At 71.7% G+C, this 113,829-nt stretch carries 107 protein-coding genes and 3 tRNA genes; 56 read left to right on the top strand and 54 right to left on the bottom strand.

Features of this window, described 5'->3' with window-relative positions; translation table 11 throughout:
* Positions 1-33: 33 nt before the first annotated feature.
* From ABH929_RS14620 to ABH929_RS14610, 3 genes are all read left to right on the top strand, one after another.
* A tRNA-Val gene (locus tag ABH929_RS14620) sits at positions 34-108 on the top strand.
* 86 nt (positions 109-194) lie between these two features.
* Entirely contained in the window at positions 195-722 is a 528-nt protein-coding gene (locus tag ABH929_RS14615; protein ID WP_263090782.1) for a hypothetical protein, read from the top strand.
* Positions 723-867: 145 nt separating this feature from the next.
* Positions 868-1,629 carry an SDR family NAD(P)-dependent oxidoreductase gene (locus tag ABH929_RS14610; protein WP_404561736.1) on the top strand — a complete coding sequence of 254 codons (762 nt, stop codon included), beginning with the start codon at positions 868-870 and terminating at the stop codon, positions 1,627-1,629.
* Here ABH929_RS14610 and ABH929_RS14605 read toward each other — a convergent pair.
* A complete protein-coding gene (locus tag ABH929_RS14605) occupies positions 1,614-3,074 on the bottom strand; it encodes an MFS transporter (protein ID WP_404561735.1) in 1,461 nt (486 codons plus the stop codon). The two genes, ABH929_RS14610 and ABH929_RS14605, sit on opposite strands and share 16 nt — an antisense overlap.
* Positions 3,075-3,326: 252 nt before the next feature.
* Between ABH929_RS14605 and ABH929_RS14600 the strand changes: the two genes are divergently transcribed.
* The 3 genes from ABH929_RS14600 to ABH929_RS14590 all read left to right on the top strand — a co-directional run bounded on the left by ABH929_RS14600 (position 3,327) and on the right by ABH929_RS14590 (position 7,759).
* The gene (locus ABH929_RS14600; protein WP_404561734.1) at positions 3,327-4,199 is read left to right on the top strand and encodes an oxidoreductase; all 873 of its coding nucleotides are present in this window, start codon (positions 3,327-3,329) and stop codon (positions 4,197-4,199) included.
* Positions 4,200-4,270: 71 nt separating this feature from the next.
* The gene (locus ABH929_RS14595; protein ID WP_404561733.1) at positions 4,271-6,343 is read left to right on the top strand and encodes a GMC oxidoreductase; all 2,073 of its coding nucleotides are present in this window, start codon (positions 4,271-4,273) and stop codon (positions 6,341-6,343) included.
* Positions 6,344-6,379: 36 nt separating this feature from the next.
* Entirely contained in the window at positions 6,380-7,759 is a 1,380-nt protein-coding gene (locus ABH929_RS14590) for a hypothetical protein (RefSeq protein WP_404561732.1), read from the top strand.
* A gap of 36 nt (positions 7,760-7,795) precedes the next feature.
* Here ABH929_RS14590 and ABH929_RS14585 read toward each other — a convergent pair whose 3' ends face one another.
* On the bottom strand, positions 7,796-8,002 hold the full coding sequence (locus tag ABH929_RS14585; protein ID WP_132100383.1) for a hypothetical protein: 207 nt from the start codon (positions 8,000-8,002) through the stop codon (positions 7,796-7,798).
* Positions 8,003-8,157: 155 nt separating this feature from the next.
* Here ABH929_RS14585 and ABH929_RS14580 point away from each other — a divergent pair.
* Positions 8,158-8,229, top strand: a tRNA-Gly gene (locus ABH929_RS14580).
* Between the two features lie 275 nt (positions 8,230-8,504).
* On the opposite strand, the gene ABH929_RS14575 is transcribed toward ABH929_RS14580, so the two are convergent.
* The 3 genes from ABH929_RS14575 to ABH929_RS14565 are packed head-to-tail and all read right to left on the bottom strand — an operon-like array spanning position 8,505 to position 10,167.
* The gene (locus ABH929_RS14575; RefSeq protein ID WP_263090771.1) at positions 8,505-8,774 is read right to left on the bottom strand and encodes a DUF6510 family protein; all 270 of its coding nucleotides are present in this window, start codon (positions 8,772-8,774) and stop codon (positions 8,505-8,507) included.
* The gene (locus ABH929_RS14570; protein WP_263090768.1) at positions 8,774-9,577 is read right to left on the bottom strand and encodes a ferredoxin reductase; all 804 of its coding nucleotides are present in this window, start codon (positions 9,575-9,577) and stop codon (positions 8,774-8,776) included. Before ABH929_RS14570 ends, ABH929_RS14575 begins: the two co-directional genes overlap by 1 nt.
* On the bottom strand, positions 9,574-10,167 hold the full coding sequence (locus ABH929_RS14565) for a molybdopterin-dependent oxidoreductase (RefSeq protein WP_263090766.1): 594 nt from the start codon (positions 10,165-10,167) through the stop codon (positions 9,574-9,576). The genes ABH929_RS14570 and ABH929_RS14565 overlap by 4 nt, the downstream gene beginning before the upstream one ends.
* Before the next feature lie 155 nt (positions 10,168-10,322).
* On the opposite strand from ABH929_RS14565, the gene ABH929_RS14560 reads away from it, so the two are divergent.
* The 8 genes from ABH929_RS14560 (at position 10,323) to ABH929_RS14525 (ending at position 19,521) form a co-directional block, all read left to right on the top strand.
* Positions 10,323-11,924: an ABC transporter substrate-binding protein gene (locus tag ABH929_RS14560; RefSeq protein ID WP_404561731.1), complete on the top strand. Its 1,602-nt coding sequence runs from the start codon at positions 10,323-10,325 to the stop codon at positions 11,922-11,924.
* Complete coding sequence (locus ABH929_RS14555) at positions 11,921-12,949, top strand: ABC transporter permease (RefSeq protein ID WP_131880041.1); 1,029 nt, start codon at positions 11,921-11,923, stop codon at positions 12,947-12,949. The genes ABH929_RS14560 and ABH929_RS14555 overlap by 4 nt, the downstream gene beginning before the upstream one ends.
* The gene (locus ABH929_RS14550; protein ID WP_404561730.1) at positions 12,946-13,830 is read left to right on the top strand and encodes an ABC transporter permease; all 885 of its coding nucleotides are present in this window, start codon (positions 12,946-12,948) and stop codon (positions 13,828-13,830) included. The genes ABH929_RS14555 and ABH929_RS14550 overlap by 4 nt, the downstream gene beginning before the upstream one ends.
* Positions 13,827-15,668, top strand: coding sequence for a dipeptide ABC transporter ATP-binding protein (locus ABH929_RS14545; protein ID WP_404561729.1), 1,842 nt, complete (start codon positions 13,827-13,829; stop codon positions 15,666-15,668). Before ABH929_RS14550 ends, ABH929_RS14545 begins: the two co-directional genes overlap by 4 nt.
* A complete protein-coding gene (locus ABH929_RS14540; protein WP_404561728.1) occupies positions 15,665-17,722 on the top strand; it encodes a CocE/NonD family hydrolase in 2,058 nt (685 codons plus the stop codon). Before ABH929_RS14545 ends, ABH929_RS14540 begins: the two co-directional genes overlap by 4 nt.
* Entirely contained in the window at positions 17,719-18,435 is a 717-nt protein-coding gene (locus tag ABH929_RS14535) for a TetR family transcriptional regulator C-terminal domain-containing protein (RefSeq protein ID WP_240347301.1), read from the top strand. The genes ABH929_RS14540 and ABH929_RS14535 overlap by 4 nt, the downstream gene beginning before the upstream one ends.
* Positions 18,436-18,464: 29 nt before the next feature.
* Positions 18,465-18,878 carry an SIP domain-containing protein gene (locus ABH929_RS14530; RefSeq protein ID WP_404561727.1) on the top strand — a complete coding sequence of 138 codons (414 nt, stop codon included), beginning with the start codon at positions 18,465-18,467 and terminating at the stop codon, positions 18,876-18,878.
* 142 nt (positions 18,879-19,020) lie between these two features.
* A complete protein-coding gene (locus tag ABH929_RS14525) occupies positions 19,021-19,521 on the top strand; it encodes a Dps family protein (protein ID WP_111084072.1) in 501 nt (166 codons plus the stop codon).
* Positions 19,522-19,965: 444 nt separating this feature from the next.
* Here the strand turns inward: ABH929_RS14525 and ABH929_RS14520 are convergent, their stop codons facing one another.
* The 5 genes from ABH929_RS14520 to ABH929_RS14500 all read right to left on the bottom strand — a co-directional run bounded on the left by ABH929_RS14520 (position 19,966) and on the right by ABH929_RS14500 (position 25,623).
* The gene (locus ABH929_RS14520) at positions 19,966-20,628 is read right to left on the bottom strand and encodes a response regulator (protein ID WP_404561726.1); all 663 of its coding nucleotides are present in this window, start codon (positions 20,626-20,628) and stop codon (positions 19,966-19,968) included.
* Positions 20,625-21,842: a sensor histidine kinase gene (locus ABH929_RS14515; RefSeq protein WP_404561725.1), complete on the bottom strand. Its 1,218-nt coding sequence runs from the start codon at positions 21,840-21,842 to the stop codon at positions 20,625-20,627. Before ABH929_RS14515 ends, ABH929_RS14520 begins: the two co-directional genes overlap by 4 nt.
* Positions 21,839-22,582: a DedA family protein gene (locus ABH929_RS14510; protein WP_404561724.1), complete on the bottom strand. Its 744-nt coding sequence runs from the start codon at positions 22,580-22,582 to the stop codon at positions 21,839-21,841. Before ABH929_RS14510 ends, ABH929_RS14515 begins: the two co-directional genes overlap by 4 nt.
* 93 nt (positions 22,583-22,675) lie before the next feature.
* Positions 22,676-24,211, bottom strand: coding sequence for a D-glycero-beta-D-manno-heptose 1-phosphate adenylyltransferase (rfaE2, locus tag ABH929_RS14505; protein WP_404561723.1), 1,536 nt, complete (start codon positions 24,209-24,211; stop codon positions 22,676-22,678).
* Positions 24,208-25,623 carry an aldehyde dehydrogenase family protein gene (locus ABH929_RS14500; protein ID WP_404561722.1) on the bottom strand — a complete coding sequence of 472 codons (1,416 nt, stop codon included), beginning with the start codon at positions 25,621-25,623 and terminating at the stop codon, positions 24,208-24,210. The genes rfaE2 and ABH929_RS14500 overlap by 4 nt, the downstream gene beginning before the upstream one ends.
* Before the next feature lie 145 nt (positions 25,624-25,768).
* Between ABH929_RS14500 and ABH929_RS14495 the strand changes: the two genes are divergently transcribed.
* Positions 25,769-26,866 (top strand): glycosyltransferase family 9 protein, encoded by a 1,098-nt coding sequence (locus ABH929_RS14495; RefSeq protein ID WP_404561721.1) that lies wholly within the window; start codon positions 25,769-25,771, stop codon positions 26,864-26,866.
* 398 nt (positions 26,867-27,264) lie between these two features.
* On the opposite strand, the gene ABH929_RS14490 is transcribed toward ABH929_RS14495, so the two are convergent.
* From ABH929_RS14490 to ABH929_RS14460, 7 genes are all read right to left on the bottom strand, one after another.
* Positions 27,265-27,969, bottom strand: a complete 705-nt coding sequence (locus ABH929_RS14490) for an SDR family oxidoreductase (protein ID WP_404561720.1) — start codon at positions 27,967-27,969, stop codon at positions 27,265-27,267.
* 35 nt (positions 27,970-28,004) lie between these two features.
* Entirely contained in the window at positions 28,005-29,366 is a 1,362-nt protein-coding gene (locus tag ABH929_RS14485; RefSeq protein WP_404561772.1) for a PfkB family carbohydrate kinase, read from the bottom strand.
* A 59-nt stretch (positions 29,367-29,425) separates the two neighbouring features.
* Complete coding sequence (locus ABH929_RS14480) at positions 29,426-30,046, bottom strand: SIS domain-containing protein (RefSeq protein ID WP_404561719.1); 621 nt, start codon at positions 30,044-30,046, stop codon at positions 29,426-29,428.
* Positions 30,043-31,374 carry a glycosyltransferase gene (locus tag ABH929_RS14475; RefSeq protein WP_404561718.1) on the bottom strand — a complete coding sequence of 444 codons (1,332 nt, stop codon included), beginning with the start codon at positions 31,372-31,374 and terminating at the stop codon, positions 30,043-30,045. The genes ABH929_RS14480 and ABH929_RS14475 overlap by 4 nt, the downstream gene beginning before the upstream one ends.
* Entirely contained in the window at positions 31,371-32,372 is a 1,002-nt protein-coding gene (locus ABH929_RS14470) for a glycosyltransferase (protein WP_263090740.1), read from the bottom strand. Before ABH929_RS14470 ends, ABH929_RS14475 begins: the two co-directional genes overlap by 4 nt.
* 86 nt (positions 32,373-32,458) lie before the next feature.
* On the bottom strand, positions 32,459-33,535 hold the full coding sequence (locus ABH929_RS14465; RefSeq protein WP_404561717.1) for a glycosyltransferase family 9 protein: 1,077 nt from the start codon (positions 33,533-33,535) through the stop codon (positions 32,459-32,461).
* Positions 33,532-34,098, bottom strand: a complete 567-nt coding sequence (locus tag ABH929_RS14460) for an HAD-IIIA family hydrolase (protein ID WP_404561716.1) — start codon at positions 34,096-34,098, stop codon at positions 33,532-33,534. The genes ABH929_RS14465 and ABH929_RS14460 overlap by 4 nt, the downstream gene beginning before the upstream one ends.
* Before the next feature lie 100 nt (positions 34,099-34,198).
* Here ABH929_RS14460 and ABH929_RS14455 point away from each other — a divergent pair, with 100 nt between their 5' ends.
* From ABH929_RS14455 to ABH929_RS14445, 3 genes are all read left to right on the top strand, one after another.
* Positions 34,199-35,191 carry a glycosyltransferase family 9 protein gene (locus ABH929_RS14455; protein WP_404561715.1) on the top strand — a complete coding sequence of 331 codons (993 nt, stop codon included), beginning with the start codon at positions 34,199-34,201 and terminating at the stop codon, positions 35,189-35,191.
* A gap of 50 nt (positions 35,192-35,241) precedes the next feature.
* A complete protein-coding gene (locus ABH929_RS14450) occupies positions 35,242-35,598 on the top strand; it encodes a PRC-barrel domain-containing protein (RefSeq protein WP_111084060.1) in 357 nt (118 codons plus the stop codon).
* A gap of 152 nt (positions 35,599-35,750) precedes the next feature.
* The gene (locus ABH929_RS14445; protein ID WP_404561714.1) at positions 35,751-36,677 is read left to right on the top strand and encodes an SGNH/GDSL hydrolase family protein; all 927 of its coding nucleotides are present in this window, start codon (positions 35,751-35,753) and stop codon (positions 36,675-36,677) included.
* Here the strand turns inward: ABH929_RS14445 and ABH929_RS14440 are convergent.
* The gene (locus tag ABH929_RS14440; protein WP_404561713.1) at positions 36,625-37,521 is read right to left on the bottom strand and encodes a universal stress protein; all 897 of its coding nucleotides are present in this window, start codon (positions 37,519-37,521) and stop codon (positions 36,625-36,627) included. The two genes, ABH929_RS14445 and ABH929_RS14440, sit on opposite strands and share 53 nt — an antisense overlap.
* Positions 37,522-37,690: 169 nt before the next feature.
* Between ABH929_RS14440 and ABH929_RS14435 the strand changes: the two genes are divergently transcribed.
* Both ABH929_RS14435 and ABH929_RS14430 read left to right on the top strand, forming a co-directional pair.
* A complete protein-coding gene (locus ABH929_RS14435) occupies positions 37,691-38,158 on the top strand; it encodes an NUDIX domain-containing protein (RefSeq protein WP_404561712.1) in 468 nt (155 codons plus the stop codon).
* Between the two features lie 95 nt (positions 38,159-38,253).
* On the top strand, positions 38,254-40,347 hold the full coding sequence (locus ABH929_RS14430) for a carboxypeptidase regulatory-like domain-containing protein (protein ID WP_404561711.1): 2,094 nt from the start codon (positions 38,254-38,256) through the stop codon (positions 40,345-40,347).
* Positions 40,348-40,761: 414 nt separating this feature from the next.
* Here the strand turns inward: ABH929_RS14430 and ABH929_RS14425 are convergent, their stop codons facing one another.
* Together ABH929_RS14425 and ABH929_RS14420 are read right to left on the bottom strand one after the other, a co-directional pair.
* The gene (locus tag ABH929_RS14425) at positions 40,762-42,123 is read right to left on the bottom strand and encodes an MFS transporter (RefSeq protein WP_404561710.1); all 1,362 of its coding nucleotides are present in this window, start codon (positions 42,121-42,123) and stop codon (positions 40,762-40,764) included.
* 227 nt (positions 42,124-42,350) lie between these two features.
* Positions 42,351-43,334 carry a hypothetical protein gene (locus ABH929_RS14420; protein ID WP_404561709.1) on the bottom strand — a complete coding sequence of 328 codons (984 nt, stop codon included), beginning with the start codon at positions 43,332-43,334 and terminating at the stop codon, positions 42,351-42,353.
* A 95-nt stretch (positions 43,335-43,429) separates the two neighbouring features.
* Between ABH929_RS14420 and ABH929_RS14415 the strand changes: the two genes are divergently transcribed.
* The gene (locus ABH929_RS14415) at positions 43,430-43,645 is read left to right on the top strand and encodes a hypothetical protein (RefSeq protein ID WP_404561708.1); all 216 of its coding nucleotides are present in this window, start codon (positions 43,430-43,432) and stop codon (positions 43,643-43,645) included.
* Positions 43,646-43,673: 28 nt separating this feature from the next.
* Here the strand turns inward: ABH929_RS14415 and ABH929_RS14410 are convergent, their stop codons facing one another.
* Together ABH929_RS14410 and ABH929_RS14405 are read right to left on the bottom strand one after the other, a co-directional pair.
* Positions 43,674-44,417: a YidC/Oxa1 family membrane protein insertase gene (locus ABH929_RS14410; RefSeq protein WP_404561707.1), complete on the bottom strand. Its 744-nt coding sequence runs from the start codon at positions 44,415-44,417 to the stop codon at positions 43,674-43,676.
* Positions 44,418-44,479: 62 nt separating this feature from the next.
* Complete coding sequence (locus ABH929_RS14405; RefSeq protein ID WP_263090720.1) at positions 44,480-44,785, bottom strand: DUF6412 domain-containing protein; 306 nt, start codon at positions 44,783-44,785, stop codon at positions 44,480-44,482.
* A 66-nt stretch (positions 44,786-44,851) separates the two neighbouring features.
* On the opposite strand from ABH929_RS14405, the gene ybaK reads away from it, so the two are divergent.
* The 17 genes from ybaK (at position 44,852) to ABH929_RS14320 (ending at position 63,583) form a co-directional block, all read left to right on the top strand.
* On the top strand, positions 44,852-45,337 hold the full coding sequence (gene ybaK, locus ABH929_RS14400) for a Cys-tRNA(Pro) deacylase (protein ID WP_404561706.1): 486 nt from the start codon (positions 44,852-44,854) through the stop codon (positions 45,335-45,337).
* A 95-nt stretch (positions 45,338-45,432) separates the two neighbouring features.
* On the top strand, positions 45,433-48,102 hold the full coding sequence (locus tag ABH929_RS14395; protein WP_404561705.1) for an ATP-dependent Clp protease ATP-binding subunit: 2,670 nt from the start codon (positions 45,433-45,435) through the stop codon (positions 48,100-48,102).
* A gap of 984 nt (positions 48,103-49,086) precedes the next feature.
* Positions 49,087-49,320, top strand: a complete 234-nt coding sequence (locus tag ABH929_RS14390; protein WP_263090716.1) for a hypothetical protein — start codon at positions 49,087-49,089, stop codon at positions 49,318-49,320.
* Positions 49,321-49,551: 231 nt separating this feature from the next.
* Positions 49,552-50,094 (top strand): adenine phosphoribosyltransferase, encoded by a 543-nt coding sequence (locus tag ABH929_RS14385; protein ID WP_123292807.1) that lies wholly within the window; start codon positions 49,552-49,554, stop codon positions 50,092-50,094.
* Positions 50,095-50,197: 103 nt separating this feature from the next.
* A complete protein-coding gene (gene thrS / locus ABH929_RS14380) occupies positions 50,198-52,186 on the top strand; it encodes a threonine--tRNA ligase (RefSeq protein ID WP_205464453.1) in 1,989 nt (662 codons plus the stop codon).
* Complete coding sequence (locus tag ABH929_RS14375; RefSeq protein ID WP_123292808.1) at positions 52,186-52,755, top strand: HIT domain-containing protein; 570 nt, start codon at positions 52,186-52,188, stop codon at positions 52,753-52,755. The genes thrS and ABH929_RS14375 overlap by 1 nt, the downstream gene beginning before the upstream one ends.
* A gap of 13 nt (positions 52,756-52,768) precedes the next feature.
* On the top strand, positions 52,769-53,689 hold the full coding sequence (pdxS, locus tag ABH929_RS14370; RefSeq protein WP_111084046.1) for a pyridoxal 5'-phosphate synthase lyase subunit PdxS: 921 nt from the start codon (positions 52,769-52,771) through the stop codon (positions 53,687-53,689).
* Positions 53,679-54,290: a pyridoxal 5'-phosphate synthase glutaminase subunit PdxT gene (gene pdxT, locus ABH929_RS14365; protein WP_404561704.1), complete on the top strand. Its 612-nt coding sequence runs from the start codon at positions 53,679-53,681 to the stop codon at positions 54,288-54,290. The genes pdxS and pdxT overlap by 11 nt, the downstream gene beginning before the upstream one ends.
* Before the next feature lie 139 nt (positions 54,291-54,429).
* Positions 54,430-55,197, top strand: a complete 768-nt coding sequence (locus ABH929_RS14360) for a YebC/PmpR family DNA-binding transcriptional regulator (protein ID WP_111084044.1) — start codon at positions 54,430-54,432, stop codon at positions 55,195-55,197.
* Positions 55,198-55,199: 2 nt separating this feature from the next.
* Positions 55,200-55,844: a crossover junction endodeoxyribonuclease RuvC gene (gene ruvC, locus ABH929_RS14355; protein ID WP_111084043.1), complete on the top strand. Its 645-nt coding sequence runs from the start codon at positions 55,200-55,202 to the stop codon at positions 55,842-55,844.
* Positions 55,841-56,461: a Holliday junction branch migration protein RuvA gene (gene ruvA, locus ABH929_RS14350; protein WP_111084042.1), complete on the top strand. Its 621-nt coding sequence runs from the start codon at positions 55,841-55,843 to the stop codon at positions 56,459-56,461. The genes ruvC and ruvA overlap by 4 nt, the downstream gene beginning before the upstream one ends.
* The gene (gene ruvB, locus ABH929_RS14345) at positions 56,458-57,501 is read left to right on the top strand and encodes a Holliday junction branch migration DNA helicase RuvB (RefSeq protein WP_404561703.1); all 1,044 of its coding nucleotides are present in this window, start codon (positions 56,458-56,460) and stop codon (positions 57,499-57,501) included. Before ruvA ends, ruvB begins: the two co-directional genes overlap by 4 nt.
* Before the next feature lie 91 nt (positions 57,502-57,592).
* Positions 57,593-57,991: a preprotein translocase subunit YajC gene (yajC, locus tag ABH929_RS14340; RefSeq protein WP_404561702.1), complete on the top strand. Its 399-nt coding sequence runs from the start codon at positions 57,593-57,595 to the stop codon at positions 57,989-57,991.
* A 92-nt stretch (positions 57,992-58,083) separates the two neighbouring features.
* Positions 58,084-59,835 carry a protein translocase subunit SecD gene (gene secD / locus ABH929_RS14335; RefSeq protein ID WP_205462429.1) on the top strand — a complete coding sequence of 584 codons (1,752 nt, stop codon included), beginning with the start codon at positions 58,084-58,086 and terminating at the stop codon, positions 59,833-59,835.
* Positions 59,835-60,842 carry a protein translocase subunit SecF gene (gene secF / locus ABH929_RS14330; protein ID WP_404561701.1) on the top strand — a complete coding sequence of 336 codons (1,008 nt, stop codon included), beginning with the start codon at positions 59,835-59,837 and terminating at the stop codon, positions 60,840-60,842. The genes secD and secF overlap by 1 nt, the downstream gene beginning before the upstream one ends.
* Entirely contained in the window at positions 60,842-61,189 is a 348-nt protein-coding gene (locus ABH929_RS14325) for a rhodanese-like domain-containing protein (RefSeq protein WP_123292814.1), read from the top strand. Before secF ends, ABH929_RS14325 begins: the two co-directional genes overlap by 1 nt.
* A gap of 69 nt (positions 61,190-61,258) precedes the next feature.
* Entirely contained in the window at positions 61,259-63,583 is a 2,325-nt protein-coding gene (locus tag ABH929_RS14320; RefSeq protein ID WP_228505676.1) for a bifunctional (p)ppGpp synthetase/guanosine-3',5'-bis(diphosphate) 3'-pyrophosphohydrolase, read from the top strand.
* Between the two features lie 18 nt (positions 63,584-63,601).
* Here the strand turns inward: ABH929_RS14320 and ABH929_RS14315 are convergent, their stop codons facing one another.
* The 3 genes from ABH929_RS14315 to deoC form a co-directional block, all read right to left on the bottom strand.
* Positions 63,602-64,153: a type IV toxin-antitoxin system AbiEi family antitoxin gene (locus tag ABH929_RS14315; RefSeq protein WP_404561700.1), complete on the bottom strand. Its 552-nt coding sequence runs from the start codon at positions 64,151-64,153 to the stop codon at positions 63,602-63,604.
* A 70-nt stretch (positions 64,154-64,223) separates the two neighbouring features.
* Positions 64,224-65,177, bottom strand: a complete 954-nt coding sequence (locus tag ABH929_RS14310; RefSeq protein WP_404561699.1) for an ROK family protein — start codon at positions 65,175-65,177, stop codon at positions 64,224-64,226.
* Between the two features lie 137 nt (positions 65,178-65,314).
* Positions 65,315-66,046: a deoxyribose-phosphate aldolase gene (gene deoC, locus ABH929_RS14305; protein ID WP_404561698.1), complete on the bottom strand. Its 732-nt coding sequence runs from the start codon at positions 66,044-66,046 to the stop codon at positions 65,315-65,317.
* A gap of 43 nt (positions 66,047-66,089) precedes the next feature.
* Between deoC and ABH929_RS14300 the strand changes: the two genes are divergently transcribed.
* The 4 genes from ABH929_RS14300 (at position 66,090) to ABH929_RS14285 (ending at position 70,288) form a co-directional block, all read left to right on the top strand.
* A complete protein-coding gene (locus ABH929_RS14300) occupies positions 66,090-67,622 on the top strand; it encodes an SDR family oxidoreductase (RefSeq protein WP_404561697.1) in 1,533 nt (510 codons plus the stop codon).
* Positions 67,619-68,203, top strand: coding sequence for a GDSL-type esterase/lipase family protein (locus tag ABH929_RS14295; RefSeq protein ID WP_111084032.1), 585 nt, complete (start codon positions 67,619-67,621; stop codon positions 68,201-68,203). Before ABH929_RS14300 ends, ABH929_RS14295 begins: the two co-directional genes overlap by 4 nt.
* Positions 68,203-68,637, top strand: a complete 435-nt coding sequence (locus ABH929_RS14290; protein ID WP_263090698.1) for a DUF6804 family protein — start codon at positions 68,203-68,205, stop codon at positions 68,635-68,637. Before ABH929_RS14295 ends, ABH929_RS14290 begins: the two co-directional genes overlap by 1 nt.
* A 97-nt stretch (positions 68,638-68,734) precedes the next feature.
* A complete protein-coding gene (locus tag ABH929_RS14285) occupies positions 68,735-70,288 on the top strand; it encodes a stealth conserved region 3 domain-containing protein (RefSeq protein WP_404561696.1) in 1,554 nt (517 codons plus the stop codon).
* A 627-nt stretch (positions 70,289-70,915) separates the two neighbouring features.
* On the opposite strand, the gene ABH929_RS14280 is transcribed toward ABH929_RS14285, so the two are convergent.
* The 5 genes from ABH929_RS14280 to ABH929_RS14260 all read right to left on the bottom strand — a co-directional run bounded on the left by ABH929_RS14280 (position 70,916) and on the right by ABH929_RS14260 (position 76,293).
* Positions 70,916-71,875: a phosphodiesterase gene (locus ABH929_RS14280; RefSeq protein WP_404561695.1), complete on the bottom strand. Its 960-nt coding sequence runs from the start codon at positions 71,873-71,875 to the stop codon at positions 70,916-70,918.
* Positions 71,876-72,037: 162 nt separating this feature from the next.
* Positions 72,038-73,726: a cytochrome bc complex cytochrome b subunit gene (locus tag ABH929_RS14275; RefSeq protein WP_404561694.1), complete on the bottom strand. Its 1,689-nt coding sequence runs from the start codon at positions 73,724-73,726 to the stop codon at positions 72,038-72,040.
* Positions 73,726-74,790: a ubiquinol-cytochrome c reductase iron-sulfur subunit gene (locus tag ABH929_RS14270; RefSeq protein WP_111084029.1), complete on the bottom strand. Its 1,065-nt coding sequence runs from the start codon at positions 74,788-74,790 to the stop codon at positions 73,726-73,728. Before ABH929_RS14270 ends, ABH929_RS14275 begins: the two co-directional genes overlap by 1 nt.
* 33 nt (positions 74,791-74,823) lie before the next feature.
* Complete coding sequence (locus ABH929_RS14265; protein WP_123294420.1) at positions 74,824-75,633, bottom strand: cytochrome c; 810 nt, start codon at positions 75,631-75,633, stop codon at positions 74,824-74,826.
* 21 nt (positions 75,634-75,654) lie between these two features.
* Positions 75,655-76,293 (bottom strand): heme-copper oxidase subunit III, encoded by a 639-nt coding sequence (locus ABH929_RS14260; RefSeq protein WP_111084027.1) that lies wholly within the window; start codon positions 76,291-76,293, stop codon positions 75,655-75,657.
* A 70-nt stretch (positions 76,294-76,363) separates the two neighbouring features.
* Between ABH929_RS14260 and trpD the strand changes: the two genes are divergently transcribed.
* Positions 76,364-77,428: an anthranilate phosphoribosyltransferase gene (gene trpD / locus ABH929_RS14255; protein WP_404561693.1), complete on the top strand. Its 1,065-nt coding sequence runs from the start codon at positions 76,364-76,366 to the stop codon at positions 77,426-77,428.
* 96 nt (positions 77,429-77,524) lie between these two features.
* Here trpD and glpK read toward each other — a convergent pair whose 3' ends face one another.
* Positions 77,525-79,036 carry a glycerol kinase GlpK gene (gene glpK / locus ABH929_RS14250; protein ID WP_111084025.1) on the bottom strand — a complete coding sequence of 504 codons (1,512 nt, stop codon included), beginning with the start codon at positions 79,034-79,036 and terminating at the stop codon, positions 77,525-77,527.
* A gap of 74 nt (positions 79,037-79,110) precedes the next feature.
* The gene (locus ABH929_RS14245; protein WP_404561692.1) at positions 79,111-79,836 is read right to left on the bottom strand and encodes an MIP/aquaporin family protein; all 726 of its coding nucleotides are present in this window, start codon (positions 79,834-79,836) and stop codon (positions 79,111-79,113) included.
* 318 nt (positions 79,837-80,154) lie between these two features.
* Here ABH929_RS14245 and dhaK point away from each other — a divergent pair, with 318 nt between their 5' ends.
* The 3 genes from dhaK to dhaM all read left to right on the top strand — a co-directional run bounded on the left by dhaK (position 80,155) and on the right by dhaM (position 82,591).
* A complete protein-coding gene (dhaK, locus tag ABH929_RS14240; protein WP_404561691.1) occupies positions 80,155-81,156 on the top strand; it encodes a dihydroxyacetone kinase subunit DhaK in 1,002 nt (333 codons plus the stop codon).
* A gap of 74 nt (positions 81,157-81,230) precedes the next feature.
* The gene (gene dhaL / locus ABH929_RS14235) at positions 81,231-81,872 is read left to right on the top strand and encodes a dihydroxyacetone kinase subunit DhaL (protein ID WP_404561690.1); all 642 of its coding nucleotides are present in this window, start codon (positions 81,231-81,233) and stop codon (positions 81,870-81,872) included.
* The gene (dhaM, locus tag ABH929_RS14230) at positions 81,869-82,591 is read left to right on the top strand and encodes a dihydroxyacetone kinase phosphoryl donor subunit DhaM (RefSeq protein ID WP_404561689.1); all 723 of its coding nucleotides are present in this window, start codon (positions 81,869-81,871) and stop codon (positions 82,589-82,591) included. The genes dhaL and dhaM overlap by 4 nt, the downstream gene beginning before the upstream one ends.
* 117 nt (positions 82,592-82,708) lie before the next feature.
* On the opposite strand, the gene ABH929_RS14225 is transcribed toward dhaM, so the two are convergent.
* Positions 82,709-83,317: a TetR/AcrR family transcriptional regulator C-terminal domain-containing protein gene (locus ABH929_RS14225; RefSeq protein WP_404561688.1), complete on the bottom strand. Its 609-nt coding sequence runs from the start codon at positions 83,315-83,317 to the stop codon at positions 82,709-82,711.
* Positions 83,318-83,372: 55 nt separating this feature from the next.
* Between ABH929_RS14225 and ABH929_RS14220 the strand changes: the two genes are divergently transcribed.
* Both ABH929_RS14220 and ABH929_RS14215 read left to right on the top strand, forming a co-directional pair.
* Entirely contained in the window at positions 83,373-84,599 is a 1,227-nt protein-coding gene (locus tag ABH929_RS14220) for a beta-ketoacyl-[acyl-carrier-protein] synthase family protein (protein WP_404561687.1), read from the top strand.
* 31 nt (positions 84,600-84,630) lie between these two features.
* On the top strand, positions 84,631-86,532 hold the full coding sequence (locus tag ABH929_RS14215; RefSeq protein WP_205462442.1) for an ABC transporter ATP-binding protein: 1,902 nt from the start codon (positions 84,631-84,633) through the stop codon (positions 86,530-86,532).
* Between the two features lie 9 nt (positions 86,533-86,541).
* On the opposite strand, the gene ABH929_RS14210 is transcribed toward ABH929_RS14215, so the two are convergent.
* Entirely contained in the window at positions 86,542-87,378 is an 837-nt protein-coding gene (locus tag ABH929_RS14210) for a helix-turn-helix domain-containing protein (protein ID WP_404561686.1), read from the bottom strand.
* Positions 87,379-87,480: 102 nt separating this feature from the next.
* On the opposite strand from ABH929_RS14210, the gene ABH929_RS14205 reads away from it, so the two are divergent.
* Entirely contained in the window at positions 87,481-88,161 is a 681-nt protein-coding gene (locus tag ABH929_RS14205) for an SDR family NAD(P)-dependent oxidoreductase (RefSeq protein WP_404561685.1), read from the top strand.
* Between the two features lie 34 nt (positions 88,162-88,195).
* On the opposite strand, the gene ABH929_RS14200 is transcribed toward ABH929_RS14205, so the two are convergent.
* Positions 88,196-88,645 (bottom strand): GNAT family N-acetyltransferase, encoded by a 450-nt coding sequence (locus ABH929_RS14200; RefSeq protein ID WP_404561684.1) that lies wholly within the window; start codon positions 88,643-88,645, stop codon positions 88,196-88,198.
* Between the two features lie 91 nt (positions 88,646-88,736).
* Between ABH929_RS14200 and ABH929_RS14195 the strand changes: the two genes are divergently transcribed.
* Positions 88,737-89,768 carry an alcohol dehydrogenase catalytic domain-containing protein gene (locus tag ABH929_RS14195; protein WP_404561683.1) on the top strand — a complete coding sequence of 344 codons (1,032 nt, stop codon included), beginning with the start codon at positions 88,737-88,739 and terminating at the stop codon, positions 89,766-89,768.
* On the opposite strand, the gene ABH929_RS14190 is transcribed toward ABH929_RS14195, so the two are convergent.
* The 3 genes from ABH929_RS14190 to ABH929_RS14180 all read right to left on the bottom strand — a co-directional run bounded on the left by ABH929_RS14190 (position 89,765) and on the right by ABH929_RS14180 (position 91,311).
* The gene (locus ABH929_RS14190) at positions 89,765-90,391 is read right to left on the bottom strand and encodes a hypothetical protein (RefSeq protein ID WP_404561682.1); all 627 of its coding nucleotides are present in this window, start codon (positions 90,389-90,391) and stop codon (positions 89,765-89,767) included. The two genes, ABH929_RS14195 and ABH929_RS14190, sit on opposite strands and share 4 nt — an antisense overlap.
* 42 nt (positions 90,392-90,433) lie before the next feature.
* The gene (locus tag ABH929_RS14185; RefSeq protein ID WP_404561681.1) at positions 90,434-90,967 is read right to left on the bottom strand and encodes a dihydrofolate reductase family protein; all 534 of its coding nucleotides are present in this window, start codon (positions 90,965-90,967) and stop codon (positions 90,434-90,436) included.
* A gap of 188 nt (positions 90,968-91,155) precedes the next feature.
* Positions 91,156-91,311 carry a hypothetical protein gene (locus ABH929_RS14180; RefSeq protein WP_263090909.1) on the bottom strand — a complete coding sequence of 52 codons (156 nt, stop codon included), beginning with the start codon at positions 91,309-91,311 and terminating at the stop codon, positions 91,156-91,158.
* A gap of 134 nt (positions 91,312-91,445) precedes the next feature.
* Here ABH929_RS14180 and ABH929_RS14175 point away from each other — a divergent pair, with 134 nt between their 5' ends.
* Positions 91,446-91,589 (top strand): hypothetical protein, encoded by a 144-nt coding sequence (locus ABH929_RS14175; protein ID WP_404561680.1) that lies wholly within the window; start codon positions 91,446-91,448, stop codon positions 91,587-91,589.
* Positions 91,590-91,683: 94 nt separating this feature from the next.
* Here ABH929_RS14175 and ABH929_RS14170 read toward each other — a convergent pair whose 3' ends face one another.
* From ABH929_RS14170 to ABH929_RS14155, 4 genes are all read right to left on the bottom strand, one after another.
* A complete protein-coding gene (locus tag ABH929_RS14170) occupies positions 91,684-91,950 on the bottom strand; it encodes a hypothetical protein (protein WP_123294405.1) in 267 nt (88 codons plus the stop codon).
* Positions 91,951-92,069: 119 nt separating this feature from the next.
* A complete protein-coding gene (locus ABH929_RS14165; protein ID WP_404561679.1) occupies positions 92,070-94,463 on the bottom strand; it encodes an ATP-binding cassette domain-containing protein in 2,394 nt (797 codons plus the stop codon).
* A 272-nt stretch (positions 94,464-94,735) separates the two neighbouring features.
* Positions 94,736-95,191 carry an NUDIX hydrolase gene (locus tag ABH929_RS14160; protein WP_404561678.1) on the bottom strand — a complete coding sequence of 152 codons (456 nt, stop codon included), beginning with the start codon at positions 95,189-95,191 and terminating at the stop codon, positions 94,736-94,738.
* A 10-nt stretch (positions 95,192-95,201) separates the two neighbouring features.
* The gene (locus ABH929_RS14155) at positions 95,202-95,963 is read right to left on the bottom strand and encodes an SDR family oxidoreductase (RefSeq protein WP_404561677.1); all 762 of its coding nucleotides are present in this window, start codon (positions 95,961-95,963) and stop codon (positions 95,202-95,204) included.
* Positions 95,964-96,117: 154 nt separating this feature from the next.
* On the opposite strand from ABH929_RS14155, the gene ABH929_RS14150 reads away from it, so the two are divergent.
* Positions 96,118-96,591 (top strand): NfeD family protein, encoded by a 474-nt coding sequence (locus ABH929_RS14150; protein ID WP_263090904.1) that lies wholly within the window; start codon positions 96,118-96,120, stop codon positions 96,589-96,591.
* Positions 96,588-97,814, top strand: coding sequence for an SPFH domain-containing protein (locus ABH929_RS14145; protein WP_205462448.1), 1,227 nt, complete (start codon positions 96,588-96,590; stop codon positions 97,812-97,814). The genes ABH929_RS14150 and ABH929_RS14145 overlap by 4 nt, the downstream gene beginning before the upstream one ends.
* 73 nt (positions 97,815-97,887) lie before the next feature.
* On the opposite strand, the gene ABH929_RS14140 is transcribed toward ABH929_RS14145, so the two are convergent.
* The 9 genes from ABH929_RS14140 to ABH929_RS14100 form a co-directional block, all read right to left on the bottom strand.
* On the bottom strand, positions 97,888-98,238 hold the full coding sequence (locus ABH929_RS14140; protein ID WP_263090903.1) for an RNA polymerase-binding protein RbpA: 351 nt from the start codon (positions 98,236-98,238) through the stop codon (positions 97,888-97,890).
* 123 nt (positions 98,239-98,361) lie between these two features.
* Positions 98,362-99,924 (bottom strand): apolipoprotein N-acyltransferase, encoded by a 1,563-nt coding sequence (gene lnt / locus ABH929_RS14135; RefSeq protein ID WP_404561676.1) that lies wholly within the window; start codon positions 99,922-99,924, stop codon positions 98,362-98,364.
* 41 nt (positions 99,925-99,965) lie between these two features.
* Positions 99,966-102,410, bottom strand: a complete 2,445-nt coding sequence (locus tag ABH929_RS14130) for an RNA helicase (RefSeq protein WP_123339651.1) — start codon at positions 102,408-102,410, stop codon at positions 99,966-99,968.
* Positions 102,407-103,159: a twin-arginine translocase subunit TatC gene (tatC, locus tag ABH929_RS14125; RefSeq protein ID WP_263090932.1), complete on the bottom strand. Its 753-nt coding sequence runs from the start codon at positions 103,157-103,159 to the stop codon at positions 102,407-102,409. The genes ABH929_RS14130 and tatC overlap by 4 nt, the downstream gene beginning before the upstream one ends.
* 204 nt (positions 103,160-103,363) lie before the next feature.
* The gene (locus tag ABH929_RS14120) at positions 103,364-104,335 is read right to left on the bottom strand and encodes a helix-turn-helix transcriptional regulator (RefSeq protein WP_404561675.1); all 972 of its coding nucleotides are present in this window, start codon (positions 104,333-104,335) and stop codon (positions 103,364-103,366) included.
* Complete coding sequence (locus ABH929_RS14115) at positions 104,328-105,359, bottom strand: helix-turn-helix transcriptional regulator (protein ID WP_404561674.1); 1,032 nt, start codon at positions 105,357-105,359, stop codon at positions 104,328-104,330. Before ABH929_RS14115 ends, ABH929_RS14120 begins: the two co-directional genes overlap by 8 nt.
* Positions 105,360-105,430: 71 nt before the next feature.
* Positions 105,431-106,357: a hypothetical protein gene (locus ABH929_RS14110; RefSeq protein ID WP_404561673.1), complete on the bottom strand. Its 927-nt coding sequence runs from the start codon at positions 106,355-106,357 to the stop codon at positions 105,431-105,433.
* A gap of 43 nt (positions 106,358-106,400) precedes the next feature.
* Positions 106,401-107,504, bottom strand: coding sequence for a tRNA (adenine-N1)-methyltransferase (locus tag ABH929_RS14105; RefSeq protein WP_260215883.1), 1,104 nt, complete (start codon positions 107,502-107,504; stop codon positions 106,401-106,403).
* Positions 107,501-108,259, bottom strand: coding sequence for an HAD family phosphatase (locus ABH929_RS14100; protein ID WP_240347316.1), 759 nt, complete (start codon positions 108,257-108,259; stop codon positions 107,501-107,503). Before ABH929_RS14100 ends, ABH929_RS14105 begins: the two co-directional genes overlap by 4 nt.
* A 150-nt stretch (positions 108,260-108,409) precedes the next feature.
* Here ABH929_RS14100 and ABH929_RS14095 point away from each other — a divergent pair, with 150 nt between their 5' ends.
* Complete coding sequence (locus ABH929_RS14095; protein ID WP_263090895.1) at positions 108,410-109,345, top strand: proteasome assembly chaperone family protein; 936 nt, start codon at positions 108,410-108,412, stop codon at positions 109,343-109,345.
* 361 nt (positions 109,346-109,706) lie between these two features.
* Here ABH929_RS14095 and mshC read toward each other — a convergent pair whose 3' ends face one another.
* The 3 genes from mshC to ABH929_RS14080 are packed head-to-tail and all read right to left on the bottom strand — an operon-like array spanning position 109,707 to position 113,161.
* Positions 109,707-110,951 (bottom strand): cysteine--1-D-myo-inosityl 2-amino-2-deoxy-alpha-D-glucopyranoside ligase, encoded by a 1,245-nt coding sequence (gene mshC / locus ABH929_RS14090; RefSeq protein ID WP_205462451.1) that lies wholly within the window; start codon positions 110,949-110,951, stop codon positions 109,707-109,709.
* On the bottom strand, positions 110,948-111,778 hold the full coding sequence (locus ABH929_RS14085; RefSeq protein ID WP_111083996.1) for an undecaprenyl-diphosphate phosphatase: 831 nt from the start codon (positions 111,776-111,778) through the stop codon (positions 110,948-110,950). The genes mshC and ABH929_RS14085 overlap by 4 nt, the downstream gene beginning before the upstream one ends.
* 60 nt (positions 111,779-111,838) lie before the next feature.
* Entirely contained in the window at positions 111,839-113,161 is a 1,323-nt protein-coding gene (locus tag ABH929_RS14080) for a M20/M25/M40 family metallo-hydrolase (protein ID WP_404561672.1), read from the bottom strand.
* Between the two features lie 183 nt (positions 113,162-113,344).
* On the opposite strand from ABH929_RS14080, the gene ABH929_RS14075 reads away from it, so the two are divergent.
* Positions 113,345-113,430 (top strand) — tRNA-Leu (locus ABH929_RS14075).
* Positions 113,431-113,829 lie beyond the last annotated feature (399 nt).

The raw sequence follows: 113,829 nt of genomic DNA, 5'->3' as shown, positions 1-113,829 counted from the left end.
TCCTGTGCGAACCCCGGTTCAGACAGGGAATCTGGGCGATTGGCGCAGCGGTAGCGCGCTTCCCTGACACGGAAGAGGTCACTGGTTCGATCCCAGTATCGCCCACCACGAGAAAGCCCCGGCAGGACCACCAGGTCCCGCCGGGGCTTTCGTCGTTGCAGGCGACCGCCGCGCTCGGCTGGCACGATGGCGAGATGGATTCGATGCGTGGGTGGCCGCTGTGGGCCGTGATGATCGTCCTCGCCGTCGCGTTCGGCGGGTTCTGGTACCTGTCGACGTTCGTCACCATGCCCGCCGACGTCCCCGTCGGGATCCGAGCCGCGGCGAGTGCCGTGACAGGCGCCGCGTTCGGCGTGGTCTTCGGGCTCTGGATCGGTCGGCAACGCCGGAGCGTCGGCCCGGCAGCGCGTGATCGTGCGCTCGGCCGAGCGGTCAGGCGCGGAGAACTGCCCGCTGATGCCGACCCGGCGCAGTGGCGCCAGGCGCTCACGCACTACCAGCAGCAGTACCGCCGGCAGCGGTGGTTCGGGCCAGTCGTGTTCGTGGTGCTGATGGCGCTCGAGGTGTTCCTCGCCGTCACCGGGCGGCCGGTCTTCTGGTTCGCGGCGGCGATGTTCCTCGTGTTCCTCGTCGTCACCCTCGTGCAGACACCGAAGGTGCTGCGGAACACTGCCGCGATGCTCGTCGAGCTCGACCGGCGCGACGCGACCGACACGCACTGAGCTACCGGATGCAGTGGTCGTGACCAGACCGACCGGTGCGGTGCGGGGCGGACGCACGCCGCGCCTCCCGGCCGGGGGTGTACGCAGGGCAGTACCGCGTCGACGCGGTGCACGGCGTCGACCACCTCAGGAAGGCGCCCACCAGATGACTTCTCCGTTCGACCTCACCGGCAGGACCGCCCTCGTCACCGGCGGCAACCAGGGACTCGGCCGGGCGTTCGCGTTCGGCCTCGCCGAGGCCGGCGCCCGCGTGGCGATCGTCGGGCGGTCGGCGGACCGGAACGCCCGGGTCGCCGAGGAGGCTGCCGACGCCGGCCACGACTTCGTCACCATCACGGCGGACATCACCGACGGCGAGCAGGTGACACGCATGACCGAGGAGGCGATGACCGCCCTCGGCCGCATCGACGTGCTCGTCAACAACGCCGGCACGTGCCACCACCGGGACGCGTTCGACGTCCCCGACAGCGAGTGGGACGACGTGTTCGACCTCAACGTCCGCGCACTGTGGAAGACGTCGACGGCGGTCGGCGCGCACATGCGCGACGCCGGGTCGGGCTCGATCGTGAACATCGGCAGCATGTCCGGGCTCATCGTCAACCGGCCGCAGTGGCAGCCGGCGTACAACGCGTCGAAGGCCGCCGTGCACCATCTGACGAAGTCGCTCGCGGTCGAGTGGGCGGAGTACGGCATCCGCGTGAACGCCGTTGCACCCGGGTACGTGAAGACCGAGATGGCTCCGGTGGACTCCCCGGAGTTCCGGCGGTACTGGATCGAGGACGCACCGCAGCAGCGGTTCGCCCTGCCCGAGGAGATCGCCCCGAGCGTCGTGTTCCTGGCGAGCGACGCGGCGTCCTTCATCACCGGATCCGTGCTGGTGGCGGACGGCGGCTACAGCGTCGTCTGAGCCGGTTCGGCCGTCGTCTGAGCCGGTTCGGCCGCCGGCGTGCCCGCGCGGGCCATGCCGACGGCGACGAGCAAGGCGGCCACTGCCGTCAGGACGACGCCCGCGACGGTGATCCCGCCCTCGAACGCCGCCAGCCGGTCCGCCGTCCACGACGTCGTCGCGATGCTGCCCGGCACGAGCAGCGCCAGGACCGTCCCGGTCGCCGCGATGCCGACCGCGGTCGCGAGCTCGCTCGAGGTGTCGACGAGCGCCGCTCCGACCGATGTACGGTTCGACGGCAGGCCCTGGAGCACGTTGTTGCCGGCGACGACACCGACGACCCGCATCCCCGCGGCGACGAGGACGAGTGCCGCGGCGACCCAGCCGTACCCGGCACGGCCGCCGACCGTGAAGAGCGCGAGTCCTGCCACGACGGCGCCGGCGCTCAGCCAGGCCGCGCGGCCGAGGCCCACCCGCTGCACGAACGGGCCGACGAAGCGTCCGGACGCCAGGAGCACCACCACCTGCGGCAGCGTCCCGATCGCTGCCAGCGCCGGCGACCAGCCCCAGGCGAACTGCAGCTGCAGCGTCACCAGGTACGACAGGCCGGAGACGGCCAGTCCGGCGGCCGCCTTGTACGCCAGACCGCTCGCGACGAGCGGACGGGCGAGCAGGCGCAGGTCGAGGAGCGGCTGTGCCGCGGTGCGCTCCCGCTGCACGAAGGCCGCCACCGCCGCGACCGTCACGACGACCCCGGTCCACCCCGGCCAGGAGGCGCTGCCCGCCTCGGCGAAGAGGGTGGGCGTCCCGAGTGCACCGACCAGGGCCGTGGTGCCGAACAGCGCGCCGGTCACGTCGATCCGGTCGGGGTGCAGGTCCTCCGGTCGGTCAGCGGGCACGCCGACACGGATGCCGACGAACGCGAGCGCCGCGATCGGGACGTTGACCAGGAGCAGGGTCTGCCACGGTGCCACCGCGAGGGCGAAGCCGCCGGCCGTCGGACCGACCGCGAGCCCGACCAGGCCCGCGGTGGAGATGACCGTGAGTGCCCGGACCCGCAGCGCGTCGGTGTCGAAGAGCCGGAAGGCCAGGGCCATCGACCCGGGCGTCGTCATGGCCGCCGCGAGCCCCATGAGCGCGCGGACCGCGATGAGTTCGCCGGTCGTGGTGACGAGCGTGGTCGCCAGCGCGGAGAGCGCGAGCAGCACCAGGCCGACGAGCATCACCCGGCGTCGGCCGAACCGGTCGGCGACCGCGCCGAACAGGAGCATGAGGGCGCCGAAGACGACCGAGTAGGCGCCGGTGACCCACTGGAGTCCGGTCGTCGACGCGTGGAGGTCACGGCCGATGGTGGGCAGCGCGACGTTGAGCACCGAGTTGTCGAGCATCTCGAACAGGAAGACGGCGGACAGGCCGGCGAGGGCGATCCCGGCGTCGCGGAGCCGGGCGGGGGAACGGGTGGACACGTGCACTCCTTCGATGAAGAAGTGGCGACTCGTCCGAGACCGCGTGTGCATGCCGTGCTGCCGGAGCAGCGAGGCGTTTTGCCCTCTGCCAGGAGCGTACGTCCAGTGGGGCGTCCGCTGCAAGTGAACCGTCCGCTGCAAGTGGGCCGGAACGCGCGTCGGTGTCGTGCGAGCCGCTGCCCACGCGAGCAGGCTGTCAGGAGTGCGCTGCGCTGCGTCCTCCGGCGTGGGCACGTCCCCGAAGGAGATCCGATGAGCACCACCACCCCTCGCCTGCCCGGCGGCACCTGGACCCTCGGCGACGTGCCGGTCGCACGCTTCGGCTACGGCGCGATGCAGCTCACCGGCCCCCGGGTCGTCGGGCCGCCGAAGGACCACGACGAGGCCGTCGCCGTGCTCCGGGACGCCGTCGCGGGCGGCATCACGCACATCGACACCGCCGAGACGTACGGCCCCCGCGTCGTCAACGAGCTGCTGCACGAGGCGTTGCACCCGTACGGCGACGACCTCGTCATCGCGACGAAGGTCGGCGCGCGACGCGATGCCCGAGGCGGGTGGCCGACCGCTCGGGAACCCGACGAACTGCGCGCACAGGTCGACGACAACCTCGAGACGCTCGGCGTCGACGTGCTGGACCTCGTCAACCTGCGGCTCGGCGATGCGAACGGTCCGGTCGCGGGGCCGATCGCCCCGGCGTTCGAGACGCTGGTCGGTTTGCAGCGACAGGGGGTCATCCGGCACCTCGGCGTGAGCAACGCCACGCCGGACCAGGTGGACGAAGCGCAGGGGATCGCTCCGATCGTGTCCGTGCAGAACATGTACAACCTCGCCAACCGGCAGGACGATCCGCTCATCGACCGACTCGCGGAGGAGGGGGTCGCCTACGTGCCGTTCTTCCCGCTCGGTGGCTTCTCTCCGCTGCAGTCCGAGGTGCTCTCGACCGTGGCGACACGGATCGGGTCGACGCCGATGTCCGTCGCCCTGGCGTGGTTGCTCCGCCGGTCCCCGAACATCCTGCTCATCCCGGGTACGTCGTCGCGGGCGCACCTGCGCGAGAACATCGAGGGCGCCTCCGTCGTGCTGAGCGACGACGACCTGCTCGACCTGGAGGGCATCGGCGGCTGAACACCCGGAGCCGGGCGCGTCCGTTACGGTGCTCGTGGGGCGGCACCGGCGCTGCTCGAGAGGCAGGACCGATGACGGACCACGCGGCCACCGCGGCGCAGGAGTTCCTCCGCGCGCACCACGAACGGCTCCGTTCCCTGGTCGACCGGGTGGTGCCGGCGGACGAGTACCCGTCGGCGTCCGAGGCCGGCGCGCTCGACTTCCTGGCCGGTGTGCTGGTCGACCGGCCCGACTGGCTCGACCGTCTCCGTTTCGTCGTCGAGCACGCGGACGACCACGATGGCGTCGACGAGCCCTGGGACGGGGACGATCCGGACTGGACCTGGTTCGCCGAGCTCGTGGCCGCGGGGTACTACGCCGACGCGGGGAACGGCGGGAACAAGGGGGAGCAGTCCTGGGACATGGTGGGGTGGCAGCCCGGTCCGCCGGACGGCTGGAGCGTGCCGGTACCCGTGCCGACCGCAGCACCTGCGGTCGTGCACCCGTCGCAGCTGGCCGACCGGTACGACGCGGTCGTCGTCGGCTCGGGCGCCGGTGGGGGCGTCGCGGCGTGCGGGCTGGCCGAGTCCGGTCGGCGCGTGCTCGTGGTCGAGGCCGGTGGGTGGCCCGGCACCGCGGAACTCAGCCGTGACCACATCCGGAACCCGCGGTCGAGCTGGGGTGTCGCGCCGCGGTCGGGGCCGTCCGACGTCGGCAACCCGCGGACGGTGGCGGACGGTCGGGAGCTGCTGGTGCTCCGGCCGTCGTCGCCGGGGTGGCACAACAACGCGGTCACGGCCGGGGGCGGCACGCGCGTCTTCGGCGCACAGGCCTGGCGGTTCGGGCCGCGGGACTTCGCGATGGCGTCGACGTACGGCGTGCCGGACGGCAGCGCCCTGGCCGACTGGCCGTTCGGGTACGACGAGCTCGAGCCCTGGTACGAGCGCGCCGAGTGGGAGATCGGGGTCAGCGGGGGCGACGTCGACGGACCGTGGTCCGGGGAGCGCTCGCGCGCGCGACCGATGCCACCGCTGCCGTCGGGGGCGGCGCGCGAGCGGCTCGCCGTCGCCGCGGACGCCCTGGGCATCTCGACGGTCGACGTCCCGCTCCTGATCAACTCGACGCCGTACCTGGGTCGCCGCGCGTGCGAACAGTGCGGCATGTGCGTCGGCTTCGCGTGCCCGGTCGACGCCAAGAACGGCAGCCAGAACACCATGCTGACCCGCGCGTTCGCCACCGGGAACGCGTCGATCGTGCTCGGGTCACGGGTCGCCCGGCTGCGCACGGACGGTGCCGGCCGCGTGGTCGGCGTCACGATCGTCGGCACGGTCGACGGCCACGACTGGCGGGCCGAGGTCGACGCCGTCGAGGTCGTCGTCGCGGCCGGGGCGGTGGAGTCGGCACGGCTCCTGCTGAACAGCCGGAGCGACCAGGAGCCCGACGGCATCGGCAATCGTGCGGACCAGGTCGGCCGGCACCTGCAGGGCCACGTCTACGGCGGCGCGATGGGGGTCTTCGACGACGTGGTGGACGACGGTCTCGGACCGGGGCCGTCGATCGCCACCACCGACTACCGGCACGGCGTGCCCGGGCAGATCGGTGGCGGGATCCTGGCGAACGAGTTCATCGCGACGCCGTCGAACACGTACCAGTACCTCGTCGGCACGGGACTCGCGCCGCGCTCCGGGCTCGACGGCAAGCACGCGATGCGGGACCTGGCGCGGCGCAGCATGCGGATCATGGGGCCGATCCAGGAGGTCACCTCGGCCGACGCGCGCGTCCGGGTCGATCCGGCGGTGACGGACCGGCACGGCATCCCGGTGGCGTCGTTCAGCGGTGGGGTGCACCCCGAGGACGTCCGTGCTCGCGACCACACCAGTGCCCGGAGCGGCGACTGGTTGCGCGCGGCGGGCGCCACGCGCGTGGCCGAGCTGCACGGTCCGGTCCGGGGCACGAGCGGTGGCCAGCACCAGGCCGGCACGCTCCGGACGGGGACGGACCCGGCGACGTCGGTCGTCGACCCGTTCGGCCGGGTGTGGGGACACGACAACCTGCTCGTGACCGACGGCTCGGTGCACGTCACGAACGGCGGGGTCAACCCGGTGCTCACCATCCTGGCGACCGCGATGCGGAGCGTCGACGCGATGGTCGCGCAGCACGGTTGACCACGTCACCCGTCCGCCACCGATACGGTGGCGTCCGTGACCGACGACCCTGAAGCCGCCATCGCCCAGCACGTCCACGAAGCGTGGGACGGTTCCCTGCGGCTCGTGCACATCACGATCTCGGACGAGGACGGCGACGCCTACCCCGGCCAGGACGTCGACCGGTGGGTGATCGACGTCCGGGTGCCCATCACCGACGACGAGGCCGAAGCAGTGTCGGTCGCCGAGGTCGCCGCGTACACGAGCCGGTCACCGGAGTCGGTCGAGGCACTGGTGCTCGGCTACCAGGTGTCCGACGTCGACGGGGACTTCGCCGCGGCAATCGTGGTGCCGGACGCCACCGGCGAGACCTTCCTGTCACTGCAGACGCACGCCGCCGAGATGCTCGGCAAGCCGGATCTGCTCGCGCTGGACCGGCTCACCGTCCGTCCGGCGTACCGCGGGCTGCCCGGGCTCGTCCCCGCCGTGCTCGACGCCGTGCGCCGGGGCCCCGCCGGTCGTTCGGCGTCGTGGGTGCTCGCGGACCCCTCGGTGTGGAACGTGCCGTTCGAGGACCAGGACCGTGCGGCCGGCGAGTTCGTCCAGTGGGCGGACACCCCCGTGCTCGCGTCGATGAACGCAGACCACGAGGACCTCGAGCGGTTGGCCGCCGTGCCCCCGACCGGCGGCATCGTCATGGGCTCCCGCTCGGACGAGGTGCACCTCGGCGACGCGCTCGACGAGGCGTTGGCACGTCCAGCGATCGCGGTGGCGTTCGCCCTGCCGCCGAAGCTGCCGGCGAGTATCTGGGCCGCCGCCCCCGAGGACGTCCACGGCGTGCACCCCGACGAGGCCACCGGGTCCATCACCGTCGAGACGCACGACGAGCAGCTCGAGGTCGTCGGTTCGCCGGGCACGGCACCGCAGCTGGTCGGGACCTCGGCCTCGGCCGACGCCGCGACGCAGGACTGGCTCCGGGCGGTGCACCAGCGCTGGTGGCAGTACGAGCCCGGACTGCACGACCGGATCCACGAGGTCGTCGACGAGTACCTGACGTCGGGGGAGATCGAGTCCGTCACCGACGAGCGCGCCCCGCACCTGCACGCACCGGACCTGCCCGTGTTCCGCACCGAGTGGCCCGGGATCGGCGAGGTGCACCTGGAACCCCTCGGCGAGGACACCGAACCCGTCGTGTACGACGCCGTGCTCGAGGTCGGGGATGCCCACGACCACATCGGGGTCGTCGTCGTGCACGAGTCCGGGCACATCCGGGCGTCCCTCCACGACGGGTGGAACCCCGCCCTGGCGGACGTCACCGGTGCGCTCACCCACCTGGTCAGCCTCGGTGCGGGGGAGTTCTTCGCGGACGCGTTGCACGACGAGCTGTCGGCCGGTGCCGAGCACGCGATCCTGACGGGCGACGTGCGCGGGCACTGACCGCAGTCGAGCGCCCGGCCCGTCGCCGAGCGCGGCTCAGACCGGGCGGTAGATCGCGATCGGGGGCGCCTGGTCGTCCCCGTCGTCGTGCGCGCCCCCGGTGGCGAGCCAGGTCCGCCCCTCGTGCTCGATCGTGGTCGGCAGGTCGCCGTGCACCAGGATGCGGATGGCGGGGGTGTCACCGTCGATCAGGTCGACGCCGTGGGCCTCGGTCCCGCCCGGGTTGTCGTGCACGTAGCTCATGCTCCGATCGAACTCCTCCGCGCCTGATGACCGCGCCTGACGACCGCGCCTCGCGACACCGGACACGCCCGGATCTGCCGCAGAACAGGTCGGTGGGCCCGGGATCGGGTACAGTCGACTCCGCACGGCCCGCACGGCCCACACGGCGTGCGAATGCGGATGTGGCGCAGTGGTAGCGCATCACCTTGCCAAGGTGAGGGTCGCGAGTTCGAATCTCGTCATCCGCTCGGACGGAACAGGACCCCCGGGGTTGCTCGACAGAGCAGCACCGGGGGTCCTGTCGTTCCCGGGCGCCGTGAGCGGGCGCATCCGGGGGCGCAGGCTTCGGGTACCCGCGCCCACCGGACGCAGAGGCCGCACTGCCCCGAGTGGAGACGCCGGGTGGGTGGCCCAGCGATGTCCCGAAGAGTCATCCGGAGCATCGTCGCGGTCGGATTGGACCCCAGTTCGGGGCATGCGGTAGACCGCAAGAACTCCGCAGGAGATGCGGTCAGTGATTGCGCTAGCCGCGATCCTCGGGTGATGGAATCAGCGCGGCACGGGTACCGGGGAGGCCGATCCAGCGCGCGGAGCCGGCCTCGACCACCGTGACGAGCACGGTGTCGCACGTCCGGCACCGGGCGACGGAGCCCATCGCCGAGCAGTACACGGCGGTGCGTGCGACCGATCCGCGGGCCCCGCAGCCCGCGCAACAGAGCACCGCCACGGTCGGCTCGGGACCGAGCACCTCGGACAGGACCCCCGCGAGCGCGTTGCCGTCGACGACGATCATCAGCTGCCCCCGAACCGTTCGGCACGGACGTCGGTGGTGTCGTGCCCGAGGTCGGCGAGCCAGCGGAGCACCTGCTCGACGAAGGGCGTCGAGCCGCACACGTACACGACCGCCCCGGCGTCGGGTGGGAAGACCGCGGCGGCGAGTGCATCGCGGGTCAGCCGTCCCGCGGGCACGGCGGACCCGGGTGGAGCGATCCGGCTGTACACGGTGGTCACGTCGAGCGGCGCGTCGGAAGCGACGGCACGGTCGAGTTCGGCTCGGAAGAAGACGTCGTCCGGCATCCGGACGGCGACGAGCAACCGGAACGGTGCGGGGTCCCCGGCATCGGCGTGCGCGGTGACCATGGCGACGAGTGGCACGATCCCCGAGCCGCCGGCGATCAGCTGCACCGGACGCGTGGACGCGCTGGGGTGCCACACGAACCAGCCGCCGAGCGGCCCGTGCACCTCGAGCGCGTCGCCGACCTCGACCGTGTCGACCAGGAACGGGGACACCTCGCCACCCTCGACGCGGTCGACGGCGAGCACGACGTCGGTCCGCTCACCCGACGAGGCGATCGAGTACGAGCGGGACGCCTGGTAGCCGTCCTCGGCCGTGAGCCGCAGGTCCAGGTGCTGGCCCGGGTCGTTCCCCGGCCACGTCGGGACGTCCAGGACGACCCGACGGGCGTTCGGGGTCTCGCGCTGGACCGAGGTGACCGTCGCGGGGTGCCAGGCCGGCCGTCTGCGGGGCGCGGGCCGACCGGCGGGCGCGATCCGGGCCTCCAGGTCGGTGGCCAGGTCGGTGTCGGGAACCGTCACCAGTACCGCTCTTCCTTCCACGGGTCGCCGTGCAGGTTGTAGCCCGCGTTCTCCCAGAAGCCCGGCTCGTCGTCCGCCTGCATGACGATCCCGCTCACCCACTTCGCGCTCTTCCAGAAGTAGAGGTGCGGCACCAGCAGGCGCGCCGGACCGCCGTGTTCGGGCTCGAGCGGTTCACCGTCGGCCTCGAACGCGATCCACGCTTTGCCGTCCAGCAGCTCGTCGAGCGGCACGTTCGTCGTGTAGCCGCCGGTGCTGTGCACCATGCAGTGGTCGAGCGACGTGTCGACGTCCTCGAAGAGGCGGTCGAGGGGGACGCCGCGCCAGGGCATGTCGAGCTTGGTCCAGTGGGTGACGCAGTGGATGTCGACGGTGACGTCCTCGACGCCGAGCGCGTGCACCTCGTCCCAGGTCCAGGTGTGCACACCGTTCTCGGTGCGGATCGAGAAGCTCCACGACGCCGGATCGACGTCGGGCGTGGCACCGGCTGACAGCACCGGCCAGTCGCGCACGAGGGTCTGGCCGGGCGGGATGCGGGTGTCGTCGCGGTCGGCCCGACGGCCACCGAACCCCCTGGTGAACGTCGCCATGATCCTCCTCGGACGGGATGGTCCGATCATGCTCCGTGCCGGCGGCGCCCGTGTAACGAGTTCGTAAACACTCGGACGGACGAGGAGCAGGAGTTGGGGGATCGCCGGTCTCCCTCTATCGTTCACCGGAACGATTACAGGAGGGGCCACCCCGAATGCAGCCCATCGTCCCCGAACACCGGAACGCCCGCGGCCCGAGCCGCCGAGCGCTCCTCACCGGCGCCGCCGGCCTCGCCGGCCTCGGCCTGCTCACCCTCACGGGGTGCAGCTCCGGCGCGAACGCCGGCACCCCCACGATCCCCGAGGCGGCAGCCACCGGCCTCGCCCGACGCGGCGGTCGCCTGCACATCGCGCGCCCGGCCGCCTCGGCCGCCGAGACCCTCGACTCCGCCAGCTCGCTGTCGGCGTACGAGTACCTCGGCGCGCTCTACAACCGGCTCGTCAAGCTCGACGAACAGGGCACCACCGTGCCCGACCTCGCCGAGGAGTGGTCCGCGAACGCCGACGGCACCGAGTGGACGTTCTCGCTCCGCCGTGGCGTCACCTTCCACGACGGCAGCCGCTTCACCGCGGACGACGCCATCGCGAGCATCCGGCACATCCTCGACGAGAAGACCGGCAGCCCGCAGGCCGGGGTCCTCGGCGAGGTGATGGACGCCGACTCGATGCGTGCGACCGACCCGTACACGCTGCGCTTCTCGCTGACCAAGCCGAACGCCGAGTTCCCGTCGCTGCTCACCGCGTACCAGTGCTACATCGTGCCGGCGGCCGCGATCGCCGACATCGGCCGCACCGGGATCGGGACGGGCCCGTTCCGGCTCTCCGCGTTCACCCCCGCCGGCGCCGGCAGCGTCGAGGCGTTCGAGGACCACTTCGCCGGGCGTCCCGCGCTGGACGGCATCGACTTCTACTCGATCCAGGACACCACCGCCCGGGTGAACGCGCTCCTCGCCGGCCAGATCGACCTGATCTCGCAGACGAACCTCGACTTCGCGACCGCTCGGGTGGTGTCGGCGTCCGACCGCGCCACGGTCGCCCGGTCGAAGAACGCCCAGTGGTACACGATCCCGATGCTCGCCACGAGCGACGAGTTCCGCGACCCGCGGGTCCGCCAGGCGATGAAGCTCGCCTACGACCCGCAGCAGATCGTCGACACCGCCCTGCAGGGCACCGGCTCGCCCGGGTGGGACAACCCCGTCCCGCCGCAGCTCGCCGCCTTCGTCGACGACCACCGCGAGTACGACCCGGACAAGGCGAAGGCACTGCTCAAGCAGGCCGGTCACGAGGGGTTCCGGACCTCGATCTACACGTCGAGCTACGAGTCGGTGTTCACGCCGATGGCCGTCGCCTACCGCGACGCCGTCGCCGACGCGGGCATCCGCCTGACCGTCCGCAACGCGAGCTCGGACTCGTACTACACGCAGATCTGGATGCAGAAGCCGCTCATGGTGAGCTACTGGTTCACCGGCCGGCCGATCGACCAGCTCCTCAACCAGATCTTCCGCACGGGGTCGTCCTACAACGAGAGCGCGTGGTCGAACGAGACCTTCGACGGGTTGCTCGACGACGCCCGCGCCGAGATGGACGACGCCAAGCGGCTGAGCCTGTACCAGGACGCGCAGCGGCTCGTGGTCGAGGACGGGGCCGACATGACCCCGATGTTCGGCGACCGGCTCGTGGGGCTGTCCCGCGACGTCGTGAACTACTCGGAGTACGGCTTCGAGTTCGACTACCTCCGGATCGGACTGCGCCGATGACGACCAAGAACACCCCGTCGGACGTCCTCGTCCCCGTCCTCCGCCGGGTCGGCATCGCCGTGCTCACGGTCGTGCTCGCCTCGCTCTTCGTGTTCCTGGCCGTGCAGGCCCTGCCCGGAGACGTCGCGCAGCAGCTGCTCGGGCAGAACGCCACCCCGGACGCCGTGAAGCAGCTGCGCGAGACCCTCGGCCTCGACCAGAACGTGTGGCTCCGCTACCTGCAGTGGCTCGGTGGCGCGGTGCACGGCGACTTCGGCACCTCGCTCGTCAGCGGCGAGGCCGTCGCGCCGACGCTGTTCACCGCCTTCCGGAACAGCATGCTCATCGCCGTACCCGCCATGCTCGTCGGCGTCACGGTGTCCCTGACGCTCGGCGTCCTCGCCGGGGTCCGGCGGGGTCGCCCGTCCGACAAGGTGATCTCGATCGTCAGCCTCGTCGTGATGAGCGTGCCCGAGTTCATGGTCGCGACCGTGCTCGTGCTGCTCTTCGCGATCGGCCTGCCGGTCTTCCCCGCCGTCGTGCTGCGGGGCAGCGATGCCACCGTCGGCGAACTCCTGCCGACGATCTGGCTGCCGATCATCGTGCTCACCCTGGCGATGGCCGCCTACATCGTGCGCACCGCCCGCTCCTCGACCATCGACGTGATGGCGTCCGAGTTCGTCACCACGGCGGAGCTCAAGGGCCTGACGATGCGTCGCGTGGTCTGGAAGCACGCGGTGCCGAGCGCGCTGCTGCCGACGCTGAACGTCGTCGCGCTCAACGTCGCCTGGCTGCTCGGCGGTGTCGTCGTCGTCGAGAACGTCTTCAACTACCCGGGCATGGGCAAGCTCATGCTCGAGTCGGTCTTCAACCGCGATCTGCCGACGATCGAGGCGATCGCGCTCCTGAGCGCCGTCATCTACGTCGTCTGCAACCTCGCCGCCGACCTCGTGGCACTCGCCCTCGACCCGAAGCTGCGGACCCGCCAGCGGCGACCGCGCACGCGCACCCGCACCACGCGCAGCACCAGGAAGGCCGCCGCATGACCGCCACCGCCACTCGCCGCCCCGGACGCGTCGTCCTCGCCGGTGCCCTCGCGCCCCTGCGCGGCTCGACGGCGCTGAGCATCGGCCTCGGCCTCATCGCCCTGCACGTCGTGCTCGCCCTGCTGGCACCGGTCATCGCCGGCCACGACCCGGTGGCCACCAACGCCGGCGACGTCCTCGCCGGCCCGACCTGGACGCACTGGCTCGGCACCGACCAGTACGGCCGTGACGTGCTGTCGCGGACGCTGAACGGCGGCCGGTACGCCCTGCTCGTGACGTTCCTCGCCACGACGATCGCGGTCGCGGTCGGCACGGTGCTCGGCTGCATCACGGCGTACGCGGACAACTGGTTCGACGAGGCCGTCATGCGCGTCGTCGACGCCCTGCTCAGCGTGCCGTCGATCCTCGCCCTGCTCGTCGTCGTCACCGTCTTCGACGCCGGGCTCTGGGTCATCGTCCTCGCCGTCACCGTCGTCTACGCGCCCGCCGTGACCCGCGTCGTCCGCGGTGCCGCCCGCACCGTCATCACGCAGGACTACGTGACGGCCGCCCGGGCCCGGGGTGAACGCGCGCTGTCGATCGTGTTCCGCGAGATCCTGCCGAACGTCCTCGACGTGGTGCTCGTCGAGTACGCCATGCGGGCCTCGTGGATCGTGCTGCTCGTCGCGTCGCTGTCCTTCCTCGGCTTCGGCGCCAACCCACCGACGCCGGACTGGGGGCTGATGGTGCAGGAGAACCGAACGGCGCTGACCGTGGTGCCGCTCGGCACGCTCGCACCGATCGTCGCCCTGGCGACCCTGGTGATCGGGCTCAACCTCGCAGCCGACGGCCTGAGCAAGTCGCTCGGCGTCGACCGCGCCACGAAGGGAGTGAGCGCATGACGCACACCGACAGCGCACCGGCCGCACCGGCGACCGCGACGGACCCGATCGTCCGCGTCGACGACCTCGCGATCTCCTACGCGGCCGGCAAGCGCCTGGTCCCCGTGGTGCGCGGCGTCTCCTTCGCAATCCCCGCCGGCCGCACCCTCGGGCTCGTCGGGGAGTCCGGGAGCGGCAAGTCCACCGTCGCCCGGACCCTGCTCGCGCACCTCCGAGCGGGCTCGACGATCGTCGGCGGCTCGGTGCGCGTCGGCGGCGACGACGTGTTCGCGCTCTCGCCGTCCGGCCGCCGCGAGCTCCGCGGCGGCGTCGCCTCCGTCGTCGCGCAGAACGCCGGCCAGGCACTCACCCCGTCGATGCGCGTCGGCGAGCAGATCCGCGAGGCCCTGCGCGCCCACCGCGAACCCGACGGCCCCGAGCGCGTCGCCGAGCTGGTCCGGTTGGTCCGGCTGCCAGACCCCGACGCGATCGTCCGCCGCTACCCGCACCAGCTCTCCGGTGGGCAGCAGCAGCGCATCGCGATCGCGATGGCCGTTGCCGCACGCCCCCGGGTGCTCGTGCTCGACGAACCCACGACGGCGCTCGACGTCGTCACCCAGGCCGCCGTCCTCGACCTGATCGCGGACCTCGGCCGGCAGCTCGGCATGGCCGTCCTGCTCGTCAGCCACGACCTCGGGGTCGTGTCCGCGATGGCGGACGAGATCGCCGTCATGCGCGACGGCGAGATCGTCGAGCACGCCGCCACGGCGGCGCTCTTCGCCGCCCCGCAGCACGAGTACACGCGTGCCCTGCTGGCCGCGGTGCCGGACGGGCGACGGCCTGGGCCCACGTCGCCGGTTCCGGATCGACGCGCCAGCGGCGAGACGGCCGTGCCGATGGGGGGAGGATCGGGGCGCGTGCCCGAGAGGGCGACCGTCTCGTCGACGGTCGCCTCCACGGCCGGCCGAACCGTTCCTCCCGAACCGCTCGTCCGTCCCGTGGTGACCGCCGAGGACCTGGTGATCCGCTACGGACGCCGCCTGCCGGCCGCCGTCGACGGCGTGTCCTTCACGATCGCGCCGCGTGAGACGCTCGCGGTCGTGGGGGAGTCCGGAAGCGGCAAGTCGACGCTCGCGACGGCCCTCGCCGGCCTGGTGCCGGCCGAGTCGGGCACGTTCGCGTTCGACGACGGGACCGTGAGCGGCGACCTGCGCGAGCCGATCGCCGGACGGTCCCCGGAGCTTCGTCGTGCGGTGCAGCTCGTGTTCCAGAACGCCGACACGTCGCTCAACCCGCGGCGCACCGTGGGCGCGGCGATCGGGCGACCGCTCAAGCTGTTTACGGGCACGTCCTCGCGGCAGCGCGTCGGCGAGTTGCTCACCCGGGTCGGCCTCGGCCCGGAGTTCGCCGACCGGCTGCCGGCGCAGCTCTCCGGTGGGCAGCGACAGCGCGTCGGCATCGCCCGGGCCCTCGCCGCCGAGCCGCGCCTCGTGATCGCCGACGAGATCACCACCGCGCTCGACGTGCAGGTGCAGGCCGGGATCCTCGCGCTCCTCGCCGACCTGCAGCGTTCGCGCGGGCTCAGTTGCCTGTTCATCAGCCACGACCTGGCCGTCGTCCGGGGTGTGGCCGACCGGGTCGCCGTGATGACCGGCGGCCGGATCGTCGAGATCGGACCGACCGAGCGGGTCTTCACCGGCCCGAACCACCCGTACACGTCGACCCTGCTGGCCGCGACCCTCGAACCGGGCAGCACCGAGCTGCCCGACGTCGGCGACGGTGTGCCGCGCTGGCGGCACAGCGAGGGATGGGACGACCACGGCGACGGACACCGCACCCGCAACTGGGAGGACGCATGAGCGACCGGACCACTGCCGCCACCCTCACCGCCATCGGCGCGACGGACTCGCTGCCGGACGGCGTGACCGTCCGCGACGAGTGGATCCCGATGCCCGACGGCGTCCGGCTGCACACCCGGATCTGGTCGCCGGCGTCGCCCGACGGTCCGGTGCCGGTGCTGCTCGAGTACCTGCCGTACCGGCTCGACGACTGGACCGCGCCGCGCGACTCCGAGCGGCACCCCTGGTACGCCCAGCACGGGTACGCGTCGGTGCGGGTCGACATCCGGGGCAGCGGCTCGTCGGACGGGTTCTTCGACGACGAGTACAGCGAGCAGGAGCTCCGCGACGGTGAGGCCGTGATCGCCTGGCTCGCCGAGCAGGAGTGGTCGACCGGTGCCGTCGGCATGTTCGGCATCTCGTGGGGCGGGTTCAACGCCCTGCAGCTGGCAGCGCGCGCCCCCGCGGCGCTCAAGGCCATCGTCACGGTGTGCTCGACGGACGACCGGTACGACAACGACGTGCACTACGTCGGCGGAGCGGTGCTCGGCATCGACATGGCGGCGTGGGGCGCGACGATGTTCGCGTTCAACTCGCGGCCGCCGCGGCCCGAGGTCGTCGGCACGGACTGGGTCGACCGGTGGCGCGAGCGGCTGGAGTCGAACCGCCCGATGACGCCGGTGTGGCTCGCGCACCAAGAGCGCGACGACTACTGGCGGCACGGCAGCGCCGCCGAGGACTACGGCACCATCGGCGCAGCGGTCCTCGCCGTCGGCGGCTGGGCGGACCCGTACCGCGACGCCGTGCTCCGACTGGTGTCGAACGTGCAGTCCCCGGTCAAGGGCATCGTCGGGCCGTGGTCGCACCAGTACCCGGACCGCGGACTCGCACCCGGACCGTCGATCGGGTTCCTGCAGGAGACGCTGCGCTGGTGGGACCGTTGGCTCCGCGGGATCGACACCGGCGTGGAAGCGGACCCCGCGCTCCGCGCCTGGATCAACGAGGGCGAAGCCCCGGCGACGTACTACGCCTCGCGACGGGGCCGGTGGGTCGGCGCCGAGGCGTGGCCCTCGGCGGCGACGCACCGGCGCGCGCTGCCCCTCGCGACGCTACGCGGCGGCGAGGACGGGCCGGTCGTCGTCCGGTCGCCGCAGCACACCGGCGCCGACGCCGGACGGTTCTTCCCGTTCGGCAACGCGACCGACCTGCCACCCGACCAGCGTGCCGAGGATGGCCGCTCCGTCTGCTTCGACCTGCCCGTCGGCAAGGCGTTCGACCTGCTCGGCAACGCGCTCGTCACCCTGTCGGTCACGAGCGACCAGCCCCGCGCCACCCTGACGGTGCGGTTGTGCGACGTCGCGCCGGACGGCTCGTCGACCCTCGTCACGCGCGGGGTGCTGAACGCGGCGAAGCGGGACGGCATGGACCGGGCGGACCCGCTGGTCCCCGGCGAACCGGCGTCCCTGCCGGTGCAGCTCGTCGCGACCGGTCACCGGTTCGCCGCCGGGCACCGCCTGCGGATCGCGGTGTCGTCGTCGTACTGGCCCTGGGTCTGGCCGCACGGCACCGAGGCCACCGTCACGATCGACCCGACGGCGTCCGAGGTGTGCCTGCCGGTCTGGACGCGCGACACCGACGACGACGTGCGCTTCGACGAGCCCGAGCGGTCGACGCCGCTCGCGATCGAGCGCGTGGCACCGACCGAGCAGCTGCCCCAGCGCACCGTCACGCACGACGTCGAGACGGGCGAGTGGACCCTCGACGTCGACCCCGGGTACGGCGGCGGACGGGTCTACCCCGACGGGCTCGTCTTCAGCGAGGACGCCCGCGAGACGTACCGCATCCGGTCGGACGACCCGAACTCGGCCGTGGCATCGTCGCGTTGGGCGATCGGCCTGGAGAAGCCGGAGTGGTCGGCACGGCTCGAGACGTCCTCGGAGGTCACCGCGGACGCCGAGGCCTTCCACGTCGTGAACACCGTCCGGGCCTGGGCCCGCGACGGCGGCCCGGACGTCCCGGAGGTGCTGGTCACCGAGCAGACCTTCACCGACGACGTCCCGAGGACCTCGGCGTGACCGGCGCGGCGGGTGCTGCGCCGGGCGCGACCGCGGGCGCCGCAGCGGGCCCGGCGGCGGGCTCGTCGCCGCGCATCCGGCAGCGTCCCGCGGTCCGGCGCGCGATGATCGTCGCGGCCGCCCGAGCCGTCATCGTCCGGAACGGCGTCGGCGCGACGGGCCTGCGGGACATCGCCGCCGAGGCCGGGGTGTCCGTCGGCACCGTGACGTACCACTTCGGCAGCGTGGCGGAGATCCTCAACGAGGTCGTCGTGCTCGAGACGGAGCGCTTCTACGGGGCGATCGTCATCGCCGTCGACGCCGAGTCCGACCCCGTCGAGGCGCTGCGGATGCTCGTCGCGCCGTTGTTCGACGACACCGAACAGGTCCGGCAGCACTGGCGGATCTGGTCCGACTACTGGACCGCGGTCGCCCGCCGGCCCGAGGTGGCCGCCGAGTACGCCGAACGGATCCGCGTCTGGGAGGCCTGTCTGGTCCGCGTGATCCGCCGCGGTGCCGACGCCGGCACGTTCCCGGGCGGCGCCGGACCGATCGAACCGGACACCGTGGCCCTGAAGCTCGCGGCCTACAGCGACGGTGTCGCGACGCAGATCGCTCAGGGCGTCCCCGGGCTCACGCACACCGTCGCACTGTCGTGGATGTGGACGTTCCTGGCGCACGAACTCGGAGTGCCGGCTGTGGAGATCGCCGGAACCGGCCAGCAGCCCTTGTGATGAGGTAAGGCTTGCCTTACCGTTGCAGCATGGCACGGACCCGGCGACAGCCCAGCGAACGCATCCTCATCGCCGGTGGCGTCGAGGACCTGCCGGAGATCCGCCGTCAGCTCGAAGAACTGCCGGAGAACGCGTACGGCCAGGTCTTCGTCGAGGTCGCCCTCGACGAGCAGATCCGCATCCTGCCGGCACCGCCCCGGGTGACGGTGACGTGGCTGGTCCGCAGTGCCCGCGCCTCGGCGGTGTCGCCACTCGTCTTCGCCGACCACGGCGAGGCCCTCGCGCACGCCCTGACCGGCTGGGCGGCCGAGTGGTGCGTCGCCGAGTGCGAGCCGCGCACGAGCGTCTGGATCGGGTGCACCGACAGCCCCTGGGTCGAGCGTGCGCGCTCCGCCGTCCAGATCGAGCTGAGCGACGCCGGCTTCGACACGCTCGTCGGTTGACCGCTGCCGGCTGCCGGTAAGGGCAGCCTCCGCTTCCTTGCGGCATACAAGAGAAGCGGGCATGGTTGTCTCCATCGGCAGCACCGAACTGGTCAGGACAGGCCCAGCGATCCGGTGTGACCACGACGCAGGAGGTTCAGACATGACCACGACCACCACCAGCACCACGACCACCACGTCCCCGTTCTCGACGACGCCGGAGCTCGCCGCCGGAGTGGCGCAGTTCCTCGCTCCCGTCGTGATCGACCTCGAGGCACTCGTCGTCAACGGCAAGCAGGCGCACTGGCACGTCCGCGGCCGCAACTTCGTCGGTGTGCACGAGCTCCTCGACGACATCGTCGAGCACGCCCAGGCCTACGCCGACACCGCTGCGGAGCGCATCGTCGCCCTCGGCCTGCCGGTCGACTCGCGCATCGCGACCGTCGCCGCCAACACGACGCTGCCGCCGCTGTCGCAGGGCTTCCAGAACTCCGACGTCACCATCACCGAGGTCATCGCCCAGATCGACGCAGCCCTGCTGCAGGTCCGTCGCGCCGTCGAGGGTCTCGACGAGGTCGACCTCAACAGCCAGGACGTCGTCATCGAGATCGAGCGCGGCCTGACGAAGGACCGTTGGTTCCTGCAGGCGCACCTCGCCGCCTGAGTCGCGACCACCCCCTGACGGGAGGCCCGGTGCCAGCTGGCACCGGGCCTCCCGTCCGTCTGCCGTCGCGCCGCCCACCGCGACCCGCGTCGACCCGGTACGACACTCTCGATGTCGTTCGACAACGACCTCGTCGCCGCTCCGCGTGTGCAACCGTTGCGGGCGCGCAGTTGCGACGAGGTCGATGTCGTACGACACCGGCGATGTCGCTGATTGCGCGCGCGAGTACCCGCGCGTGACCTGCACCCGTGCCCGGCCCTGCGACACCGACGAGGTCGCGCGACACCCCGCCGGCGCGACGCCGAGGTTCCACGGACCGACGGTTCGGCGCGCGAGATGTGCAGATCTCGGAACCTCGGGGGACGTGAGCGGCGCGTCGGGCGGACGGGGGCGGGGACGGCGCGGCGGACGGCGTCGGGGCGACCGGGGAACGGGCACGGCGCGTCAGAGCGTCGGGCGGACCAGGCCGGCCTCGTACGCCAGCACCACGGCGTGCACCCGGTCGCGCAACTGCAACTTCGCCAGCACCCGCCCCACGTGGGTCTTGACGGTCTGCTCCGCGATGAACAGGTCGCCCGCGATCTCTCCGTTGGACCGCCCGCGCGCCATGAGCAGGAACACGTCGCGCTCCCGGTCGGTCAGGACGTCGAGCACCTCGGGGCGCCCAGCGGCGGTGACCGGTCCGGCGACGAACGCCTCGACCAGGTGCCGGGTCACGCGCGGCGCGAGCAGCGCCTCGCCCGCGGCCACCGTGCGCACCGCCGCGACGAGCTCGTCGGCACTCGCGTCCTTGAGCAGGAAACCGCTCGCCCCGGCCCGCAGGGCGTCGAACACGTAGTCGTCGATGTCGAACGTCGTCAGCATGACCACGCGGACGGGTCGGTCCGTCGGCGCCGCCGTGATCCGTCGGGTCGCCTCGATCCCGTCGAGTTCCGGCATCCGGACGTCCATCAGGATCACGTCCGGCTGCAGCCGGATCGCCGCGACCACCGCCTCGGCACCGTTCGCGGCCTCGCCGACGACCTCGACGTCGTCCTGGGCCTGGAGGATCGCCCGCAGTCCCATGCGGAACATCTGCTGGTCGTCCACCACCATCACCCGCGTCATCGGGTCCCTCCGTCGGCTGCCGGTTCGCGGACGGGCATGATCACCACGACCGTGAAGCCCCCGTCCGCCACGGGGCCGTGGTCGATCGTGCCGTCGAGCGCCGTCACCCGCTCGCGCATCCCGGCCAGGCCGAAGCCACCGTCGTCGGGTGGTGCGGCCGGCACGGTGCCAGCGGGTGGAGCGGTGTTGGCGACCTCGACCCGGAGGCGCGAGCCGTGCCTCCTGACCGTCACGACGGTGGACGCGCCGGGCGCGTGCCGGGCGACGTTGCCGAGCGCCTCCTGCACGACCCGGTAGACGGTGAGCTGTGCGAGCCGGTCGACGTCGTCGGCGACGTCGACGTCGAGCTCCACGGGGATGCCGGCGGCGCGCGTTGCCTGCGCGAGCGCGGGCAGGTCTGCGAGGTCCGGCTGCGGGGCGCGCTCGGCGGCGGTGTCGCCGCGCAGGGTCCCGAGCAGCTGGCGCATCTCGCGCAGCGCGGTGCGCGAGGTCTCGGCGATCGCGGCGAACTCGGCGCGGGCCTCCTGCGGCAGGTCGGCCACCCGGTACGGGGCCGACTCCGCCTGCATGTGCACGACGGACATGCTGTGCGCGACGACGTCGTGCAGCTCGCGGGCGATCCGGGAGCGCTCCTCGACGGTGCGGCGCCGGGCCTGCTCGAGCTCGGCGTCGCGGCGGGCGGCGACGAGCTCCTGGCGGATGCTGCGGCGCTGTCCGACGACGACGGCGGCGGCGGCGACCAGGAGCGTGTCGCCGGCGGACACGACGAAGCTCGTCGCCCAGACGGCGGGCTGGTCCCAGCGGCCGGGCGTCACGGCGACCAGCAGCAGGGGGAGGACGGCTGCGACGGCCCAGACGACCGCGGTCAGCCGCCAGGTCGAGCGGACCCCGAGCACGACGAGCAGGACGCTCAAGCCGATGATGCCGGTGACCGGGATCGGCCACGGGCTCGTCTCGACCGGGGCGGTGAGCAGGCCGAGCGCGACGAGTCCGACCAGGTGGGCGGCGGCTGCGGTGCGGGGGACGAACGGGGCGATGCCGATGCTGACCGTGAGCACCGCCGACACGAGCAGGGAGAGCGGGACCGCGACGGCGTAGTACACCGAGGTCACCGGGGCGGCGACGCTGAACAGGGACACCACCGCGACCACGAGTGCGATCCGGGTCGCCAGCGGCAGCCAGGTCGGTCGCGGGCGGAGCAGGGCGGTGGTCACGGTCGGACGATCTCTCCGGTGGGGACGATGCGGGGTGTGGCGGACGGGGCGTGTGCGACGGGTGCGGTGCCCGGGGTGGGCACGTCGGTCGCGGGCACGCCGGTCGTGGGTGCGATCGCGGCGGCCGCTCGTGCGGCACGGGCGTCGCGCCTGCGGCTGATGGTACCGATGACCCGGTCGACCGCGATGCCGAGGCCGCCCGCGACCACCATCGACACCAGGGCGGCGACGAGCGGCTCGTGCAGCACCTGCGACGCGGCCAGGGCGATCCCGACCGACGTCGCGGACCACGCCGTCCCGGCGATCGCACTGATGGCGAGGAAGCGACGGTAGGGCAGCCGGGTCGCGCCGGCGGTCGTGTTCACCGCGACCCGGCCGACGGGGATGTAGCGGCCGACCAGGATCAGGCTGGCGGACCGGCGCTGCATCTGCCGTTCGGCGAACGCGAACGCCGCCGCGATCCGCGGTCGCCGGGACTGCGCCAGGCGCGCGAGTCCGATCCGGCGGCCGATCCAGTACGCCACCGAGTCACCCGCGATCGCCCCCACCGCGGCGGCCGCCAGCACCCCGGCCAGGACGGGCCGGCCGGACGTCGCGGCGATGGCGGCGACGGCGACGAGGGCCGACTCACTCGGGACCGGCGGGAAGAAGCCGTCGACGAAGCACAGGGCGACGAGCACGACGTAGACGAGCGGACTCGCAGCCAACTCGACGACGAACGGGGTGATCTGGTCGAACACGGCGACGCTCCCTCCGCCGACGGACCTCGTCGACGGGTTCGACGGTACGGAGCGCTCGGGGCGTTGCCATCCCGCCTGGGTCTCGACGACCCCCTACTGCGGTATGACCTTCCCGTCCGTGGTCCCCTCGGGGTCGGGCCCGGCTGCGGTCGCTGCCGACGCGGCCGCGGCGTCGCGGATGCGTCGGACCACGGCCGTCGTGGAGTGCTCGGGGACGTAGTCGACCATCACCACCTCGCCGCCGTACCCGCGCACGACCGCCGTCTCGCGGAGCATCTCGGGCGAGTAGTCGCCGCCCTTGACGTAGACCTCGGGGCGCAGCCGTTCGATGAGCGGGATCGGGGTGTCGGTCGCGAACACCGTCACCAGGTCGACGCAGGCCAGGGCGGCGATCACCCCGGCGCGGTCCTCGGCCGGGTTGATCGGACGTTCCGGGCCCTTCAGCCGCCGCACCGAGTCGTCGTCGTTCAACGCGACGACGAGCAGGTCGCCGAGGTCCCGGGCCTGGCGCAGGTACGTCGTGTGCCCACGGTGCACGACGTCGAAGCAGCCGTTCGTGAACACCACGCGCCGACCGACCTGACGGGCCCGTTCCACTGCGGCCGCGAGTTCCTCGTGGTCGACGACGGTGGCTGCCGGTGCCGTCACCGAGTCGAGCAGGGCGGCGGCGCTGCAGACCGACGTGCCGGCCTCGCGGACGACGACGTCGGCGGCAGCCTGGGCAACGGAGACGGCGTCGCGGACGGACGCGTCGACCGCGAGTGCCACCGTCGCTGCGGCGCAGAACGTGTCCCCGGCGCCGGACGCCTGCTGCTCGGAGGCCGGCACCGCTCGGGTGCGGAAGCCCTCGTCCGTGTCGGGCTCGAGCAGCACGGTGCCGTCGCGGTCGAGCGTGACGACGGCCGCGCGGGCACCGGTCCGGGCGAGGACGTCGGCTCGTGCACCCAGGACGGCGGCCACCCGGTCGGCGCCGGTCCCGAGGTCGCGTCCGAGCAGTGCTGCCGTCTCGCCGGCGTTCGGCGTGACGAGGTCGGGTCGCAACGACGCCCAGCGGGGCAGGTCGTGCGCGTCGACGACGATCGACCCGGGGCGGTCGCGGTCGAGCACCGGGACGACGTCCTCGGCACGGACGCCGAGTCCGTAGTCGCAGACGACCGCGGCGTCGGCGCACCGGACGGCTCGGGCGACGGCACGTGCCAACCGCTCGTTGTGGTCGGCGGTCGGGGTGCCGGCCAGGTCGTCGACCCGGACCACGACCCGGTCGCCGCCCACCACGCGGGACTTCGTGGTGGTGCGCGCCCCGGTGATCTCGACCAGGAACGTGGTGTCGACGCCCGCGGCCTCGAGCCGTTCGCGCAGGACGTCGCCGGCCTCGTCGTCGCCGATGAGTCCGACGATCCGGACACGGGCACCGAGCGCGCGGGCGTTCACCGCGGTGTTCGCCGCGCCGCCGGCCACCGCGATGGTCTCCGTGACCCGGACGACGGGTGCAGGGGCCTCGCGCGAGACCCGCTCGGCCTCGCCCACGGTCCACCGGTCGAGGATGCAGTCGCCGATCACGACGACGAGTGGTTCGCGGTCGTCGATCGTGGCGACCACGTCGCGGACGAGCCGGACGTCGACGCTCATCGCGTGCCGCAGGCCGTGCGTACGGGGGCGGGTTCGAGGTGCACGACCGTGGTGGTGGTCATCTCGTCGAGCAGGTGCGGGCCGTACCCGAAACCCGCTCCGGAGGCACGGCGCGGCTGGGCGCTGCCGCCCGGTGCACCACCGAACACCGCGTTGACCTTGACCGTGCCGACCGGCAGTTCCGCGGCGGCGCGCAGGGCGTGACCGGTGTCGTTCGTCAGGACGGTGGCGGCCAGGCCGTACCGGTCGGCGGCGGCGAGCCGGAGCCCCTCGTCGAAGTCCGCCACGACGCGGACCGGCGCGATCGGACCGAAGGTCTCCTCGGTCATCACGAGCATGTCGTCGGAGCACCCGGTGAGCACGGTCGCCGGGTAGAACGACCCGGCACCGTCCGGGGTGACCCCACCGGTCCGTGCCGCAGCACCGCGCTGCAGGGCGTCGTCGACGTGGGACTGCACCGTGCTGCGCAGCCGGTCGTCGACCAGCGGACCGTAGGTCGTCGCGGGCGCGGCGGTGCGGCGCTCCGCCTCGGCCACGAGGGCGGCGACGAAGGGCTCGGCGACGGCGCGGTGCACGTAGACGCGCTCGACGCTGGTGCAGATCTGCCCGGTGTTCGCGAACGCGCCGAGCGCCACCTGGGCGGCGGCCCACTGCGGGTCGACGTCGGCGTCGACGACGACCGCGTCGTTCCCGCCGTTCTCACGGACCACGTGGGCACGGGTCGCGACGGCGACCTCGGACAGCCGGTCACCGGTCGCGGTGGACCCGACGTGCGCGTACACGTCGATGCCGTCCTGGGCGAGCAACAGTTCGCCGGTGGCCCCGTCCCCGTCCACGCCGACGAGCACGCCGTCGGGCAGGACCTCGGCGAGCAGGGCGTTCAGGCGCGCCATGGTGGCGGGGGACCGCTCGCTGCCCTTGTGCACCACGGTGTTGCCCGTCACGATCGCCGCACCGAGGATGCCGCAGGCCACGGCGACCGGGTCGTTCCACGGCGTCAGGGCGAGCACGACCCCGCGGGGGTGCGGGACGGCCCAGTCGGCCGCCCCGAACTGCCCGCGCAGAGCCTCGCCGCGGTGCACCGGCCCGAGCTCGGCGTACTGCACGAGCGTCCCGACCCCGGCCTCGACCCCACCGAGTGCGTCACCCGGCACCTTGCCGGTCTCGCGGGTGTTCAGGTCGGCGAGCTCCTGCGCGTGCGCGCGGACGTGCTCGGCAGCCGCGTGCAGCAGCGCCCCGCGCTCGGCCGGGGCGGTGCGGGCCCAGGAGCCGGCAGCTGCCCGGGCGCGAGCGACCGCATCGCGGACGTCGGCTTCGGAGGCCCGGGGCACGGTCGACGCGACCGTCCCGTCGACGGGGTCGGTCACCACCAGGTCGGTGGCGGCGTCGGCAGCAGCGGGTGCGATCGTCATGGTGTCCTTCCGGAGGGCGTACGGGGGTCAGACGGTGCTCGGACACCGCTGTGTGCCGACTCGATTCCGCGCTTCGTGTCCATCGGTGGCCGTCAGCCGCCCGGTGCTGGACGTCTCACCGGCATCCGACCGGTAGACGAGAGGCGTGCAGCAGATCGGTGTGGGCGGAGAGCGGTTCGACGGCGTGACCGAGATCGCGGTGCTCCGCGGTGGAGGCCTCGGCGACCTGATGTTCGCCGTGCCGGCCCTCGAAGCCCTCGCCGCGGCCTACCCGGACGCGCGTGTCACGCTCCTCGGAACGCCCGCCGCGGCAGCGGTCCTGGGCGGCCGGACGGACGCCGTGCACGCCTTCGAGGAACTCCCGGTCGCACCGGGTGTCCGCGACTCCGGCGACGACGCTCCCGATGCCGAGGACTTCTTCGCCCGGCTGTCCGGCCGGTTCGACCTCGCGGTGCAGCTGCACGGTGGTGGCCGCAACTCGAACCCGTTCCTGCTCCGGCTCGGCGCCCGGCACACCGTCGGCACCGCAACCGAGGACGCCGAGGTCCTCGAGCGCTGGGTGCGCTACGTCTACTACCAGCACGAGGTCCTGCGTGCCCTCGAGGTCGTGTCGCTCGCGGGGGCCGCCCCCGTGACGCTCGACCCGCGGGTGCGCGTGTCCGACGACGAGCGATCGGCGGTCCGCGAGCGGCTGGGCGTCGCGGGGAACGGCACCCGGCTCCTGGCGATCCACCCCGGAGCGACGGATCCGCGCCGCCGATGGAGCCCCTCGCGCTTCGCCGAGGTCGCCCGTGTCCGGCTCGCCGCCGGGGACGACGTGGTGCTCGTCGGCGACGCGTCCGACGTACCGGCGTCGACCGCCATCGTCGAGGCGCTGCCCGCCGACCTCGCCGGACGCGTGCACGACCTGACCGGCGCCGTGCCGCTCCGCGAGCTCCCCGCCGTGCTCGCCGCCGCCGACGTCATGGTCGGCGACGACTCCGGCCCGCGGCACCTGGCGGTCGCCGTCGGGACCCCCACGGTCGGTGTGTTCTGGTTCGGCAACGTCGTCAACGCCGGGCCGTTCGACCGCGGGCGCCACCGCGTGCACCTGTCCTACGTCACGCGCTGCCCGGTGTGCGGGGTCGACGTCACGCAGGTGGGGTGGACAGCCGAACGCTGCGCGCACGACCCGTCCTACGTCGACGAGGTCGACCCGCAGCAGGTCCTCGACGACGTCGCCGACCTGCTCCGCACCGTCTGACCGCCCCGTGCGCACGTTCCCACCCCGTGCGGGATTGACCGCTGCGTGCGGCGCTGCAAGCGCGCACCACGCCGTCAACCCCGCACCGAACGACGCACGCCGCACCGCGCAAGCAACGTGACAAGACGGACGGACGGGAGGCACGGTGCCAACCCGGCACGCGCCTCCCGTCCGCACCGTGCGCGCGTCGCCACCCCGTGTGCGGTTGACCGCTGCGTGCCGCGCTGCAAGCGCGCACCACGCCGTCAACCCCGCACCGAACGACGCACGCCGCACCGCGCAGGCAACGTGACAAGACGGACGGACGGGCGGCCCGGCGCACGACCGGCACCGCGCCTCCCGTCCGCCCCGTGGCAACGACCAACGCGCCAGGCAGCGGCGCGGCGCGGCGCGAGCGCCTACGGCCAGCTCGGCTCCGTTGCGGGCATGATCGACAGCTCCCGGATCTCGCAGCCGGCCGGCTGCGACAGCGCGAAGAGGATCGCGTTCGCGACGTACTCCGGCTCGATGAGCTGCGCGTCCGGACCCGGCTTGTACTGCTCGGTGCGGTCGGCGAAGAAGTTCGTGCGCATGCCGGCCGGGATCACGTTGGTGACACCGATGCGGCCGGCGGTCTCGGCGGCCAGGGCCTGGGAGAAGCCGCGGACACCGAACTTCGACGCCGAGTAGGCGGTGCCGTCGCCGACGCCGCGCAGGGCGAGCGAGGACGAGATCGTCACGACGCGGCCGTGCGCCGCCTCGAGGGCGGGCAGAGCGGCGCGGACGACCGAGGCGGTGCCGATCAGGTTGACCGCGACGATCTTCTCCCAGTTGCCGGAGGAGATCGCGTCGATCGGTGCCGGGGTGTCGATCCCCGCGGCGGTCACGACCGCGTCGAGTCCGTCGTGACGCTCGGCCGCCTGGCGGACCGCCTGCTCGACCGCGTCCGTGTCGGCCACGTCGACGGCCATGGCGTCGATGCCCTCGGACACTGCGTCGACGCGCAGGTCGAGGACGATCGGGGTGCCGCCGGCCTCGACGACCGCAGCGACGACCGCCGCGCCGAGTCCGGAGGCGCCGCCGGTGACGAGCACGCGGCCGATGGGGGTGGTGGGGACGGGCATGGACTTCCTTCCGTAGGGGCGTGGATCCGTCGGACTCAGCCGACGTGTTCGAGCGCTGCGGCGAGCCGGGTCGTCGAGCGGCCGGGGTGGAACGGGACGGTGACGACGCGTCCGCCCCACTCGGCGAGCGTCGCTGCCTCGGGCAGCTCGCTCGCGGTGTAGTCGCCGCCCTTCGCCCAGACGTCCGGGCGGAAGCGGCGGAGCGCCTCGTCGGGGGTCTGCTCGTCGAACACCACGACGGCGTCGACGCAGTCCAGGGCGAGCAGCAGTTCGACGCGGTCGTCCTGGGTCATGATCGGCCGGTCCGGACCCTTGAGCGCTCGCACCGAGCTGTCGGAGTTGAGGCACACGACCAGGCAGTCGCCGAGTGCCCGCGCCGCGGACAGGGTGCGGGCGTGCCCGGCGTGCAGCAGGTCGAAGCAGCCGCCGGTCGCGACGACGGTACCGCCGGCGCCCCGGACGTCGTGCACGGTGCGCAGGGCGTCGCGGTCGGCACCGGGGAGCGGCGCGGGGACGTCGGCGGCGAAGAGCGCGGTGACCCCGCCCGCGGCGAGGTACTCGGACGCCGCGAGGACACCGGCGGCGAGCGCCTCGGCCACGTCGGCGCCGGAGGCCAGCGCGACGGCGACACCGGCCGCCAACCGGTCCCCGGCGCCGCACGGGTCGCCGGCGGTGACGGAGGGCGCCGGCACGAAGCGGCTGTCCGAACGGTCGTCGGCGAGGAGTGCTCCGCGGTCACCGAGCGTCACCGCGACGGCGCCGACGCCCCACTGCTCGACGAGGGCCGCCGCGGCCACGGTCGCGAAGGGCACGCCGTGGCCCTCGACGTCGGTGAACCGGCGGGCCTCGGCGGCGTTCGGGGTGGCCACGGTGATCCCGGGCACGGGTGCGGCGCCCTTCGGGTGCGGGTCCCAGACCACGGGGGTGTGCTCGGCGACGCGCGCGAGGGCCTCCCGCAGCGCCGGAGCGGCGACGACCCCGCGGCCGTAGTCGGCGACGACGATCGCGTCGACGTCGTCGAGGGCGGCCGTCATGGCGTCGGTGGCCTCGGGCACGGGCGGAGTGGCACAGCCCTCGTCGATGCGGACCAGCGCGTGGTCGACGACGCGCACGCGGGTCTTCACCGGCGTCGGGGCACCGGAGGGCCCGGCCACCACGGTGACGTCGGGGAGCAGGTCGCGGAGCTCTTGCGCGCGGGTGTCGTCGCCCAGGACGGTGACCAGGGTGACGTCGTGTCCGTCGCGCACCAGCATCGTGGCGACGAGTCCCGCACCCCCGGCGCGGCGGACGTCGGTCGTGACGTCGACCACGGGCACGGGCGCGTCCGGGCTGAGCCGATCGCTGGTGCCGGCCACGTCGACGTCGAGCAGGGTGTCGCCGACGACGACGATCCGCAGGCGACGACCCGCAGCGCGGGCCGGCGCGGCCGGTCGCTGCGCTGCCGGCTGCTGCGGCGTCATCGTCGGACCCCGCGGCGCAGTGCGGGCTCCATCGCCCGGCACAGGGCGTGCACGAGCACGAGCTGCGCCTCCTGCACGTTGGCGGACGGCCCTGCGATGCAGATCGCGTCGTCCACCGCCTCGGCGAGGGGGTTCGGCCGCGGCCCGGTCATCGCGATCGTCCGAGCGCCGACGGCACGGGCGGCCTCGGCGGCGCGGAGCAGGTTCGGGCTCTTGCCGCTCGTCGACAGCAGGACGACGACGTCACCCGCCCGGGCGTGCGCCGACACCTGCCGGGCGAAGACCTGGTCGAAGCCGTAGTCGTTGCCGATCGCCGTGACGGCCGAGGTCTCCGCGTGCAGCGAGATCGCGGAGTAGGCGGGGCGGTCGCCGTCGAACCGTCCGGTGAGCTCCGAGGTCAGGTGCTGCGCCTCGGCGGCCGACCCGCCGTTGCCCGCGGCGAGCAGGCGGCGACCGGCGACGAGCCGGGCCGCGATGTCGTCGGCCCAGGCGGCGATGTCGTCTCGGTGGTCGACGAGGGAGGCGATCACGGGGACCGCGGCGGCGACGTGGTCGAGCACGATGCGTGCACTCGCGGTCGTGTGCTCGTCGATGCCGGGCTGCTGGTCGATGGTCATCGTGCGGTCCTCTCGGTCGGCTGTGCGGCACGCGGGACCCGTCCGGCGTGGGTGGCGGGGCGCTGCGGCGCACCCGCCGTGGTGGTCGGTGCGGCCACGGCGATCGCACCGGCGAGGAGCCGCTCGTAGACGCGCTCGCTGTCCGCGGCGACCTTCTGCCACGTGTACCGCGATTCCGCACGTGCACGGCCGGCGCGTCCGAGGGCCTCGCGGCGGTCCGGGTCGTCGAGCAGGGCGCCGACGGCAGCGGCGACCGCGGCCTCGTCGCGCGGCGGTACGTGCAGGCCCGTGCCGTCCTCGACGACGGTGTCGATGAGCCCACCGACGCTCGACGCGACGACGGGTCGACCGCAGGCCATCGCCTCGAGCGGGACGATGCCGAACGGCTCGTACCAGGGTGCGCAGACCACGACGTCGGCGCTCCGGTACACGGCGGGCATCTCGTGCTGCCCCAGCTGTCCCCGGAAGGTCACGTGGTCACGGACCCCGAGCGACCGCGCGAGCGCGTCGAGCCGCTGGTACTCGGGGTCGTCCACCAGGTCGGCCCCAGCGACGCCGGCACCGCCGACGACCACGAGTTCGACGTCGCGCCCCTCGGCGACCAGTGCGGCGAGCGCGGCGATGGTCGTACCGACGCCCTTGCGACGGACCAGCCGTGACACGGTGAGCACCCGCTGCCGACGGCCGCGCTCCTCGACGGGTCCGTCGGGCCGGAACAGCGCGACGTCGACGCCGCACGGGACGACGGAGATGCGCTGCAGGGGGACGCCGAGGGTCTTGAGTTCGAAGGCCTCGTCGGAGCACGTCGCGACGACCTGGTCGGCGCTGCGTCCGACGGCCGGTTCGAGCCACTCGCGCTCGGCGGGACTCGTGTCCGCGGAGCCCTGGTGTCGACGCTTCACGACGCCGAGCGCGTGGAAGGTCTGCGCGACGGCGATGCGGGTGCCGCCGGTCCGGGCCTGCACCTGCGCGACGGCATCGAGTGCCGCGTGCCCGGACATCCAGAAGTGGGCGTGCACGACGTCGGGCCGGTCCACGAACCACTCCGCGGCGAGCACCGACGCGAACGTCCCCATGAAGGGGAACAGCTCGTCCTTCGGCACGTGCCGCGCCGGACCGGCGTCGACGTGCACGACGTCGACGCCCGGACGCAGCGGCACCCGGACCGGCGCGGACGCGTCGTCGCGCCGCGTGTAGACGGTCACCTGGTGCCCGCGGTCCGCGAGCGCCCCGGACAGTTCGGCCACGTGGACGTTCTGTCCGCCGGCGTCGACACCGCCCAGCACGGCGAGCGGGCTCGCGTGCTCCGACACCATCGCGATCTTCATCGGAGGCTCCCCTCGAACGTGGCGGCAGCCGCACGGTCGCGGCCGGCGCCGCGGGTCACGGCGTCGTCGAGCAGGTCGTCCCAGTCGGCGGTGAAACGGCCGAGCGCGTGCCGTGCGAGCACGGCCTCCCGTGCCACGGCGCCCCGTCGGCGCGCCTCGTCGGGGTCCTCGATGAGGATCCGGGAGGCCCGCACCAGCTCCTCGACGTCGGTCGCGATCGCGCCGGCCTCGCCCGGCACCGTGCGGGCCGCGTCCGTCGTCGCGAGCACCAGGACCGGCATCGCCAGGTGCATCGCCTCGAGGAGTGACAGGCCGAGCGAGGTCCACCGGTTCGGGTGGACGTACGCGCGGCGTTCGGCGAGTGCCGTGTGCATCGGATCCGAGGGCACGTCACCGCGGGCGACCACGGCGTCGCCGAAGCCGAGCTCCGGCAGCCGTTCGGTGCCCATGCCCCAGACGTCGACGGGGGCCACGGTCGCGAAGCGGGGGAGCAGGTCGGTGCCGACGACGCGGTCCCGACGGACGGGTTCGTTGATGACGACGCCGAGGCGGTCGAGCGAGCCGGTGTAGCGCGGGCCGGGGTCGACGACGCCGTGTTCGACGACCGTGGTGCGCGTGGTGCCGCAGTCCCACATGAGCGCGTTCCAGTGCGTGACGTGCGCGATGGTCAGGTCGTCGCGGTCGCGGAACGGGTGGAGGCTGTTCGGCACGTCGGCGCGGGGCGCGTTGTGCTCGACGAAGACGATCGGCACGTCGCGGCCGGCGAGCAGGCGCTTCGCCGCGTCGAGCTCCTCGGTGCGTTGCAGGACGACCACGTCGACCTCGGCGTCGGCGACGTCGGCGGGGTCGATCTCGATCGCGGACGCCGGCCAGGCGCGCCCGCCACGTCCCAGGCCCCAGGCATCGCGCGCCGGCGTGGTCGGGATCAGGTAGTCGTGCGGGCCGCGGACGAAGGCGTCCATCCAGCCGCCGTGGACGTGCCAGACGAGGATGCGCATGGAGGGCCTTCCGTTCGGGTCGGGGCAGCGGGAGGGTGTCGCGGTGCGGGCGGGTCGGAGTCGAGAAGCCCGAGCAGTGGAGGACGCTACGCAGCACCTTCTGGCGCGCTCCGCAGACTTCTCGGTTCCATCCGCGAAGCGCGGACGAGCAGTCGTTCGTGGGCTGCGAGCACGTCCTCGATGCGCACCGTGGACAGGCACGGGTGCCCGGCGACGGGGCACTCCCGCGCCCGGCTGAGCCGGCACGGCGCGGACTGGTCCCCGAGCAGTTCGACCAGCGGTGCGTACGGCGCCCACTTGACGGCGGGGACGACGGGCGAGAAGAGGCTGACGATCGGTACGCCGACCGCCGCGGCGAGGTGCGCCGGCCCGGTGTTGCCGACGACGACGACCTCGGCTCCGGCCAGGACCGCGGCGAGTTCGGCGGGCGTGGTCCGTCCGCCGAGGTCGATGCCGGTGGTGCCGGCGACGGCGGCCGTGAGGTCGCGTTCACCGGGGGAGCCGGTGACGACGACGGCCACGCCGCGCTCGGCGTAGGCGGCGACGAGCTCGCGGTGGTGCGATGCCGGCCACGACCGGGCCGGCACGCTCGCGCCGGGGTGCACGACCACGTACCGTCCCAGCCCGGCCACGGACCGGGGTGCGACGGCGTCGTGACGCACCGCGAGCCTCCCGTCGTCCTCCGGCGGCAGCCGGAACCCGGCCGCCTCGGCGATCCGCAGCGCGCGTTCGGGCTCGGGGACGTCCTCGGGCAGGTCCTCGCCGGGTCGCAGGCGGACGTCGAGGAGCGCCCCCGGGTGGTCGACCGAGGCCCCGGAGACGCGGGGGACACCGGCGAGGCGGAGGAGCAGCGCCAGGGGCAGCGGCGACTGGTGGAACGAGGTGAGGACGACCGCTTCATCGGGACGCTCCTCGGCGACGAGCGCGCGGAACTCGGCGAGCACGGCGTCGTCGATCGGCCGCGCGGTCTCGGTGACCCAGGGCGCCGCCCACACCCGGACGCGGTCCACGCCGGGCAGCAGGTCGGCGGCCGGAGCGCCCTGCGGTCCGCACAGCATCGTGACGTGCGAGGCCCCGGCGGCGACGGCGCGGACGGCAGGGCCGGCGACCAGGACGTCACCGAACGAGTCGAGGCGCGCCACGAGGACGCGGGGACGGCTCATGTGCGGTCCGTCTCGACGGTCGACGGTCCGGCCGAGGCGATCACCAGGTCGACGGCCTCGGCGAGGGTCGCCGCGACGGTCTCGGCGGCGTCGACCTCCTCGGGCCGCGTGCGCGGGGTCGGCACGAGCACGCCCTGCGCCCCTGCGGCCCGCGCCGCCTGCACGTCGGCACCGATGTCGCCGACCACCACGAGCGCCTCCGGCGGGACCCCGAGTCGCTCGGCGGCGTCGAGGACCATGCCCGGCCGCGGCTTCCGGCAGGCGCAGTCGTCGCCGGCGTCGTGCGGGCAGACGCACCAGACGGCGAACGGTCCGACGAGTGCGTCCACGCGGGCGTTCGTCGCGTCGACCTCCTCGCGCGTCGCGAGGCCCTTCGCGACCACGGACTGGTTCGTGACCACGCCGAGCAGCAGCCCGGCTGCACGAGCCCGCTCCACGGCGCGACGGGCACCGGGGACGGGCACCACCAGGCGCGGGTCGGCGTTGTACGGGACGTCCACGACGAGGGTGTCGTCGCGGTCGAAGAGCAGGCCGCGGATCGCGCGGTCCGGTGCGAGGGGCATGGCATCGGAGTACCGGTCGGCGGCCGCGTGCCGGTTCAGGACAGCCGGGGAACGCGCCCGCTGCCGACGCCACCAGCGGGCACCGCCTACCGTCGCGCCCGTGACCGCACTCGAGACCCTGCCCGCCGCCGACGGACGCCCGGAACTCGTCGTCCTCCGCGCCATCAAGCTCGGCGACCTCCTGGTCGCCGTCCCTGCGCTCCGCGCCCTGCGACGGGCGTTCCCCGACCACCGCATCACCCTCGCGACGACCGCATGGCTGGCGCCCGTCGTCGAGCTCGTCCCCGCCGTGGACGTCCACCTGGCCCAGCACGGCCTCGACCACCCGATCAACGTCCCCGCCGGCACGGTCGACGTCGCGGTGAACCTGCACGGCGCGGGCCCCGAGTCGTCCGACCTGATCGCCGCCCTGCAGCCCCGTCGGGTCATCGGGCACGCCGACCCGACCCACGGCTACGACGGTCCGGAGTGGCCGTCCGACGTGCACGAGCGCGACCGCTGGGCGGACCTGCTCACCTGGCACGGCGTGCCCGCCGACGCCGACGACGTGGCCGTCGACCGCCCCGCGGCACCGCCCGTGGTCGCCGACGCCGCGGTCGTCCACGTGGGTGCGTTCCACGGGGCGCGGCACTGGCCCACGGACCGCTTCGCCGACGTGGTGCGCGGACTGCGGGAGCGCGGTGCCGACGTGGTCCTGACGGGAGGCGCGGACGACGTCGTCCGCGCACGTGCCGTCGCCGACGCGGTCGGCCTGGCGCCGGGGGCGGTCCTGGCCGGCTCCCTGGAGCTGCAGGAGTTCGCCGGTGTCATCGCCGCGGCGCGGCTCGTCGTCACCGTCGACACCGGCGCCGCGCACCTCGCCACCGCCTACGGCGTGCCGTCGGTGGTGCTCTTCGGCCCGGCGCCGCCGGAGGCCTGGGGACCGCCCGCATCGGGTCCGCACATCGTGCTCACCGATGCCTCGGTCCGGCGTGGCGACGTCTTCGCCGAGGACCCCGACCCGGCGATCCTGGCGGTCGGCGCGGCCGACGTGCTCGCCGCGGTGGACCGGCTCGACGTGCTCGGGGTGACCGCACAGGCGACCGACCGGTAGCGTCGACCGAGAGCCACCCGGACACACCGGGCACTCGGAAGGAGTCCTTCGTGTTCGAAGCCGCCAACATCCGTGACTGGATCGGCCTGCCCGTCGTCGACGAGGCCGAGGACAAGGTCGGGACGCTCGAGAGCATCTACTACGACACCGCCACGTCCGAGCCGGCGTTCGGTGCGCTCACGACCGGGATGGTCGGCTTCCAGAAGCTCGTGTTCGTCCCCCTCGTCGGGGCGACCGTCGCACCGAAGCACCTGCGCGTGACCTTCCCGAAGAAGCTCGTGAAGGACGCACCCTCCATCGCGACCGACGGTGAACTCGACGCCGCGACCGAGCCCGAGCTGTTCCAGCACTACGGCCTCGAGTACCGCACGGGCAGCGGCGGCGAGCGTCGCCTCGGACGCCGCTGAGGCCGGAGCTGCTCCGGATCGCCCGCCGACCACTGCGCGCCGCCCTGGCGGTGGTCGGCGCCGTCTGTCTCGTGGCGGCGGGCCTCGGCGGGTCCGTCGGCGCGCCGACGGCCTCCGCGGCGCCGATGTGGCCGGTGCCGGAGCCGTACCCCGTGACCACCGACCCCGCCGAGTCGCTCGACGCGATCCCGCCGGGCAGTGAGTACGTGGCGCTCGGCGACTCCTACTCGGCCGGGTACGGCCTGGAGGACCGCACCGGGCTGCCCACGAACGCGTGCGTGCAGTCGGCGCGCGACTACCCGCACCGGCTCGCGGCGCAGTTCGGGCTCGCCCTGACCGACGTCACGTGCGCCGGCGCCACGAGCGACGACGTCACCACGGGCCACCAGTTCAAGGGGGTCCCACCCCAGATCGAGTCGTTGTCCGACCGCACCCGTCTGGTGACCCTGACGATCGGCGGCAACGACGCGGACCTGTTCGGCACGGCGGCCTCGTGCCTGGCGATCTCGGCGAGCGGCCCGGTGTTCTCGGGCCGCGACGCCCCGTCGTGCGAGAGCACCCTGGTGCAGGACGGCGTCGACCAGCTCGCCGTGAAGATCCAGTCGCGCGTGGCCCTCGGCATCGCCGACACCCTCGGCGCGGTGCAGCGGGCCGCCCCGAACGCCGTCGTCGTGTTCCTCGGGTACCCGGCGATCTTCCCGGACGCCGAGGACACCCCTGCGAAGGGCTGCTTCCGGTCCGCACTCGACCTCGGCACCCTGGCGGGCTCGTTCCCGTCGGACACCTACCCGTTCACGGACACCGACGTCGAGTACCTGCACGGTGTCCAGGACGAGCTCAACGAGGTCTCCCGGTCCGCTGCTGCCGCCGCCGGGGTGCGGTTCGTCGACGTCTTCGCGAGCACGCAGGACCACTCGCCGTGCGCCGCGTCGAAGCGCTACGTGGCCGGGGTGACGCTCACCGGTTCCGGTGACCTCCGGAAGATCGACCTGGAGGCCGGCGCCCTGCACCCGAACGAGCGCGGCGTCACGTACCTGACCGCGCGGATGGCCGCCGCGATCCGCGCCCTCGCCGGCTGATCCCACCGGCGGTCTCGGTCGCCGTGGCCGCTCGGCTGTCCTGGTGCGCCGCCGGCGGGACCACGCAGACCGGGGCAGCGGTCTCGCGCACGACGTCGTGGAGCAACGAGCCCGAGAGCGCGCGCACGTGCCCGCGACCGAGCACCACAAGCGACGCACGGCGGGTGTGCGAGGCGATCGCGTGACCCGGGTGGCCCTCGACCAGCAGCGGACGGAGGCGCAGCGAGGGGTACCGCGCCGTCAGCACGGACGTCACCCGTTGCAGCAGCTCGGCGTTGCTGGTGCGCCACCGGAGCGGGTCCTCGGCGAAGTCGGTCAGTCCCGTCCGGGTGAGCACGGGCATCTCCCACGCGCGCAGGAGCGTCAGCCGTCGGTTCCGCCGGACGGCCTCGTCGACGGCGATGGACACCGCACGTTCGTCGATCGGGTCCTCCACCGCGAGCACCACGTCGCCGTCGATCGGGTGCGGACCCTCCGGCACGACCACGGTCGGGACGGCAGCGCGCTCGGCGACCCGCGCCGGGTCGCCGCCGGCCGTCGATCCGCGCCGGTGGCGGAAGCTCCCGATCACGAGCAGGTCACCGCCGTCCGACTCCTCGACCAGGGCTGCGGCGAACGGGCCCGCGTGCCGGTGCACCTCGACCGCCACACCGGGCAGGGCGGTCCGCGAGGCCTCGGCGAGCTGGTCGGCGACCGGCGTCCGGCCCTCCAGCGCGTGGTCGGCGCCGATGATCCGCAGCCGCTCGACACCGGCACCGGCGCGGGCCACGATCCACCGCAGGGCCTCGTCGTGGGGCATCGCCGCGTCGGCGGCCAACGTCACCGTCGTCCATCGCTCGTCCATCCCGATCGGCCTCCTCCATCGCAGGCTTCGGGGGCGTCACATGGCGCTCCGTGCGCCACACGGTACTCCGGTCGGGGGCGGTGGAACCGGCCGTGCGCGGTGGTGACCGCGGGCGGCGGACGCAGACCGGGCCTCCTGGCCGACCCCGCGTAGTCTCGCAGGCGTGGTGGTGAGCGCCGGACTGTTGCTGCACCGGACCGGTCCGGCCGGGCCGGAGGTCTTCGTCGCGCACATGGGCGGGCCGTTCTGGCGGAACCGACCACGGGCCTGGTCGATCCCGAAGGGCCTCGTCGAACCCGGCGAGGACCCGCTCGCGACGGCGATCCGCGAGTTCGGTGAGGAGATCGGGGTCCCCGCACCCGTGGCCGCCGACGACGTCACGGGCCTCGGCGAGTTCCGGCAGGCCTCGGGCAAGCGCGTGCGGGTGTTCGCCGCCCCGGCGCCGGCGTTCGAGGTCGCCGTTGTGCGGAGCAACACCGTCCGGCTCGAGCTGCCACGCGGCTCGGGACGGTTCGTCGACGTGCCGGAGGTCGACGACGCCCGGTGGGTGCCGGTCGCCGAGGCGCGGGAGCGGCTCGTCGCGGGCCAGGTCGCCGCGGTGGACGCGCTGCTCGTGCTGCTCGACCGACCCGCCTGAATCACGATGTGGTGTCGGTGCGGACCGGGTCCGCGCCGTCTGGATAGCCTGCACGGACGTCGGGGCACGCCGACGTCATCACCAGGGGAGTACACATGCGGCGCTGGCGCGCGGTCACGGCGGGGTTCACCGCCCTCGCACTCGGAGCAGGACTCGCGATCGGCGGCGCGACGAGCGCCTCGGCCGAACCCGCGGGCAACTGGGGCACGTTCACCCTGAGCGGGGCCTCGAAGGCGTACACCGGCACGATGACGTTGGCCGGGTTCCCCGCGACGACGTTCACCTCGAACTCGCGGCAGTCGACCGTGATCAGCGGGGCGTCGACGTGGCAGTCGGCGGGGACACCGGTCGGTGCGGTCTACGGCACGAGTCGTGGGCAGACGTACATGAACCAGCGTCCTCAGGCTGACCGTCCCAACGGCGACTCGGCGTCGACCACCACCTACACGTTCGATGGCGCGACGCCCGGCGCGCAGAGCTGGTCGTTCGTCCTCGGGGACATCGACGCCGACCAGGCCACGATCTCGGCCACGGTGGCCGGCGGCGGTGCTGCGACCGGGGAGCAGCTCGGTTTCAACGGCCGGGCCGGTGGCACGACCGGATACAACTCATGCTCTGCTGCCGTGGCAGGCGGCTGGTCCTGCACCCCGGACCCCGACGGCACGACGGGCCAGGACAAGCCGACGTGGGACGAGGCCACGCGCACCCTGACCGGCAACGCCGCCGCGTCGGACACCGCGGGCGCCACAGCGTGGTTCACCCCCACCGTTTCGCTCACCAGCCTGACCATCACGTACCAGCAGCGCAGCGGGTTCCCGGTGTACCAGACTTGGTTCGCCAACCGCACCGCGGCCATCAGCGGTACCGCGACCCTCGACGGCACGCCGATCTCCGGTGCGACCGTCACCGTGACCGCACCGCGCGGCACCGTCTACACGACGACCACCGACGCCGACGGCAACTACGTGTTCCCGCAGTTGCCGGTGATCGCGAACTACCGCGTCGAGATCACCGCGCCGACGGGTGCTGACGGCCCGGAGCAGCCGCAGCGTGTGTCGCTCGCTGTCGAGGGCACCCCGGGCGGAGTCGACGGGGTCGTCGACTTCGCGTTCGACTCGCCTCCGGCGACCGCAGCGGTGATCGGCACGGTGACCGACGAGGACGGCAACCCCGTGTCGAACATCCCGGTCGTCATCACCGACCCCGACACCGGCGACACGCTGGTCGACACCACGACGAACAGTGACGGTGTGTACACCGGTTCCGACCTGCCCGCCGGCACCGAGCTGGACGTCTCCGTCGCCGACGAGCCGCCGGTGTCGATCACCACCGGTGACGCCGGTGCAGCACCGGTCGAGCCCGAGCCGATCGTCGCCCCGCCCGCCGTCATCGCCACCGTGACCGGTGTCGTGTCCCTCGACGGGACGCCCGTGCCGGCCGGCGTGGTCGTCGAGCTCCTCGACGAGAACGGCGCCGTCGTCGGCTCGGACACCACCGACGCCGACGGCCGCTACACCTTCGCCACGGTTGCGGGCACCTACACGGTCCGCACGGTGGTCCCCGCCGCGGGAGCGACCGGTGACACCGCGAACACCGGCATCGCCGCGGTAGCCGGCACCAGCGTGACGTCGAACCTGCCGTTCGAGACCCCCGCCGCGCCCGAGGTCGTCACGACCGACCAGCCCGGCACCGTCGTGGACACGAACGGCGACCCGGTCGCCGGCGTGGACGTCGTCGCGACGCCGACCGACCCGGAGGCCGGCCCGCCGGTGACCGTGGCGACCGACGACGACGGCGCCTTCGACCTCGTCGACCTGCAGCCGACGACCGAGTACACGATCACGGTCGACGTCGACGGGGCCACTCCGGTGACCGTGGTCACGCCCGAGGAGGGTGCTGCGACGCCGCTCGCCTTCGTGGTCGAGGCCGCCGTGACCCCGGCTCCGTCGCCGTCGCCCAGTGCGCCGACCACCTCGCCCACGGCGGTCCCGACCGTGCCGGCCGCCGGGGGATCGGGCAACGCGCCGGCTTCCGGTTCGGGTGACGTCGGCGACGGCGGGCCGCTGGCCTACACCGGTGCGGACCTGAAGCCGGGGCTGATCGCGGCCGGGGTGCTCGTGCTGCTCGGTGCGGCGCTGCTGACCTACCGCGCGGTGCGCAACCGTCGCCGGAGCCACCTGCAGGACTGATCGGTCACGACGAGGGGCGGGCCCGGCGCGATGCCGGCCCGCCCTTCGTCGTGTTGCTGCACGGCCACGCCGCCGCCCCGACACGCCGCCGCCCCACCCCCGAGGTTCCGAAATCTGCCCATCTCGGCGGTGCCGAGGACGGTTCGTGGAACCTCGACGCCGCGCGCGCGGCAGTTCGTGGAACCTCGACGCCGCGCGCGCGGCATGTCGCCGCTGCCCCTCGCCACACGCCGCCACACCCCGCCGCGACGACGCCACGCCCGGACCTCGCCGCCGGGGTTCCACGACATGCCGCCGCCCCACCGCCGAGGTTCCACGGATCGCCGCCAGGACCGCCGAGATGCCGAGATTTCGGAACCTCGGCGCAGCGCGAGGCCGACGCGGACGCGCCCGACGCCCGCCCCCCGCGCCGCGCTACTGCGTGCGGTGCGTGCGGTGCGAGCCCGTGACCGTCGCGACCGACCCGGTCAGGGTCTGGATCGCGCGACCGACGACGGGCACCGACGTGGTGACCACCGCGAGCGAGGACGTGATCGCCTCGATCGACGACGTCGACAGGTGCTCCTGCCCGACCGTGTGCACCGGGAAGCCCCGACGCGACAGCACGACGACCCCGAGCGACCCGAGCAGCACGGCACCACCGGCGAACGGCAGGTACTGCAACCCGACGATCCCGAGGGCCTGGCCGCCGATGGCTGCGCCGCCGGCGATGCCGATGTTCGACGCACCGTTGATGAGCGCGCCGGCGATGTCGGGGGAGACGCCTCCGGAGCGGATCGCGGCCGCCATGAAGAGCGTGCCCGTCGTGCCGTTCGCGGCCATCCACACGCCGGCGACGACCATCGTGCCGACCAGGGAGCCGTGCACGAACGGCATCGCGGCGAACGCGACGGCCATCACGGCGACGGCGGCGATGAGGGTCTGGCGCGGCGCCCGGTCGACGAACATGCCCGCGAGCCAGAGGCCGATGACTCCGGTGCCGCCCAGGACGAGCAGCACACCGCTCACCATCGAGGCGTCGAGTCCGGCGTCGATCGCGTACGGCCCGACGTAGGTGTAGACGACGTAGTGCCCGGCGAACAGGAGCAGGTCGGCGATCACGACGGACAGCAGCCCGGTGCGCGCCCAGGCCTTCGGGGACCCGATGTGCGGCGACGAGGCACCGCTGACGGCGGGCAGGAACAGCAGCGCCACGGCGGCGAGCACGGCGGCGGCGACACCGATCGAGAACACGGCGGGGCGCCAGCCGATGTGCTGCGCGACCCAGGTGGCGACGGGCACGCCGAGCACGAACCCGAGCGAGCTGCCCGAGTACACGAACGCGATGGCACGGCCGGCCAGGCGCGGCGGCACGATCCGGGTGGCGTACGCCGAGGCGACCGAGAAGAACAGCGCGTGCGCGATCCCGCCGACGACCCGGCCGGCGCAGACGACGGCGAACGACGGTGCGAACGCGATCATGAGGTTCGACACCGTGTAGCCGACGAGCGTCGACACGAGCACGGCCTTGCGGGGGAGCTTCGCGGTGAAGGCGGTGAGCGGGAGCGCCAGGAGTGCCACGGCCCCCGCGTACACGGTGACGACGATGCCCATGGTGGCCTCGGACACACCGAGGTCGGCGCTCATCGTGCCGAGCAGCCCGACGGGCATGAGCTCGGTGGTGATGGCGAAGAACGTCGCCAGCCCGAGGACGGCGATGCCGACGATGGACTGGGTGGTGACGGTGATCGGCCGCGTGTTCGTCGACACGGCCGAGGTGGTGGTGTTGGTGGACACGCTGCTGACCTCCTCCGGGGCACGGGCGAGCGCGCGACGGTGCCGTTCGGGGGAACGACGATGACCGGGAGGTCTGCGGGGCGCGCTCGCTGTGGATGTGGGTGATGTGGGTACGACTCCACGGCGAGTGCGCTCATCCAGTGTTGCACGATGGACCGCAGCCCGCGAGGGGGTCAGAGGAGATTCTCGGAGCGCTCCAACAAACAGCGCGTCCAACACCCGCGCCCTCAGTTCTCGTTCGTCACCCGCCCCTGCACGCCGCCACCCCGCAGCGCGATCGTCAACGTCCCGCTCATCGACTGCGCCGACATCGACACCGAGCCGTGCAGCGCCGCCTCGCGCGGGAAGCACGCCGTCGACGACTCGATCCGGTTCGCCGTCGCCACCAGGCAGATCGTCGACCGGTCCGTGCCCACACCGGCCCACACGGCCCACGGCGTGTCGAACGACCCGCCGTCCAGCGCCCGGTTCGTGAACACGAGCCGCGTGGAGTGCAGGCTCACGGGGGCCTCCACCGGCCCCGGCAGCTGGTCGGCGTACGTCTGCGGCACGTCGAGCAGCTGCTCGAGCGTGACCGTGCCCGCCGTGGGCGTGACGCTCGGTGCCGCCGCGACGTCGCCGCGGACGGGCCCGACGACGGTGCCGGCCGCGAACGCCACACCGACCGCCGCTGCCGCGCCGAGCGCGATCCAGATCCGTGGCCGCTCCGTCCAGAGCAGCGTGCGCCACCGGGACCGTCGCGTCGGTCCGACCGGGAGGCCCGGCTCACCCCCGTCGTCGTCACCCGCGTCGTCGGGGCGGTCGGGTTCTCGGGCCCCGGTCGCCGCCCACGGTCCGGCCGACGTTCGCAGGGAGGGATCCGGTTGCCGGGACGGCTGCGGTTCGGCGGCAGCCGCCGCATGCTGCGGCACCGACCGTTCCGGCGAGGGCGCGGACGGTGGAGCCGTCAGTTCCGGCGACGGGTGGGGCGGTGGAGCCGACCGCTCGGGGGACGCGACCTGGCCGGTGGCCGGGGCCGTGCCTCCCGGCCGCTCGTCCGGTCCCGAGGCGGAAGCGGCACCTGCGCTCGCTCGCCGACCACCCGACCGCCGCCCGCTCGCCAGGTCCTGCAGCGCGATCCGGGCGCGCGCCGCGTCAGCGGGGCTCGATGCCGCTCCCCAGGCGACGGCCTCGAGCCGTGCCCGTTCCGCTGCCACGTCGTCGTGGGCCATGCGCACTCCCGATCTGCCGGTCGCGTGGACTCCCTTCATCGTGGCACTGACGGGGCGGCGGCGCGCACCCAGAACGAGGGGAGTAGGCGTGACGCATGAGCACCGAACCCGAACCGCGGCACGACGCCGACCCGGAGACCCTCGAGCCGCTGAGCCAAGACACCCAGTCCGGCGAGGCCGACTACGTGGCGACGAGCCCCGGCGGGACCGGCACGGAACGCCACGTGCCGACCGCCGACGAGGAACAGGGTCGCGGCACCGAGTACGACCCGGTCGACCAGGGGCCGCAGCAGGAGGGCCAGGGCGGCTGACGCCGGGCCTGCCCCCACGTGCACGTCGCTACCGGATCACCCGGCGCAGCACGGCACGCTCGCCGGCCGTCCACGCGGCGCTGGTCACGACGTACAGCGCGGCGGCGAGTGGTGCGATCGCGGCGAACACGACGGTGATGAACGGCGCGAACCGTCCGATCGCGGCGGTCGCTGCCGCACCGGGCACCTGTGCGCCCGGCTCCGTCGTCGGCACCGGGTTCCAGCGCAGGTTGGCGCGACGACTGAGCTCCACGATGACGGCGAGCACGGCCAGCAGCAGGACGACGACCCAGGCGTGCGCCCAGAGCGGGGACGTCAGCGTGACGACCAGCGAGTGCCCGAGCGGAACCCCGACCAGGGTGGCTTCGAGCAGGGCGTTGACCGTGCCGCCGATCGATGCGTGCGTGAACAGGGCGTAGACGAGGGACAGCACCGGAGCCTGCGCGAGGACGGGCAGGCAGCCGGCCAGGGGTGAGACCTTCTCGTTCGTGTAGAGCTGCTGGACGGCGCGCTGCAGCTGCTCGGCGTTCTTCCCGTGGCGCTTCCGCAGGGCGGCGAGCTGTGGCGCGAGCCGGCGTCGGTCGCGCTCCGCTCGCACCTGCAGGACGGACAGCGGCACGAGCACGGCCCGGACGGCCAGGGTGAGCAGCACGACGGTGATCGCCGCGGCGAACGAGCCCGTGGTGGGGGAGAGCGCCGCGGTCAGGGCGACGACGAGGTCCGCGCCGCCGTGCAGCAGCGGGCCGACGAGGGGCAGGGTGGACAGGTCCATGACGGTTCCGATCGGTGGTGGTTCGCAGGAGGGGTCGCGAGGGCCCGGCCACCGGTCGGTGGTCAGGCCGGGGCGACGACTCCCGGAGCACGCGATCGGATGTGCCCGTCGGCATCGGGGTGGCTCCACGCGATGCGGGTGACCAGGTCCGGTACCGCCGCGTGCTCGACACCCGTCGACCGCAGCCCGAGGACCGCTGCCAGCACCGTGGCGATGACCTGCGCGACGACGACCGCCAGGGCGACGGCCGTCAGGCCGAGCGCGGCCACTGCCAGCAGCGGCAGGACGCCGGCCGCGGGGTCGCCCGCTGTGGGTGCGCCGAGCACGAGCGCAGCGGCGGCACGGAAGATGAGCAGGGCGACGGTCATGGTCGGTTCAGCGTAACGCCCGCGTGCCGCCACGGACAGGACGGCAGCGCGGGAGAGGATCGCCGCATGACCGCAGGTTCGCCGAGCACCCCAGCGACCGTCGCGCTCGACCGAGCCGGGGTGTCGTACACGCCGCACGTGTACGACCACCACGAGAGCGCCACGAACTTCGGCGAGGAGGCCGCCGCCGCCCTGGGGCTCCGCGAGGAGCAGGTGTTCAAGACCCTGGTCGTCTCGGTCGACGGTGCTCTGGCCGTGGCGATCGTGCCGGTGGCGAACCGGCTCGACCTCAAGGCCATCGCGGCGGCGGTCGGTGGCAAGAAGGCGACGCTGGCCGATCCGGCCCTCGCCGAGAAGCGCACCGGGTACGTCGTCGGTGGCATCAGCCCGGTCGGCCAGAAGTCCCGGATCCGGACCGTGCTCGACGAGTCGGCCCTCGGGTACGACAGCATCTTCGTGTCCGGCGGGCGCCGCGGCTTCGACATCGAGGTGGCTCCGGCCGACCTCGCCCGGGTCACCGACGCCATCTCGGCGGCGATCGCGCGGACCTGAGTCGGGTCGCCGCAAGTTTTTTCGCCGCCGGGAATGACCCCGGCACTCCTGCGTTGCATTGAGTCGAAGGCACTCAAGTTCCCCAGGAGGTCCCTTTGCCAGAGACGTTCGGCCCGACCGGCGGCAGTGACTCGTTCGACGAGTTCCTCGCGCGCCTCCTCGCGGCGCAGAACACCGGTGACCCGCAGCGCCCCCGCGCGTTCGGCCGACCGGTGGACATCACGCGGCTCCTCAGCCGCCGTACCCACGAGCTGCTCCAGCACACCGCCGAGTACGCGGTGTCGCAGGGGCAGCACGAGCTCGACGCGCTGCACCTGCTGCACGTGCTCGTCCGCACCGAGCCGTTCGACGCCGTCGTCCGTTCCGCCGGGGTCGACCCCGAGCGCCTCGCCGCCGAGATCGAACAGCGCCTGCCGATGGCCCGCGAGCCGCAGCCCGAGCAGACCGGTCGTCCGGCCCTGACCGGCACGGCACAGCGCATCCTCGTCGAGGCCACCCAGGCCGCGCGGGGCTTCGGCAGCACCTACACCGACCCCGAGCACGTCTTCTTCGCGCTCGTGATTGACCAGGAGACCGTCACCGGGCAGCTGCTCGCCAGCGCCGGTGTCACCCCGCAGGCCATGCAGGACTACGCCCAGCAGGCCGCGGCAGCAGCACGAGGGGGGCGCCCCATGCCAGGAACCGGTGCAACGACCGGAACGGACGAGTCCGGTGCCGTCAGCGACACCCCGACCCTCGACCAGTTCGGCACCGACCTCACCGCGCGTGCCCGTGACGGCCGCATCGACCCCGTCATCGGTCGTGCCGACGAGATCGAGCAGGCGGTCGAGATCCTGCTCCGCCGCACCAAGAACAACCCCGTCCTGATCGGCGAGCCCGGCGTCGGCAAGACCGCCATCGTCGAAGGACTCGCCCAGCGCATCGTCGACGGCGACGTCCCGTCCCTGCTGCAGGGCAAGCGCGTCGTCGCACTCGACATGCCCGGCATGCTCGCCGGCACCCGGTACCGCGGCGACTTCGAGGAGCGCCTGACGAAGGCCATGGACGAGATCGCGGCGCACGCCGACGAGCTCATCGTCTTCGTCGACGAGCTCCACACCGTCGTCGGCGCCGGTGGTGGCGGTGAGGGCGGCTCGATGGACGCCGGCAACATCCTCAAGCCCCGACTGGCCCGCGGCGACCTGCACCTGGTCGGTGCGACCACCCTGAACGAGTACCGCCGGATCGAGAAGGACGCAGCACTCGAGCGTCGATTCCAGCCGGTCACGGTCGGGGAGCCGAGCGTCGAGGACGCCGTCGCGATCCTGACCGGCCTCGCACCCCGCTACGAGGAGCACCACGGCGTCGTCTACACGCCCGAGTCGCTGCGCGCCGCCGTCGAGCTCTCGCACCGGTACGTCACCGACCGGCACCTGCCGGACAAGGCCATCGACCTCATCGACCAGGCCGGCGCGCGCCGGCGGCTCGCCCGCTCGGGTGCTGTCGACGTCGAGGCCCTGCGCGACCAGGTCGCCGAGCTGCTGGCCGAGAAGGACCGCGCGGTCGCCGAGGAGCTGTACGAAGAGGCGTCGCGCCTGCGCGACGAGACGGTCGGACTGGAGGCCCGGATCGCCGCCGCCACGTCGGCGGACGCTCCCCGCGCTCCCCACCGGCACGGCCGCGACGCCGCTGACGCGTCGCCGCGGGACCGGCGGCGTGGGCCCACCCGTCCGGAATCCGTGGGCACCTCGATCACGGAACGCGACATCGCGGGTGTGGTGTCGCGTGCCACCGGCATCCCGGCGACGCGCCTGACCCAGGGCGACCGCTCGCGGCTCGCCGTGCTCGAGCAGGAACTGCACGAGCGCGTCGTCGGACAGGACGACGCCGTCGCGGCGATCGCGAAGGCCGTCCGCCGCAGCCGGACCGGCATGGGCGACCAGCGTCGTCCGGTCGGCAGCTTCCTGTTCCTCGGCCCGACCGGCGTCGGCAAGACCGAACTGGCGAAGGCCCTGGCGTCGTCGTTGTTCGGCGACGAGTCCGCCATGCTCCGCTTCGACATGAGCGAGTTCGGCGAGCGGCACACCGTCTCGCGGCTGGTGGGTGCTCCTCCCGGGTACGTCGGCTACGACGAGGCCGGGCAGCTCACCGAACGCGTGCGCCGGAACCCGTACTCGGTGATCCTGCTCGACGAGGTCGAGAAGGCGCACCCCGACGTGTTCAACCTGCTGCTCCAGGTGCTGGACGACGGTCGACTGACCGACGGCCAGGGGCGCACGGTGGACTTCCGGAACACCGTCGTCATCATGACGTCGAACATCGGCTCGGAGTTCCTGGCCTCGCGGTCGGGCGCCCTCGGCTTCGCGCCGGTGGGCACGACCGACGGGTACGGCGACGACGACCTCCGCGCCCGGGTGATGGGCAAGCTGCGCGAGGCCATGCGGCCGGAGTTCATCAACCGCATCGACGAGATCGTGCTCTTCCGCAAGCTCGACCGGTCGCAGATCGCGTCGATCGTGTCGCTGCTGCTGCAGGACACGGCGCTCCGGCTCGTCGCGCAGGACATGGTGCTCTCCGTGTCCGACGCCGCGGTCGGCTGGCTCGCCGAGCACGGGTACGAGCCCGAGTACGGTGCCCGTCCGCTCCGCCGGCTCATCCAGCGCGAGGTCGACGACCGCATCGCGACGCTCGTGGTCGACGGTGGCGTGACCGCCGGGGACACCGTGCGGATCGACGTCGTGGACGACGTGCTGACGGCAGCGGTGGCGGAACCCGCGACGCTGTAGCAGCCGTTCGACCACGAGGGCCCGGTACCGATTCGGTACCGGGCCCTCGTCGCGCCCGGGTACGGTGCGGGTGGCACTGTGGGTACTGCCGCGCACCGCGCACGGTGCGTCCTCCGTCACCCGGTGCGAGGTTGCCCGCCCCGTGCGCGCCTGCAACCCCGCACCGTGCGCGCAGGCTGCCACCAGTCCGCCAACGTCGCACGGTGCAGCATGGAGGCCCGGCACGCTCGCCCATGTCACTGCGCCCGCCGCCGCGCCCGCAACCGCGCACGCAACCGCGCACGCCGCGCACTGCGCACGGTACGTGCTCCGTCACTCGGTGCGAGGTTGCCCGCCCCGTGCGCGCCTGCAACCCCGCACCGTGCGCGCGGGCTGCCACCAGTCCGCCAACGTCACACCGTGCTCACCCTGTTCGGGAATGCAATTCCGGAGAAATCGAAGAAAGGGGTTGCGCTGTGAATTGCGGTGCCGATAGTGTTCACTCGTCGCGAACCGCTGGACTCCAGCGGGGGGCGACTCCGACAGCTCGAGACCGAAAGGGGGCCGACCATGATGATCACCGCAACCACTCCGTTCCGTGGAATCCGTGGACGCGTCGGCACCCCGTTCCGCGTCCGCTGACCCGGAGCGTTCCGCCTTCTGCCGACATCTGTGTCTTCCGATCCTCGTCTCGTGACGAGTCCGTCGCCTGACACCTCGCGCTGAGCCGTTCTGGCTCGCGTCGAACCGGCTCCGTCGATCGCCGATCGGTCCCGATCCGTGTGCTCCGTGCACGCGATCGGACTGCGTCGATCGTCGCCGGAGAATGTCAGGGGTCGGTGCGACGCTCTCGGTACCGGAATTCATTCAGTACCGCGTCGTCGGATATTCCTCCGGTGACCGCGGAATGCATTCTCACGCATTCATTTTGTCCTGCCCGTGTTCCGGGCATTCCACTCCTGCCCGTGTGCCGGGCAACTCCGTCATGCCCTGAAAGGGATCACCGTGTCATCGAAGACCGCCACCCGTCCTCCCGATACCCGCGCGCCGCGCCACCGGGTCTCCCTCACCGACCGCGTCGCGCTGCGCATCGGCATGTCACTCATCATCTGGAGCCGGCGGACCCGCCGGGTCCACCCGGTGATCGACCACGGAACACGCCTGCAGCTCGACCGCGAGCGGCAGCAGCGCGAGAACGACCTGCTCCTGCAGGCCGCACTCATGCGCGCCTGGCGCTGAGCCGGATCGGACACCCGACCGACCGTCGCACCGTGCGACCGTCGCCGTACCGTGCCCGCTTGGTGGCTCGGTGCGGGGGGACAGCCCCGCACCGAGCCACCGTCGGCGCACCGGCCGACGCAACCCGCACCGTGCGCCGTGCGCCGTACCGACGACCCAGCACGGCGCGACCGACCCCGTAGCGTGCGCCGACGTGTCGGACGCACCCCGGGCCTCCCGTACCGTTGGTGGGTGACCGAAACCGCAGCTGCACTCGTCGAACGCCTGACCGCCGTCGTCCCGGACTTCCCGAAGCCGGGGGTGCTGTTCCGTGACGTGACGCCGGTGTTCTCGGACGCCGTGGCGTTCGGCCGCGTGTGCGAGGCGCTCGCCGCGCCCTTCGCGGTCGGTGCGGGGTTCGACGCCGTCGCCGGCATCGAGGCACGGGGCTTCGCCCTCGCCGGCGGGATCGCCGCGCAGCACCAGGTGGGCGTGCTCACGGTGCGCAAGGCCGGCAAGCTGCCGGGCGAGGTCCTCAGCGAGCAGTACGCACTCGAGTACGGCGAGGCCGAGCTCGAGCTGCGCCCCGGTCAGCTCCCCGCGGGCACCCGGGTCCTCGTCGTCGACGACGTCCTCGCCACCGGTGGGACCGGCGCCGCCACCATCACGCTGCTCGAACGCGCGGGCTACCAGGCGGTCGGGTTCGCCGCGCTGCTCGAGCTCGACGGGCTGAACGGACGCGAGCGACTCGAGCCGCGCCTGCCCGTCACGACGCTCGGCGCCGTGCCCGCCTGAACCCCACGCGCGCACTAGTCTTGACGCACCATTTCGATCGAGGAGTCCCATCATCGTGACCGAGTCAGTCGCCGCAGCGCCGGAGAGCGCCGAGCCCGCAGCCGTGCCCCAGGCACCCGAGCCCCGCACCGCGACGACGACCACGACGGGCACCGAGCTCTTCGACGGTGAGCGCGGCGTCGTCGCGATCCGCGTCGACGGTGTCCTGAAGGACCTCGCTGCCGACGTCGCCGCCGGCGAGACCGCCGAGGCCGTCACCCTGCAGGAGCAGGACGGGCTCGACATCCTCCGCCACTCGGCCGCGCACGTCCTTGCGCAGGCCGTGCAGCAGATCAACCCCGAGGCCAAGCTCGGCATCGGGCCGCCCGTCACCGACGGCTTCTACTACGACTTCGACGTCGCCGAGCCCTTCACCCCCGAGGACCTCAAGGCGATCGAGAAGGGCATGGACCGCATCGTCAAGCAGGCCCAGCGCTTCCGCCGCGTGGTCGTCTCGGACGAGCAGGCGCGCGAGCTGATGGCGGGGGAGCCGTACAAGCAGGAGCTCATCGGGCTCAAGGGTGCTGCGACCGACGGTGACTCCGGCGAGAGCGTCGAGGTCGGCGCCGGCGAGCTCACCGTGTACGAGAACGTCGACCCGAAGTCGGGCGAGGTGCTCTGGCAGGACCTCTGCCGGGGCCCGCACGTGCCGCACACCCGCTGGATCGGCAACGCCGCGAAGCTCATGCGCGTCGCCGCCGCCTACTGGCGCGGCTCCGAGAAGAACCCGCAGCTGCAGCGCATCTACGGCACCGCCTGGCCCGACAAGGACCAGCTCAAGGCGTACCTGGTGCGGCTCGAAGAAGCCGCCAAGCGTGACCACCGCAAGCTCGGTGCCGAACTCGACCTGTTCTCGTTCCCCGACGAGATCGGGTCCGGTCTGGCGATCTTCCACCCGAAGGGCGGCATCATCCGCCGCGAGATGGAGGACTACTCGCGCCGTCGGCACGAGGAGAACGGCTACTCGTTCGTCTACACGCCGCACATCACCAAGGGCGACCTGTTCGAGACCTCCGGGCACCTCGGCTGGTACAAGGACGGCATGTTCCCGGCCATGCACATGGACGAGGCGAAGGACGAGGACGGCAACGTCACGCGTCAGGGAGCCGACTACTACCTCAAGCCGATGAACTGCCCGATGCACATCCTGGCGTACCGGTCGCAGCCGCGTTCGTACCGCGATCTGCCACTCCGGATGTTCGAGTTCGGCACGGTCTACCGCAACGAGAAGTCCGGCGTCATCCACGGCCTCACCCGGGTCCGTGGCATGACCCAGGACGACGCGCACATCTTCACCACGCAGGAGAAGATGAAGGAGGAGCTGACCACGACGCTCGAGTTCGTGCTCTCGCTGCTGCGCGACTACGGCCTCGACGACTTCTACCTCGAGCTCTCGACGAAGGACCCGGAGAAGTACGTCGGGGACGACGAGGTCTGGGACGTCGCGACGAACACCCTGCGCGAGGTCGCCGAGGAGTCCGGCCTCGAGCTCGTGCCCGACCCCGCCGGAGCCGCCTTCTACGGCCCGAAGATCTCGGTGCAGGCCCGTGACGCCATCGGCCGCACGTGGCAGATGTCGACCGTGCAGCTCGACTTCAACCTGCCCGAGCGCTTCGGCATCGACTACACCGCGGCCGACGGCTCCCGCCAGCGCCCGGTGATGATCCACCGCGCGCTGTTCGGCTCGATCGAGCGGTTCTTCGGCGTGCTGACCGAGCACTACGCCGGAGCGTTCCCGGCCTGGCTGTCCCCGGTGCAGGTCGTCGGCATCCCCGTCGCGGCCGAGTACGGCGACTACCTCGACGAGGTCATCGCGAAGCTCCGTTCGCACGGCGTCCGCGCAGAGGTCGACCACTCGGACGACCGCATGCAGAAGAAGATCCGCACGCACACCAAGGCGAAGGTGCCGTTCCAGCTCATCGCGGGCGGCGACGACCGCGACGCCGGTGCGGTCTCGTTCCGCTTCCGTGACGGGCGCCAGGACAACGCCGTGCCCGTGGACGAAGCGGTCGACCGCATCCTGACGGCGATCCGCGAGCGCGCGCAGGTCTGATGACGGACGAGCAGGACCCGCTGGTCATCCGGGACGCCGCCACCGGTGCGGCCGTCCCGGATGCCTTCCAGCGCCTGTGGAACCCGCACCGGATGGCGTACATCGACGCCGGGCGCGAGGGCACGGGCCGCGGGCACGCGGACGACTGCCCGTTTTGCGAGGCACCGCGGAAGTCCGACGAGGACGCCCTCATCGTCGCCCGGGGCGAGCACGCCTACGTGCTGCTCAACCTGTTCCCGTACAACAACGGACACCTGCTGGTCTGCCCGTACCGCCACGTGCCGCTGTACGACGAGGCCACGCCGGACGAGCTCCGCGAGATGGGCGAGCTGACCCAGACCGCGATGCGGGTCCTGCGCACCGTGTCGCACTGCGACGGCTTCAACATCGGCATGAACCAGGGCGAGGTCGCGGGGGCCGGCATCGCCGCGCACCTGCACCAGCACATCGTGCCGCGGTGGCAGTCCGACGCGAACTTCTTCCCGATCATCGCGCGGACGAAGTCGATGTCCCAGATGCTCGGGGACACCCGCCGGCTGGTCGCCGAGGGCTGGCCCGCAGCGGACTAGACTGATCGGCATCATGAGCGACAGCACCAGCACCTCCGGCACCCCTGGCACCTCGATCACCGGCTCCGACCGCGTCAAGCGCGGCCTCGCCGAGATGCTCAAGGGCGGCGTCATCATGGACGTCGTCGACGCCGAGCAGGCCCGCATCGCGGAAGAAGCCGGCGCGACCGCGGTCATGGCCCTCGAGCGCGTCCCCGCCGACATCCGCGCACAGGGCGGCGTCGCCCGCATGTCCGACCCGTCGATGATCGAGGAGATCATCGCCGCCGTGTCGATCCCGGTCATGGCGAAGGCCCGCATCGGCCACTTCGTCGAGGCGCAGGTGCTGCAGGAGCTCGGCGTCGACTACATCGACGAGTCCGAGGTGCTCTCGCCCGCCGACTACGTCAACCACATCGACAAGTGGAACTTCACCACGCCGTTCGTCTGCGGTGCCACCGAGCTGGGCGAGGCGCTCCGTCGCATCACCGAGGGCGCTGCGATGATCCGTTCCAAGGGCGAGGCCGGCACGGGTGACGTGTCCGAGGCCACGAAGCACATCCGCACGATCAACAAGGAGATCGCGGCGCTGCGCCACCTCAAGGAAGACGAGCTCTACGTCGCCGCCAAGGAACTGCAGGCGCCGTTCGAGATCGTGCGCGAGGTCGCCCGCACCGGCAAGCTCCCCGTCGTGCTCTTCACCGCCGGTGGCGTCGCCACCCCGGCCGACGCCGCGATGATGATGCAGCTCGGCGCGGACGGCGTGTTCGTCGGCTCCGGCATCTTCAAGTCCGGCGACCCGGCGAAGCGTGCCGCGGCAATCGTCAAGGCCGTCACCTTCCACGACGACCCCAAGGTCATCGCCGAGGTCTCGCGTGGTCTGGGCGAGGCGATGGTCGGCATCAACGTCGCCGACGTCCCCGCGCCGCACCGCCTCGCCGAGCGTGGCTGGTAGCACGACGAGCAGTGTCCGGCCCCGCATCGGGGTCTTGGCACTGCAGGGTGACTTCCGCGAGCACATCGCCTCGTTGACGAAGCTCGGCGCCGACGTGGCGCCGCTCCGTCGCCCCGAGGAGATCGCGGCGCTCGACGGCGTCGTGATCCCCGGTGGCGAGTCGAGCGTGATGGACAAGCTGTCCCGGGCGTTCGGTGTCGCCGAGCCCCTCGCTGCTGCCATCCGCAACGGCCTGCCGACGTACGGCACGTGCGCCGGCATGATCATGCTGTCGTCGCGGATCACCGACGGCATCAGCGGCCAGCAGACCCTCGACGTGCTCGACACCACGGTGCGACGGAACGCGTTCGGTAGCCAGAACGACTCGTTCGAGGTCGACGTCCCGATGCCCGAGCTCGGTGACGACCCGGTGCACGCGGTCTTCATCCGCGCCCCGGTGGTCGAGCAACACGGCCCCGGCGTCCAGGTCCTCGGCGCGCTGGCGGACGGGCAGGTCGTCGCGGTGCAGCAGGACAACGTGCTCGCGAGTGCGTTCCACCCCGAGGTCGCTGGCGAGGACCGCTTCCACCGCCGCTTCCTCGCCATGGTGCGCAGCGCCTGACGCGAGCCGCGGGCCCTGGGCCCGGCCGGCTGCGCGCCGTTACCGGCCGCCTGCGCGCCCGCACCGGCGGGGCGGGGCGGCACCGGGCCTCCCGGCTGGGTAAACTGACCCCGACTTTCCGCAAGACGCAAGGAGAACCGTGTCCGGGCATTCCAAGTGGGCGACGACCAAGCACAAGAAGGCCGTCATCGACGGCCGCCGTGCCAAGTCCTTCGCCAAGCTCATCAAGAACATCGAGGTCGCCGCGAAGATGGGCGGTGCCGACCTGTCGGGCAACCCGACACTCGTCGACGCGATCCAGAAGGCCAAGAAGACCTCGGTCCCGAACGACAACATCGACCGCGCCGTCAAGCGCGGTGCCGGCCTGACCGGTGAGTCGATCGAGTACACGACGATCATGTACGAGGGCTACGCCCCGAACGGCGTCGCGATGCTGATCGAGTGCCTCACCGACAACAAGAACCGCGCAGCGGCCGAGGTCCGGACGGCGATGTCCCGCAACGGTGGCACCATGGCCGACCCGGGCAGCGTCGCCTACAACTTCTCGCGCAAGGGCGTCATCTCGGTCACGAAGACCGACGGCCTCGACGAGGACACCGTCATGACCGCCGTGCTCGACGCCGGTGTCGAAGACGTCATCGACCAGGGCGGCGGTTTCGAGATCATCACCGAGGCCAGCGACCTCGTCGCGGCCCGCACCGCGTTGCAGGACGCCGGCATCGACTACGACTCGGCCGACGCCGAGTTCGTCCCCGGCCTCAAGGTGCCGGTCGACGCCGAGACCGCACGCAAGGTCTTCCGCCTGATCGACGCGCTCGAGGACAGCGACGACGTGCAGAACGTCTACGCGAACTTCGACGTTCCGGCGGACGTCCAGGCCGAGCTCGACGAGGACGAGGGCGAGTAACCGTGCTCCGTGTGCTCGGGGTGGACCCCGGGCTCACCCGGTGCGGCGTCGGCGTCGTCGAGGTCGCACCGAACCGGCGCGCACGACTCGTCCACGTGACGGTCGTGCGCACCCCGGCGGACATGCCGCTCGAACAGCGGCTGCTCCGCATCGCAGACGGCATCGCCGCCGAGATCGACGAGCACCACCCGGACGCGGTCGCCGTCGAGCGTGTGTTCGCCCAGGCGAACGTCCGCACCGTGATGGGCACCGCCCAGGCGGCCGGGCTCGCGCTGCACGCCGCGGCGGCCCGCGGGCTGCCCGTCGGCCTGCACACGCCGTCCGAGGTCAAGGCGGCCGTCACCGGCTACGGCAACGCCGACAAGCGTCAGGTACAGACCATGATCGCGCGTGTGCTCGGTCTCGCCGAGGCCCCGAAGCCGGCCGACGCCGCCGATGCGCTCGCGCTGGCCGTGTGCCACGCCTGGAGGCTCGGATCACCGGACGTCGCCGGCGAACGTGCCACGAACCTCACCCCGGCACAACGCGCGTGGCGCGACGCACAGGGCGGCACCGTCGACTCCCCGCTCGCCCGTGCGGCCGCTGCCGCGGCCCGACCGCGTGGCTCGTCGGCCGCGTCGGTGGGCGGCCGTAGGCTCGGAGCATGATCGCGAGTCTCCGGGGTACCTGCATCGACATCGCCGGTTCCGGCGTGGTGATCGAGGCCGGGGGAGTCGGGTACGCCGTCACCGTGACCCCGGCCCACGCACTGACGATGCGCCACGGGTCCGAGGTGTTCGTCCGCACCGCGATGATCGTGCGCGAAGACGAACACCTGCTCTTCGGCTTCGAGTCGACCGACGCCCTCCAGGTGTTCGACCTGCTGCGCAGCGTCACGGGTGTCGGGCCCAAGTCCGCGATGGGCGTCCTGGCCCACATGGACCCGTCGCAGGTCGCGAACGCCGTCGCGAAGGACGACGACGGCGCCTTCCGCAAGGTCTCCGGCATCGGCCCGAAGACCGCGAAACTCATCATCCTCGCGCTCACCGGCAAGCTCGCGGCGTTCGAGCAGGCCGCCGTCGTCACCGCTGGTCGTGGCACTGCTGCCCACCCGGCCGCGACCGACGTCGTCTCCGCACTGATCGGCCTCGGCTGGCGCGAGGACGCAGCACAGACCGCCGTCGACGAGACCGTCGCGAACGAGCCAGGGGCCGCAGCCATGGGCACGCAGGCGCTGCTCCGCGCCGCGCTCGGTGCGCTCCGGCCCGCCGGTGCCGGTCGATGAGCGGCATCACGTCAGCCGGAGCCGAGTCGCAGGAAGAACTCGCGTTCGAAGGTGCACTCCGGCCGCGCTCGCTCGACGAGTTCGTCGGCCAGCGCAAGGTGCGCGGGCAGCTCGACCTGCTGCTCAAGGCGGCGGGCATGCAGGACCGCACCCCGGACCACATCCTGATGGCGGGTCCTCCCGGCCTCGGCAAGACCACGCTCGCGATGATCGTCGCGCACGAGACCGGCCGCCCGTTGCGGATGTCCAGCGGTCCGGCGATCCAGCACGCGGGCGACCTGGCCGCCGTCCTGTCCTCGCTCGTGCCGGGCGAGGTCCTGTTCATCGACGAGATCCACCGGATGGCGCGCTCGGCAGAGGAGATGCTCTACCTGGCGATGGAGGACTTCCGGATCGACGTCATGGTGGGCAAGGGCGCCGGCGCGACGAGCATCCCGCTCGACCTCGCACCGTTCACCCTGGTCGGCGCCACCACCCGCGCCGGCCTGCTGCCGAACCCGCTCCGTGACCGCTTCGGCTTCACGGCGCACCTCGAGTTCTACGAGAAGGACGAACTCGAACAGGTCCTGATCCGCGCCGCGCACCTGCTCGAGCTCGACATCGACCGATCGGCCCTGCGCGAGATCGCCGGGCGCTCCCGTGGTACCCCGCGCATCGCGAACCGGCTGCTCCGCCGGGTCCGCGACTACGCCCTCGTGCACCGCACCACCAACGGCATGGCGGCCGTCCAGGGTGCGCTCGACCTGTACGACGTCGACGAACTCGGCCTCGACCGCCTCGACCGCGCCGTGGTCGAGATCATGCTGACCCGCTTCGACGGCGGACCGGTGGGGCTGAACACCCTCGCGGTCTCGGTCGGAGAAGAGTCCGAGACCATCGAGTCGGTCGTCGAACCGTTCCTCGTCCGGGTCGGTCTGGTCACGCGCACCCCGCGCGGCCGCATCGCGACCCCGGTCGCGTGGCGGCACCTCGGCCTCACCCCCGGGCAGGGCGTCGGGCCGCTCCCGGGTCTGTTCGACGACACCGACACCACCGACTAGCGGCCGATCGGTCGGGTGACATGCCACGCACAGTGGCGTGCCCTAGACTGCTACGGCCCGAAACCGAGCAACCAGAGAAGGCAACTGCATCATGGGTCAAGAAGTCATCCTCATCGTCATCGTCGTGGCGTTCGCGGCCTTCATGTTCTACAACAGCCGCAAGCGCAAGAAGCAGCAGGGCGAGCTCGCCACCAAGATGGTGCCGGGTGCTCGCGTGATGCTGTCCTTCGGCCTGTACGGCACGCTCCTCTCCGTCGACGACGAGAAGGTCACCGCCGACGTCGAGATCGCACCGGGCACCGTCGTCACGGTGCACCGCCAGACCCTGTCGCGCGTCGTCGACGACAGCGCGTCGGACATCGAGACCACCGCGACGCCGGAGGACGAGGTCAAGCCCGTCGCCGAACTCAACGGGGAGCCGGTCTACGGCGAGCGGGTCGACAACGACCGCCTCGACGAGACCGACTCGAAGCGCAAGTCCGACGACTGACGCCCTCGGCCGCCGGGTCGTCTGACCCGGCGGCTTCCCGCTGCCGTCGTGCCTGAACGCCGACGGTCCTGAACAGAAAGACGAGACGACCGGTGGCACGATCGACACCCGTCAAGAAGGCGCTGCGCTCGCTCACCTGGTTGGTGATCCTGATGGCGATCCTCGCCGGCCTGAACACCGCCGCGTCGATCCTCGCCGGCAGCTCGAAGGACGACACGGACAAGTGGTACCAGGGCGCGAGCTGGGTCCCCGAGCTCGCACTGGACCTGCAGGGTGGCACGCAGCTGACCCTGGCGGCGCAGAACACCGAGGGCGGGTCGGTGACCAAGCAGCAACTCGACCAGGCGGTGGAGATCATCCGCCAGCGCATCAACGCCACCGGCGTCTCCGAGACCGAGATCAACACGCAGGGTGCGAACAACATCGTCGTGTCGATCCCCGGTCGGCCCGACAAGGCCACGATCGACCGCATCGAGGCAGCCGCCAAGCTGACCTTCCGCCCGGTGCTCTTCACCGAGGCCGCGACGAACTCCGCCGTCGGTGACGACGGCAAGTCCACCGCCTCGCCGACGCCCTACTCGCCGCCGGCCTCGCTCGCGGCGACGCCCAGCGCGAAGCCGACGAACGCCAGCGACGTCAACTGGATCACCCCGGCGCTGCAGGACCTGTACACCAACTACAACTGCGCGGCTCCGGACGACGTCACCACGGCGCCGGACGACGAGCCCCTCGTCACGTGTGACGCCGACGGTGCGTCGAAGTACATCCTCGGCCCGGTCGAGGTCTCCGGTGCGAACATCAGCAACGCCACCTCGGGTCTCGCCACCGACTCGCAGGGCACGTCGACGGGCCAGTGGGCCGTCAACCTGACCTTCGACGGCCAGGGCACGAAGGACTTCCGCACCGTCACGAACCGCCTCGTCTCGCTGCAGGCGCCGCAGAACCAGTTCGCGATCGTGCTGGACGGCTCGGTCATCACGGCCCCGTCCACGAACTCCGCCATCACCAACGGCAAGGCGCAGATCACCGGCTCGTTCACGGCCGAGTCGTCGAAGACGCTCGCCGACCAGCTCAAGTATGGTGCGCTGCCGATCAACTTCCAGGTGCAGTCGAACGAGAACATCTCGGCGACGCTCGGCACCGCGCAGCTCATCGGTGGTCTCGTCGCGGGTCTGATCGGCCTCGGCCTGGTGATCATCTACTCCGTCATCCAGTACCGGGCGCTCGCGTTCGTCACCGTGCTCTCACTCGGGGTCGCAGCGGTCCTGACCTACCTGGTCATCGCGATCATGTCGTGGCGGGTCGACTACCGCCTGTCGTTGGCGGGTGTGGCGGGCCTGATCGTCGCGATCGGCATCACAGCGGACTCGTTCATCGTCTACTTCGAACGAATCCGTGACGAACTCCGCGACGGTCGCGCCCTCGAGAGTGCGGTCGAGTCCGGCTGGAAGCGCGCGCTCCGCACGATCCTGGCGTCCGATGCGGTGAACTTCCTCGCCGCCGTCACCCTGTACGTGCTCGCGGTCGCCGACGTGAAGGGCTTCGCGTTCACGCTGCTCCTGACGACGTTGATCGACATCGTGGTGGTCGCGCTGTTCACGCACCCGATGATGCAGCTCATCTCCCGCAGCCGGTTCTTCGGCGACGGGCACAGGTTCAGCGGGCTCGACCCGGCGGCGCTCGGTGCGGTCTACAAGGGGCGTGCGCAGTTCCGCGCCCCCGTGGTGGACGGCAAGCGCCAGCGCAGTGCCGGTGAGGCGCAGCGCCGACAGACGATCGCGGAACGGAAGGCCCAGCAGGCCTCCGGCGACAACGGCTCGACGCCGGACGGGAAGGACGACTGATGGCCAGCTTCAGCCAGTTCGGCAGCGACCTCTACACGGGCAAGCGGTCGTACGACATCATCGGGCGACGCAAGACCTGGTACCTCATCGCGCTCGTCATGATCGTGATCTCGCTCGTCACCCCGTGGCTGCGCGGCGGGTACCAGCTCGGCATCGAGTTCACCGGTGGTTCCGAGTTCACCCTGTCGGACGTCGAGAACACCGACCAGAGCATCGCGACGGAAACCGTCGAGCGGGTCGTCTCGGACGAGATCCCGCGCGTCTCCCAGCTCGGCACGCACGGCATCCGCGTGCAGACCGGCCAGCTCACCGACCGGCAGACGACCGAGGTGCAGGACGCCTTGGCGAAGGCCTACGACGTGCCGGAGAGCCAGGTCGCGGCGACGTTCATCGGCGCCACGTGGGGCGCCGACGTGCTCGCCCAGGCGATCCGCGGTCTGGTGATCTTCCTCGCCCTGGCCGCCGTGTTCATGACGCTGTACTTCCGGACCTGGAAGATGTCGCTCTCCGCGATGGCCGCGCTGCTGCACGACCTGTTGATCACGGCCGGTGTCTACGGCATCGTCGGGCTCGAGGTCACGCCCGCGGCGGTGATCGGCTTCCTCACGATCCTCGGGTACTCGCTCTACGACACCGTGGTGGTGTTCGACAAGGTGCGTGAGAACACCGCGCAGGAGTCGATCCGCACGTTCAAGCAGTCGGTGAACCTCGCGGTGAACCAGACGCTCGTCCGGTCGATCAACACCTCGGTCGTGGCGCTGCTGCCGGTCGCGGCGATCCTGTTCATCGGGTCGTACGTGCTCGGTGCCGGCACGCTCCGCGACATCTCGCTCGCACTGTTCATCGGCATCATCGTCGGCACCTACTCGACGATCTTCATCGCCTCGCCGATGTACGCGCACCTGCGCGAGAACGAGCCGAAGATCAAGCAGGCCGACGCCAAGAAGACCCAGGCGGCCGAGAAGCGCCAGCGCGAGGTCGACGCCGACGCGAAGGCGACCGCCTGATGCCGATCGAGATCACCGAGGTCGACGTCGCCGAGGCGCGTCGTCGGCTGGAGTCGGGGTCGCGGCTGTTCGACGTCCGTGAGCAGGGGGAGTGGGACGAGGTCCACGCTCCCGAGGCCACGCTCGTGCCGATGTCCGAGCTGGTGAACCGCTGGCAGGAGATCGACGGCGGCGACGAGCCGGCGATCATCGTGTGCCACTCGGGTGCCCGTTCGGCCCGGGTGGTCGCGGCCCTCGAGCAGTCCGGTGTCTCCGCGGTCAACCTGACCGGCGGCATGGTCGCCTGGGAGCAGTCCGGCGCCCCGGTGGTCCGCGACGCCCAGGGCGAACCGGGTCACGAGCACTGACCGGACGCGCGTAGTGTTGGCGGATCGAGCTCGGATCGAGCTCTCGGACCGAGTCCTGGGAGGCGCATCATGACGGACACCCGCGAAGAGCCGTCCGCACCGAGCCGCCCCGGCTCCGCCCAGCGGCCGACCAGCCCACTCGGGCCGAACACGACGGGCAACCTCGGGTCGCTCCGCTCGCTGCTGCCGCGCCTGTTCTCCCGCGCCCAGCCGGCCGGCGCCGTGGACACCCTGATCCGCACGGTGCGCTCGCACCACCCCAAGGCCGACGTCACGCTCATCGAGCGCGCGTACTCCGTCGCCGAGCGCGCGCACGACGGCCAGAAGCGCAAGTCCGGCGAGCCGTACATCACGCACCCCGTCGCGGTCGCCCAGATCCTGGCCGACCTCGGCATCGGGCCGATCACCATCGCCGCCGCGTTGCTCCACGACACGGTCGAGGACACCGACTACCAGCTCGACCAGCTGCAGGTCGACTTCGGCGACGAGATCGCCATGCTCGTCGACGGCGTCACGAAGCTCGACAAGGTCAAGTACGGCGACAGCGCCCAGGCCGAGACCGTCCGCAAGATGGTCATCGCGATGTCGAAGGACATCCGGGTGCTGGTCATCAAGCTCGCCGACCGGCTGCACAACGCCCGCACCTGGGGCTTCGTCGAGTCCACCTCCGCCACCCGCAAGGCGAAGGAGACGCTCGAGATCTACGCGCCCCTCGCGCACCGGCTCGGCATCCAGATGATCAAGCTCGAGCTCGAGGACCTGTCGTTCGCGGTCCTGCACCCGAAGCTCTACGTCGAGATCGACAGCCTGGTCAAGGAACGGCAGCCGAAGCGCGAGCAGTTCGTCCAGAACGTCATCGGCACGCTCAAGAAGGACCTGAAGGCCGCGAAGGTCCGCGGTGAGGTCATGGGTCGGCCGAAGCAGTACTACTCGATCTACCAGAAGATGATCGTGCGGGGTCGCGAGTTCGACGAGATCTACGACCTCGTCGGCATCCGGGTGCTCGTGCCCACGGTGCGCGACTGCTACGCCATGCTCGGTTCGGTGCACGCGCGGTGGACGCCGTTGCCCGGCCGGTTCAAGGACTACATCGCGACGCCGAAGTTCAACCTGTACCAGTCGCTGCACACCAGCGTGCTCGGGCCGCAGGGGCGCCCCGTCGAGATCCAGATCCGCACGCACGAGATGCACCAGCGCGCCGAGTTCGGTGTCGCGGCGCACTGGAAGTACAAGCAGCGTGCCGCCGGCCGCGACGTCGGGACCTCGTCGACCACCGACGACCAGGACATGGCGTGGCTCGCCCACATCACCGACTGGCAGGCCGAGACGAGCGACCCGGGGGAGTTCCTCGACTCGCTCCGCTACGAGATCGGCGCGAAGGAGACCTACGTCTTCACGCCGCAGGGCAAGGTCATCGGCCTGCCCGCCGGCGCCACCCCCGTGGACTTCGCGTACGCCGTGCACACCGAAGTCGGACACCGCACCATGGGTGCCAAGGTCAACGGTCGCCTCGTCCCGCTCGAGAGCTCGCTGTCGAGCGGTGACGTCGTCGAGATCTTCACGTCGAAGAACCCCGACTCCGGCCCCTCGCAGGACTGGCTGAAGTTCGTCAAGAGCCCGCGGGCGCGCAACAAGATCAAGCAGTGGTTCACCAAGGAGCGCCGCGAAGAGGCGATCGAGCAAGGTCGCGACGCCATCGCCCGCGCCGTGCGCAAGCAGAACCTGCCGCTCCAGCGGATCATGAGCCAGGACACCATCGCCGAGGTCGCCTCGTCGATGCGGTACGACGACGTCTCGGCCCTGTACGCCGCGGTCGGCGAAGGGCACGTATCGACGCAGTCCGTCATCGAGAAGGTCCTCGGCAGCGTCCAGAGCGACACGGAGACCGACGAGCCGGAGCTCACGTTCCCGCGCCAGGTCACGAGCCGCCAGCTGCGCACGAGCGACAGCGGCGTGCTGGTGCGTGGTGCGCCGGACATCCTGGTGAAGCTCGCGAAGTGCTGCACGCCGGTTCCGGGCGACCAGATCGTCGGGTTCATCACCCGCGGGCAGGGCGTCTCGGTGCACCAGTCCTCGTGCACGAACGTCAAGTCCCTGATGAACGAGCCCGACCGGATGATCGAGGTCGAGTGGGCCCCGTCGTCGAAGTCGGTGTTCCTCGTCCAGATCCAGATCGAGGCGCTCGATCGGTCGGGGCTGCTCAGCGACGTCACCCGGGTGCTCACCGACCACCACGTCAACATCCTGTCGGCGACGGTCTCGACCTCGTCCGACCGGTTGGCGCTCAGTCGGTTCGTGTTCGAGATGGGTGACACCATCCACCTCGACCGGGTGCTGAACGCGGTTCGACGCATCGACGCCGTGTACGACGTCTACCGCGTCAGCGCGGGCTGAGCGGGGTCCACGCACGCGTCAGCGCGCGCTGAGCAGGCCGCGCAGCCGTCGTTCTGCCTGCCGCGCCATCGGGATGGTCCCGAGGTCGCTCAGGCGCGCGCGCAGCTCGTCGACGGACACCGCTCCGATCGTCAGCAGCCCGTCGACGGCCGCTGCCCACTCCGGGTCCCAGTCACCCGGTGTGCGGAGCAGGTCGACGGCGGTGCGCGCCGGCGTCGTCACGACGGTCTGCGCCGACCCCAACCGGACCACGTCGACGGGCAGGAGCGCGACCTCGCGCAGGTGCAGGCCCGGCCCGACCGCGATGCGCAGCTGCGGCGGGACGCTCGCCTCGATCGGGTCCGGTGGCCGCGACGCCGCGCCCCAGATCCACGCAGCGGTCCGGCCGGAGGCGACGAGCCGCGCGTCGCCGAAGACCCACGATGCGGCGGTCGCGCGCAGCGCCGGGTCCTGCGGCGTCGCGGGGGAGGCCCAGCACGGCCCGACGGGCACCAGCTCGCCAGCGAGCACCGCTGCGCGCAGTTCCGCTTCGGGCCAGTCCTCCGTGGTCAGGAGACGGGAACCGGGCACCCCGTCATCCTGCCGGACCGCGACACCCGACCGACACCCCCTGTGGAGAGGCCGGGCACATCGGCGCCGCTCAGCGCAGGACGTCGGCGCGGTGCACGAGTGCAGCGGCGCCGATGAGCGGGCCGTCCTGCGACAGCGCCGTCGGCACGATGCGCACCTTCGTCACGAACCCGAACTCGACGCGCTCCGCCACCGCTTTGCGTGCGTACTCGAACAGGTCCGGCGTGACGTGGGAGAACCCGCCGCCGATCGCCACGACCTCGAGGTCGACGAGGCTCGTCGCCGCTGCGATCGCCTGCCCGAGCGCCCGGCCGCTGCGCTTGACCGCGGCGACCGCGATCTCGTCGCCGGCCGCGTACGCCGCCGACAGTTCTTCGCCGGTGGATCCGTCGAAGCCCTGGCGCTGCGCCCAGGCGACGGTCTTCGGGCCGCTGGCGATCGCCTCGAGGCAGCCGGTGCCGCCGCAGGCGCACGGGTCGTCGTAGCCGCCGCACTCCACGTGCCCGATGTGCCCGGCGTTGCCCGTCGGGCCGCTGACGGTGCGGCCGTGCAGGATGAGACCTCCGCCGACACCCGTCGACACGATCATGCCCATGACGTGGTCGTACCCCTGCGCCGCACCGACCCAGTGCTCGGCCAGCGTGATCGCCAGGCCGTCCATGCGCAGCGTGACCGGTACGTCCTCGGGCACGAGCGCGGCGATGCGGTCGCGCAGCGGGTGGCCGCGCCACACCGGCATGTTGAGCGGGGAGACGAGGCCGTGCTCCTCGTCGACGGGGCCGGCCGAGCCGACCCCGACGCCGACCAGGGTCGCGTCGGTCGGGACCGTGGCGAGCGCGCTCGTCACGACCTCGTCGACGGCGGCCTGCAGCTCGTCGGACGTGCGCTGCGGCCCGGTGGGGCTCCGGAAGCGCGTGCCCGGCAGGACGACGCCCTGGTCGGTGACGAGAGCGGCCTCGACCTTGGTGCCGCCGAGGTCGACGGCGAGTGCGAGGGCGGGGGGCTGGGGTGCGGTGCTGGACATGCGCGCTCCGATGCGGTGGTCTGGAGGCCCGGGGCGGCTCCCGGACGCGGCGTCGCGTCCGGTGCGCCCCGACCTGGCAGGTGGTGGGTCGGTCGGGTCAGGTCGTCGTGCGGTGGATCAGGTCGTGTCGCGGTGGGTCAGTAGGAGCTGGTGTCGTCGCCCTGCGACGACGCGGCACCGGTCTCGACGCGGTGCGCGACCTCGTCGAGGATGCGCGCGGACGCACTCGTGCCGATGCGGTTGGCCCCGGCGTCCACCATCTCGAGCAGGGTGTCGAGCCCGCGGACACCGCCCGAGGCCTTGACGCCCGTGTCGGCACTGACCGTGCGGCGCATCAGTGCGATGTGCTCGGTCGTCGCCCCGCCGCCGGCGAACCCGGTGGAGGTCTTCACGAACGCGGCACCGGCGGACTCCGCGGCACGCGAGGCTGCGACGATCTCGTCGTCGGTCAGGAACGCGGTCTCGAGGATCACCTTGACGACGGTGGACCCGGCGGCGTCGACGACGGCGCGGACGTCCTGCTCGACGCGCTCCCAGTCGCCGGACTTCGCGGCGCCGATGTTCTGCACCATGTCGAGCTCGAAGGCACCGTCGGCGAGGGCCTGCAGTGACTCGGCGACCTTGGCCGCGGTGGACGTGGTGCCGTGCGGGAAGCCGATGACCGTCCCGACGCCGACGCCGGTGCCCTGGAGACGCCGGACGGCGTAGGCGACGTCGCTGGGCCGGACGCACACGCTGAAGACCCGGTACGCGGCGGCTTCGTCGAGCTGGGCGTCGACGTCCGAGCGGGTGAGCTCGGGCTTCAGGATCGCGTGGTCGATGAGGCCGCGGACGGCATCGGCGGTGACGGGGAAGGCTGCGTTGTCCACCCGACAAGCCTACCCGTCAGGCGCGCCGCGTAGCGTTCCGGGCATGCAGGTCCTCGTCACCGGCGCCACCGGGTACATCGGCGGTCGTCTCGTCCCCCGTCTCCTCGAAGCCGGACACTCCGTGCGCGTGTTCGTGCGCAACCCCCGGAAGCTCCAGGACGTCCCGTGGAGCAGCGACGTCGACGTCGCCGAAGGAGACCTGCAGGACGCCGACGCGGTCCGCGCCGCGGTCGACGGCGTCGAGGCCGTGTACTACCTCGCCCACGCGATGGGTGCCGACGGCGACTTCGAGTCCGCGGAACGGCAGGCGGCGGAGACGATGGCGCACGAGGCGAAGCGCGCCGGTGTCAGCCGGTTCGTCTACCTGGGCGGTCTGCACCCCGACGGCGACCTGTCGAAGCACCTGCGCAGCCGGAAGGAGGTGGGGGAGATCCTGCTCGGCTCCGGCGTGCCGACGGTCGCGTACCAGGCCGGCGTCGTCATCGGTTCCGGCAGCACCTCGTTCGAGATGATCCGGCACGTGACCGACGTCCTGCCGTGGATGCCGGCTCCGCGCTGGGTGCGCAACCGCATCCAGCCGATCGCCGTGCGCGACGTCCTGTACTACCTGGTCGCGGCGCTCGACGTCCCCGCCGACGTCAACCGCACCTTCGACATCGGTGGCCCGGACGTCCTGCGCTACGGGCAGATGCTCAACGGCTACGCGGTCGAGGCGAAGCTGCGGCAGCGCCCGATCACGGTCCTGCCGGTGCTCACCCCGCGCCTCGCCGCGCACTGGTTCAACGCTGTCACCCCGATCCCGCGCAAGCTCGCGACCCCGATCATCGAGTCGCTGCAGTTCGAGTGCGTCCAGCGCGAGCACGACATCGACGACGTCGTCCCGCAGCCCGAGGGCGGGCTCACGTCGTACCGCCGCGCCGTCCGGCTGGCCCTGAACAAGATGCGCTCCGGCGAGGTGACGACGAGCTGGCGGAGCGCCACCCTGTCGAGCGCCTCGGCCGACCCGATGCCGACCGACCCGGACTGGGCCGGCCACACCGTCTACGTCGACGACCGGAAGCGTCACTCCAGCGCCTCGGCGGAGGACGTCTGGCGCGTCGTCGAGTCGATCGGCGGCGAGAACGGCTGGTACTCGTTCCCGCTGGCCTGGGTCGCACGCGGCTGGATGGACAAGGTCGCCGGCGGTGTCGGGCTCAGCCGTGGCCGTCGCGACCAGGACCGACTCGAGCAGGGTGACGCACTCGACTGGTGGCGCGTCGAACGCCTCGAGCGCGGTCACTACCTGCGGCTCCGCGCTGAGTTCAAGTCACCCGGGCGTGCCTGGCTCGAGATGACCGTCACCCCGAACCCCGATGGCGGGAGCGACTACCACCAGCGGGCGATCTACTTCCCGCAGGGGCTGCCCGGCCGGCTGTACTGGTACGGGATCCTGCCCTTCCACGGGATCATCTTCCCCGGCATGGTCGAGCGCATCACCGCGGCCGCCGAGCGCGAGTCGGACAACGCCGAGTCGACGCAGCGCAACCGGACCCAGCACAATGGGAGTCCGGAACCGGCGAACGAGGAGGCAGCATGACCGAGGAACGCAGTCCCGTCCTGTTCCTGGGGGACAGCATCACGGCCCAGGGGTCGTGGGACACCTGGCTCCCCGACGAGCAGACCCTGAACCAGGGCATCAGCGGCGACACGACGGACGGCGTGCTCGCGCGGCTCGACGCGGTCGTCGCCGAACAGCCCGAGGTGATCGTGCTGCTGATCGGCACGAACGACTTCGGCAACCACCGCGCGAGCGCCGAACACGTCGTCCGCAACGTCGAGACGATCCTCGTCACCCTGCGGCGCGAGCTGCCCGGTGTCCGCCTGCTGCTCGTCTCCGTCCTGCCCCGCCAGGCCGAGTACACGACGAAGATCGAGGAGGCGAACCGGCACCTCCGCCAGTTCGTCGCCACCTGCCACGCGCAGTACCTCGACGCCTGGCCCGCGCTGGCCGACGGCGACCACCTCGACGACCGCTTCACCGACGACGGCCTGCACCTCACCGACGAGGGCTACCGGGCCTACCTCGGCGAGCTGGTCCCCGCGCTCGAACGTGTGCGGGGCCTGCCGCCGATGTCCCGGTCCTTCACGGCCATCGACCTCGACGAGGCCCCCGCCTGATGGCTGCCCGCAAGGGACGGCCCCCGGTGGGGTCGTCGCAGAACGGTGTGCCCGCCGCACCGGTCCGACCGACCGCGGGGACGACGAACACCCGGGCCACACCGGGGTTCACCCGGCCGGCACTCGCGCCGTCGCTCATCGCCGCGATCGTCCTGCTCGCCTGCGTGGCGATCATCGACTCGTCCGGCTTCGTCTTCGCCCGCTGGGGCATCACGGTGCTGTCCCTCATCGTGCTCGTCTTCGCGGTGCGCGGGAAGACGTGGTGGGCCGCCGTGCTGATGGCCGCCGTCGCCGTCTGCTGGAACCCCCTGGTCACGGTGCCGATCCCCGGCCAGGTGTGGGCCGCGTTGCAGATCCTGGTTGCCGCCCTGTTCATCGTGGTGGGCATCGCCGTCAAGGTGCCGCGCGAGGCGGACGCACCCCGGGCCTCCTGACCGGCGCCGGCGACCGCCTGCAGAACCGACCGGGCGGGCGGACGGTAGGATCGCAGGGTCGGGTACAGGACCCGGCAGCACGACCCGAAGGGCATGGATGAACGACGAGACCGAGCCGGTGACCGAGAGTCCTCTGCTGAACCCTCGACCGTCCTCCGGCGGTCTCGACCGGCCCGACGTCGTCGTCCGCAAGGGCCGACTGACGCTGCTCAACGGCCACCTGACGCCGCAGCAGTCGATGATCGAGGACCTGTTGTTCCTCGACGACGCGTTGACCGAGGCCGACGTCGACCACCTGCTCATCCGCGGCAACGACGAGCGTCCGGTCATCGCGATCGACGAGCGCGACCGACAGCGTGCGGAGAGCGCCGTCATGGCCGCCGCCGTCAACGAGCCGTTCTACGCGAAGCCGCCGGGCGAACCGGCCGTGCTCGTGCAGGACGACGGCCTCGGGCCGGTCGACGAGCCGGTGTTGCGCGTCTTCCGCCCGCGTCTCGAGCCCCTCGGTCGTCTGCGTTACGGCGCCGAGACGAGCGTGCAGCTCGAGTTCTGGCGACTCACCGACACCGAGGTGCTCGCGCCCGTCGAGAACGCACTGATGCGCCGCAGCCTGCCGGTCGACGAGTTCGTGCTCGTCGACATCGAGCGCTACGGCCGCACTTGGCGCACCGTCGAGCACATGTTCGACGACCACGTCTCCGACATCCGGTTCCCGATCGACATCGTCTTCTCGTGGGTCGACGGCAACGCCATCGAGTACCAGCGCGCCCGCCAGGCAGCGCAGGCGACGGCCGTCCTCGGCGAGGGCGACGACGCCCCCGCACGGTTCCGCCAGATCGACGAGCTCAAGTACGCACTCCGCTCGGTGCACACCTTCGCACCGTGGATCCGTCAGATCTACATCGCCACTGACTCACCCGCGCCGCACTGGCTCGCCGACCACCCCAAGGTCCGCATCGTGCGCAGCGAGGAGTTCTTCGCCGACCCGTCCGTGCTGCCGACGCACAACTCCCAGGCCGTCGAATCGCAGCTGCACCACATCCCGGGCATCAGCGAGCACTTCATCTACTCGAACGACGACATGTTCTTCGGTCGCACCGTCGACCCGTCGATCTTCTTCAGCCCGGGGTCGGTGTCGAAGTTCATCCTCGCCACCACCCGCATCGGCCTCGGCGTGAACAACGCCGCGCGCAGTGGGTTCGAGAACTCCGCGCGGGTCAACCGTCGCCTGTTGCAGCAGCGGTTCGGTGCGGTCACCACCAGGCACCTCGAGCACGCGCCCACCCCGCTCCGGTCGTCGATCATGACGGAGATGGAGCACGAGTTCGCCGATGAGTTCCGTGCCACGGCGGCGTCGCGCTTCCGTGCTGCCGAGAACATCTCGGTGACCAACTCGCTCTACCACTACTACTCGTTGCTCACGGGTCGGGCGATCGTGCAGGAGAACGCGGACGTCCGCTACATCGACACCACGATGCAGTCCGGGCTGCGGTCGCTCGACGAGCTGCTCAAGAAGCGGAACGCGGACTTCTTCTGCCTGAACGACGGCAGTTTCCCCGAGGTCAGCGACAAGGAGCGGACGCAGCGCGTGACCGACTTCCTCGAGCGCTACTTCCCCTTCCCCGCGCCGTGGGAGCGCGCCGGCGCTTAGGACGCGCCAGCGTCCTGCCGGCGCGCTCCGGGCGAGCCCGCGCGCCCGGCGCCGAAGCCCGGCCACGCGCTCCGGGCGAGCCCGGCGCCGGGATCGAGCCACGCGGTTCGGACGCAATCGCGCGCCGACCGGTCGCGACTGCCCGCCACCTACACGCCGAGCGGTCACAGACCGTCGGTTGCGCCGCCCGCAGTCGACGGATCGTGACCACGCGACGCGGCACCGGCGGTGTGTCGCGACCATCTCGCGCGCCGGGAGGCTCGTGGCCAGGCCGCCACGGGCCTCCCGGCCGATAGGCGACCGCTCCACCGCCCCGGCCGATCCAGGCCGGTGCAGGCAGGTCCAGGCCGGTCCAGGCCGGTCCAGGCCGGTCCAGGCCGGTCCAGGCCGGTCCAGGCCGGTCCAGGCCGGTCCAGGCCGGTGCCACGCTCGCGGTCGGTCACGACACCCCGTCGGCAATGCGGCGAGTGGTTGCAATCCGTCGCCAGAAGCATCGCCGGGCGACGGAACGTGACCACTCGACCCCGGCGCGGCGGGGAGTCGTGACCACGCGCCCACACTTGCTGCGCAGAAGAGGTCGGGTTCCCATGACGGACCCGACCTCTTCTGCTCACGAAGTGCGGCGACCTACCGGTGCACGGGGGAGACCGGCACCGAGTCGAGCGTGAAGACCGGGATGCTCGAGGTCACCGGAGCCGGCTCGACCGCGGGCGGGATCGTGACCCCGTGCGCTGCGAGTCGGGCCTCGGTCTCGACGGCCGACACCGGTTCGCCGACCGTGGAGTAGTGACCGATGGGGACGACCGAGTGCACGACGTTGTGGCCGTAGACGTGCACCAGGTTGAACGACTGCGCGCCGTCCCGCCCACGCGTGCCACCCTGGAACTCGGTGAGGTCCTGCGTGTAGCAGGTGGCACTGGCGACCGACACGGGGATGCCCGCGAAGACCGCGCTCGTCGAGTAGTGCAGGTGTCCGGCGATGATCGACAGGACGTCACTGCCCTCGATGACCTCGGCCAGGGCCTGCTGGTCGCGGAGCTCGACGAGGACGGTCAGGTCCTGGACGCTCGGCACAGGCGGGTGGTGCATGGCCAGGATCGTGCCGTGCGGCGCAGCCTCGGACAGGACCTCGGCCAGCCAGTCGAGCTGCTCGGGGGAGACCTCGCCGTGGTGGTGGCCCGGGACGCTCGTGTCGAGGGTGATCACCCGGAGACCGTTGACGTCGTAGACGAAGTCGACCGGACGGTCGGTGGGGTGCAGCCCGAAGAGCTCCTGACGGAACGCGCCGCGCTCGTCGTGGTTGCCCATCGCCCAGATCACCTGGGCACCGATCCGGCGGGCAGCCGGCTCGACGATTTCGCGGACGCGGGCGTAGGCACCCGGTTCGCCCTTGTCGGCCACGTCGCCGGTGACGACGATCGCTTCGGGCCGGGTGCCTGATGCCTCGATGTCCGCGACGATCTCGGTGAGCCGGGCGGCGGAGTCGACCCCGCCGTACAGATCGCCGTCGCCGGAGACGAGGTGGGTGTCGCTGAGGTGGAGGAGGAAGTGGTTCGGCCTGGGGTGTTCGGCCGTCCGGCTGTCCATCGGGGTCTCATTCCGTTGGCGGATGCGTGGTGCAACACGTTGCCACACCGTCCTGGACGAGTCCAGCACGTGTCGGTGAACCAGCCGTGAACTGGGGGCGGCGTTTGCCCATCGCACGCAGAAACCCCCGCCACGTGGTGGCGGGGGTTCCTGTCGTCGTGCTTAGTGCTTTTTCTCGACCTGCGGGGCCTGGTGGCTGCCCTCGAGGTCCGGGCCGTGGTGGGCAGCGTGCGCTGCCTCGAGCTCGGCCTTCGAGACCGGCTCGATGCGGTCTTCGAAGAAGAAGCGGGAGACGCTCGCACGGGCCTTCTGGACCACGGTGATCTGCCCCTTGGCGTTCGGGCGGATCATGAGCGGCTTGTACTCGTTGAACTGCAGCAGCTTCCAACGCTCGTACTCGTCGAGCTGCTCGTGCACCTCGATGTACTCACCGTGGGGGAGTCGGACGATGCGACCGGACTCGTAGCCGTGCAGGACGATCTCGCGGTCCTTCTTCTGGAGTGCGAGGCAGACACGCTTCGTGATCCAGAAGGCGACGAACGGGCCGAGGACCGTCGTGGCCTGGATCACGTGGATCACGTGTTCGATCGACACCAGGAAGTGGGTCGCGATGATGTCCGACGACGCCGCAGCCCAGAGGCTGGCGTAGAGCGTGATGCCGGCGGCACCGATCGCCGTGCGGGTCGGGGCGTTGCGCGGGCGGTCCAGGATGTGGTGCTCGCGCTTGTCGCCGGTGATCCACGACTCGAGGAACGGGTACAGCAGGATCGCGAGGATGAGCAGCACCAGGACCGCGATGGGCGCCAGGATGTTGAACGACACCGTGTAGCCGAACCACACGACCTCCCAGTGCGGCGGCACCAGACGCAGTGCGCCGTCGGCGAAGCCGATGTACCAGTCGGGCTGGGTACCGGCGGAGACCGGCGAGGGGTCGTACGGGCCGTAGTTCCAGATCGGGTTGATCGTGAACATCGACGCGATGAGGGCGATGATGCCCGCGACGATGAAGAAGAACCCACCGGCCTTGGCAGCGAACGCCGGGAGGATCGGGACACCGACGACGTTGTCGTTGGTCTTGCCCGGGCCGGCGAACTGGGTGTGCTTGTTGATCACGACGAGCACGAGGTGGACACCGAGCACCGCGACGAGGATCGCCGGCAGCAGCAGGATGTGCAGCGTGTAGAGGCGGCCGACGATGTCGGTGCCCGGGAACTCGCCACCGAAGAGCAGGTAGGCGATCCAGACGCCGATCACCGGGACACCCTCGATCATGCCGACGATGATCCGCAGACCGTTTCCGGACAGCAGGTCGTCGGGGAGCGAGTAGCCGGTGAAGCCCTCACCCATGGCGAGGACCCAGAGCAGGAAGCCGAAGACCCAGTTGAGCTCACGCGGCTTGCGGAAGGCGCCGGTGAAGAACACGCGGGCCATGTGCAGCATGATCGACGCCACGAACAGCAGGGCTGCCCAGTGGTGGACCTGGCGGACGAAGAGCCCGCCGCGGATGTCGAACGAGATGTCCAGCGTGGACTGCAGCGCCGTCGACATCTCGACGCCCTTGAGCGGGACGTACGAGCCGTTGTAGACGACCTCGGCCATGGAGGCCTGGAAGAAGAACGTCAGGAACGTGCCGGAGAGCAGGACGACGACGAAGCTGTACAGCGCCACCTCGCCGAGCATGAAGCTCCAGTGGTCCGGGAAGATCTTCCGGCCGACTTCCTTGACGAGCCCCGAGATGCTGGTGCGCTCGTCGATGTAGTTGGCGACCCCGCCGATGATGCGGGATCCGCGCTCCGGAGCCGGCTTGTTCGCCGTGCTGCTCGGTGCCGTGGTGGTGGGGGTGCTGGTCATCAGCGTTCACGCTCCCAGAAGGACGGTCCGACCGGCTCGTGGAAGTCGCTCTGGGCAACCAGGTAGCCGTCGTCGTCGATCGCGATCGGAAGTTGGGGGAGGGGGCGTGCGGCCGGACCGAAGATGACCTCGCAGTTGTTCGAGACATCGAAGGTGGACTGGTGGCACGGGCACAGCAGGTGGTGCGTCTGCTGCTCGTAGAGCGCGACCGGGCATCCGACGTGGGTGCAGATCTTGGAGTACGCGACGATGCCGTCGTAGCCCCAGTTCTCGTGGCCCTTGGACGGGTTGAGGTCCTTCGGGTCGAGACGCATGAGGAGGACGGAGGCCTTGGCCTTTTCCTCAAGCATGTGCTCGGAGTCGAGCATGCCGTCCGGGATGACGTGGAACACCGAACCGATGGTCACGTCCGAGGCCTTGATCGGCAGACCCGTCGGGTCCTTCGTCAGGCGCAGGCCCTGCTTCCAGAAGGTGTGGCGCAGGAGCTCGTTCGGGTCCTCGGCCGGAGCGAGGTCGCGGACCAGGACGATGCCCGGCAGCGGGAACGCGGCCAGCGCACCGATCATCGAGTTGCGGATCAGCTTGCGACGGCTGAAACCGGACTCCTTGTCGGCCAGCTGGAAGGCCTCGACGGCCTTGGCGCGCGTGGCGTCCGTGCCGCGGGTGCCGTGGCGGAGCTCGGTGATCTCGCGGTCGACGACGAGCGACTTCGACCAGTAGACCGCACCGAGACCCAGCGCGATGAGCGCGAGGGCGATCGAGAGGCCGAGGAAGAGGTTCGCGGTGCGGACCGTCCCGAAGTCGTTCGAGTCGATCGGGAACGCGACGTAGGCCGCGATCGAGAGGACGCTGCCGACGATCGAGAGGTAGAAGAAGGTCGCGACCTGACGCTCGGCCAGGCGCTGCTTCTTCGGGTCGACGTCGGTGCGGCGCGCGCGGTGCGGCGGCTCACCCGGGTTCTCGAACGGGTCGGTGGGCAGCACCGCGATCCCGGGGGAGGTGGTCGTGCCGTGCTTCTCGACAGCCGAGGACGAGTTCAGCGTCTCGTCGTCGTGCTCTGCCATGGTGTTCCCTTCAGTGTCGTTCGACACGGACGATCAGTTGGACTTCGCGGTCAGCCAGACGGTCATCGCGACGACCGCGCCGAGTCCGAAGATCCAGATGAACAGGCCCTCGGCCACCGGGCCCAGGGAGCCGAGTGCGAACCCGCCGGGCGACTTGTTGTCCTGCACGTACTTGAGGTACGTGATGATGTCGGCCTTCTGCTCCGGCGTGAGGTTCAGGTCGTTGAAGACGGGCATGTTCTGCGGGCCGGTCTGCATCGCCTCGTAGATGTGCTTGCCGGAGACCGTCGACAGGTTCGGGGCGTACTTGCCTTCGGTCAGGGCACCGCCGGCGCCCGCCACGTTGTGGCACATGGCGCAGTTGATGCGGAAGAGCTCGGCACCCTCGGCCGCGTCGCCGTCCTCACCGTTGGTGAGTTCGGTGGACGGAACGGCCGGGCCGGGGCCCAGCGAGGCGACGTACTCGGCGAGGGCGTCGACCTGCTCGTCGGTGAACTGCGCGGGCTTCTCTTCGGCCTGCGGGCCCTGGGCTGCCATCGGCATGCGGCCGGTGCCGACCTGGAAGTCGACCGAGGCGGCGCCGACACCGATGAGGGACGGACCCTCGCTCGTGCCCTGGGCGGAGAGGCCGTGGCAGGTCGCGCAGTTCGAGGCGAAGAGCTTCTGGCCCTCGTTCACCTTCGACTGGCTGGTCGCCGCGACGGTGCTCGTGCTGTCGTCGGCGTTGGCCGTGGAGCTGAAGAGCGCGTACGCACCGCCGGTGGTCATGAGGCCCACGACGATGAGCGAGACGGTCGCCATCGGTGAACGGCGGCCCTTCTTGGTCTTGGTTCTGTTGAACATGTGCTCGGGGGTGTCCAGTTCCTACTTGAGAAGGTAGATGACGGCGAAGAGGAAGATCCACACGACGTCGACGAAGTGCCAGTAGTACGACACGACGATGGCGGTGGTCGCTTCCTTGTGACCGAAGTTCTTCGCGGCGAAGCCGCGGCCGAGCGTCAGCAGGAAGGCGATGAGGCCGCCCGTGACGTGGAGGCCGTGGAACCCGGTCGTCATGTAGAAGGCCGAGCCGTAGGCGCTGGAGGAGAGCGTGACGCCCTCGTGCCAGAGGTTGGCGTACTCGAAGATCTGGCCGCAGACGAAGATCGCGCCCATCGCGTAGGTGACGAAGAACCACTCCGTCATGCCCCAGTGGCGCGGGTTCCAGCTCGTGCGGTGCACCTGGAAACGCTCTGCAGCGAACACGGCGAACTGGCACGCGAAGCTGGACAGCACCAGGATGATCGTGTTCACCGAGGCGAACGGCACCTCGAGCTTGGAGGTTTCGGCCGCCCACAGCTCGGGGGACGTGCTGCGCAGCGTGAAGTAGATCGCGAACAGGCCGGCGAAGAACATGACCTCGCTGCCCAGCCACACGATCGTCCCCACGGCAACGGCGTTCGGCCTGTTCAGGGCCGGACCGCTGGCGGATCTGGAGAGAGGGGTGCTAGTCACGTCCTCCATTATGGCCGAAACCCCAGACAGTGTTTTCGCAGGAGACTGGCGGGTCTCTCGAATTCACTACGATCGAGCCATGCCTGACGCACTCTCTTGGCCTGCAGTGATCAGCGCGCTCATGGCGCGCGAGGACCTGACGATCAGGCAATCCACATGGGCCATGGAGGAGATCGTGCACGGGCGCGCCACCCAGGCACAGATCGCCGCGTTCGCCGTGACGCTCCGCGCGAAGGGCGAGACCGTCGACGAGGTGGTCGGGTTCCGCGACGCGATCCTCGACGCCGCCGTTCCGCTGGACGTCGACCCGATGGCGTTGGACATCGTCGGCACGGGTGGGGACGTCGTCGGCACCGTGAACGTCTCGACCATGGCGGCGATCGTCATCGCCGCCGCCGGGGTGCCCGTCGTGAAGCACGGCAACAAGGCGAGCTCGTCGAAGTCCGGTTCGAGCGACGTGCTCGCCGCACTCGGGCTCGATCTCACGATGGACGCCGCGCGTGTCGCGGACACCTTCCGGCGTGTCGGACTGACCTTCGCGTTCGCCAACGCCTTCCACCCGGGCTTCGCGCACGCCGGGCCGGTCCGCCGCGAGATCGGTGTGCCCACGGTGTTCAACTTCCTCGGGCCACTCGTCAACCCCGCACGGTGCGAAGCGAACGCCGTCGGCGTCGCGCAGCTCGAACTCGTGCCGATCATCACGGGCGTGTTCCAGACCCGCGGCGCGACCGCCCTGGTGTTCCGGGGGGACGACGGCCTCGACGAGCTCACCACCACCGGCCACAGCCACATCTGGGAGGTCACCGGCGGGCGCATCATCGAGCACGACCTCGACCCGCGCGACCTCGGCATCGCACGTGCACGCACCGAAGACCTCCTCGGTGGCGACCCCGAGCACAACGCCGGCGTCGTGCACCGCGTGCTGTCGGGGGAGACCGGCCCGGTACGCGACATCGTGCTGCTCAACGCCGCAGCCGGCCTGGTCTCGTTCCGTCTGGCGCAGGACCCGGCCGAGTCCGACCGGCCGATCCTGCAGCGCTTCCGCGAGCAGCTCGCGGTCGCGGCCGAGGCGATCGACTCCGGCGCCGGCACCCGCAAGCTGGCGGACTGGATCGCGGTCCCGAGCGCGACCGACGCGCAGTAGACGCAACCGACGGGAGGCCCGGTGCCGGTTCGAGGAACCGGCACCGGGCCTCGCGTCGGTGCGTTCAGTGCACGCGGTCAGCGTGCGCGTGCGTCGCTACTGGACGTCCTCGTCGACCCAGTCGAAGGTCTTCGTGACGGCCTTCTTCCAGAGGCGGAGCGTGCGCTCGCGCTCCGCGGCGTCGAGCTGCGGCTCCCAGCGCTTGTCCTCCTGCCAGTTGGCACGGAGCTCGTCGAGGTTGGCCCAGAAGCCCACGGCGAGACCGGCCGCGTAGGCCGCGCCGAGCGCCGTCGTCTCGGCGACCACCGGACGCACCACCGGCACGTTGAGGATGTCGGCCTGGAACTGCATGAGCTCGTTGTTGGCGGTCATGCCGCCGTCGACCTTGAGCTCGGTCAGGTCCACTCCCGAGTCGGCGTTCACCGCGTCCAGGACCTCGCGGGTCTGCAGCGCCGTCGCCTCGAGGGCCGCACGTGCGATGTGCCCCTTGTTGACGTAGCGGGTCAGTCCGACGATGGCACCGCGGGCATCCGGACGCCAGTACGGCGCGAAGAGCCCGGAGAACGCCGGCACGAAGTACACGCCGCCGTTGTCCTCGACGGTCTTGGCCAGCGCCTCGACCTCCGGGGCACTGCCGATGAGACCGAGGTTGTCGCGGAGCCACTGGATGAGCGAGCCCGTGACGGCGATCGAACCCTCGAGTGCGTAGTGCGTCTCCTGGTCGCCGAGCTTGTAGCCGACGGTGGTGAGCAGGCCGTTCTCGGAGCGGACGATCTCGGTGCCGGTGTTGAAGATGAGGAAGTTGCCGGTGCCGTAGGTGTTCTTCGACTCGCCCTGGTCGAACGCCGCCTGACCGAAGGTCGCGGCCTGCTGGTCGCCGAGGATGCCCGCGATCGGGACCTCGCGGAGCAGGTTGGACGACTCGACGTGGCCGTAGACCTCGGAGGAGCTGACGATCTCGGGGAGCATCGACTTCGGCACACCGAAGTCGGCGAGGATGTCGTCGCGCCACTGGAGCGTCTCGAGGTCCATGAACAGCGTGCGGGACGCGTTCGTGACGTCGGTCTTGTGGACGCCGCCGTCGACGCCACCGGTCAGGTTCCAGAGGACCCAGGTGTCGGTGGTGCCGAAGAGCAGGTCCCCGGCCTCGGCCTTCTCACGCGCACCCTCGACGTTCTCGAGGATCCACATGATCTTGGTGCCGGCGAAGTAGGTCGCGAGCGGCAGGCCGACGATGGCCTTGTAGCGGTCGGTGTCACCGTCGGCGAGCTTGTCGACGATCGACTGCGTGCGGGTGTCCTGCCAGACGATCGCGTTGTAGATCGGCTTGCCGGTGGTCTTGTCCCAAACGACGGCGGTCTCGCGCTGGTTCGTGATGCCCACGGCGGCGACGTCGTGACGCGTGATGTCGGCACGCGACAGTGCCTGACCGATCACCTCGCGGGTGTTGTCCCAGATCTCGGCGGGGTCGTGCTCGACCCACCCGGCGCGCGGGAAGATCTGCTCGTGTTCCTTCTGCCCGGTCGAGATGATCGAGCCGGAGTGATCGAAGACGATCGCTCGGGTGGAGGTCGTGCCCTGGTCGATGGCGACGATGTAGTCGGCCATTGGTGCTCCTTACGGGTGTTCGGTGCGGTGAGCGGCACGCGATCGCGGGCCGCTCACCCCGGGGTTGGGGTGGTTCAGCTGACGACGGGCAGCAGGGCGTAGGACAGCCCGGCGGCGAGGGCGCCACCGACCAGCGGTCCGACGACGGGCACCCAGGCGTACGACCAGTCGCTCGAGCCCTTGCCCTTGATGGGCAGGAAGGCGTGCGCGAGGCGCGGGCCGAGGTCACGGGCGGGGTTGATGGCGTAGCCGGTCGGGCCACCGAGGCTGACACCGATGGCGATCACGAGGAAGGCGACCGGGATCGCGCCGAGCTGCGCCGGGGTCTGGCCGTTGGTGAAGGCGATGACGACGAACACCAGCACGAAGGTGCCGATGATCTCGGTCACGAGGTTCCAGCCGTACGACCGGATCGCCGGTCCGGTGGAGAAGACGCCGAGCTTGGCGGCGGGGTCGGGCTCCTCGTCGAAGTGCTGCTTGTAGGCGAGCCAGACGATGACGGCCCCGATGACCGCACCGATGAGCTGGGCGAGCCAGAACAGGAGCATGGCGCCGACGGTGATGTTGCCGAGGATGGCCTGGGCGAGGCTGACGGCCGGGTTCAGCTGGCCGCCCGACTTGTACGACACGGTGACACCGGCGAAGACCGCGAAGCCCCAGCCGATCGTGACCATGAGGAAGCCGGCTCCGAAGCCCTTCGACTTCGAGAGGGACACGGCGGCGACGACACCGCCACCCAGGATGATGAGCATCGCTGTACCGACGAGCTCGGACAGGAACTTGACGCCGATGTCGTCCATCGGTGACCTCCAGTGCGTGAGGTGGGGGTCCGGTGGTGCTGCGCCGCACTCCCCGTTGAGTGATTGAGGCCGAGCATAGTGACGCGGAGAACGACGGGGCGATGAATTCCTGAGGGAAGTCCGGGATCGTGCACGAACGTGCAAGCGCCGTGCGCTGCAGGGGATCGTGAGCCGGTGACGCGTCCCCGTCGCGCTGCACGAACGTGCAGACCGGACGAACGAGCGCCCGGGTGTCGGATGTAGATTGGGCGCACTCCGGTCGACGACGGCGGTGTGGAGTTCGCCTCGGCTCGGCCCCGTACCCGTGGAGGCACGCGCATGAAGAAGCTCATCAACGACCCGCAGGCCGTGGTCGACGAGACCGTCCGGGGGTTCGCCCGGGCACACGCCGGACACGTCGTCCTGGTCGAGGACCCGATCCACCTGCACCGGGCCGACGCCCCCGTCGCCGGCAAGGTCGGCATCGTCAGCGGAGGCGGCAGCGGACACGAGCCCCTGCACGCGGGCTTCGTCGGGTACGGCATGCTCGACGCCGCCGTGCCGGGCCCCGTGTTCACGAGCCCGACGCCCGACCCGATCGTCGCAGCCACCAAGGCCGTCGACGGCGGTGCCGGCGTCCTGCACATCGTGAAGAACTACACCGGCGACGTGCTGAACTTCGAGACCGCCGCCGAGCTCGCCGAGCTGGACGACATCCGCGTCGAGGCCGTCGTGGTCGACGACGACGTCGCCGTGCAGGACTCGCTCTACACGGCCGGTCGCCGCGGCGTGGCCGGCACCGTGGTCGTCGAGAAGTGCGCCGGCGCTGCTGCCGAACGGGGCGACGACCTCGACGCCGTCGCTGCGGTCGCCCGCCACGTCAACGACGTCACGCGGTCGATGGGCCTGGCCCTGGCGTCCGGCACCGTGCCGCACGCGGGGGAGCCGTCCTTCGCGCTCGCCGACGACGAGGTCGAACTCGGCATCGGCATCCACGGGGAGCCGGGGCGCGAGCGCATCCCGATGGCCCCGGCCGACCAGCTCGTCGACCGGGTGCTCGAACCGATCCTCACCGACCTGGACGCTCCGGCCGGTTCCGAGCTGCTCCTGCTCGTCAACGGCATGGGTGGCACTCCGCTGTCCGAGCTCTACATCGCCTACCGCCGTGCCGCCGAGGTGCTGACGGACCGCGGGTACGACGTCACGCGTAGCTTGGTGGGCGACTACGTCACGTCCCTCGAGATGCAGGGGTTCTCGCTCACCGTCACGGTGCTCGACGAGGAACTCACGGCACTCTGGGACGCCCCGGTGGAGACCCCGGCACTGCGCTGGGGTCGCTGAGCGGCCGCCATCGGCCGCTCGACCACCGACCACGACACCGAGCCCACCGGGCCGGACACACGAAGGGAACCGCATTGGCGCTCGACACCGCATGGGCCATCGACTGGGTCCGTCGCACGGCTGCGACGATCGACGAACACCGGGCAGAGCTCGTCACGCTCGACCGCGAGATCGGTGACGGGGACCACGGCGAGAACCTCGACCGCGGGTTCCGCGCCGTGCTCGAGGCAGTCGACGGCGGGTCCTTCGACACGCCCGGCGCCGTGCTGAAGACGGTCGCGACGAAGCTCATCTCGACCGTTGGCGGCGCCGCTGGTCCGCTGTTCGGCACCGCGTACCTGAAGGCAGCCCAGGCTGCTGGTGACGCGTCCGAGCTCGACGCCGACACGCTCGTCGCCGTGCTCGCCGCTGCCCGCGACGGCGTGGTCTCGCGCGGCAAGGCCGCCGTCGGCGACAAGACGATGGTGGACGCCTGGACCCCCGCGGTCGACGCCGCCACCGCAGCCGCCGCAGCCGGTGACGAGCCGGCAGCGGTGCTCGCCGCCGCGGCCGACGCCGCCGCCTCGGGCGCCGAGGCCACCGAACCGCTCGTCGCCCACAAGGGGCGCGCGAGCTACCTCGGCGAACGCGCCGTCGGGCACCGCGATCCGGGTGCACAGTCGACGGCGTACATCCTGCGTGCCGCGGTGGACGCGGCGACGGGCGCCGCCGCGTGACCGTCGGCATCCTGATCGTCTCGCACAGCGCCGCGATCGCCTCCGGCACCGTCGAGCTCGCCCGCCAGATGGCGGCCGACGTGCCGCTCGTCGCGGCCGGCGGGACCGACGACGGCGGCATCGGCACGTCGTTCGAGGCGATCACCGCCGGCATCGAGGAGCTCGCCGACGCCGACGCCGTCGTCGTCCTGTGCGACCTCGGCTCTGCCTACCTGACCACCGACACGGCGCTCGACTTCCTCGACGACGACGTCCGCGCACGCGTTCACGTCTCACAGGCACCCCTCGTCGAGGGCGCGGTCGCCGCGGCCGTCGCGGCCCAGACGGGTGGTGACGCCGAGGCAGTGCTCGCTGCCGCGGCATCCGCCGCAGGGTCCGCGGACGACGCGAGCAGCGCCTCCCGTCCGTCCGGTGACCAGCCGGGAGGCCCGGGGCCGGGTGACGGGGCTGCCAGCGTCGACGACGTGGCCGCGTCCGCGAGCGTCGACCTCGTGAACGAGACCGGCCTGCACGCCCGCCCCGCGGCGGAGTTCGTGAAGACGGCAGCCAGGTACGACGCAGCGGTGCGCGTGAACGGCGTGGACGCCAAGAGCCTGCTGGCGATCATGGCGCTGGCGCTGCCGAAGGGTGCCACCGTGTCGATCGAGGCGAGCGGGACCGATGCGCAGGTCGCGGTCGACGCACTGGTGGAGCTGGTGCGGAGCGGTTTCGGCGAGTAGGCGTCGCCGCCGCTCAGCTTCCAGCCGAGTCTCGCGTGAGGCGACAGTCCTCGCCGTGCTGAGCGCGAGAACGGTCGCCTGGGCCGAGTCTCGGCCCGCCCGGGCCGAGACTCGGGGTCAGCGGATGGACACCGTGCCGGCCAGGTCGAGGTCCGACGGCCCGCCGGTGACGCCCGCATCGGCGAGGAGCGTCGCGCCGAACACCGCGCTCCAGAACGTCCGGGAATCACGGCCGACACCGCTCGGACTCGTCCAGCCGTGCTCCGCGACGACGCGCTCGAGGTAGCGCTCCGACTGCCGGAACAGGACCGCGAGCAGGAGTCGCACGCGCTCCCGCTGGGCGTCGTCGTCACCGGCGGCGGCCAGCGCGCGCACGACGAGCAGTGTCGACGGCATGGCGAGCGCGGTGCGTGCGAGCACCTGACGGAACGCGTCGGTGGACCCGGCTCGCCGACCGGCTGCCTGCAAGCGCGTCGTGTCGCGGAGGAAGAGCGCGAAGGCGGCGTCGAGGACGAGGCGGTCCTTCGAGCCGTAGTGGTGCGTGATCTGGTTCGGGTAGACCCCGGCCGCACGGGCGATCTCGCTGACGGTGACGGCGTGGCGTGCGGCGCTGGTTCCGCCCGCGTCACCGGCTGCCCCTGCGCTGAGGAGTCCGGCGGTCGCGGCGAGGATCCTCGCCCGGGTCGCTGCGCCACGGGTCGTCCCGGTGCCGTCGGTGGTTGCCATCTCTGAATTGTACGTGGTACAACTCCACTTGTTCAACGTACAAGAAGGAGCACTCGTGGACATCTCCATCTCCATCACCGGCTACGGCGCCGTCTCCCCGTTCGGCCACGGCGTCGCGCCGCTGTGGGAGGCCTTGGTCGCCGGACGCTCCGGCGTGCGCGAGTTGCACCGCGACGGACAGTTCTGGGAGCGGGTGCCGATCACGGTCGGCGCCGACGCGGCACTCGACGCCGAGTCCGCGCTCGGTCGCGTCCGGGCGAACCGGCTCGACCGCAGCCAGCAGCTCGCGCTCGTCGCCGCCGGCGAGGCCTGGGCAGACGCCGGCGCGCCCGCCGTCGCGGGTGACCGCCTGGCCGTCGTCGTCGGGACCGGCATCGGGGGAGTGGAGACGCTGCTCGACGCGCACGACGTGCTCGGGACCTCGGGTGCTCGTCGGGTGTCGCCCCGGACCGTCCCGATGCTCATGGCCAACGGGGCCGCGGCGCAGATCAGCATCGAGTACGGCGCCCGCGCCGGTGCGTACACGACCGTCTCGGCGTGCGCGTCCGGTGCCGAGGCGATCGCGACCGCCGCGCGGCTCATCGTCACGGGGGAGGCCGACGTCGTCATCGCGGGCGGTACCGAAGCAGCGGTCACCCCGGTCACCATGGCCTCGTTCGCGCAGTCCCAGGCCCTCGCGAAGCCCGACGGTGACGACCCCACCACGTTGTCACGACCGTTCGACGCCGACCGTCGCGGGTTCGTGCTCGGCGAGGGTGCCGGGTTCGTCGTCCTGGAACGGGCCGCGCACGCCGCCGCCCGCGCACAGCGGTCGCACGGCACGCTCGCCGGGTGGGGGATCACGTCGGACGCCTTCCACATCACCGCCCCACTCGGGGACGGCAGCGAGCAGGAACGCGCGATGACGGCGGCGATCCGGATGGCCGGCCTCACCGGGGCGGACATCGACCACGTCAACGCGCACGCGACCGGGACCCCGGTCGGGGACGTCGGCGAGGCAGCGGCGATCGGTCGTGCGGTCGGGACCGGTGCGCTCGTCACCGCGCCGAAGAGCGCCATCGGGCACATGTTCGGTGCGGCGGGAGCGGTCGAGGCGATCCTGACGGTCCGGACGCTCGAGACCGGGGTCGTGCCGCCGACCCTGAACCTGCAGCACCAGGACCCGGCAATCGACCTGGACGTGGTGGCGGGGACCGCTCGGACCGCGACCATGCGTGCGGCGCTGGGCAACTCGTTCGGGTTCGGCGGGCAGAACGCCTCCTTGGTGTTCACCGCGGTCTGAGGGGCGCGGGGGCCGACGTATCCTGACTGCCATGAGCATGGAAGGCGTGGCCTGGAGCTCGCTCTACAAGATCTCCACCGCCAAGGACGGCAAGCACGGCATCTCCCGTGAGTCGGTCCGGCGGATCATGACGTTCGCAGTGCCCTACCGGGCCAAGCTGGTGGTCTTCATCGTCCTCTCCGTCGTGGGCGCCGTCCTGGCGGTCGCGACACCCGTGCTCGCCGGCCGGGTGGTCGACGTCATCGTCGCCCGTGGCGCGCTCGGCACGATCACCTGGCTCGCGGTCGTCATCGCCCTGGTCGCCGTGGGCGACGCAGGGGTGTCGCTCGCGACGCGCTGGTTCTCGGCACGCATCGGCGAAGGCGTGATCCTGGACCTCCGGACCGCCGTGTTCAACCACGTGCAGAAGATGCCGATCGCCTTCTTCACCCGCACACGCACGGGTGCCCTCGTCAGTCGCCTCAACAACGACGTGATCGGCGCACAGCAGGCCTTCAGCGGCACGCTGTCCGGCGTGGTCACGAACACCGTGGCGCTGATCCTCACCCTGACCGTCATGCTCAGCACGTCCTGGCTCGTGACCGTCCTGGCGATCGTCATGCTCCCGGTCTTCCTGGTCCCCGCGCGCCGCATGGGCAGCCGCCTCGCCGCGCTGCGTCGCGAGGCCGCCGACCACAACGCCGCCATGAGCACGCAGATGACCGAGCGCTTCTCCGCGCCCGGCGCCACCCTCGTGAAGCTGTTCGGCCGTCCCGACGAGGAAGCGGAGGAGTTCCGGGTGCGCGCCGCCCGCGTCCGCGACATCGGCGTGCGGAGTGCCCTGCTGCAGTTCGTCTTCGTCACCGCCCTCACCCTGGTCTCCGCCCTCGCCCTCGCGCTCGTCTACGGGGTCGGCGGCGCCCTCGCGCTCGGTGGCCAGCTGAACACGGGCGACGTGGTGACGCTGGCCCTCCTGCTCACCCGCCTCTACGCACCGCTGACCAGCCTCGCGAACGCCCGGGTGGAGATCATGAGCGCGGTGGTCAGCTTCGAGCGCGTCTTCGAGGTCCTCGACCTCGAACCGCTCATCCAGGAGAAGCCCGACGCCGGCACCGTCCCCGACGGCCCGGTGGCGGTCGAGTTCGACGACGTCCGTTTCGCCTACCCCGCTGCGGACAAGGTGTCCCTCGCCTCGCTCGAGGAGGTCTCCACGCTGGACACCCGCGGCGGTGACGAGGTGTTGCACGGCGTCTCGTTCCGGATCGAACCGGGGCAGACCGTCGCCCTCGTCGGCACCTCCGGAGCCGGCAAGTCCACGATCGCGCAACTGCTCTCCCGCCTGTACGACGTCGACAGTGGCGCCGTCCGGCTGGCCGGGTCGGACGTCCGCGACGTCACGTTCGCCTCCATGCGGCACACCATGGGGATGGTGACGCAGGACGGCCACCTCTTCCATGAGACGATCCGCTCCAACCTGCGCCTCGCGCGGCCCGAGGCGACCGAGGACGAGGTGTGGGACGCCGTCCGGCGCGCGCGGCTCGAACCACTCATCCGCTCCCTGCCTGACCAGCTCGACACCATGGTCGGGGAGCGTGGTTACCGGTTGTCCGGCGGCGAGCGCCAGCGGATGACCATCGCCAGGCTCCTGCTCGCCCAGCCGCGCGTCGTCATCCTCGACGAGGCCACCGCGGCGCTGGACTCGACGTCCGAGGCCGCCGTGCAGGCTGCGCTCAGCGAGGCGCTCGAGGGGCGGACGGCGATGGTGATCGCCCACCGGCTGTCGACCATCCGCAGCGCGGACCTGATCCTCGTGGTCGAGGACGGGTCGATCGTCGAGCGTGGGACCCACGAGGAACTGCTGGCCGTGGGCGGACGGTACGAGGAGTTGCACCGGACCCAGTTCGCCGTGCAGAAGGACGTCGCGGCCGATGAGGAAGCGCTACGCCCGAGCTAGGTCCTCAGGTCACGGCGCCGTGCTGAACTGCTGCAGTCCGGTGACCCGAAGCAGGTCGAGCTTCGCGGCGTCCTCGGTGCCGGGGACCGCGGTGTAGAGGACGATCCGCAGGTCGCCGCCCGGCACCGTCAGCACGTCGCAGTCGATCTCGATGGGGCCGACCGGCGTGTGCACCTGCTTGCGGCTCGCCCGGTGCTCGGCGATGCGCCCGGTGTCCCAGCGGCGTTCGAACTCCGGCGACTCCCGGCGCAGCCGCGCGACGAGCTCGGCCAGGTCGCGGTCGGCGGGGTAGCGACCGGACGCCTGACGGAGGTCCGCTGCGAGGTCGCTCGAGAACTCTTCCTGGTGCTCGTCGTCCCACTCGACGCCGTCGTGGGCGTGCATGAAGTGCCGCCACACCAGGTTGCGCTCGATCCCGACCGCCCGCGAGGGGTCTCCGTTCAGCGCAGCCCACAGGTCGTTCCACAGCACGATGTCGTGCGTCGCCGTGAACACCGCGATCGGGACGTCGCCGAGCCGGTCGACGAGCCGCTGCACCCCGGGGGTGATGTGCCGCGGGACGACCTGGAGCGACGGGGGAGCGACGCCGGCGACCCTGCACAGGTGGTCGCGCTCGGCGGCGGTGAGCCGGAGCGCCGTGGCGAGGGCGCCGAGCAGCTGGGGTGAGGGGTTCAGCGCGCGGCCCTGCTCGAGCCGGACGACGTAGTCGACGCTCACCCCCGCGAGCGCTGCGAGTTCCTCGCGCCGGAGACCGGGGGTCCGTCGGCCGGGCCCGGCCGGCAGGCCGACCTCTTCGGGACGGACACGGTCGCGCCAGGAACGCAACACACTCGCGAACTCGCTCATGCCCACCATCCTCGCCCCGCGCCTCCTGTCCTTCCTGGTACTGGTGGTCCCACCGTCGCACGGTGCCTGGGGGAGTCAGCCGCTCGGGCGGAGAGTGGGGGCATGACAACGACACTCATCACCGGAGCCAACCGCAGTCTCGGGCTCGAGACCGTCCGCCGCCTGGTCGACGCGGGCCACACCGTGTACGCCGGCATGCGCGACCCCACCACGGGCGACGAGGCGCGTGCCCTGGGCGCCCAGGTGGTCCAGCTCGACGTGACCGACCAGGACAGCATCGACGCCGCGATCGCCACCATCCCCGCCCTCGACGTGCTCGTGAACAACGCCGGCATCCTCGGGACGTCGTTCGGGGTCGACGACCTCGACGCCGCCGCGATGGCCACCGTGCTCGACACCAACGTGACGGGCATCGTCCGGGTCACGCAGGCGGCGCTCCCGCTCCTGAGGGCGTCCGACCACCCCGTGATCGTGAACGTCGCCTCGGGCGTGGGGTTCGCCAGGTGGTTGACGACCCCGGGCCACGACGAGTACCCGGTGCCGGCTGTGCCCTACGCCGCGTCGAAGGCCGCGGTGATCGCGCTGACCGTGCAGTACGCGAAGAACCTGCCGGAGTTCCGCATCAACGTCAGCGACCCCGGGTACACCGCCACCGAGTTCAACGGGTTCGGTGGACACCAGACGATCACCGAGGGCACCGACGCGACCGTCGCGCTCGCCACGGTCGGGCCGGACGGGCCCACGGGGGAGTTCCACAACCGGGATGGCCGCATCGAGTACTGACGCTCGCCGGGCGCGGACGGTCGCGGTATCCGCTTCAGTCGTGCACATCGGCACCGAACCCCGGCCCAGGGCGCATCATCCAGCCCTCCGGGTCGGGGAGCGGACGGAACCCGAACCGCTCGTACAGGCCCTGCGCGTCGGCGGTGAACAGGGCGAACCGCTTCAACCCGAGTGGCTCGATCGCCTCGGTCACGCCCTGCACGAGGGCGACGCCGACGCCACGGCCACGAGCGTCCGGATCGACGAACACGTCGGCCAACCAGCCGAACGTCACCCCGTCGGTGATCACCCGGGCGTACCCGAGCTGCGCGCCCGTCGCGGTGTCGTAGACGCCGAAGTTGCGGGACCCGGCGATGACCGCGTCCTGGGTGGCACGACTGCGACCCCGCGCCCAGTACGACTGCTCGCTGAGCCAGCGGTGCACGCGGTCGACGTCGAGGTCGGCGGGGTCGGCGGAGAAGTGCAGTGCGTTCGGTTCGTCCATGGGTCCAGTGAACCGGCCGTCGCCGTCGGCGTGCAACGGCCGATCCGTCGTCTGTGGACAACACGACAGCACCGTCTGGGACGATGGCGGGATGCGCGCAGTCCAGTACGACCAGTTCGGATCCGCCCCGTCGATCGTCGACCTGCCCGATCCGGTGGCACCGGACCACGGGGCCGTCGTCCGGGTCGCGGCCACCGGGGTGTGCCGCAGTGACTGGCACGCCTGGAAGGGACACGACGACTCCGTCTCGCTGCCGCACGTCCCCGGGCACGAGTTCGCCGGTGTCGTCACGTCCGTCGGGGACGCGGTGACCCGGGTGTCGGTCGGGGACCGGGTGACCGCGCCCTTCGTGTTCGCCTGCGGGACGTGCCCGGAGTGCGTCGACGGCGCCACCCAGGTGTGCACGCGCCAGCAGCAACCCGGGTTCACGCTGCCCGGTTCCTACGCCGAGTCCGTCGTCATCCCGCACGCCGACGTCAACGTGGTCGCGCTCCCGGAGACCGTGGGCTTCGCCGAGGCCGCGGCACTCGGGTGCCGGTTCGGGACGGCCTACCACGCCCTGCATGCCCGAGGTCGGGTCGCAGCAGGGGAGTGGGTGGCCGTGTTCGGCTGCGGCGGAGTCGGCCTGTCGACGATCATCGTCGCGGTCGCGGCGGGCGCGCAGGTGATCGCGGTCGACGTCTCGTCTGCGGCACTCGAACGTGCCGCAGCACTCGGCGCCGTCACCCTGCCGATGGACGAAGCGGCAGTCGCCGCGGTCCGTGCTCGGACCGACGGCGGCGCGCACGTCTCGATCGACGCCTTCGGCAGCCGGGCGACCTCCGTCGCAGCGGTCGCATCCCTGCGCCCTCGAGGACGTCACGTGCAGGTCGGCCTGCTGCTCGACGACGAGGCCGAGCCGGTGATCCCGATGGGTCGCGTCATCGCCGATGAGCTCGAACTGCTCGGCAGCCACGGCATCTCGGTGGGGGAGTACGCGGCGATGCTCGCCGACGTCGTCACCGGGCGACTGCGTCCGGACGACTCGATCGGCCGGACCATCGGCTTCGACGACCTGCCCGGCGCGATCGTGGCCATGGACCGTCCCGCCACGTCGACCGGGATGACCGTCGCCGTCTTCTAGCCGTCCGCGCTGACGCGGAGCAGCTGCACGGTGGCGTACCGGACGGCGTCCGATGCCTCGCGCAGGTCGTGGTCGAGCTGCATCGCGATCTGCTCGTCGGCCCACACACCACCGGCCTCGATGGTGTCGAGGGGGTGCACGGGCCGCTCTGGTCGGTTCGCCCAGTCCGCCAGGTGCGTCGTGCGGTCGTCGCTCAGGGGGACACCCAGTGCGGCGTCGGGATCGCGGTGAGCGCGGTGCGCCTCCGCCTCGACCGTGTCGATGTCGATCGGGGGAGTCAGCCCGGAGACCCGGTAGCGGTCGGCGATCTCGTGCCACCACTCGGTCGCCCGTCGCACGTGCCCCTCGGCTCGACGGACCATCTGATCGGTGATGTCGGCCTCGTGCTCAGCGTCGGTCTCGGCCGTCAGGAAGCCGTCCGAGTACCCGAGGATCCCCACGAGGTCGTCGGCTTCGGACCGGAGCAGTGGACGTGCGCCGTCCTCGACCGACTCGACGGTCGCGGCGTCCCAGTGCCAGCCGCGCAGCCGCATCCGGAGGGCCAGGTCGTCAGGATCGGAACCGGCCAGTCGTTCGCGGACACCCCGGAGGTTCCGGCCGATCTGAGCATCGGTGAGTGTCATGGCGACGACGCTACGCATGCGACGCCGTCGGCGTCTCGGCGGTCACCGTGCCGTCGAACGGTACACCAGCCCGAGCGCACCGCCGGCGAACGCCTCGGAACTGACCAGGTGCAGGTCGAGCTCGTCCGGCAGCCCCGCGAACACGCCGTCGCTGGAGCCGAGCGCCACCGGAAGCACGGCAAGCCGGTACTCGTCGACCAGGCCGGCGCGGACGAGGCTGCGACCGAACTCCGTTCCGCCCTGGGCGAGGACGTACGCGTCCGACTCCTGCTTGAGCGCTGCCACTTCGGCCTCGAGCAGTCCGGATGCGACCCGCGCACCGGTCCAGGTCGCCGCCGCGGGGGAGCCACGGTCGGGGACCGCCACTGTTCGCGGATCGAAGTCACGCTGCGTGGTGAAGACGACCTTGGGGATCCGGTTCATCGGTTCGGCGATCGGCCCGGGTGCCGCCGGCCAGAACGCTGAGACAGTCTCGAATGTCTTGCGGCCGAAGGCGTGCAGGTCGGCACCCGCCACGGTGTCGAGCACCCAGGCCATCGAGTCCGGAGTCGGCGCGACGACCAGCCACGAAACCATCCAGCGACATCGACATCTTCAGCACGAGTTCACGCACGAGGAGCCCCTGTCCGAACCCGAGTTGACATAATATGCATTATCGGCTCATGCCTGCGGACGGTACCGGGCGCTTGGTGAGCAGGAAAGGTCGAGTCCCACGCGCGGACTCGACCGTTCCTGCTCACGAAGCACATCGTCGGGCGACAGTGTCAGTCGGCTGGCTTCGTCGGGACGTCGTCGGCGTCGATCTCGAGCGCCGCTGGTTCAGCGCCCTGTTCCTCCAGGTTCTCCTGGTCGGTGTCCGGCTGCTCCGGCGTCTCGCTCTGGGTGGTCTCTTCGGCTGGGTCTGGCTGGCTGTAGCTCATGCGCCGGACGGTACGCCGAACGGGCTGGGGACGCATCGGGCTCCATTCAGAGCGCGTCACTGTCGGATGGCCGGTCGACGCCGCGGGAGGAACGATCACGTGCGGCCGGACGCCGGGTGGTCGACGGTGGCTGGATGGCCGTCGGGCAAGCGGTCGCGAGCCTCAGACACATCACCGGCCTCGAGCCCGACCTCGACCGTGTGCGCGCTGCCTTCACCGGGTTCCTCGCCGAGGGGCGAACCGCCGGTGACCGGACCAGACGCGAAGCCGTCGAGTGAGCAGAAGGGATCGAGTCCAGATGACGGACTCGACCTCTTCTGCTCACGATGCACGCCCGCGGACGTCACGCGTGCGCCCTCGGACGGGCCTCCCTCACGACTGGGTGAGGATGACCGCCGTCAGGATGTAACCGACGATGCCGATGACGATCGCGACGGCCGACAGGATGATGCCGGCGAGGACGGTGCCGCGGCTCCCCCCGCGCTTGCGCGCCAGGATGCCGAGCACGAGCCCGATGATGCCGGCGATGATGCCGATCAGGGCGATGAAGATACCGCCGACGACGCCGACGATGCCGAGCACCAGGGAGACGACGCCGAAGGTGTTGGACTGAGCGGGCGCGTTGCCGGGGTTGGACATGGGAGCTCCTTCGATCAGGACGCCGATCCAGGCCGGGTAGCCGATCGTGAGCGTCGATCAAACGCTATCGGAATCGCACCGGCAACGTTCAGGTTCCCTGGACGAACATGTCCCCTGCTTCAGGCGCCGACGTAGGCCGCCAGGTGCTGGCCGGTCAGGGTCGAGCGGGCGGCGACGAGGTCGGCGGGCGTGCCCTCGAACACGATCCGTCCGCCGTCGTGCCCCGCGCCCGGCCCGAGGTCGATGATCCAGTCGGCATGCGCCATCACGGCCTGGTGGTGCTCGATCACCACGACGGTCTTGCCCGAGTCCACCAAGCGGTCGAGCAGCCCGAGCAGCTGTGCGACGTCCGCCAGGTGCAGTCCGGTGGTCGGTTCGTCGAGCACGACGGTGCCGCCACGCTCACCGAGATGGGTCGCCAGCTTGAGCCGCTGCCGTTCTCCGCCGGACAGCGTCGTGAGTGGCTGCCCGATGGTCAGGTACCCGAGTCCGACGTCGGCCAGGCGCGCCAGGATCGTGTGCGCAGCAGGCAGCACGGCCGGACCGTCGGCGAAGAACGCCACGGCCTCGGCGACGGACATGCCGAGGACCTGGCTGATGTCCTTGCCACCGAGCTGGTAGCCGAGCACCGACTGGTCGAACCGCTTGCCGTCGCACTCCACGCACGGGGTGGCGATGCCGGCCATCATCCCAAGGTCGGTGTACACGACACCGGCGCCGTTGCACGCGGGGCAGGCGCCCTCGGAGTTCGCGCTGAACAGCGCGGGCTTCACGCCGTTGGCCTTCGCGAACGCCTTGCGGATGGGCTCGAGCAGTCCGGTGTACGTCGCCGGGTTGCTGCGTCGGGAGCCGCGGATCCCGCTCTGGTCGATGGCCACGACACCCTCGCGATGCGCGAGCGACCCGTGGATCAGCGTGCTCTTGCCGGACCCGGCGACGCCCGTCACGACGGTGAGCACCCCGGTGGGGACGTCCACGTCGACGTCGTGCAGGTTGTGCGCCGACGCACCGCGGATCGCGATCACCCCGTCGGACCGGCGGACGGCGGTCTTCACCGAGACGCGGTCGTCGAGGTGCTGACCGGTGATGGTCCCGCTCCCCCGCAGCCCCTGCACCGGGCCCTGGTAGCAGAGCGTCCCGCCGCCGGAGCCGGCGCCCGGGCCGAGGTCGACGACGTGGTCGGCGATCGCGATGACCTCGGGCTTGTGCTCGACCACGAGCACGGTGTTCCCCTTGTCGCGCAGCCGCAGCAGCAGGCCGTTCATCCGCTCGATGTCGTGCGGGTGCAACCCCGTGCTCGGCTCGTCGAAGACGTACGTGACGTCGCTGAGGGACGACCCGAGGTGCTTCACCATCTTGACCCGCTGCCCCTCTCCCCCGGACAGCGTGCCGGTCGGGCGGTCGAGCGAGAGGTAGCCGAGACCGATCTCGACGAACGACTCGAGCAGGTCGCGGAGGCCGTCGAGCAGCGGCGCGACGCCGGGGTCGTCGACAGCACGGAGCCACGGCACGACGTCGGTGATCTGCATCGAACAGACGTCGGCGATGCTCTTCCCGCTGATCTTCGACGAGCGGGCTATGTCGTTCAGCCGGGTGCCCCCGCACGCCGGGCACGTCGTGAAGGTCACCGCACGGTCGACGAAGGCGCGGATGTGCGGCTGCATCGCCCCGCGGTCCTTCTGCAGCATCGAACGGCGCACCCGGGCGACGAGCCCCTCGTACGTCATGTTGATGCCGGCGATCTTCTGCTTCGTGGGCTCGCGGTAGAGGAAGTCGGCGCGCTCCTGCTCGGTGAAGTCTCGGATCGGGGTGTCCTTGTCGAAGTACCCGGACTCCGCGTACATCCGGACGTTCCACCCGTCGGTGCCGTAGCCGGGGATCGTGATCGCCCCGTCGCCGAGCGCCTTCGAGTCGTCGAACAGCTGCGTCAGGTCGATGTCGTTGACGAGCCCGCGCCCCTCGCAGTCGGCGCACATGCCACCGAGCCGAGTGAACGAGACCTTCTCGGCCTTGACGTCCTTGCCCTTCTGCACCGTGATCGCTCCCCCGGCGGTGACCGTCGCCAGGTTGAACGAGAACGCGTTCGGACCGCCGACGTGCGGGTCGCCCAGACGACTGAAGAGCACGCGCAGCATCGCGTTCGCATCGGTGGCGGTGCCGACGGTCGACCGCGGGTCGGCGCCGATGCGCTCCTGGTCGACGACGATCGCGGTGGTCAGTCCGTCGAGCAGGTCGACGTCGGGTCGCGCGAGCGACGGCATGAAGCCCTGCACGAAGGCGCTGTACGTCTCGTTGATCATCCGCTGCGACTCGGCGGCGACGGTGCCGAACACGAGCGAGCTCTTGCCGGACCCGGACACACCGGTGAACACCGTGAGTCGACGCTTCGGCAGGTCGACGTCGATCCCCTGCAGGTTGTTGGCGCGGGCACCGCGCACGCGGATGCGGTCGTGGCCGTCGGCGGCGTGCACGCTCCGGCTCGGAACGGCGTCGTCTCCGGAACTGGTATGCATGTCGATCAGGGTACCGGCGGGTACCGACACCGACAAGGCAATCCCGCACCGTGCGTTGGACGCACCCCACCACCGGACAGGAGGCACGGGTCAGGACCGCTCCGCGCCTCCCGTCAGCACCGTGCGCACGTCCTCACCCCGTGCGCGCTTCCGCGCACCGTGCAGCGCCACAAGCGCGCACCACGCCACCAACCCCGCACCGACCGACGGACCCGGCACCGTGCAGACGACGGCCGAGTGCAGACGACGGCCGGGTGCAGACGACGGCCGGGTCAGGCCGCGGTGAACCGACGCACCAGCTCCGGCAGCTCCGCCGGTTCGAACGGTTCATCGGTGGCGTCGAGCTCGTCGGCGGTCCACCAGCGCGACGCGAGGATGTCGACCCGCTCGTCGTCGGTCCACTCGGCGTCCGACAGCTCGAAGCCCGGTGTGCGCACGACGTAGAACTCGCTGTGGCCGCGGTCGTGGTCGGCGAGGTCCCACTCGACGGTGAAGTCCCAGGACCAGACCGGCTCGCCCGGGTCGTCGATGACGATCCCGGTCTCCTCGCGCAGCTCGCGGATCGCCGCGTCGCGGTGGGACTCCCCCGGGTCGACCCCGCCGCCGGGCGTGATCCACCGGTGGGCACCGTCCGACGACGGCGAGTTCGTGTCCATCAGGAACACGCGCCCCTCGGGGTCGAGCAGGATGATGCGGGAGGTTCGGCGCAGGCCGGGCTTGGCAGTCACCCGCCCGACGCTAGCCGACGAAGCCGCTGACGTCGCCGACGAGCTTGGTGTGGTCGGCGGGGATCGGCTCGATCGCGGCGAGGGCGATCTCGGCGGCGAACTCCGAGACGCTGTAGAGCTTGCCGACCTCTTGCCTGCGGCCCTCGATCGCGCCGGGGTTCAGGCGGTTCAGCAGGGTCGCGGTGATCGTGCCCTCGATCATGTCGCCGGAGACGACGACGAACTCGATGCCCGCGGCCTCGAGCTGCGGGATCAGCTCACGCAGGGCGAGCTCACCGGCGCGCTTGCTCTTGGCGACCGGGACGTACTCGTCCATCGTCTCGGCGGTCTCGACGAAGTGGGCCTGGTGGCTCGTCACGAACACGACGCGCGACCCGGCGGGCATGTGCGGCACGGCGGTCTGGAGCATGTCGACCTGTGCGTCGCGGTTCAGGCGGAGTGCGTAGTCCTCGCCGAGGCCGGACTCCATGCCGCCCGAGGCGTTCAGGACGAGCAGGTCGATGCCGCCCCACTCCTGCACGACGGTGTCGACGAGCGCCTGCACCGATTCGTGGTCGGTCAGGTCGGCGCCGATCGCCAGGGCGGAGCCGCCGGCCGCGACGACCTTCTCGGCGATCTGCTCGGCGCGCTTGGCCTTGTTGCGGTAGTTCACGACGACCTTGGCGCCGGCGCTGGCCAGGTACCCGACGGTGTCGGCGCCGATGCCGCGCGACGAGCCGGTGACGACGGCGCGCGTGTCGGTGAGGGATCCGGGGGCGAGGGGGTTGCTCACAGTCGTGTTCTCCAGGTCGTGTTCCGGCCGGTCGGCCGCACCGAGCCTACCAATCGCCTGCACGGCCGACCGACCCTCCTGATATGTTGAACGGAGTTGTACCGGCCGTCGCGACGCTGCGAGCCACGGCGCGCGACCGAGGGAGGGAGATCGCGTGAACGGAATCGATTGGATCCAGACCATCGTCTGGATCGGACTCGTGTTGCTGCTGGGAGTGGTCGAGATCTTCACCCTCGACTTCATCTTCATCATGCTCGCGGCCGGAGCCGCCGGTGGGTTGATCGCCGCGCTGCTCGGCGCCCCGTGGTGGCTGTCCGCCATCGTCTCCGCCGTGCTCGCGCTCGTGCTGCTGTCGCTCGTGCGACCGCGCCTGCTGGTCATGCTCGGCCGAGGCGCCGACCCGCACCGCACGAACATCGAAGGGCTCATCGGGCTTCCCGGCACCGTCGCCGTCGCCTTCACATCCTCTGCTCCCGGCCAGGTCCGCCTGGCCAACGGCGAGACCTGGAGCGCACGGTTCGCCGTGGGCGCCATCGACCGCACACCGCCACTCGGCACCCCCGTGGTCGTCGAGTCGATCGAGGGGTCGACCGCGGTCGTGCGCCTCGCAGAAAGGGCCACCTCGTGACCATCTCACCCGGGACGATCGCACTGCTCGTCCTGATCCTCGTCGTCGTCATCTTCGTGATCGTCGTCCTGGCCAAGGCGATCCGCATCGTCCCGCAGGCCACCGCGGGCATCGTGGAACGCCTCGGCAAGTACCACAAGACGCTCTCGCCGGGCCTGAACCTGCTCGTGCCGTTCATCGACCGCCTGCGCCCCCTGCTCGACATGCGCGAGCAGGTCGTGTCGTTCCCGCCGCAGCCGGTGATCACCGAGGACAACCTCGTGGTCTCCATCGACACCGTCGTCTACTTCCAGGTCACCGACGCCCGCGCGGCGACCTACGAGATCGCGAACTACCTCGGTGCCGTCGAGCAGCTCACCACCACCACGCTCCGCAACGTCGTCGGTGGCCTCAACCTCGAAGAGGCCCTGACCAGCCGCGACAACATCAACGGTCAGCTCCGCGTCGTGCTCGACGAAGCGACCGGCAAGTGGGGCATCCGCGTCGGCCGTGTCGAGCTCAAGGCGATCGAGCCGCCCGTGTCGATCCAGGACGCCATGGAGCAGCAGCTGCGTGCCGAGCGGAGCCGTCGTGCCGCGATCCTGCAGGCCGAGGGCACCAAGCAGTCCCAGATCCTCGAGGCCGAGGGGCAGCGGCAGGCCGCCATCCTCGCAGCCGAGGGTGACGCCAAGGCCCAGGTGCTCCGCGCCGAGGGTGAGGCCTCCGCCATCGCCACGGTCTTCGAGGCCATCCACACCGGTGACCCCGACGACAAGCTGCTCTCCTACCAGTACCTGCAGATGCTCCCGAAGATCGCCGAGGGCACCGCGAACAAGCTCTGGATGATCCCGAGCGAGTTCACCGAGGCACTGTCCGGCATCGCGAAGGGCTTCTCCGGCGGACGGAGCGGCAGCGGCCCGGTCGCCGGCGCCGGCACCGGCGGGGACTTCCTCTCCCGCATCTCCAAGCTCGCGAACGAGAGCCTGGCGAACACCGCCGCTGCCGGGTCGGCCGACACGACCATGCCGCGTGCGGATGCCACCGCCGCGGACATCGTCCCCGAGTCCGACCTCGACGCACGACTGGCCGAGTCGAACCGGAGCGTCGACGCGCACCTCGCAGCCGCCGATGACGCGACCGCCGAGAAGGTCGACGACGCACCGGCCCCGCAGGCCGACGCTGCGCAGCACCCGAACGACGAAGCATCCGGGCACCGCACCAGCGACGGCTCCGGCCGACGCTGACCCGCACCACCACGAACGACGATGCCCGCCCCGGGGAACCGGGGCGGGCATCGTCGTTCGTCAGGTGCTGGTGTCAGGCACCGCGTCGTGCACGGAGGACCTGCAGGCGCTCTTGGAGGAGCTCCTCGAGTTCCTCGCGCGAGCGACGCTCGAGCAGCATGTCCCAGTGGGTACGGGGCGCCTTGACGTCTTCTGCTGCGACCTCGACGGGGATGCCGTCGTCACCGAGCAGGCGTCCTTCGCGGCCGGAGCGTGGCTCCGACCAGGTCTGGGGCACGTCCGCGTCAGCGGAGAAGACGATGTCGAAGGTCTCCCCCGAATCGGTCTGGTAGACCGCGCGCTTGCGGTCCGAGAGCTCGACGCCCTCTTCGCTCTGGAGACTCTGACTCCCGAGCCGCATGCCGCGGAGACTCCGATCAGCCATGTGTGTGCTCCTCTCGCTCGTCTGCCCTCCACAACACTGTCCCACGCGCCGTCGTTCCCGACTGGGCGCATTCACAGTCCGTTCCCAGTGCGTGGTCCGGGCGCTCAGGTGCGCGGCGGTGGATCAGGAGCGCGTACGGCGTCCCCACGGCGCGCAGGCGAGCAGCACGAGGAGCCCGCCGAGCGACAGGAACAACGCGATCGACCCGGACGCGAGCGACGCCGGGGTCGTCGAGGTGCCGAGCGGCACGTCGGTCACCATCGAGGTCGCGGTGTACTCGGGGACCCGGTCGATGGTGCGTCCGGACGGGTCGATGACCTGCGAGGCGCCGACGGTCGAGATGTTGACGAGGGAACGACCGGTCTCGATCGCCCGCATCCGTGCGATCTCGAGCTGCTGCAGGTTCTCGTCGGTGCCGGAGAAGTCGGCGTTGTTCGTCTGCGCGAGGATCACCTGCGCTCCGCCGCGCACCATGTCGCGGGACAGCCGGTCGTCGACGATGTCGAAGCAGATCGCGATGCCCGCCTTGATCCCCGCCACCGGCAGCACGTTGGGTTTCGTGCCCGGCGTGTAGTCGCGCTGCAGCAGGCCGATGAGGGACGGCGCGAGCTTCGAGAAGAACCACCGGTCCGGCACGTACTCGCCGAACGGCACCGGGCGCTTCTTGTCGTAGGACGACTGCCACCCGTCGGCGGTCCACACGAACGACGTGTTGTGCAGCACCCCGGACGGGGTCTGCGTGATGGCGCCGGCGACCAGCGGCGCCCCGACCGAGTCGACGACGGCGTCGAGCGACGACGCGATCACGGGCTGCTGGCGCGGGTCGAACTCGGCGGAGGCCTCGGGCCAGACGACGAGGTCGACGCCCTTCGCCTCGACGTCGGTCGCCGCGACCTGCGCCGCCAGGACCTCACCCGGCGCAGCACGGTCGAAGTACCCGGCCGGCCCGTTGCCCTGCACCGACTCGATCCGGACGGTGCCGGACGTCGCGGTCGGCCAGGCCGGCACCGCCAGGACGGCGGCGACGAGCAGGCCGGCGGTCGCGACCCGGACCGGCAGCCGCAGGGTCGCGCCCGGCGCCCGCGGGGAGACGAGGGCGAGTGACACGACGACCGCGACGCAGTAGACGACCACGAACGTCACCCCGAGGACGCCGACGTACGCCGCGAGGTGGGTGAACGGCCCCTGCGACTGCGACAGGCCGACGCGCCCCCAGGCGAAACCGCCGTACGGCCAGCTCCCCGAGAACCACTCGCGTCCGGTCCACAGTGCGGCGACCACGGCCGGGAGGCCCCACACGCGTCCGGCGGTCGAGGGCACCGCGCGCGCGACCCAGCGGTACGCGAGGGCGATCGCGACGCTGCCGAGGGCGAAGAACGCCGCCTCCAACAACGCCAGTGCGAACCACGGGACAGGGCCCAGGTAGCGACCGGCCCACGAGATGGCCGGGATCCAGAACGCGGCACCGGCCACGTAGCCAAGCCACGCGGCCCTGCGGGCGCGTTGCCCCATCGCCGCGAGGAGCATGCAGGCCAGCGCCGGGGAGGCCAGGAACCACCAACCGGGCGACGGGAACGCGAGCGCGAAGAGCAGCCCGCCGATGACGGCAAGGGGCAGCGCGGTGCCCAGCGGGAGCGCCGCGAACGGGCCGTCCGCGTCCGCACCGCGGCCCACACGCGCGGGCACCCCACGCACACCGGTCTCCGGAACCCGCACCGTGCCTCCCGTCAGACCGCGGCGTAGGCGACGATGCCGCGGCGCACCGCGTCGGTCGCACGTCTGGCGGTCTGGGCGAGGTCGTCGTCACCGGCGTTCCGGATCTGGTCGAGCAGGTCGATGACCTGCTTCGACCAGCGGACGAAGTCGCCGGCGGGCAGGTCGAGGGTGCGCAGGACGTCGTCGAGTGCCGAACCGGAGGCCCAGCGGAACATGCCGACCGCCATCGCCGGGGTGGGCGGCACCGAACCGGCCAGACGAGCGTCACGTTCGATGTCGTCGAGGCGCGACCAGATCGTCAGGGTCTCGTCGAGGGCCGGTCGGAACGCGCCGCGCGGCAGTGCGTGCTCGGTGCCGGGGGCGTCGTCGCGACGGGGCTGGTAGATGATCGTGGCGGCCATCGCGGCGAGCTGCGCCGGCGTGAGGTCCTTCCAGACGCCCGCCTCGAGGCACTCGGCGACGAGCAGGTCCCGGTCACCGTAGATGCGCTGCAGTCGGCGGCCCCCGGCGGCCACGGTGGCCTCGCCGTTGCCGGCGTCCACGAGGTAGCCGAGCTGCAGGAGCACGTCGGTGACCCGGTCGAACGTGGTCGCCACGGCACCGGTGCGGGACCGGATCTGCTGGAGCAGCTTGTCGTTGACGCGCTTGAGCTTCCACCAGCGCTCCGCCCAGCGGGCGTGCGCCTCGCGGTCGGGGCAGGCGTGGCAGGGGTGGCGCTGCATCTGGCGACGGACCGCCGTGATCGCGGCCTGCCGCTCCTGCCGCGCGCCGTGCGAGGCCTCGCGCCCACCGGGCACGTTCGTGCGCTCGAGGTCGGACAGCTCGCGGCGGAGCGTCGAGTACTCGGTGAAGTCGCCGAGGTGGCACTGCATGGCCTCGCGGTAGCCCTCGAGGGACTCCTGCTGCGAGCGGACCTTACGGGCCAGGTCGACCACGGATCGGTCGGCCTGGAACTGCGCGAACGAGGTCTCGAGGACCTCGCGCGTGCGCTGCCGACCGAACTGGTCGATCAGGTTGACGGCCATGTTGTACGTCGGCTTGAACGACGAGTTCAGCGGGTAGGTGCGGCGGCTGGCCAGCGAGGCGACGGCCTGCGGGTCGAGGCCGTCGGTCCACTGGATGACCGAGTGCCCCTCGACGTCGATGCCACGGCGTCCGGCACGCCCGGTGAGCTGGGTGTACTCCCCCGGGGTGATCGGCACTCGGGCCTCGCCGTTGAACTTCTCGAGCTTCTCGAGCACCACCGTGCGCGCGGGCATGTTCACACCGAGCGCCAGGGTCTCGGTGGCGAACACGACCTTGAGCAGCTTGCGCTGGAAGAGGTTCTCGACCACTTCCTTGAACGCGGGGAGCATGCCGGCGTGGTGCGCGGCGACACCGCGCTCGAGCCCCTCGAGGAACTCCCAGTAGCCGAGGACGGCGAGGTCCTCGTCCGGCAGGGTGCGGCAGTGGTACTCCGCGGTCTCGCGGATCTCGTTGCGCTCCGGGACCGTGGTGAGCGACAGGCCGGAGCGCAGCACGTTCCGGACGCCCTGGTCGCACCCGGCGCGGCTGAACACGAAGAAGATCGCGGGCAGCAGCATCCGCTCGTCGAGCATGTGCGCGATGCGTTCGCGGTGCAGCTTCTCGGTGCGCGGCCCACGGCGATCGTGGTATCCCCCGCGCCCTCGTCCGCCACGGTGGCCGCCGCCGTGCCGTTCGCTGCGCGACGCACCGCCGACCATGCGGAGCAGTTCGGGGTTGACACGGTTCGTCGCGGCCGCACCGCTGGAGTCGAACAGGTCGACCATCTTCGAACCGACCAGGACGTGCTGCTCGAGCGGGACCGGGCGGTCTTCCGACACGATGACGTCGGTGTCCCCGCGGACGGCCTGCAGCCAGTCGCCGAACTCTTCCGCGTTCGAGACCGTGGCACTGAGCGAGACCAGCCGGACCTCGGTCGGCAGGTGCAGGATCACTTCTTCCCACACGGCGCCGCGGAACCGGTCGGCCAGGTAGTGGACCTCGTCGAGGACGACCCAGGCCAGGTCGTCGAGCAGGTCGGAGTCCGCGTAGATCATGTTCCGCAGGACCTCGGTCGTCATCACGACGACCCGCGCCCGTGGGTTGACGTTGGTGTCACCGGTGAGCAGGCCCACCTCGGACTCGCCGTAGACCTCGACCAGCTCGGCGTACTTCTGGTTGCTCAGGGCCTTCATCGGCGTCGTGTAGAACACCTTCGCCGTCGGCTGCCGCATCGCCAGCCAGATCGCGAACTCGGCCACGATCGTCTTGCCGGCACCGGTCGGCGCGGCCACGAGGACGCTGCGGCCCTGGTCGAGCGCGTCGCACGCGGCGAACTGGAACGGGTCGAGGTCGAAGCGCAGGTCGGCGCGGAACAGCTCCAGGTTGCGGGAGCGATTCCGGACCTTGGCGGCGGCGAAGCGCTCGGCCGCGCTGAGGTCCGCGCCCGTCACAGGCCGTACTCTTCGTCGAGCTTGGCCTGCTTCTTCGCCATCCGTCGGTCGTGGAACCATGCCACGACGCAGGCGGCGATGTAGAGCACGACCATCGGGACGGCCAGCAGGAACATCGAGATGACGTCGGCGCTCGGCGTGACGATCGCGCAGAAGACCAGGATGCACAGGATCGCGATGCGCCAGGACTTGATGATCGCGGCGGCCGACAGGACCCCGACGAAGTTCAGCAGCACGATGAAGACCGGCAGCACGAACGCGATGCCGACAGCGACGATGAGCTTGATGACGAAGTCGTAGTAGGCCTTCGCGTCGACGATCGAGGTGTCCTGGCTCGACACGAAGCTGCCGAGGATGCCGACCACGTGCGGCAGGATGTACCACCCGAAGTAGCACCCGGCGAAGAAGAGCGGGATCGCGGTGCCGAGGAAGCCCCACACGTACTGCTTCTCGCGCCGCACGAGGGCCGGCACGATGAACGCCCAGATCTGGTAGAGCCAGACCGGGCTGGCGATGACGATGCCGATCGTGATCGCGATCTGCAGCTTGAGGTCGAACGCACCCGTGATCATCGGGAAGTTCAGCTCAGCCGTGTGCCCACCGACCTTGGCGAGCTCGGCCACCGGTGCCCGCAGCGAGTCCAGCACGAACGGGGTCAGGAACCATCCACCAACCGCGGCGATGACCACGGCGATCACTGCGCGGAACAGGCGGTTGCGCAGCTCGATGAGGTGCTGCCCGAGCGACATGCGGCCTTCGGCGTCGGTGTTCCGGCGCCCTTGCCGCCTCGCTCGCCCGCGCGCGGTCGTCGAAGCCATGGGTCGATCCTACGGGGTGGGGACCGACAGTTCGGCGCGCTCCGTGCGAACGCACATGCAGGAGCGGTCGACGGGGGCGGTCAGTCGTGTCGGTCGGCCGCGTCGGTCGGCCGCGTCGGTCGGCGAGCGGCTGCGTCAGCCGGCGGCGAGGGCGGCGGCGGCGAAGTCCCGCACCGCGTCCCGCGCTGCGGGCGGGTCGAGCACCACGGCACGGCCGGGCAGCCCCGCGACGAGCCGGACCACGCCGTCGAAGCCGCTCGACGCCGCGAGCCGGATGCGCACGCGCGCCTCGGCGTCGGGAGCGTCCGCGGTGTCGGCGAGGAAGTCGGCCACGAGCGGCAGCGACGACGAGTCGAGCTCGACGGTGACGATGACGTCCTCTGCCGACTGCTGGAACAGCGTGTCCGGGATCACCACCTGGTCGGCCGACTTCTCCACCGCACGGTCGTCGACGCGTGCACCGGACATCCGGTCGAGGCGGAAGGTCCGGAGCGCCTGCCGGTCGAGGTCCCAGGCGCGGAGGTACCAGTCGGTGTCGATCGACTCGACGCGCAGCGGGTCGACCCGGCGGGTGCCGCCCTGGGTGCGCGGACCGGCGTACTCGAAGGACAGCCCGCGGCCGTCGGCCATCGCACGACGGATCGTGGCGAGGGCGACGTCGTGCAGGTCCTGACCGACCGCGACCGTCGACGCGGCACCGCCGGCACCGCGCGACAGCTTCGCCATGAGTGCTCGGATGGCGTCGCGATCAGCGGCCTCGGGCAGCGCGGAGAGGTACTGCAGCCCGGCGATGAGCGCAGAGGCTTCTCGCGCGGACAGCCGGGGCGAGTCGTCGATCGCGACGAGGTTCGTCAGGACGATCATCTCGTTCTGGTCGAAGTCGTCCCACGCGATGTCGAACAGGTCGCCGTGCTGGTACTGCATCGTCTCACCGGGGACCCCAGACACCGCGATGAGCTCCACGGCTCGGCGGATGCGGGCCTCGGGGACGCCGAAGTGGCGCGCGGCCTCGGCCACCGAGACGCGCTCGCGGTCGATCAGGTACGGCACCAGGGCGAGCAGGAAGGCGAGCTTGTCCTGCGCCTGCAGGGGTTGGGCGTCAGCCACGGGCGGGGTCCTCTTCGTCGCTGTGGTCGCGCACGAGCGCGCGGAGCCGCTCGACGACGCGCAGCCGCAGGTCCTCCGGCTCGAGCACCCGGACCTCGGGTCCGAACGCCGCGAGTTCCTCGGCCAGGATCTGCGGGTCGACGTGGTGCAGCACGAGTGCGCCGTCGGCGTCGGTCTCGGTGTCACGACGGCGCGCGAGCCGCCGCTCGGCGTCGGATCCGGGGGTCACCGCGATGCGCGCCGTGCGGGCGGACCAGATCCGTTCGAGCTCGGCGAGCGTGCGCTCCCCCGCGCCCACCGGGGCGGTGTGCTGCCCGACGTCGTACTGCGTGACGGGTCCGACGATGCGTGAGAGCAGGTAGTTCTTGTCCGAGTCCGTGGCGAACTCGTGGGCGGCGAGCATCCAGCGGCCGCCGTGCTGCACGAGGGCGAGCGGGGCGACCTCGCGACGACGGGCCTCGTGCTGGCCCGGGGTGATGTAGTCGAACCGGACGGCGGCACCGCGGTCGAGGGCGGAGCGGAGCGGCTCGAACGCCGCGTCGCGTGCCCGGAGTCGCGGGGCGTAGGCGTCGACGCCGAGCTGGAGTGCGCCGTCATCGTCCTCGGAGCCCGCGGACCGCACCTTCAGCAGCCCGCGACGGGAGTCGGCGGACAGGGCGCCTTCGCGCCAGGCCATGGCGGCCAGCGACAGCAGGGCGGACTCGTCCGGGGTGAAGCGGACATCAACGGGCAGGTCGTACTCGCCCTTCGGGATCCGGTAGCGCAGCGTCTGGTTGTTGCCGGCGGCACCCGGTGTCTCGATGGTCTCGAGCGGGATGCCGAGCTCGCGGACGTCGTCCTTGTCACGCTCGAACTGGCGCTCGAGCGAGGCGTTGTCCCCACCCGGCGTGAACCGCTGGCGGTAGCCCTGCACGTTGGTCAGGATCTCCGCCTTGGTCAGCCCGGACTCCGTCGAGAGCAGCGCGAGCACGAGGCTGAACAGCCGCTCCTCTGCGGGCACACGGGGCACACGGGTCGCTGGCACGAGGCGATCCTACGGCAGCGCGGGTGCACCGGAGCGCACCCGCGCCGCGGTCGGTGGACGGTGTGGGAGCGTCAGCTCGACATCGCTCCGAGCACGTCGATGACGTACGCGTAGGCGGTGCCCTGCTGGTTCACGACGGCCAGGACCTGGTCGCCGACGTGGTGCCCGACGATGGCGCCCCGCACGCCCTCGTCGACCTGGCCCTTGGTGAGCGGCACGGTCTGCGCACCCGAGCCGTCGGTCCAGCTGGAGCCGGCCACGGACGGGTCAGTGCCCCACGTCACGGCGGTGTACTTGATGACCGCGGTGTCCTTCGCGGTGAGCACGCGACCGGACCCCTTGCGGAGCAGGTGCGTCTCGTTCGACTTCGGCGCGCTCCACGACGGGATCGTGATGCCGGGGGCGCCGGACGGTGCGAGCACGACGGCGGGCATCTTGTCGCCGGCGAGCTGCGGGGTGCCGGTCGCGCGGGCGTCGAAGGCCCGCTTGACGTCGATGACGGCGATGACGGCGTCCTCGGTCTTCGTCGACGAGCCGCTGTCGGTGGTCGCGCTGGTGTCCGAGCTGCTGAGGGCGCTCTTCGGCAGTGCGACGGCCAGGCGGTCGCCGACCTGCGCGCACTCGAGCGATTCGCCGAGGGCACCGTAGTTGCTCGCGCCGGCGGTGATCGGAGCCGTCTGCCCCGAGTACCCGCTGGTCTGCGCGACCTCGCCGGTGGCGCCGTCGACGAGCGTGTACTCGATCAGGACGGGCGTGCCGTCGTCGATGGTGCGGCCGTTGCCCTGCTTCAGGACGGAGACCTGCGTGCCCTTCGTGGTGAGTCCGCTCGGGATCGACACCTTCGGCTCCTTGCCGAACGCGCCGGTGGCGGTCACCGCTTCGGACGCCGCACCGGGTGCGGCGCAGCTCGAGGGGGTGGTACCGGCGCCGTTCGAGGCGCACGCCGTGAGCGACGCCACGAGACCGATGGTGACCAGGAGTGCGGGGATGGTGCGCACGGACCCTCTTTCCGTTCGATGCAGGACGGGCACGTCCGTCAGCCTACCGTTCGCCGTCGGTCGGCTCGGACGCGTCGCTGACGGGCTCGGACCCCTCGGCGGCGGCTGCGGACCCGGCCTCGGCAGCGGCGACCTTGCGGGCCTGCGCCGCCGACTGCCGTGCGACCTTGCGGAGCTTCTTGTCGCTCGTCGCGCGCTCGCCCACGGCGCCGGGGGTCCAGGCCTCGATGTCCTCGTCGGAGAACTCGACCTTGCCCGCGCGGCGCTTCAGGTTCGGCAGGACGGTTCCGTCGGCGAGACGGCGGGCCGTGATGAGGAACCCGGTGTGCCCGACCATGCGGTGGTCCGGTCGGACGGCGAGCCCTTCGACGTGCCAGGTGCGGACCAGGGTCTCGCTCGGCATCGGGTCGGTGAAGCGGCCGGTGTCGCGCAGGGCCTCGGCCGTGCGGGACAGCTGGGTGACGGTCGCGACGTAGCAGACGATGAGCCCGCCGGGCACGAGGGCGTCGGCGGCGGCGTCGACGCACTCCCACGGCGCGAGCATGTCGAGGACCACGCGGTCGACGCTCTGCTCGTCGACGGCGCCGGGGAGCTCCTCGACCAGGTCGCCGACGGTCACCGACCAGTTGTCCGGGACGGCGCCGAGGAACGTGCCGACGTTGCCCTGCGCGATCGCGGCGAACTCCTCACGACGCTCGAACGACTGCAGCTGCCCCGTGGGACCGATCGCCCGCAGCAGGAACAGGGAGAGGGCACCCGATCCGACGCCCGCCTCGACCACCCGGGCGCCCGGGAAGACGTCCGCGAACGCCACGATCTGGGCGGCGTCCTTCGGGTAGACGATGGCGGCGCCACGCGGCATCGACATCACGTAGTCGTTGAGCAGCGGGCGGAGGGCCAGGTACTCGTCGCCCGTGCTGGCACGGATCACCGAGCCGTCGGGCTGGCCGATGACGTCGTCGTGCCGGAGGACGCCGCGGTGCGTGTGGTACTCGCCAGCGGTCTCGAGGGACAGCGTCGTGAGCTTGCCCTTCGGACCGGTCAGCTGCACGCGGTCGCCGGCCCGGAACGGGCCACGCGGCGGCGTGTGGGGTGCGCCACCGGCGGTGTGCGGCAGGGCCGCTGTCGGGTCGTCGGTGTGGCTCATCGGGTGACTCCCTCGGTGTCCGCAGCGTGCGCCGGGTCAGGAGCCGGGCCTCCCGTCACGGCAGCGCGTGCGGCCAGCGCCGGCCCCGTCAACTCGACCAGGCGGTCGACGTCGACACCCGACAGGGTGGTCAGGTGCACGTCACCGCCGGCGATCTCGGACAGCGGGACGATGTGCTCCACGGCGACCGTGACGGCGCCGGAGGCGACGGCCGAGGCGACGCCGGTGGCGGAGTCCTCGATCGCGACGCACGCGGTCGGCTCGACGCCGAGCTGGGCGGCGGCGGCGAGGTAGGCGTCCGGGAACGGCTTCGGACGGTCCACGTCGTCCCCGGCCACGACGACGCGGAACCCGCGCTCGCCCAGTGCCTCGGCGGCGACGAGTGCCATCTTGCGGCGGGACATCGTCACCAGCGCGGTGGGGATGCCGCGGGCGTGGAGCTCCTCGACGAGTTCGCGAGCACCCGGACGCCACGGCAGCTCTCCTGCGCGAAGGTGCTCCATCACGTAGTCGGTCATCCACTGGATGATCTCCTCGACCTCCATGTCGACGCCCTTGGCGCGGAGGAGCTCACCGGAGCGCTCGAGGCCGGAACCGACCAGGGACAGGCCGTCCTCGTGGGTCCACTCGGCGCCGTAGCGGTTCGTCAGGTCGACCTGGGAGCGCTGCCAGATCGGCTCGGTGTCGATGATCGTGCCGTCCATGTCCCACAGCACGGCTGCGGGCGGGACGAGGGCAGGAGGATGCGCGGTCACGGGCGACGAGTCTACCGGGGCCGTTCCGCTGGGCGCGGACGCGCATGCCCGCGGGCGCCCCCGGGGCCTACAGTGGATGCCTGCATCGTGTCCGGCCGGGTGCCTCGTCGTGCCCGCCCCGCTCCGCTCCACCACCAGGAGGTCCGCTCCGTGCCACAGCACTCCCCCTTCAGCGACGGCCGGTTGCTCGTCGTCGCCTTCGAGGGCTGGAACGACGCCGGCGAAGCCGCGAGCGGACTCGCCCGACGCATCGTCGAGTCCCTCGAGCTCGACGAGCTGCGCGAGCTCGACGGCGAGCGGTACGTCGATTACCAGTTCAACCGTCCGACCATGGGGTCCGACGAGACCGGCGCCCGCGGGGTGCAGTGGCCCCGCATCGTGCTGCACGGCCCCGGAGCCGAGGGCCGTCCGGTCATCGGCGCCACCGGCTCCCCGACCGACCGCGACGTGTTCGTCCTCGTCGGTCCGGAGCCCTCGCGCACCTGGCGCGGCTTCTGCGCCGAGATCATCGACCTCGCCGACGTGTACTCGATCGACGCCGTCGTCTTCGTCGGCGCGATGCTGGCCGACGTCCCGCACACCCGCCCGATCTCGGTCTTCGTGTCGAGCGAGAACGCCGGCGTCCGCACCGCGTTCGACGTCGACAAGTCCTCGTACGAGGGCCCGACCGGCATCCTCGGCGTCCTGGCCGACGCCATGGACAAGGCCGGGCTGACCACGCTGTCGCTCTGGGCCTCGGTCCCGCACTACGTGCACAACTCGCCGTCGCCCAAGGCGACCCTCTCGCTGCTCGACAAGATCGAGGAGCTCACCGACGTCACGGTGCCGCGCGGCACCCTGCTCGACGACGCCACCGAGTGGGAGGACGGCATCGACGCCCTCGCCGCCGACGACGAGGACATGGCCTCGTACATCGGGCAGCTCGAGCAGGCCCGCGACACCGTCGACTCCCCCGAGGCTTCGGGCGACGCGATCGCGCAGGAGTTCGAGCAGTACCTGCGGCGGCGCGAGCACAAGGACGGCAAGGACGGCGGTACCGCTGGTGGCGAGGGGCCCTGGCGGCCCCCGCAGCCGCCCCAGCAGTAGTCCGCGCGCGGGGCGTGCGCGGGGCGTGCGGGGCGTGCGGTCACGACACCCCGCTCACTTCCGCCGAGTGTGGTCGCGAACTGTCGGTTGCCGCTCGCTCAGGCGACAGTTCCTGACCGACCGGCGAACGGCACACGACGTGTTGCGACCGCACGGCGGACGGGAGGCACGGGACGGGGCCGCCACGGGCCTCCCGTCCAGGGGTCGCGAGCGGTCACGGCACCCCGCTCGCCTCCGCAGGCTGGTCCCGAATTGTCGGTTGCCGCCCACCCAGGCGACAGTTCCTGACCGACCGGCGACCGGCACACGACGTGTCGTCACCTGACAACGCAGGCCGACAGCCAGCCCGACTCGGCTCGGCTCAGGCCAGGCGGATGCCGAGCAGCGCGTCGATCAGGTCGGCGAGCTCGGGCGAGCACGCCGTGCCCCCGGCGATCGCGGTGTCGACCGCGGCGACCGCACCCGGCGTGTCGAGGTCGTCGGAGACCCGAGCCCGGATCCGCGAGGCGGCGTCGGCCGCGTCGTCGACGTGCCCGGCAGAAGCCCCCGATGCCCACGCGTCCCAGGTCGCGAGGCGCGTCGTGGCACTCGTGAGCTCGGCGTCGAACCACTCCCAGTCGTCGGAGTACTTGTGCGACAGCAGCGCCAGCCGGATCGCCCGGGGGTCCGCGCCGTCGTCGAGCAGCCCTCGCACCGTGACGAGGTTTCCGAGCGACTTCGAGATCTTCGTGCCCTGGTAGGCGATCATCCCGGTGTGCACGAACGCGTGCGCCAGGGGCTGGTGCGCCAGGGCCGCTGCGTGTCCCGCGCTCATCTCGTGGTGTGGGAAGACGAGGTCGCTGCCGCCGCCCTGCACGCTGATCGGCAGGCCGAGACGGTCGCCGGCGATGACACTGCACTCGATGTGCCAGCCGGGCCGGCCGGGGCCGATCTCGGAGTCCCAGCTCGGCTCACCGTCGCGGGCCGCACGCCAGAGCAGCGGGTCGAGCGGATCACGCTTGCCGGGGCGCTCCGGGTCGCCGCCGCGCTCGGCAGCGAGCGTGAGCATGGTCTCGCGGTCCAGGCCGCTCTCGTCGCCGAGCGACCACGCGTCGGTGGGGTGGTTCACGTCGAAGTACAGGTCGTCGCCCTCGGCGTCCGGGGTGGGGACCTCGTAGGCGGAGCCGGTCTCCTGCAGGAACGCGACGGCCTCGGCGACGCGGTCGACCTCGTCGGTGACGGCGACGAAGTCGTCGGGCGGCAGGATCCGGAGCGATTCCATGTCGCGGCGGAAGAGGTCGATCTGCGACGCGGCGAGCTCGCGCCAGTCGACGCCGTCGCGGGTGGCGCGCTCGAGCAGCGGGTCGTCGACGTCGGTGACGTTCTGTGCGTACTCGACGTCGAGGCCGGCGTCGCGCCACGCACGGCCGAGCGTGTCGAACGCCAGGTAGGTCGCCGCGTGCCCGAGGTGGGTGGCGTCGTACGGGGTGATCCCGCAGACGTACAGCGCAGCGCGCTCGTCGCCCTGCGTCGGGTCGACCGGCTTGCCGGTGGCGGTGTCGTGCACGACGGGCCGCGGCGCTGCGCCGGGGACGTCGGGAACGGACGGGGCCTGCCAGGCCCTCACGGCTGGATCACTCCGAGCGACAACAACACGATGAGAACGATACCGAGTGCGATGCGGTAGACGACGAACGGCATGAAGCTGCGCTTGCTGATGTAGTTCATGAACGCCGCGATCACCACGAAGCCGACGACGAACGCCACCACCGTCGCGATGAGCGTGTCGGCGAGCCCGAACGGCGCTCCGTGGTCACCGAGACTCGTCGCGGCCTCGTACAGCCCGGACAGGAACACCGCGGGGACGGCCAGCAGGAACGCGAACCGCGCCGCTGCCGGTCGCGTGTAGCCGAGTGCGAGCCCCATCGACACGGTCGCTCCCGAGCGCGAGACCCCGGGGACGAGTGCCAGCACCTGCGCCAGACCGATCAGGATGCCGCCACCGAAGGTCATGTGTTCGATCCGACGTTCCTTGCGGCCGACGACGTCGAGCACACCGAGCACGATGCCGAAGACGATGAGCACGATCGCGACGATCCAGAGCGAGCGGAACGTGGTCTCGATGGAGTCCTTCAGCAGGAGCCCCGCGATGCCGATCGGGATCGTGCCGAGGATCACGAGCCACCCGAGACGCACGTCGGGGTCGCCCTTCGGGACGTCGCGCCGGAACACGGAACGGAACCACCGCCCGATGATCCGGGTGATGTCCTTCCAGAAGTAGATGAGCACCGCGGTCTCGGTGCCGAGCTGGGTCACCGCGGTGAAGGCCGCGCCCGGGTCCTTCGCGTCGGGCAGGAACAGCCCGACGATGCGCAGGTGCGCGCTGGAGGACACCGGCAGGAACTCGGTGAGCCCCTGGACGAAGCCGAGGAAGATCGCCTCGAGGATGTGCACGCACGGGCCTTTCGGGGGAGGTCGGTCAGGACACCGCCACGAAGGCGACCATGAACAATATCAGTACGTGGCCAGGAGGTCCCCGAGAACACGCCGACCGAAGGCCAGCGCGTCGAGCGGCACCCGCTCGTCGACGCCGTGGAACATCGCCGGGAAGTCCACGCCGGCGGGCAGCTGCAGCGGCACGAAGCCGTACCCGGCGATCCCGAGGGTCGACAGCGCCTTGTTGTCCGTGCCGCCGGACAGCAGGTAGGGCAGCACCGGTGCGCCCGGGTCGTGGCGGCCGAGGACGTCACGGACGGCGTCGACGAGCGGTCCGCCGAAGCCCTGCTCGAGGCCGATGTCGCGGAAGGACATCACGACCTCGACCTCGTCGCCGGCGAGCTCCCGCACGCGCGCCAGCACCGACTCCTCGTCGCCGGGCAGGCAGCGGATGTCGACGAGCGCCTCGGCCGTGTCCGGGATCACGTTGTGCTTGTACCCCGCGGTCAGGACCGTCGGGTTCGTCGTGGTGTGCAGGGCGGCGTGGATGAACCGCGAGGCCGACCCGGTCGCGAGCGCGACCTCGTCCGGGCCCGTCACGGTCGGGTCGACGCCCAGAAACCGAGCGACCTCGGCGACCATCGCGTCCGTCGTGGCGGACAGACGCACCGGCCACTCCTCACTGCCGATCCGGGCGACGGCCGCGGCGAGCTTCGTCACGGCGTTGTCACGGATGACGTGCGAACCGTGCGCAGCGGTGCCGCGGGCGACGAGCTTGATCCACATCAGCGCCTTCTCGCCCGTCTGCAGCAGGTAGGCGCGACGGTCGCCGAGGGTGATCGAGTACCCGCCCACCTCGCTGATGGCGGCACTGGCCCCGGCGAAGACCTCTGGGTGGTGCTCGACGACGTGGTGCGAGCCGAGGACTCCCCCGGCTTCCTCGTCGGCGAAGTACGCGATCACCAGGTCGCGCTCGGGAGCCCCCTGCGCCGCGATGACGTCCGACAGCGACGTGAGCATCATCGCGTCCATGTTCTTCATGTCGACGGCGCCCCGCCCCCACAGCGAGCCGTCCTTCACGACGCCGCCGAAGGGGTCCACCGACCAGTTCGCCGGATCGGCCGGCACGACGTCGAGGTGCCCGTGCACCACGAGGGCCGGCTTGTCGCGATCGCGACCGGGAACCCGCGCGACGACACTGACGCGATCCGGCTCGGACTCGAACAGCTGCGGCTCGAGGCCCAGCCCACGCAGCTTGTCCTCGACGTAGTGCGCCGCCTCGGTCTCGCCGCGCGACTTCCCCTCGCCCCAGTTCGTGGTGTCGATGCGGATCAGGTCGCGCGCGATCGCCGCAGTGGCTTCGAGCTCGGTCGCGGTCGCGGTCGACTCCGGGTTCGTCATGCCTCCACGGTATCGGTCCCCACCGACGAGCCCCGGCCCGGTGACGCCGCAGGACGCGCCGGGAACCCAGCCCTCTGGACGCGCCCGGGATGCGCGGCCGTGTTCATCGGGCGTTCAGACCCGTGCTAGTGTTTTCTCTCGGCAGGGACGCCGGGGAAACCCGGGGAAATCGCCACACATCCAGTCCGGATGGCGGAATTGGTAGACGCGCTAGCTTGAGGTGCTAGTGCCCGTATTAGGGCGTGGGGGTTCAAGTCCCCCTTCGGACACAGAAACATGCGGTGCCCCCTGACCTTTCGGTCCGGGGGCATTTTCTGTTGTGCCTCCCGCCGAGTGCCGCCATCGCTGCGCTCACGGCCAGGGGTGGGGGCGCGGCCATGGATGGGGTGACAGCCAGATCGCTACGGTCGCGGCCGAGCGACAAGATCGACGTCGTACGACCTCGATGGTGTCGTTGCGGGACGGGTCGGGGCGCGGGTTGCAGCGCACGCACCGACGGACGGACAGGAGGCGGGGGGGGCGCGGGGGCCCCCCCCCCCCCCCCCCCCGGGGGGGGGGGGGGGGGGGGGGGCGGGGGGGGGGGGGCGCCCCCCCCGGGGGGGGGGGGGGGCCGCCGGGGGGGGGGGGGGGGGGGGGCGCCCCGGCGGGGGGGGGGGGGGGGGGGGGGC

The organism is Curtobacterium sp. AB7, assembly GCF_044909335.1.
In the GTDB taxonomy this organism is placed as follows: Bacteria; Actinomycetota; Actinomycetes; order Actinomycetales; family Microbacteriaceae; genus Curtobacterium.
The sequence above is the reverse complement of the archived record's forward strand: the minus strand, read 5'-3'. Positions and strand labels throughout refer to the sequence as shown.

Coding starts and splice junctions, on each gene's coding strand:
- ABH929_RS14615 (WP_263090782.1), top strand. CDS start 195: ATGGATTCGATGCGTGGGTGGCCGCTGTGGGCCGTGATGATCGTCCTC.
- ABH929_RS14610 (WP_404561736.1), top strand. CDS start 868: ATGACTTCTCCGTTCGACCTCACCGGCAGGACCGCCCTCGTCACCGGC.
- ABH929_RS14600 (WP_404561734.1), top strand. CDS start 3,327: ATGAGCACCACCACCCCTCGCCTGCCCGGCGGCACCTGGACCCTCGGC.
- ABH929_RS14595 (WP_404561733.1), top strand. CDS start 4,271: ATGACGGACCACGCGGCCACCGCGGCGCAGGAGTTCCTCCGCGCGCAC.
- ABH929_RS14585 (WP_132100383.1), bottom strand. CDS start 8,002: ATGAGCTACGTGCACGACAACCCGGGCGGGACCGAGGCCCACGGCGTC.
- ABH929_RS14575 (WP_263090771.1), bottom strand. CDS start 8,774: ATGATCGTCGTCGACGGCAACGCGCTCGCGGGGGTCCTGTCCGAGGTG.
- ABH929_RS14565 (WP_263090766.1), bottom strand. CDS start 10,167: ATGGCGACGTTCACCAGGGGGTTCGGTGGCCGTCGGGCCGACCGCGAC.
- ABH929_RS14560 (WP_404561731.1), top strand. CDS start 10,323: ATGCAGCCCATCGTCCCCGAACACCGGAACGCCCGCGGCCCGAGCCGC.
- ABH929_RS14555 (WP_131880041.1), top strand. CDS start 11,921: ATGACGACCAAGAACACCCCGTCGGACGTCCTCGTCCCCGTCCTCCGC.
- ABH929_RS14550 (WP_404561730.1), top strand. CDS start 12,946: ATGACCGCCACCGCCACTCGCCGCCCCGGACGCGTCGTCCTCGCCGGT.
- ABH929_RS14545 (WP_404561729.1), top strand. CDS start 13,827: ATGACGCACACCGACAGCGCACCGGCCGCACCGGCGACCGCGACGGAC.
- ABH929_RS14540 (WP_404561728.1), top strand. CDS start 15,665: ATGAGCGACCGGACCACTGCCGCCACCCTCACCGCCATCGGCGCGACG.
- ABH929_RS14530 (WP_404561727.1), top strand. CDS start 18,465: ATGGCACGGACCCGGCGACAGCCCAGCGAACGCATCCTCATCGCCGGT.
- ABH929_RS14525 (WP_111084072.1), top strand. CDS start 19,021: ATGACCACGACCACCACCAGCACCACGACCACCACGTCCCCGTTCTCG.
- ABH929_RS14520 (WP_404561726.1), bottom strand. CDS start 20,628: ATGACGCGGGTGATGGTGGTGGACGACCAGCAGATGTTCCGCATGGGA.
- rfaE2 (WP_404561723.1), bottom strand. CDS start 24,211: ATGAGCGTCGACGTCCGGCTCGTCCGCGACGTGGTCGCCACGATCGAC.
- ABH929_RS14500 (WP_404561722.1), bottom strand. CDS start 25,623: ATGACGATCGCACCCGCTGCTGCCGACGCCGCCACCGACCTGGTGGTG.
- ABH929_RS14490 (WP_404561720.1), bottom strand. CDS start 27,969: ATGCCCGTCCCCACCACCCCCATCGGCCGCGTGCTCGTCACCGGCGGC.
- ABH929_RS14480 (WP_404561719.1), bottom strand. CDS start 30,046: ATGACCATCGACCAGCAGCCCGGCATCGACGAGCACACGACCGCGAGT.
- ABH929_RS14475 (WP_404561718.1), bottom strand. CDS start 31,374: ATGAAGATCGCGATGGTGTCGGAGCACGCGAGCCCGCTCGCCGTGCTG.
- ABH929_RS14470 (WP_263090740.1), bottom strand. CDS start 32,372: ATGCGCATCCTCGTCTGGCACGTCCACGGCGGCTGGATGGACGCCTTC.
- ABH929_RS14465 (WP_404561717.1), bottom strand. CDS start 33,535: ATGAGCCGTCCCCGCGTCCTCGTGGCGCGCCTCGACTCGTTCGGTGAC.
- ABH929_RS14460 (WP_404561716.1), bottom strand. CDS start 34,098: ATGCCCCTCGCACCGGACCGCGCGATCCGCGGCCTGCTCTTCGACCGC.
- ABH929_RS14440 (WP_404561713.1), bottom strand. CDS start 37,521: ATGGACGAGCGATGGACGACGGTGACGTTGGCCGCCGACGCGGCGATG.
- ABH929_RS14430 (WP_404561711.1), top strand. CDS start 38,254: ATGCGGCGCTGGCGCGCGGTCACGGCGGGGTTCACCGCCCTCGCACTC.
- ABH929_RS14420 (WP_404561709.1), bottom strand. CDS start 43,334: ATGGCCCACGACGACGTGGCAGCGGAACGGGCACGGCTCGAGGCCGTC.
- ABH929_RS14415 (WP_404561708.1), top strand. CDS start 43,430: ATGAGCACCGAACCCGAACCGCGGCACGACGCCGACCCGGAGACCCTC.
- ABH929_RS14410 (WP_404561707.1), bottom strand. CDS start 44,417: ATGGACCTGTCCACCCTGCCCCTCGTCGGCCCGCTGCTGCACGGCGGC.
- ABH929_RS14405 (WP_263090720.1), bottom strand. CDS start 44,785: ATGACCGTCGCCCTGCTCATCTTCCGTGCCGCCGCTGCGCTCGTGCTC.
- ybaK (WP_404561706.1), top strand. CDS start 44,852: ATGACCGCAGGTTCGCCGAGCACCCCAGCGACCGTCGCGCTCGACCGA.
- ABH929_RS14375 (WP_123292808.1), top strand. CDS start 52,186: ATGACGGACGAGCAGGACCCGCTGGTCATCCGGGACGCCGCCACCGGT.
- pdxS (WP_111084046.1), top strand. CDS start 52,769: ATGAGCGACAGCACCAGCACCTCCGGCACCCCTGGCACCTCGATCACC.
- ruvA (WP_111084042.1), top strand. CDS start 55,841: ATGATCGCGAGTCTCCGGGGTACCTGCATCGACATCGCCGGTTCCGGC.
- ruvB (WP_404561703.1), top strand. CDS start 56,458: ATGAGCGGCATCACGTCAGCCGGAGCCGAGTCGCAGGAAGAACTCGCG.
- yajC (WP_404561702.1), top strand. CDS start 57,593: ATGGGTCAAGAAGTCATCCTCATCGTCATCGTCGTGGCGTTCGCGGCC.
- secF (WP_404561701.1), top strand. CDS start 59,835: ATGGCCAGCTTCAGCCAGTTCGGCAGCGACCTCTACACGGGCAAGCGG.
- ABH929_RS14325 (WP_123292814.1), top strand. CDS start 60,842: ATGCCGATCGAGATCACCGAGGTCGACGTCGCCGAGGCGCGTCGTCGG.
- ABH929_RS14320 (WP_228505676.1), top strand. CDS start 61,259: ATGACGGACACCCGCGAAGAGCCGTCCGCACCGAGCCGCCCCGGCTCC.
- ABH929_RS14310 (WP_404561699.1), bottom strand. CDS start 65,177: ATGTCCAGCACCGCACCCCAGCCCCCCGCCCTCGCACTCGCCGTCGAC.
- ABH929_RS14300 (WP_404561697.1), top strand. CDS start 66,090: ATGCAGGTCCTCGTCACCGGCGCCACCGGGTACATCGGCGGTCGTCTC.
- ABH929_RS14295 (WP_111084032.1), top strand. CDS start 67,619: ATGACCGAGGAACGCAGTCCCGTCCTGTTCCTGGGGGACAGCATCACG.
- ABH929_RS14290 (WP_263090698.1), top strand. CDS start 68,203: ATGGCTGCCCGCAAGGGACGGCCCCCGGTGGGGTCGTCGCAGAACGGT.
- ABH929_RS14285 (WP_404561696.1), top strand. CDS start 68,735: ATGAACGACGAGACCGAGCCGGTGACCGAGAGTCCTCTGCTGAACCCT.
- ABH929_RS14280 (WP_404561695.1), bottom strand. CDS start 71,875: ATGGACAGCCGGACGGCCGAACACCCCAGGCCGAACCACTTCCTCCTC.
- ABH929_RS14275 (WP_404561694.1), bottom strand. CDS start 73,726: ATGACCAGCACCCCCACCACCACGGCACCGAGCAGCACGGCGAACAAG.
- ABH929_RS14270 (WP_111084029.1), bottom strand. CDS start 74,790: ATGGCAGAGCACGACGACGAGACGCTGAACTCGTCCTCGGCTGTCGAG.
- ABH929_RS14265 (WP_123294420.1), bottom strand. CDS start 75,633: ATGTTCAACAGAACCAAGACCAAGAAGGGCCGCCGTTCACCGATGGCG.
- ABH929_RS14260 (WP_111084027.1), bottom strand. CDS start 76,293: ATGGAGGACGTGACTAGCACCCCTCTCTCCAGATCCGCCAGCGGTCCG.
- trpD (WP_404561693.1), top strand. CDS start 76,364: ATGCCTGACGCACTCTCTTGGCCTGCAGTGATCAGCGCGCTCATGGCG.
- glpK (WP_111084025.1), bottom strand. CDS start 79,036: ATGGCCGACTACATCGTCGCCATCGACCAGGGCACGACCTCCACCCGA.
- ABH929_RS14245 (WP_404561692.1), bottom strand. CDS start 79,836: ATGGACGACATCGGCGTCAAGTTCCTGTCCGAGCTCGTCGGTACAGCG.
- dhaK (WP_404561691.1), top strand. CDS start 80,155: ATGAAGAAGCTCATCAACGACCCGCAGGCCGTGGTCGACGAGACCGTC.
- ABH929_RS14225 (WP_404561688.1), bottom strand. CDS start 83,317: ATGGCAACCACCGACGGCACCGGGACGACCCGTGGCGCAGCGACCCGG.
- ABH929_RS14215 (WP_205462442.1), top strand. CDS start 84,631: ATGAGCATGGAAGGCGTGGCCTGGAGCTCGCTCTACAAGATCTCCACC.
- ABH929_RS14210 (WP_404561686.1), bottom strand. CDS start 87,378: ATGAGCGAGTTCGCGAGTGTGTTGCGTTCCTGGCGCGACCGTGTCCGT.
- ABH929_RS14205 (WP_404561685.1), top strand. CDS start 87,481: ATGACAACGACACTCATCACCGGAGCCAACCGCAGTCTCGGGCTCGAG.
- ABH929_RS14200 (WP_404561684.1), bottom strand. CDS start 88,645: ATGGACGAACCGAACGCACTGCACTTCTCCGCCGACCCCGCCGACCTC.
- ABH929_RS14195 (WP_404561683.1), top strand. CDS start 88,737: ATGCGCGCAGTCCAGTACGACCAGTTCGGATCCGCCCCGTCGATCGTC.
- ABH929_RS14190 (WP_404561682.1), bottom strand. CDS start 90,391: ATGACACTCACCGATGCTCAGATCGGCCGGAACCTCCGGGGTGTCCGC.
- ABH929_RS14185 (WP_404561681.1), bottom strand. CDS start 90,967: ATGGTTTCGTGGCTGGTCGTCGCGCCGACTCCGGACTCGATGGCCTGG.
- ABH929_RS14180 (WP_263090909.1), bottom strand. CDS start 91,311: ATGAGCTACAGCCAGCCAGACCCAGCCGAAGAGACCACCCAGAGCGAG.
- ABH929_RS14175 (WP_404561680.1), top strand. CDS start 91,446: ATGGCCGTCGGGCAAGCGGTCGCGAGCCTCAGACACATCACCGGCCTC.
- ABH929_RS14170 (WP_123294405.1), bottom strand. CDS start 91,950: ATGTCCAACCCCGGCAACGCGCCCGCTCAGTCCAACACCTTCGGCGTC.
- ABH929_RS14165 (WP_404561679.1), bottom strand. CDS start 94,463: ATGCATACCAGTTCCGGAGACGACGCCGTTCCGAGCCGGAGCGTGCAC.
- ABH929_RS14140 (WP_263090903.1), bottom strand. CDS start 98,238: ATGGCTGATCGGAGTCTCCGCGGCATGCGGCTCGGGAGTCAGAGTCTC.
- tatC (WP_263090932.1), bottom strand. CDS start 103,159: ATGTCGCTCGGGCAGCACCTCATCGAGCTGCGCAACCGCCTGTTCCGC.
- ABH929_RS14105 (WP_260215883.1), bottom strand. CDS start 107,504: ATGAGCCACACCGACGACCCGACAGCGGCCCTGCCGCACACCGCCGGT.
- ABH929_RS14080 (WP_404561672.1), bottom strand. CDS start 113,161: ATGACGAACCCGGAGTCGACCGCGACCGCGACCGAGCTCGAAGCCACT.